Origin of the sequence: Achromobacter dolens (assembly GCF_902859745.1) — a bacterium.
GTDB classification, from domain to species: Bacteria; Pseudomonadota; Gammaproteobacteria; order Burkholderiales; family Burkholderiaceae_B; genus Achromobacter; species Achromobacter dolens.
Map to the genome: position 1 here is coordinate 1 of NZ_CADIJW010000005.1, position 111,070 is coordinate 111,070.

Here is a 111,070-nt window from a genome sequence, read left to right on the forward strand (position 1 = left end):
GGATACGCTTTTATAACCACCGGCGCCCGCACCAGGCGCTCGGCATGAAGACCCCGGCTGAGGCATTTGCATTAGCCGCTTAAACTGAGCAGGTTCTGCTGGGTCATTACAAAGCGCTCATGTCGCGTTCCTTCACCCGCTTTTACAGCGAGTCGGACAAGACTTTCCTGACCTATGCGGGACTGCTCGGCGACTATCGCGGCGCGCGAGATGAACTGAGCGCCCGATTGAACTACTGGGCCGAGCCTGTCTACGCGCAGATTTTCCGATTTCCGGAAGCGGTCGCAGCAGAGTAGGCAGCGCTCTTTCCCTGCCTTGCCGGCCGTGGTTTGATCGGCAGCGCAGGTCTTGCGTGGCCGAGCAGCGGTGTGGCGGCTATCTCCGAAACGTGTGAGCGCTAAGGTTCGCCGCTTCGTCCGTCAAACCGGCCATTCCCCCAGCCGATACGCCGAATCCCAGAACATCCACTCCAACTGCGCCGCATGCGTATACGCCCGGTGCATGTCCTCGCGCGTTTGCGCCGACGCCTTGTCCGCCGCCTGGTCCACCGATGCGATCACTTCGCGCACCAGGGTGTGGAATTCTTCTCCGGCGTAGGTATCGATCCACGCGCCATAGGGATTGGGACGCGTCGCGCGGGCGTGGATGTCGCGGCCGATTTCCGCGTAGATCCAGAAGCACGGCAGCAACGCGGCCAGGGCCACGGGATAGGGCGCGCTCCACGCCGTGGCGATGAGAAAGCTGGTGTAGTGATGGCTGGCGGGCGATAGCGGGGTGCTGGCGAACGTGTCCCCGTCGATGCCGAACTGCTTCATGAACCCCTCATGCAGACTGCGCTCGACCACCACGGCGTTCTTGGCGGCGTCGGCGAACTGCACCACGCCGTCGGCATGGTCGGCCTTGGCGGCGGTGACCGCCAGGGCGCGGCCGAAGGCCAGCAGGTAGTGGGCGTCCTGGATCATGTAGTGGCGGAACGCCCGTTCGCTGAGCTGGCCGCTGGCCAGTTCCTGGTTGAACGGCATGGTGCGCGTTTTTTCGTACAGCGCGGCGTTGCGCGTCCAGGCGTCGGTGCTGAAAGACATGGCATTCCTCAAGACAGATTCAGACGGCGCGCGTGCGCGCGTCGGGGTTGAGGATCCAAGGGTATCAACAATCGCGGGGCATGTCGGCGGGGCGCGTCGCCGTGCGCCGTTGTTCAGATGTGCCGGGCGGAGGCGCGCCTGGAAAAAACCTCCGGGCCGGCGGCCAGCCCAGGTGGCTCCTTGTCGATTGTCGAGATTCGAAGCGGCGCACGGTCTGCCGCGAGCGCCGCTCTCCAAGTGGCGCACGGCCTACTGCATGTACCACCCATGGCTGACGACGAACGACTGCCCCGTGAACGCCGCGCTGGGGAAGGTCGACAGGAACAGCGCCGTCTGCGCCACGTCCTCGACGGTGGTGAAGATGCCGTCGACGGTATCGCCCAGCATCACCTTCTTGACCACGTCTTCTTCGCTGATGCCCAGTTCCTTGGCCTGCTCGGGAATCTGCTTCTCGACCAGGGGCGTGCGCACGAAGCCGGGGCAGATGACGTGCGAACGCACGTTGTGCTTGGCGCCTTCCTTGGCCAGCACGCGCGCCAGGCCCAGCAGCGCGTGCTTGGCGGCGACGTAGGCGGACTTGAGCGGCGAGGCTTCGTGCGAGTGCACCGAGCCCATGTAGATCACGACGCCGCCGCGATCGTCCTTGTACATGTGCTTGAGCGCGGCCTTGGTGGTGAGGAAGGCGCCATCGACGTGGATGGCCTGCATCTTCTTCCAGTCGGCGAACGCGAAGTTCTCGATGGGGTTGACGATCTGGATGCCGGCGTTCGAGATCAGGATGTCGATGCTGCCGTAGGCGGTGGCGACGCGGTCGATGCCCTGGTTGACGGCGTCTTCGTTGGTGACGTCCATGGCCACGCCCATGGCCTTGCCGCCGGCCTGCTCGATTTCGCGGGCGACGGCGTCGGCGCCGGCCTGGTTCAGGTCGGCGATGGCGACCGCGGCGCCCGCGCGCGACAGGGTCAGCGCGATTTCCTTGCCGATGCCGCTGGCCGCGCCGGTGACGACGGCCACTTTTCCGTTCAGATTGCTCATGCTGGGAACCTCCGGGTAAGAATGCCGCGGGCCGGGGTGCGCCCGCGGATGCGAGGGGCATGGGTTGATGGTAGCGCTCCAGGATGAGCGCAGCCTGAACGCGACAACGCGGGTAACTTTCTATGTCATTTGCTTCCGCCGCGTGTCCGCCCGGCGCGGGCGCGCTGTCGCGGTGAGGGCGCAAGGTGCATGTCTTCGGCGCCATGCCGACGGCCATGCCAGGCGGAGTTTGTTACCAACGCGCGCCACGCGGCGCATTCCGCCATTGCCGGTGGCGCCGGGCTGCGCGAGAATCCGCCGCATTCGGTCCTATCTCGGTGGGTGGGGACCTGGTTTCTTACAAAGCGAATTCAAGCGTGGCAACAGTCATGAACGGTCGAGCGGGCAAGCAAGGGGCGGCAGGATGGGCGCGCGGCGTCGCGGCGGCCTTGCTGGGGGTGGCGGCGCTGTCGGCGCAGGCGGCCTACGTGGTGGTGGACACCGGCCACACGCCCAAGCAGCCGGGCGCCACGGGCGCCAGCGGCCGGGTGGAGTACCAGTACAACCTGGACCTGAGCGGCGCGGTGGCCACGGATCTGCTGGCGCTGGGCGACCGCGTGACGCGCGTGTCGGCCGATGGCGCCGAGATTGCGCTGGGCCGGCGCGCGTTGACCGCGCCGGACGCGGACTTCTTCATCTCTATCCACCACGATTCGATGCAGCAGAAGTACATCGATGCCGGCCGTCAGCGGGAATTCGCGGGCTTCGCCATCTTTGTCTCGCAGCTCAATCCCCGCTACGAGGACAGCCTGCGATGCGCCAAGGCCATCGGCGAGGCGCTGGTGGCAGCGGGCGAAAAGCCGTCGCTGTACCACGCCGAGCCCATCGCGGGCGAGAACCGGCCTTTGCTCGATCGTCGCCTGGGCGTGCATCGCTACGATGGGCTGGCGGTGCTCAAGACGGCGGCGATGCCAGCGGTGCTGGTGGAGGCTGGCGTGATCGTGAATCCCGACGAAGAGGCGCGCCTGGCGCGGCCCGAGACAATCCAGCGCCTGGCGCGAGCGATCGCGGACGGCACGCACGCCTGTCAGCGGCGCTAGCGCGGCGCGGGGCGGCTGGCGGACGAATGCGGGATGAAATGGCTGGGGATGGATAAAATCCGGCATTCGACTGGCGGGCCGCCGCGCCCGGGGCGACGCGGTTGCGCAGGGCGGGGTCGATGCCGTCCATGGCATGCGTTCCGAGAACAAGGACTGATGATGCTGAAAAGAAAACTGACGATGTTGGCCGCGGGCCTGGCGCTGTCCATGGCCGGAGTGTCCGCCGCGGTGGCGCAGACGCAGGCGCCGGCGGCGCAGCAGGAGGAACCCGAGCGCTACGGCCCGTTCTTCTTCCTGCCCAGCCAGCCCAATCTGCTGGTCTACGTGGGCGCGGTGGGCGCCAACGACATGCTCAATCTGAAGAAAGCGCTGCGCGAGCATCCGACCATCTCCACCCTGATCCTGCAGAACAATGGCGGCGGCCTGGTGCATATCGGCTTGGTGGTGGCCGAAGAGGTTTACGAGCGCGGGCTGAACACCTATATCCCGAAGGACAGCTATTGCGCGTCGGCGTGTTCGTTTGTGTTCTTCGCCGGCCGCCAGCGCCTGGCCGAAGGCCGCCTGGGCGTGCACCAGATTTCCGCGCCCGAGATGACGGGCGAACAGGCGCAGTTCGGCGTGTCGGACATCGTCGCGACCCTGCCGAAGTACGGCGTGTCGGCCGACGTGCTGGGGATCATGTTCAGCACGCCGTCCAAGGAGATGTATTTCTTCTCGCCGCAGGAGATCATCAAGTACGGCATCAACCGCACCGGCAACGTCAGGACGGCCAGCAATGACGTGCAGCCGGGCACGGGCCAGCGCGCGGCGCCTGCCACGGCGCCTGCCGCGGCGGCCGCGCCGCAGGCGCAGTCGCCCGGGGATGCCAAGTTGCCGCCGCGCAAGCCGGCTTCGCCGGATGCCGCGCCGGCGCCGGCCGGCCCCGTGGCAAATCCGTACATGCCCAAGGAAACCGCGCCGGCCGCGATCACGGATGAGCAGAAGGCGATCAACGCCGCGGCCCTGATGATCCAGGCGGGCAGCGGCACCAACGAGGAAGCGCTGAAGTTCACGCGCGAGTTCTACGCCGATTCGGTCGACTACTTCAAGAAGCAGCGGCCGAAATCCGAGATTCTGGCGGACAAGGAGGCGTACTTCGCGCGCTGGCCGGTGCGGCGTTTCGTGGTCGACCAGAGTTCGCTGCGGGCCAAGTGCCAGGACCAGATGTGCATGGTCAAGGGCCTCTACGATTACAAGGTATCGAGCCCGGAGCGCGGCAAGACCGCGACCGGCACGTCGAATTTCACTTACGTCCTTGACCTGCGCAACCGTTACCGCATCGTCATGGAAGACAGCGAGGTCATCAGCCGCTGACGCAGCGGCCCGATGCCAGGGAGAACTGCAATGAGTTTCAGGAATCGCGCGGCGCAGTTGCTGTGCCTGGCGGGATTGGGCGTGGCGGCGGCGCCGGCCCTGGCGATCAACTGCCAGAAGGCCAGCACTCCCTCCGAGAAGCTGATCTGTTCGGATCGCAAGGCGGTGGCTGCCGATGGCGAGCTGAACCGCGCCTATGCGGCGGTGCTGAAGCAGGCGCCGGACGAGGAGATCCGCAAGATGCTGGTGGATAGCCAGCGGCGCTGGATCGAGGCCCGCGACCAGGCGCTGAACGGGCTGACCGATGATTCCGATGCGCTGCAGGACGACCAGACGCCGGGCGGCCTCGCGGCGGACATGATCCTCAACCGCGTCGCCGCGCTCAAGGAGATCAGGAAGGGCGACAAGCTGCCCGCCATGATCGCCACGGCGCTGCGCCAGCGGGAGTTCAACAAGCAGTTCACGGGCGGCCCCTATGCCGGTTTCGACGTGTCCTGCGACATCCTGCCGCCGGACTACAAGTACTACGCCTGTTTCGCGACCCGCCATTACCAGAACAACGACCGCATCTGCAGCGTGGAGGAATACTGGGCCACGGGCTCGGTCTACGTGCAACGCTATGTGGCCAAGGTGGTCGACAACAAACCGGTGCCGGTGGCGTCCTGCTCGTTCAATGGCAACGACGCCAACTGCCCGGGCAGCATTGCCGATGACGCGCACTGGAACACCGGCCCCGAGGTGCACAAGGTGGACTACTCCTCCAAGCCGCTGCCCAAGGTGGACGGCGAAGTGCACGACGACGATGAGTATGGCTGGCTCAAGTCCTGCCTGAGCGACGCGTCGTTCCCGCTGTCCAATCCGAAGGACGCCGGCCGCTAGCCGGGCCGGGCCGCGTCAGGCAGCGTCGTCGGCGGCGGCCCGGGCCAGGCGCTTGCGGTGGTGCCTGGCGTCAGGCCTTGGCGGCGGCTGGCACCGACGAGCCGCCAGTGCGCAAGAGCAGGAAGCCCGCCACCGCCGAGGCCAGCGAGCCGGTCAGGACGCCGATCTTGGTGGCATCGACCGCCGCTGGATCGCTGAAGGCCAGTGCGCCGATGAACAGGCTCATGGTGAAGCCGATGCCGCACAGCAGGGCCACGCCGTACAGTTGCGTGAAGCTGGCGTGGCGCGGCAGGCTGGCCACGCCGGTGCGGATGGCGAGCCACGCAAAGCCGAACACGCCCAGTTGCTTGCCCAGGAACAGGCCCAGCGCCACGCCCAGCGGCACGGGCTGCGCCAGGCTCGACAGCCCCATGCCGGCGAACGACACGCCGGCGTTGGCGAAGCCGAACAGGGGAACGATCAGCAAGGCCACGGGTTTGTGCAGCGCGTGTTCCAGCGCATGCAGCGGCGAATGCTCGCCCGCGCGGCCCTGGTTCCGCGGACGCAGCGGAATGGTCAGCGCCAGCGCCACGCCCGCGAGCGTGGCATGGACGCCGGACTTCAGCACGAAGTACCAGAGCACCGCGCCGATCAGCAGATAGGGCGCCAGGCGCAGCACGCCGGCCCGGTTCAGGCAGAACAGGCACGCCAGCAGGGCCCCTGCCATGCCCAGCGCGAACAGGTTCAGCTCGGAGGTATAGAACAGCGCGATGATGACGATGGCGCCCAGGTCGTCCAGGATCGCCAGCGCCGTCAGGAAGACCTTCAGCGAGGTCGGCACGCGGCTGCCCAGCAGGGCCAGGATGCCCAGTGCGAAAGCGATGTCGGTGGCGGCGGGGATGGCCCAGCCGCGCAGGGTGTCGGGGCTGCCCAGGTTCAGCAGCACGTAGATCAGCGCCGGCATGGCCATGCCGCCCAGGGCGGCGATGCCAGGCAGCACGATGCGAGCCGCGCCGCGCAACTGGCCGTCCAGCACCTCGCGCTTGATCTCCAGGCCGACCAGCAGGAAGAACACCGCCATCAGGCCATCGTTGATCCAGTGCAGCACCGATTCCTTGAGTAGCACGGGGCCGGCCTGGAAGCCGAGCTTGGCGCCGAGGATCTCGAAGTAGCCGGGCGCCAGGGGGCTGTTGGCGACGATCAGGGCGACCACCGCCGCCAGCATCAGCACGTAGCCGCCGAGGGCTTCGGAACGCAGGAACGCCTGCAGGAAAGAGACGGGCCGGGACGGGGGCGAGGCCTGCAGGGTCACTATTCACTCCTTGCGTGCTGCGATACAGCGTAAAACCTGAATTTTACCTGAATTGAATGCGTCGCGAGGAGCGGAAGGTCTTGATTTCTATAGGATTTGGTGTGATCGTCTCGACAATTCAATGCCACAGCAACGCGTTCATGGCCTCGACCAGCCGGTTGCGATAGCGCGGCAGCAGCGCCCGCACGCGCGCCTGGCGTTCGGACCATTCGGCCGGCTCGGCGCCGGCGGCGATGCGCGGCGACGCCCAGATCGGGTCGGGGAAATGGCGGTCGCCGCGCCAGCGCGGAATCACGTGCCAGTGCAGGTGCGGCACCATGTTGCCGAGCGAGGCCAGGTTGATCTTGTCGGGCGCCAGGATCGATTGCTGCGCTTCCTCGACCACGTACACCGCGCGCATCAGCAGGTCGCGGCCGTGGGTCGACAGGCTGGTCATCTCGGCCAGGTGGGCGTTCCAGATGACGCGGGTGAAGCCGGGGTAGTCGGGTTCGTCCACCTCGATCAGGCGCAGGTGCGGGCCGCGCCACAGCAAGGTGCCGCCGTCGGTCTGGCACAGCGGACAGTCGGGGTCGCGCGCGCTCAAGGCAGCACCTTGCGGTATTGGATGAAGCCGGAACGGTCGGCGATGCGGTCGTATAGCTGCATCGCGGTGGCGTTGGTTTCGTGGGTCAGCCAGTAGACACGGGCGCAGTTGGCGGCGGCCGCTTGCGCATAGACGTGTTCGATCAGCTTGCGGCCGGCGCCGGTGCCGCGGGTTTCCGGATCGACGTAAAGGTCCTGCAGATAGCAGTAGTCGCCCGCCGTCCAGGTCGAGCGGTGGAAGATCCAATGGACCATTCCGACCGCGCGGCCGCCGTCGTAGGCCAGCGCGGCATTCACCGGCTCGGCCGGATCAAGGAAACGGGCCCAGGTGTTGCGCGTGACGGCGTCGGCGATGTCGACGCGGTAGAAGTCCTGATACCCCTTCCAGAGGGGCAGCCAGACATCAAAATCGGCGGCGACGACGGGACGGATTTCAGCCGAGCTCATGGGCAAGGTCTCCTGCGGGTCAGAGTTGGTTTTCCAGGGCTTCGACGATATGTCGCAGCACTTGAAGGCGAGCGTAGCGCTTGTCATTGGCCGACACCAGGTGCCACGGCGCATGCTTGACATCGGTGCGCGCCAGCATTTCGTTGGTGGCCGCGGCGTATTCCTTCCATTTGTCGCGGTTGCGCCAGTCGTCGGGCGTGATCTTGAAGTTCTTGAAGGGCGATTTCTCGCGGTCCTTGAAGCGTTCGAGCTGGACGTCGGCGGTGATCGCCAGCCAGAATTTCAGCACCAGCGCGCCGCTGCCGGCCAGTTGCGCCTCGAAGTCGTTGATCTCGGCGTAGGCGCGGCGCCAGTGGGCGGGCGGGGTGATTTTCTCGACTCGCTCGACCAGCACCCGGCCGTACCAGGAGCGGTCGAAGATGGCGATGCGCCCCTGGCGCGGCACGTGGCGCCAGAAGCGCCACAGGTAAGGGCGGGACAACTCGTAGCTGTTGGGCGCGGCCACCGGGGTGATGTCGAACTGGCGCGCATCGAGCGCGTGGGTGATGCGGCGGATGGCGCCGCCCTTGCCGGCGGCGTCCTGGCCTTCGAACACTAACACCAGCGAACGTTCCTGGAATTTCCTGGAGCGGGCCGCGCGCGCCAGCCGGCCCTGCAGCAGTCCCAGTTCGGATTCGTAGTCGTCACGGTCGAGCTTGGCGTCGTAGTCCAGTTGGCCCAGCCGGTCGAGGATGCGGGCCGGACCGGTGTGGGCCACGAACGACGCCGGGATGCGCGGCACGCGGTTCTGGCGCATGGCGGCCAGCACGGCCTCGGCGGTGCGCGCGGCGCGCATGTTCTCGTCGGCGCTGGGGATCACCACCCACGGCGCATGGCCGCTGTCGGTGTGGTTGATGACGACCTGGCCGCTGTTGCGGATGCGGTCATATTTCTTGTGCACCTTGAGGTCGATCGGGCTGACCTGCCAGGAGGTCTCGGGGCTGGCCAGCAGGCGCTTGGCCCGCGCCTGCTGGGCCTCCGATGACAGGTGGAACCAGAGCTTGAGGATCTGCACCCCCTCGGCGGCCAGCATTGCCTCGAAGCGGCGGATGGCGACCGACTGCGCCTCGATGCTGTCCTGATTGGGGTGTTTGCGCGCGGCTTCGCGGATCAGCGGCGTGTACCAGGAGCCAAAGACGATGCCCGTGCTGCCCTTGGGTGGCAGATCTTTCCAGTAGCGCCACATGGGCGGACGCTCGAGCTCGTCGCCTTCCGGAGGACCATAGGCCAGCGTCCTGATGTGGCGCGGGTCCATCCATTCGTTGAGCAGGTTGATCGTGGCGCCCTTGCCGGCGCCGTCGATGCCGGCCACCACCACCAGCAGGGATTTCTCGGCCTTCTGCAGGCGCTGGTACTGCGCGTTCAGCAGCGCGACGCGCAGCCGGGCTTCCAGCGGCTTGAAGGCTTCCTTGGACAGAACGGGGTCGGCTTCGGCTTCGGCGAACATGGGGGTTCCGTGGGATCGGCGATCTTGTGACCGGCCGATCTTGCGGGATATCCCGGCGGCGCGCAAGTGCGCCGCCGCGGGAACCTTGCGGGCGCTGGCTAGAGGGCGTCGACGGGGATCTTCAGGTAGCGCACACCGTTGTCTTCCGGCGGAGGGAAATGGCCGGCGCGGATATTGACCTGGATGGCCGGCAGGATCAGCGTGGGCATCGACAGGGTGGCGTCGCGCCGCGTGCGCATGGCGACGAATTCGTCTTCGGTGACGCCGTCGCGCACGTGGATGTTGGCGCGGCGCTGTTCGGCCACGGTGGTCTGCCACGCGGCCTCGCGGCCGGCGGGCGGATAGTCGTGGCACATGTAGAGGCGGGTGTCGTCCGGCAGGCTCAGCAGGTGCCGGATGGAGCGGTACAACTGGCGGGCGTCGCCGCCGGGAAAGTCGCAGCGCGCGGTGCCGACGTCCGGCATGAACAGGGTGTCGCCGACGAAGACGGCGTCGCCGATGCGGTAGGCCATGTCGGCCGGCGTATGGCCGGGTACGTGCATGGCGCTCGCCGTGAGGGCGCCGATCTGGAAGGTTTCGCCATCGGCGAACAGGCGGCCGAACTGCGAGCCGTCGAGCTGGAACTGCGGCTCTAGGTTGAAGATCTTCTTGAACACGCCCTGCACGGTGCGGATGCTCTGGCCGATGGCGATGACGCCGCCCAACTGGCGCTGCAGGTAGGGCGCGGCCGACAGGTGATCGGCGTGCGCGTGGGTCTCGAGCAGCCATTCGGTGCGCAGGCCGCGTTCGCGGACGTAGGCGGCTACCCGGTCGGCGCTGGCGGTGCTGGTGCGGCCGGACTTGGGGTCGTAGTCGAGCACCGAATCGATGATGGCACAGGCGCCGCCGGGCGCGGGCTCGTGCACCACATAGGTAACGGTGGCGGTGGCCGGGTCGAAGAAGGCCTGGATATGCGGGTTCATGGGGAGGCGCCTGGAGCAGAGGAGGGTGTGCGCATAACAATATATATTTTTCAATAATATTGTTGGATAGTTTATCGGTCAATATAATGATCAAACTCTTTTACGCCGATTGACCCCCATCAAATGCTGACTGCCCTGAACGATTGCGAGGTCGCCGCGCTGCGCGAATCCGCCTCCCAGGCCTGCGCGCTGCTCAAGGCGCTGGCCAACGAAGACCGGCTGCTGCTGCTGTGCCAACTGGTGCAGGGCGAGCGCAACGTCGGCGAACTGGAATCCCTGACCGGCATCCGCCAGCCGACGCTGTCGCAGCAACTGGGCGTGCTGCGCGATGAGGGCCTGGTGAGCACCCGGCGCCAGGGCGAGTACGTGTACTACCAACTGGCCAGTTTCGAGGTCAACCAGGTCATGAAGACGCTGTCCAGCCTGTATTGCGGCCGTGCCATGGCGGCGCTCGCGTCATGATCGACCTGTCCGCCTTCACGCCCGCAAGCGCGCTCGGCGGCGGTGCGGTCATTGGCGTGGCCGCCGTTCTCATGATGCTGGGCGCGGGCCGCATCGCCGGCATCAGCGGCATCCTCGGCGGGCTGTTGCCGCCTGATCGCAATGCCGGCTGGCGCCTGGCGTTCCTGCTGGGGTTGTGCCTGTCTCCCTGGTTGTATCGGTTGGGCAGCGCGCTGCCGCCGATCGTGGTGGAAGCGGGCAATGCAAGGCTGATCGCGGCCGGCCTGCTGGTCGGCATCGGCACGCGTTTCGCGTCGGGGTGCACCAGCGGCCACGGCGTCTGCGGGCTGGCGCGCGGCTCGCGCCGTTCCCTGGCGGCGACGGCGCTCTTCATGGCGGCGGGGTTTGCCACCGTGTATGTCGCGCGGCACCTGATCGGAGGCTGACATGGTGGCCTTGTTCGCGTTTCTCTCGGGATTGGTGTTCGGGCTGGGACTGCTCGTTTCCGGCATGGCCAACCCCGCCAAGGTGTTGGGCTTCCTGGACCTGGCGGGAAGCTGGGATCCTTCGCTGGCGTTGGTGATGGGCGGTGCGCTGGCCGTGACGGCAGCGGGCTTTGCCTGGTTGCGCCGTCGTCGTGCCAGCCTGTCCGGCGAGCCGCTGCATTGGCCCACGGCCACGCGTATCGATCCGCGGCTGGCGTTGGGCAGCCTGGCGTTCGGCGCGGGTTGGGGGCTGGCGGGTTTCTGCCCCGGCCCGGCGCTGGTGGCGGCGGCGGCCGGCGTGCGGGAGGCACTGATCTTCGTGGCGGCCATGGTGGCCGGCATGGCGCTGTACTCGGCAATTCAATATATGACGAACCGGCCGTCCCGGACCGGTCGATAGCAGGGAGACGAGCATGCAGACGGCAGCACAGGCGCAGCGCGATTTCGACGTGGTGGTGGTCGGAGGCGGTTCGGCGGGCATCGGCGTGACCGCCAGCCTGCTGCGCCGCCGTCCGGACCTGCGCATCGCGGTCATCGAACCCAGCGACAAGCACTACTACCAGCCGGCCTGGACGCTGGTCGGCGGCGGCGCGTTCGATGTGACCAAGACCGTGCGGCCGACAAGGGCGGTGATGCCGGGCCGCGCCACCTGGCTGCAGGTCGCGGCGGCCGGTTTCGAACCCGAGGCCAACCAGGTCCGGCTGGCCGATGGCAGCGCGGTCAGCTACCAGCAATTGATCGTGTGCCCCGGCCTGCGCCTGGCCTGGGACAAGGTCGAGGGCCTGTCGGAAACGCTGGGCCGCAATGGCGTCAGTTCCAACTACCGCTTCGACCTGGCGCCCTACACCTGGGAGCTGGTGCGCGGCCTGAAGGGCGGCAAGGCGCTGTTCACGCAGCCGGCCATGCCGATCAAGTGCGCCGGCGCGCCGCAGAAGGCCATGTACCTGGCGTGCGACCACTGGCGCCGCAGCGGCGTGCTGGATCGCATCGATGTCGAATTCGACCTGGCCGGCGCGGTGCTGTTCGGCGTGCCGACCTTCGTGCCGCCGCTGATGCGCTATGTGGAAAGCTACGGCATTTCGCTGGCGTTCAATTCGGCGCTGGTGGCGGTGGACGGCCCGGCGCGCAAGGCGTGGTTCGACGTCAAGGACGCCGAGGGGGCGGTGACCCGTGTCGAGAAGTCATTCGACATGCTGCACGCGGTGCCGCCGCAGGTGCCGCACGAATTTCTGCGCCAGAGCGCGCTGGCCGATGCGGCCGGCTGGTGCGAGGTCGATCCGGCCACGCTGCGCCATGTGCGCTACGACAACATCTTCGGGCTGGGCGATGGCATCAGCACCACCAACGCCAAGACCGCGGCGGCGGCGCGCAAGCAGATCGTCACGGTGGCCGAGAACCTGCTGGCGGTGCGCGAAGGGCATGCGCTGCCGGTCACGTACGATGGCTATGGCTCGTGCCCGCTGACGGTCGAGCGCGGCCGCATCGTGCTGGCCGAGTTCGGCTATGGCGGCAAGCTGCTGCCCACCTTCCCGCTGGACCCGACCGTGCCGCGCAAGAGCGCCTGGTTCCTGAAGGCGACGATGCTGCCGTGGATCTACTGGAACGGCATGCTCAAGGGCCGCGAATGGCTGGCCCGTCCGTTGGGCAATTGAGCCTGCCGTTGCCGGCGGCGATGCCGCGCCCGGGCTTTGCCGGTCCCGGGCGCGCCTTTCTTCTTACCCTTGTTATTCGTAGGTGCGGATGTCGTCGATGACCTTGCCGTCGTTCGGCAGGGAGCCGGCCTCGGCCCATTCGACGTCGCTGCGCAGCTTGGTCACGTCGCGCACCGATTCGGCGATGCGGGCGCCGAGGTCTTCGCCGCGCACGCGTGATTCCACCCGCAGCACCATTTTGTCCGAACCGGTGGTGCCGCTGATCACCAGGCGTGCCCGCAGGATTTCCGGATGGCGGCGCACCACGTCGGCCACCTGCGACGGATGCACGAACATGCCGCGCACCTTGGTGGTCTGGTCGGCGCGGCCCATCCAGCCCTTGATGCGGGTGTTGGTGCGGCCGCAGGGCGAGATGCCGGGCATCACCGCCGACAGGTCGCCGGTGCCGAAGCGCACCAGCGGGTAGTCGGGGTTCAGCGTGGTGACCACGACTTCGCCCACTTCGCCATCAGGCACGGGTTCGCCGGTACCGGGCCGCACGATCTCGACGATGATGTCCTCGCCCAGCACCAGGCCCTGGCGCGCCGGCGTCTCGAACGCGATCATGCCCAGGTCGGCGCTGCCGTAGGCCTGGTAGCCCTCGATGCCGCGCGCGGCCAGCCAGTCGCGCAGCGACGGCGGGAAGGCCTCGCCGGACACCAGGGCGCGGCGCAGCGAATCCAGCTTCACGCCGAGTTCATCGGCCTTTTCCAGGATGATCTTCAGGAAGCTGGGCGTGCCGGTGTAGCCGCTGGGCGCCAGGTCCTGGATGGCGCGCACCTGCTGTTCGGTCTGGCCGGTGCCGCCGGGGAACACGGTGCAGCCGACGGCATGGGCGGCGGTCTCCATCATCGAGCCGGCCGGCGTGAAGTGGTAGGAAAAGCAGTTGTAGGCCAACTCGCCGGCGCGAAAGCCTGCGGCGTACAGCGCGCGGGCAAAGCGCCAGTAGTCGGCGCGGGCGCTTTCAGGTTCATAGATCGGGCCGGGCGAGGCGAACACGCGCATGGCTTCGCCCCAGCCGATGGCCGAGAAGCCGCCGAAAGCCTTTTGCGGTCCGGCCGGTTGCGCGGCCTGTTCGCGGCTGTGCTGCTGGCGTTCCAGCAGCTCGTGCTTGCGCAGCACCGGCAGGCGCGCCAGCGCGGCGCGCGAGGTGACCGTGGCGGGGTCGGTGCCGCGCAGTTGCTCGGCAATGGCCGGCGCGCGGGCGATGGCGCGGGCGATGGCGTCGGGCAGGGCCGCCATCAGGTCGCGCTCGCGTTGCTCGGGCGCTCGGGTTTCCAGGACATCGAAAAACTCGGACATGGGATCGCACCCTCTCGTGTGCCGTACTGCGGTGTCGTTGCCGGCGGCGAGCCGGACCGCGCCGGCGTCGCCGCTCCAGGGATCAGGCCAGCCAGCGTTTGCGGCGGCGGTAGAACTTGTTGTCGCGGAAACTCTTGCGCTCGCCGCTGGAAATGCCCAGGTAGAACTCTTTCACGTCCTCGTTCTGGGCCAGGTCCTGCGCGGCGCCGTCCATCATCACGCGGCCGTTCTCCAGGATGTAGCCGTAGTCGGCATAGCGCAGCGCGATGTTGGTGTTCTGCTCGGCCAGCAGGAAGCTGACGCGCTCGCGCTGGTTCAGGTCGCGCACGATCTCGAAGATCTCCTCGACGATCTGCGGCGCCAGTCCCATGGACGGCTCGTCCAGCAGGATCATGTTGGGGTTGGCCATCAGCGCGCGGCCGATGGCGGTCATCTGTTGTTCGCCGCCCGAGGTGTAGCCGGCCTGGCTGGCGCGGCGCTGCTTCAGGCGCGGGAAATACTGGTAGACGCGCTCCAGCGCCGCGCTGGTGTCGCCGCGGCTGAGGTCGCGGGTGTAGGCGCCCGTCAGCAGGTTCTCTTCGATGGTGAGGTGGGCGAAGCAATGGCGGCCCTCCATCACCTGCACCACGCCGCGCTTGACCAGTTCGGCCGGCGACAGCTTTTCGATGCGCTGGTCGCGGTACTGGATGTGGCCCTTGGTGACGTCGCCGCGCTCGCCCTTGAGCAGGTTCGAGATGGCGCGCAACGTGGTGGTCTTGCCGGCGCCGTTGGCGCCCAGCAGGGCCACGATCCGGCCTTCCGGCACCTGCAGGGACACGCCCTTGAGCACCAGGATGACGTGGTTGTAGATCACCTCGATGCCGTTCACATCGAGCAGTACCTTGGGGGTGTCGGCGGTAGTAGCGGTAGTCGTTGCTGCGGTCATGGCGGTTCCTGCGGCTTGGTGGCGGCCGACGCCGTGGGGCGCCGGCCGCCGGTTCACATCAGTTCTCGCAAGTGCGGGGCGTGATGTTCTTTTCCTTGGCGTACTTCGCCGCGGCTTCCTTCACCATCGGGTCCAGCAGGGTCTTGTCGGCCTGGTACCAATCCGAGACGACCTTGAACTTGGCGCCGTCCCACTGCACGATGCGGGCCCAGTCGTCGCCCTTGTGGTTGCTGCATGAGGTCTTGACCGGGCGCATGATCTGGCCGAAGCCCAACTGGTTCAGGCGTTCCTGCGTCAGGTTCAGGTTCTCGAAGCCCCAGCGCACCTGGTCGGGCGTGAGCGCCTTGCCCTTGCCGAACTTTTCCTGCGCGGTGCGGATCGCCTCGACCTGCAGCATCGAGATCATCATGCCGCGGGTGTGGGCGATGGTGCCGAGCGTGGTCTTGCCCGTCTTGTCCGAACCCTGGCCCTTGTCGTAGACGTACTTCTTCAGATCGTCATAGACCTTGTCGTGGTCGGCGCCGCTGTTGTGGATGGTGATGGCGTTGTAGCCCTTGGCGACATCGCCCAGGTCCTTGACGTCGCCTTCGGAGCCGGCCCACCAGATCGCGTACATCTTGTCGCGCGGGTAGCCGCTGGCCTGCGCTTCGCGGATGGCGGTGGGCGTCATGATGCCCGCGCTCCACAGCAGCACATAGGCCGGGCGCGCCTGGCGGATCTGCAGCCAGGTGGACTTCTGTTCCACGCCGGGGGCGGTCACCGGATACAGCAGCAGCTCGAAGCCTTCCTTGGCGGCGCGCTTCTGCAGCAGCGGGATCGGTTCCTTGCCGTAGGGCGAGTCGTGGTAGACCAGGGCGATCTTCTTGCCCTTGAGCTTGTCCATGCCGCCTTCTTTCTTGGCGATGTCCTGGATCATCACGTCGGCGGCGGTCCAGTAGGTGCCCAGCAGCGGGAAGTTCCACTCGAACACGCTGCCGTCGACCGATTGCGACAGGCCGTAGCCCATCGTCTCGACCGGCACCTTGTCCACCATGGCCTTGTCGCTGACCGCGAAGGTGATGCCGGTCGATTGCGTGTCGAAGCCCGACGCGCCGGTGCCCTTGCCCTTCAGGCGTTCGTAGCACTCGACGCCGCGATCGGTGGCGTAGGCGGTTTCGCATTCCTCGTAGGTGATCTTGACGCCGTTGACGCCGCCGTCGCGTTCGTTGACCAGCTTCAGGTAATCCAGCTTGCCATCGGCCCAGGGAATGCCCAGCGGCGCGAACGACCCGGTCCGGTACACCAGCAACGGAACGAACTGCTCTTCCGCCGCCATTGCCGGCGTGGCCACGGCGCCCACGGCGCCGGCTGCGGCCACCAAGGCTGCCGCCAACTTCAGGTTAAGACGCTTCATCTCCATTTACCTCCTGCGTGGTGTTTGGGTCATAAACCCTCGGACACCGGGGTTGGCCCGGTCTGGAGCCGGGTATTCAGGATGTCGGTCGTGGCGCGGATACCGCTACTACCGACGATGATCACAACGGGAGCCGCACCGTCCGGGCCGCGGCGGATCCGGCTTTGCCGGTCCCCAGCGGCGCCCCCTTGAGGGGGGAAGCGCCGCAGGCGCTTTCGGGGGTGGGCCCATCATTAGTGGGGGAAGGGCCAGATGCGGAGCTTTTCCTTGCCGATGCTCCACAACCGCGCCAGCCCGTGCGGCTCGGCGATCAGGAAGAACACGATCAGCGCGCCGAACACCATGTGCTCGACGTGCGCGGCCGTGTCCACCGACAGCGACAGGCCCAGCATGTGCGGCACGTTGGTCAGCGCCACCGGCACCAGCACGATGAAGGCCGCGCCGAAGAAGCTGCCGATGATGGAACCCAGTCCGCCGATGATGACCATGAACAGCAACTGGAACGAACGCGTCAGGTCGAAGGCCAGCGGCTCCCACGAGCCCAGGTGGATGTAGCCCCACAGCGCGCCGGCCACGCCGACGATGAATGAGCTGACCGCGAACGCGGTGAGCTTGGCGTACATCGGGCGGATGCCGATGACCGAGGCGGCCACGTCCATGTCGCGGATCGCCATCCACTGGCGGCCGATGGCGCCGCGCACCAGGTTCTTGGCCAACAGGCTGAAGACCACCACCAGGATCAGCACGAACAGGTACTTTTCCAGCGCGCTCTGCACCGGCAGGCCGAAGGCGGTCAGCGGCGGCACCGAGACGTTGCCCGACGACGAGTAGTTGGTGAAGAACGGGATGCGCAGGAACGCCCAGTCGACGAAGAACTGCGCGGCCAGCGTGGCCACGGCCAGGTACAGGCCGCGGATGCGCAGGCTGGGAATGCCGAAGATCACGCCGACGATGGTGGCGAAGCACCCGCCCAGCAGGATCTGGACGATCAGCGGCATGCCCGGGAAGCGCACGCCGAAGTTCCAGGCGGCATACGCGCCCACCGCCATGAAGGCGCCCGTGCCCAGCGAGATCTGGCCGCAATAGCCCACCAGGATGTTCAGGCCGACGGCGGCCAGCGACAGGATCAGGAACGGGATCAGGATGGCGCGCAGCAGATAGTCGCTGGACAGCGCCGGGATGGCGATGAACGCCACCGCCAGCAACAGCCAGATGAAGACGCGGTCCTGGCGGATCGGGAAGATCTGCTGGTCGGCGCGATAGCTGGTCTTGAATTGGCCGTTTTCGCGATAGAACATGTTTTTATCCTAGAAGGCCGTGGTCAGACGCGGTCGATGATCTTCTCGCCGAACAGCCCTTGCGGACGGAACAGCAGGAACACCAGCGCCAGCACATAGGCGAACCAGATTTCGATGCCGCCGCCCACCAGCGACCCCAGGTAGACTTCGGACAGCTTTTCGCCCACGCCGATGATCAGGCCGCCGAGAATGGCGCCCGGCACCGAGGTCAGGCCGCCCAGGATCACCACCGGCAGCGCCCGCAGCGCCGCGGTCGAGAGCGTGAACTGCACGCCGAACTTGGAACCCCAGATGATGCCGGCCACCAGCGCCACCACGCCGGCCACGCTCCAGACGATGACCCAGATGCGGTTCAGCGGAATGCCGATGGACTGCGCCGCCTGGTGGTCGTCCGCCACGGCGCGCAGCGCGCGGCCGGTGGAGGTGAACTGGAAGAACAGCGCCAGCGCGGCCACCAGCAGCGCGGCGATGACGGCGGCGGTCAGGTCTTCGAGGTTGATGAGCAGGCCGCCTTCGAACACCGAGTCCAGGATCATCAACGGATCCTTCGGCATGCCGACGTTGATGGAATAGACCGAGCTGCCGAAGGAGATCTGGCCCAGGCCGTCGAGGAAATAGCTGATGCCCAGGGTGGCCATGAGCAGGGTGGTGGCCTCCTGGTTGACCAGGTGGCGCAGCACGAAGCGCTCGATCGCCACGGCCAGCAGGAACATGAGGATGGCGCTGACGATGAACGCCAGCACGTTGGCCAGGATCATGTTTTCGAAGCCGAACCAGCGCGGTATCCACTCCGAGAAGCGCGCCATCGACAGCGCCGCCACCAGCACCATGGCGCCCTGCGCGAAGTTGAACACGCCCGACGCCTTGAAGATCAGCACGAAGCCCAGGCCGATCAGGGCGTACAGCATGCCGCTCATCAGGCCGCCGAACAAGGTTTCCAGAAAAAATCCCATCATTCGCCCCTTAAGTCCGTGCAGCCAGTGAGTTTTCTCCCTTCCCCTCGGGGGGAGGGTTAGGGGCGGGGGCTGTTGCCTGCGCTTCGGCGTCCTGGGTGACGGCGGCTTCGCCGCCGACGCCAAGGTACGCTCGGATGACGTCTTCGTTGGCACGAACCTCGTCCGGCTTGCCGTCGCCGATCTTCTTGCCGTAGTCCAGCACCACCACGCGGTCGGAGATGTCCATGACCACGCCCATGTCGTGCTCGATCAGCACGATGGTGGTGCCGAATTCGTCGTTCACGTCGAGGATGAAGCGGCTCATGTCCTGCTTCTCCTCGATGTTCATGCCGGCCATCGGCTCGTCCAGCAGCAGCAGGCGTGGTTCCATGGCGAGCGCGCGGCCCAGGTCGACGCGCTTTTGCAGGCCGTAGGGCAGGCGCCCCACCGGCGTCTTGCGATACGCCTGGATCTCGAGGAAGTCGATGATGTTCTCGACGAACTGGCGGTGCTCGATCTCTTCGCGTTCGGCGGCGCCCAGGCGGAAGGCCTGCGCCAGCAGCCCGCACTTCATGCGCAGGTTGCGGCCGGTCATGATGTTGTCCAGCACGCTCATGCCCTTGAACAGGGCCAGGTTCTGGAAGGTGCGCGCGATACCCATTTCGGCGGCGCGGCGCGGATTCATGCGCGAAAAGCGCTCGCCGCGGAAGGCGATGCCGCCCTGCTGCGGCGTGTAGACGCCGTTGATGACGTTCAGCATCGAACTCTTGCCCGCGCCGTTGGGGCCGATGATGGCGCGGATCTCATGCTCGCGCACATTGAAGGAAATGTCCGTCAGCGCCTTGACGCCGCCGAAGGACAGCGAGATGTTCTGCATGTCCAGCATCACGTCGCCGATGCGCTGGTCGCGGTCGTTGTTGCTCATGGTCTCTACGCGGCTCGGGCGGTGATGGCGGGGAACGTCTTGACCGGGCGGATCTTCAGGTCGGCGGAGATCTTGCCGCTGCGGCCGTCCTCGAACTTCACTTCGGTTTCGATGTACTGGGACTGCTTGCCTTCGAACAGGGCGTCGATCAGCACGCCGTACTTCTGCGCGATGAAGGCGCGCCGCACCTTGCGGGTGCGCGTCAGTTCGTCGTCATCCGGATCCAGTTCCTTGTGCAGGATCAGGAAGCGGCTGATCTGCGAGGCCGACAGCTTCGGATCGGTGGCCAGGTCGGCATTGACCTGTTCGACGCAATCGGCGATGAGCTGGTAGACCTCGTCCTTGCCCGCCAGGTCGGTATAGCCGGCGTAGGGCAGGCCGCGGCGCTCGGCCCAGTTGCCCACGGCTTCCAGGTCGATGTTGATGAAGGCGCACACGTCCTGGCGGCCGGCGCCGAACGCCACCGCTTCCTTGATGTGCGGGAAGAACTTGAGCTTGTTCTCCAGGTACTTGGGCGCGAACAGGCTGCCGTCGGCCAGCTTGCCGACGTCCTTGGCGCGGTCGATGATCTTGAGCTGGCCGTCGGTGTCCAGGTAGCCCGCGTCGCCCGTGTGGAACCAGCCGTCGGCGCTGCGCGCTTCCTGCGTGGCGTCCGGGTTGCGGTAATACTCCTTGAACAGGCCGGGGCTCTTGACCAGGATCTCGCCGTTGTCGGCCACGCGGATCTCCACGCCGGCCACGGGCGGGCCGACCGTGTCGTCGCGCACCTGGCCGTCCGGCTGCACGCAGACGAATACCGAGGTTTCGGTGGAGCCGTAGAGCTGCTTGAGGTTGATGCCGATGGAGCGATAGAACACGAACAGGTCGGGGCCAATCGCCTCGCCGGCGGTGTAGGCCACTCGCACGCGGCTCATGCCCAGCGCATTGCGCAGCGGACCGTAGATCAGCACATTGCCCAGCGCGTAGCGCAGGCGGTCCCAGGCGTTGACCGATTCGCCATCCAGGATGCGGGTGCCGACGCGGCGCGCCAGCTTCATGCAGGCATGGAACAGCTTGCGCTTGAGGTAGCCGGCGTCCTCCATGCGGATCATCACATGGGTCAGCAGGCCTTCCAGCACGCGCGGCGGCGCGAAGTAGTAGGTGGGGCCGATGTCGCGCATGTCGATCGACACGGTATCGGGCGACTCCGGATGGTTCACGGTGAAGCCCGTGACCAGCAGTTGCGTGTACGAGAACATGTTCTGCCCGATCCAGGCCGGCGGCAGGTAGGCCAGCACGTCCTCGCGGTCGGTCAGGTTCTCCATCTCGGACACGGCCCGGGCGCGGTCGATCAGCGCATGGTGCGTCAGCACCACGCCCTTGGGCTTGCCGGTGGTGCCGGAGGTATAGAACATCGCGGCCGCGTGGTGCGGCTGCACCGCGGCCACGGCGCGGGCGAAGAAGTCGGGATGCTGCGTGGCGTACTCGCGGCCAATCTCCTCGAGCCGGTCGTACGACAGCAGCATCGCATCGGTGTAGTGGCGCAGGCCGCGCGGATCGTCATAGACCACGTGCTTGAGCGCGGGGCATTGTTCGCGCACCTCCAGCATCTTGTCGACCTGCTCCTGGTCCTCGACCACCGCGACGCTGATTTCGGCGTCCTGCAGCACGTAGACCATTTCCTGGGCCACGGCGTCCTGGTAGAGCGGCACGGGGATGGCGCCGAGCGATTGCGTGGCCATCATGGCCATGTACAGGCGCGGCCGGTTCTCGCCGATCACGGCCACGTGCATGCCGGGCTGGATGCCCAGCGACGCGAGTCCGTGGGCGACCTGGCGCACGTGCTCCGCCACTTGCGACCAGGTAAGGGTTTGCCAGATACCCAGGTCTTTCTCACGTATCGCGGGCCGCGACCCGCGTACGTCGGCATGCGCGAACAGCAGCGCCGGAAAAGTATCCAGCGCCGCCGGCATCGTTGCGGATGCGGGCGATGAATGTGCCACGTTGTCTCCTCCGGTTTGGGCACATCGCGCCCGTTGCCGCGAGACGCGGCGCGCGAGCGGTTGCGCTTGACCAGTTGGTTTTAGATTTACGGCAGGAGTTAAGGTATAAGGTTGGGTTGCTACCAACTGTCACCATCGCGACATTCAAGGAACTTTTAGGGTATTCCCGATGCAGCTATCCGACTCCCTGCAACTGGCCGCGGCCTGGTTTCGCGTACTCGACGCCGAGCAGCAAGCGCGCGTCGAGCGAGACCTGTCCGTGCAGCAGGTTGCCGCCGGGTCGATCATAGAGCGCAAAGGCGAACTCGCCCAGGCTTGGATCGGCGTGCTGGCCGGCCTGGTGAAGGTGTCGGTGGGAAATGCCGAAGGCAAGGTCGCATCGCTGACCGGCGTGCCCGCCGGCGGCTGGATCGGCGAGGGCTCGCTGCTCAAGCGCGAAGTCCGCAAGTACGACATCGTGGCGCTGCGCGATTCCGTCGTCGCGCGCCTGCCGGCAGCCACTTTCGATTGGCTGCTGGACACCAGCATTCCCTTCAACCGCTACCTGCTGCACCAATTGAACGAACGCGTCGCCCAGTTCATCGGCAAGGCCGAATACGACCGCCTGCTCGATCCGGATGCGCGCGTGGCGCGCTGCCTGGCCGAGCTGTTCAACCCGCTGCTGTACCCCGGCATGGGCATGCGCCTGACGATCACGCAGGAAGAGGTCGGTTACCTCGCGCGCGTCTCGCGCCAGCGCGCCAACCAGGCGCTGCGCAAGCTGGAAGAGGCCGGCCTGCTGAATGTCGAGTACGGCGCCGTGCGGGTGCTGGACCTGGACGGCCTGAAGCGCTACGGTTCCGACCGCGGGGCGCTGGAAGGCGAGCACGCTGTCTGAACGGGGCCGAGACGCCAGCCTTGGTCGACACGGCGCGGGGCTCAGGCGCTGGGGGTGTCGCCTGATCCCCGTCACCCTCTTCGACGGGGTCTCCCTGCCGCAGCGCAACAGGCGAGGGGACGCCAACCGCCCAACAACCATGGCGGATACAAAAGCCAAAAAAGTGCTTGACGATAAATAGCGCGCTATTTAATATTGCACAATGAAATCCAGATCCCAGCCCAAAAGCGCGTTCAACCCGCTGCTGCTAGACAGCCAACTGTGTTTCGCCCTGTACTCGACCTCCCTGGCGATGAACAAGGTGTACCGCAAGCTGCTGCGCGGCCTGGATCTGACGTATCCGCAGTACCTGGTCATGCTGGTGCTGTGGGAACGCGACGCAATCACGGTCACCGACATCGGCGAACGCCTGTTCCTGGATTCGGCCACCCTGACGCCCCTGCTCAAGCGGCTGGAGGCGGCAGGCCTGGTCACCCGGACCCGCGCGCAGGATGACGAACGCCAGGTCATCGTCACCCTGACCCGGCAGGGCCGCGACCTGCGCAACCAGGCCGAAGCCGTGCCCCACGCCATCGCCGCAGCGGCCCAGTGTTCGCTGGAAGAGGCGCAGGGCACCATGAAGTCGTTGCACGAATTGCGGGAAAAGTTGGTCAGCAGTCTTTGATTCGCAGTCTTTGCGGAGGATGATGGCAATCGCTGTCATTCCCGGTTATAAATAGTGCGCGATGTAATCGTGCGCTATCAATTCAGTAAGGGTCGAAGCGGGAACGTTCCCGCCAGCCCGGCAGTCCCTCACCTTCATCCAAAAGGAAAGCACCATGTCCATCGAAAAAGTCCTCTACCGCGCCCACGCCCACGTCACCGGCGGCCGTGAAGGCACTGGCGTCTCCAGCGACGGCAATCTGAACGTCAAGCTGACCACCCCGAAGGAACTGGGCGGCGCCGGCGCGGCCGGCACCAACCCCGAGCAACTGTTCGCCGTCGGCTACTCCGCCTGCTTCATGGGCGCCATGAAGTTCGTCGCCGGCCGCGACAAGATCGCCATGCCCGCCAACGCCACCATCGACGGCTCGGTCGGCATCGGCCCCATCCCCACCGGTTTCGGTATCGAAGCCGAACTGAAGATCTCGCTGCCCGGCATGGACCGCGCCGAAGCCGAAAAGCTCGTCGCCGCCGCCCACATCGTCTGCCCCTACTCGAACGCCACCCGCGGCAACATCGACGTCACCCTGACCATCACCGTCTAAGCAAAGCGCGCGTCCCGCGCGCCAAAAGCAAAGGCAGGATTGCGCCAAGCGCAATCCTGCCTTTTTTCATCCGCTCCACTCCCAAGAACAGGCGGCCCACCAAGCCGTCCGTCACCCGCGCGCAGCGTCATCCGCCAACGCTAAACCAGCGCGTAAGCCCAAAAAGGCCGCCCGCGCGGCCGCCTTTGGGCGGGCCCCGCAAGATCTTCGGCGATAAGCACTCGCGCCATAAAAACGCCAAGCACACCACCCGTCACTGCAACGCAGGAACCAAAGCAATCGCGAGCACGGTGGGGCGGCGGGCGGTGGCGGGCGGGGCGTGTAGATGCGCCCGAGGGAAACCGTAGGGAGCCGAAGGCGTACGAGGTTGACGCAGGGGCAGTCCGGAGCGAACGCTCCGGACCGCAATCGTAGCCCCGCCCGCCACCGCCCGCCGCCCCGCCGTGCGTCTCAAGAACTCAATCCCACGCAACCGCAAAAGAACTAATGCCCCCCCCCAAGATAAGCCGCCACCACAGCCGGATCATGCTTCAACTTCTCCGCACTCCCATGCACAGAAATCCGCCCATTCTCCAACACATACCCATAATCCGCGACATTCAACGCCGCCGCCGCAAACTGCTCGACCAGCAACATCGTCACCCCTTCATCCTTGAGCCGCGCGATGATCCGGAAAACCTCCTCCACCAGGATCGGCGCCAACCCCATCGACGGCTCATCCAGCAACACCAGCTCCGGATTCAGCATCACCGCCCGCGCCATCGCCAGCATCTGCTGCTCGCCGCCAGACAGCGTTCCCGCCAACTGATCGCGCCGTTCCTTCAGCCGAGGAAACAGATCCATCGCCCGCCCCAGGTCCGCCTGCACGTCGCCCTTGGGCCGGCTCCCCGTCAACCGGGGAAATGCGCCCAGCAGCAGATTGTCGGTGACGGAAAGCGTGGGAAACACCCGCCGCCCTTCCGGCGAATGCGCCAACCCCAGCCGCGCGATCCGATGCGACTCCAGCCCGTCGATGCGCTTGCCGCCCAGCGTCACTTCGCCCGCGGTCGGCCGGATCATCCCCGACAGCGCCCGCATCGTCGTCGTCTTGCCGGCCCCGTTCGAGCCGATCAGCGTCACCACCTTGGCCTTCGGGACCTCCATGCTGATGCCGTGCAGCACCTTCACCTTCCCGTAGCCCGCTTCCAGATTCTTGATCGATAGCATGTTGTCGTCCTTGGCGTCAGGCGGGCGCGCCGCCCAGATACGCCTCGATAACCTTGGCGTTGCTCTGCACTTCGTTGGGCAGCCCCTCGGCGATCTTCTGGCCGAAGTCCAGCACCGACACGGTGTCGCACACTCCCATCACGACGTCCATGTGGTGCTCGATCAGGATCAGCGTGATGCCGTGGTCGCGCACCTTGCGGATGATGGCCAGCAGCTCGACGATGTCGGGCGCCGTCAGGCCGGCCGCCGGCTCATCCAGCAGCAGCAATTGCGGATCCAGCGCCAGCGCGCGGGCGATCTCCAGCAACCGCTGCTTGCCGTAGGGCAGGTTGCGCGCCTCCTCGTTGGCCATGCTGTCCAGCCCGACGAACTCCAGCAGCGCCAGCGCGCGGGCGCGGGCGCCTTGCTCCTCGCCCTTCCACTTGGACGTGCGCAGCGCGATGCCCGCCAGCCCGGTGGTGAACGTATGGTGCAGGCCCACCAGCACGTTCTCCAGCGCCGTCATTTCGCCGAACAGTTGCACGTTCTGGAACGTGCGGGCGATGCCCGATGCGGCGATGTCGGCCGGCGCCAGCCCCACCAGCGACTTGCCCGAGAACTCCACCGAGCCGGCCGTCGGCACGTAGATGCCGGTCAGCACGTTCATCATGGTGCTCTTGCCCGAGCCGTTCGGGCCGATCAGCCCGTGGATGGTGCCGCGCTTGATGGTCAGGTCGACCTGGTTGAGCGCCTTCAGGCCGCCGAACTGCATCAGCACCTGCTTGGTCGCCAACAGGGTCTCGCCCTGGCCGCGCGCGCTTTCGGGCGCGACTGCCTCCTGCTCCTTGACCAGGTCCTTCTTGACCGACAGCGCCGCGCGGCGGGTCGAGAAGAACAGGTTGCGCACGAAGCCGACGATGCCGTCGGGCAGGTAGTACACGACGAACAGGATCATGGCGCCGAAGATCGTCAGGCGCCAGTCGGTCACCGCGTCCAGCCAGTAGGAGAACACCGCCAGCAGGATGGTGCCGACCACCGGCACCGCCACGCGGCGGGCCTCGGTGCGGCCCTTGGAGATGGCGATGGCGCTGCCCACCGTCACCAGGATCGCCACGCCCAGCGCGATCAGGCGGAAGGTGCCGATGTCGTCCAGCATCTTGGGCAGCAGCACGATGATCGACGCGCCCAGCAGCGCGCCGGTGCGGCTCTTGCGTCCGCCCATGATGATGGCCAGCAGGAACAGGATGGTCAGCTCGAAGTTGTAGGTGTTGGGCGAGATGTACTGCTCGGAATACGAGTACAACGCGCCCGCCAGGCCGGCGAAGCCGGCGCTGATGACGAAGGCGAACACCTTGTGCCGGTAGACCGACACGCCCATGCAGTCCGATGCGATCGGGCTGTCCCGCAGGGCCTCGAACGAGCGGCCCAGGTGCGACTTGAGGATGCGGTGCACCACGATCAGCGACAGCACCAGCAACGCCGCCACCAGCCAGAAGTACTCGCTCTTGGTCAGGATGTGCCCGCCGATCGACGGCTTGGGGATCTTGATGCCGAGGGGGCCTTCGGTCATGAAGGTCATCTCGTTGATCAGGATCTGGATGATGGTGCCGAACGCCAGCGTCACCATCGCCAGATACGGGCCGGTGACCCGCAGCGCCGGCAGCGCCAGCACCGCGCCGAACGCCGCCGCGATCAGGATGGCCGCCGGCAGCGTCACCCAGATCGGCATCTGCAGGTGGAAGAACAGCACGCCGGCCACATACGAGCCGATGCCGAACAGGCCGGCGTGGCCCAGCGACACCTGGCCGGTATAGCCCACCACGATATCGAGCCCGAACAGCAGGATCGAATAGATCATGATGGTTTCGATAAGGTGCAGGTAGTACGTGTTGGTCACGCCCAGCGGCACGGCGGCCAGGCAGGCCACGGCCACGATGGATAGCACAAGGTGCAGGGGTTTCATCGATTACACCTTCTTGATCGCGGTCTTGCCGAACAGGCCGGCGGGCTTGAAGGTCAGTACGAGCAGCAGCAGGACCAGTCCCGGCACGTCTTTGTACCCCGTCGAAAGATAGAAACCGGTGGTGGTTTCGGCGATCCCCAGGATCAGGCCGCCGACCACCACGCCCATGCCGCTGGACAGGCCGCCGATGATGGCGACCGCGAAGGCCTTCAGGCCCAGCACCGCGCCCATGGTGGCGCCGGTCAGCGTCAGCGGCGCCACCAGCACGCCCGCGAAGGCGGCGGTCAGCGACGACAGGGCATACGAAAACGTGATCACCATGCCGGTGTTGATGCCCATCAGGCCGGCGGCGTCGCGGTCATTGGAGGTGGCGACGAAGGCCTTGCCGTAGATGGATTTGCGGTTGAACACTTCCACCAGCAGCATCATCGCCAGCGCGCCGAACACCACCAATAGCTCCATCGGCAGCACGTTGGCGCCAAGCACCTGGATCGGCGCCTCGGGCAGCGGCGAGGGAAAGCGCAGGTCGTCGCGGCCCCAGACGTTCTCGGCCACGTTCTTGAAGATGATGCCCAGCGCGATGGTGGCCATGATCCAGCCGAACTCCGACCGCGTCTTGATGGCGGGCCGCACGCCGACGCGTTCGACCAGCACGCCTTGCGCGAAGCCGAAGATGCAGACGATGGGGATCATGACCCAGTAGTTCACGCCCAGTCCGACCAGCGTGAGCCCGACCAGCGCGCCCAGCATCAGGGCTTCGCCCTGGCCGAAGTTCAGGGTGCCGGATGTGGCGAAGGTGAGCTGGTATCCGAACGCGATGACGGCATAGATCATGCCTAGCGCGATACCGCTATAGATAAGCTGTAGAAGAATCATGGTATGTGTCGTGAGGCGCTGTGTTCCGTCCCAACCCCCTTGGGCAGAACGCTGTTGTCAGGCGACTGCATGCCGGCGCCCCGCGCACGGGGACGCCGGCGGCGGCGGCCGGGCAGCCGCCGCCGCATTGCTGCGGACGAACTTAGTTGGCCTTGACCACGCGGCCGCCCTTGACCTCGCCGATGACCACTTCCTTGGCGGTAATCGCGTCGTGGTTGTCGTGGGTGAAGGGCTTGTTGTAGGTCATCACCACGCCTTCGACGGGCGTCTGCAGGTTCTCGAGCGCCTCGCGGATCTTCGGGCCATCCGTGGAGTTGGCCTGCTTGATGGCCGCGGCCAGCAGGAAGATCGAGTCATAGCCCTGGGCTGCCGACACCGGCGAGTCGATGCGGTTGTTCTTGGGCTTGAACTTGGCCAGGTAGGCGTCGATGAACGCCTTGCGCTTGGGCGTGTCCGGGTCCTGGATGAAGGTCTGCGGCATGCGCGCGCCTTCGCCATTGGCGCCGGAGTTGTCGATGTAGTTGGCCATCGACAGCGTCCAGCTACCGATGATCGGCACCTTCCAGCCCAGCTTGGCCATGCCGTTGGCGATCTGCGCCAGCTCGGGGCCGATGCCGTAGGTCAGCACGGCTTCTGCGCCCGCGGCCTTGGCCTTGAGCAACTGGGCCGTCATGTCGACGTCCTTGATGTTGAACTTCTCGACGGCCACCGGCTTGATGCCCTTGGCGTCCAGGGCCTTTTCCAGGTCCTCGCGGCCGAGCTGGCCGTAGTTGGTGGAGTCGGCCAGGATCGCGACCTTCTTGAAGCCGCGGCGCGTGATGGCTTCTTCGACGATCATCGGCGCCTGGATGCTGTCGTGCGCCGCGTTGCGGAACACGTAGTTGTCCGGGTATTCCGGCGCCTTGAACTGGTGCGTGATGACGCTGCCGGTGGCGACGTTGTTGAACACCGGAATCTTGGCGTCCTGATAGAAGCGCTGCGAGGCCAGCGCCACGCCGGTATTGATGTAGCCGACCGTGGCCGTGACCTGTTCCTTGTTGATCAGCTCCTGGGCGATCTGCACGCCGCGTTCGTTCTTGGCTTCGTCGTCGCGCTCCACCGCGACCAGTTGCCGGCCGAGCACGCCGCCGCTCTTGTTGATTTCCTCGATGGCCAGGCGCACGCCGTCGCGCATGCTGACGCCCATGGAGGACGAGCCTCCGGTGTAGGGACCGGCCACGCCGATCTTGATGGGGTCGGCGGCGTAGCCCGCGGCCGATACGGCAAAAGCAAGGGTTCCTGCAAGCAGCTTCAAACGAAAATCCATGGATGTCTCCGTTGTAATTAGTAGAACTGCGTGGAAAACCGTGTGCCGGCGCCAGGCGGCGAGGAAAGAGGTTGGTGGCGCGCTCCTGTGTTGCGTGTTGTGACTGTCTGCTTAATCGCTTACGCGAATCTGACCGCGCGGGGTTTTTCCGCGTAAATACCTAGTACGGGCGCACGGGCGCCGGATTCGGGCGCTGCGATGCAGCATGCGATGGAAAAAGATCCGGGAACGCCGAGACGCGACGCCTGCCTGTCGCGCGCGGCCATATTCGGCGCATCCTAGCCAGCGATGCGCCAGGGTGCGCGGAATTTCCTTCCGCCCGGGGCTGGAAATTTATTCCGGCTTGGCCGGCAGGCCGCGCGGCCATTGGGATGCGCGTTCGCAGACCTCGGCCAGCCATAGGGAAAACGCTTGGGCCGCGCCGCCGGGCGGGCGCGAGATTTCGGTGCACAGGTGGTACTGGGATTCACCCGGTGTTTCGATGTCGAGCACGCGCAGCAATTTGCCTTCATCGAGCCATTCGGCGGCGAGGGTGCGGCGGGTCAAGGCGATGCCCTGGCCGGCGCGGGCCGCCGCCAGCATCATGCCCAGGTCGACCAGCCAGACGCCGCGGGCGGGCTCGGGCCAGTCCAATCCCGCCGCGGCCAGCCATGGACGCCAGGGTTCCATCGGGCAGCGCAGCAGCGCGGCGCGCGCCAGGTCCTGGGGACGGTCGAACGGGCCGTGGGCGTCGCGATAGGCCGGCGAGCACACGGCGAACACCGGGTCGGTGGTCAGCGGCCGGGCATGCAGGCCGGGGTATTTGCCGCTGCCGAAGCGGATCCAGACATCGGCGTTTGGCGGCGTGATGTCCAGGTAGGGAATCGACAGCATGATCTCCAGCTCGACGTCCGGATGGGCGGCGGTGAAACCGGGCAGCGCGGGGATCAGCACCTGGCGGGCGAAGGTGGGCGTGGAAACGACCCGCAGGGGCTCGAGCTTGGGTTCGCCGCGCTTGTGCAGCGAGGCGTCCGACAGCAGGTCGAGCGCGGTGCGCACCTGCTCCAGGTATTCGCGCCCGGCGGCGCTCAGGGTGGCGCCTCGGCTGCTGCGGATGAACAGGGTGACGTCGAGCTGCGCTTCCAGCGCGGCGATGCGCTTGCCGATGGCGCTGGCGGTGACGAAGAGTTCTTCGCTGGCGCGCTCGAACGAACCGAGCCGGGCGGCCGCCTCGAAGGCCTGGATGGCGGCCAGCGGCGGCAGGCGCACGTCTTTGGAAGGGGAGGGTCCGCGCATGATCGTCTGGCGGGCCGGCCATGCGCCCGACGAAAGAGTGGCAACCCGGCGATTATAAAAGTGCTGGACCGGGCAGTCCGTCCCCGTATTCCCTAAGCACCTGGGCGATGATCACCCGGTAGCCGTCCAGCCAGCGCGACTGCGCGGCCTTGGCCTGCTGGTGGGCAGGGTGGCGGATCAGGGCCTCCAGGGCTTCAAGCGATTCCCAGTAGTAGACATTGGCGTACAGGCCGCGCGCGGGATCTTCCCAGGCTTCCTCGCCCAGGTAGCCCGGAGTGGTCCGCGCCGCCGTGGCGATGGCCTGGTCGAGCCGGTGGAAGTCGTCGTCGAACTGCTTCTTGGCGAAGATGAAGGTGGCGGTGTAGCGCGCCGGCCCCGGGTGGGCGGGGCCAGCAGGACAGGCGGCGGTATCGGGCATGGCCGGTCAGACGCCCTTTACCGCCAGGCTGATCGCCAGGCCGGCCATGACCACGGCGATGACGCCGTCCAGCACGCGCCAGGCCGAGGCGCTGGCGAAAAAGCGCGCGAACAGGCGCGAGCCGATGCCCAGCACGGCCAGCCACAGCAGGCTGGCGGTGAAGGCGCCGGCGGCGAACGCCATGCGGGCGTCCTCGAAGCCGTGGGCCAGCGAGCCCACCACCACCATGTCGAGCCAGAAATGCGGGTTCAGCAGCGAAAAGCCCAGCGCGCCCAGCATCGCGGCGCGGCGCGAGGGCACCACGTCGCGCGCGGCGGCCAGGCCGCCGGTGGCGGTCCAGGCGCGGCGCGCCGATTGCAACGCGTACCAGGACAGGAACGCCACGCCGAACCACAGCACCGCGGTGGTCAGCCATGGGAACCAGGCGGTCAGGGCCTGCAGGCCCGAGACGCTGGCGAAGATGAAGATGGCGTCGATCAGGGCGCAGATGGCGACCACCGACAGCAGGTGCGCGCGCATCAATCCCTGGCGCAGGATGAATGCGCTCTGCGCGCCGACGACGGCGAACAGGCCCAGCCCGGTGGCCGTGCCGCTGGCCCAGGCGGTGAGGAAGAGGGGGGAGGACAACGTGGCGAACATGACTGCGAACCTTTTGACTGCAACGCCTTGTGGCGGCGCTTGAATACCGGGCCGGCAGCGTCGCGCATGCCGGCAATGCAACATTTTCGCTTGCCGCCAATATGAAATACAGCTAATTTTCCTTCACTATATTAAGCAAAACTAATCCAATGAAAATCGATCATGGCAACCTGCGCGCCCTGGCCGCGGTGGTGCGCGAAGGCAGTTTCGAACGGGCCGCGCTGGCGTTGAGCGTGACGCCGTCGGCGGTGTCGCAGCGGATCAAGGCGCTCGAAGACCGCATGGGCCGGCTGCTGGTCCAGCGCACCGTGCCGGCCGCCGCCACCGCCGACGGTCAGGTACTGGTGCAATTGGCCGAGCAGACCGCGCTGCTGGAGCACGACGCGCTGAACCGGCTGGGCGTGGCGGACGACGATGTGCCGCACGCCAGCATCCCCATCGCCGTCAACCACGACAGCCTGGAGACCTGGTTCGTCGACGCGGCGCTGCAGTTTTCCAACCGCACCCGCGCCACGCTCGACATGCAGTCCGAAGACCAGGACCACACCGCCGCGCTGCTGCGCAACGGCTCGGTGCTGGGCGCGGTGACGACGCTGGCCGATCCGGTGCAGGGCTGCCGCATCCATGCGCTGGGCAGCATGCGCTACGTAGCGACGTGCACGCCGGCTTTCCACAAACGCTACTTCGCGCAAGGCGTGAACGCGCAGACGCTGGCGCAGGCGCCAGTGCTGGTGTTCAACCGCAAGGACGCCTTGCAGGCCCGCTTCGCCCACAAGATCTCCGACCCGGCGCCGTGGCAGCCGCCGGTCTGGTGGGTGCCGTCCACGCGCGCCTTCGTGCAGGCTACGCTGGGCGGGCTGGGCTGGACGATGAATCCGCTGCCGCTGGTGCAGGAACATCTTGACGCAGGTCATCTGGTGCTGCTGCGGGGCCGCGCCTGGGAGGATGTGCCCCTGTATTGGCAGCATTGGCGGGTAAACTCCGAGGCCATGGAAGCTTTGACCGACTCGGTTCTGTCAGCCGCCCGCAGCCTGGTCCGGCGGCGTTAACCCTTTAGGAGAACACCTCATGAACATCCGCAAGTTCGCCGCTGTCGCCATCCTGGGCCTGTGCGCGGCCGGGTCCGCCTGGGCCAAGGACTACAAGGTTGGCGAGGTCGAGGTCGATGATCTCTGGGTGCGCGCGTCCGCGCCGGGCCAGTCCAACGGCGCCGGCTACATGGATATCGACAACGATGCCAAGACGCCCGATCGCCTGCTATCGATCTCTTCCGACGCCGCCGAGCGCGTCGAGCTGCATACGGTCGAAACCGCCAACGGCGTGGCCAAGATGCGCCAGGTCGAGGGCGGCATCCCGCTGCCGGCCAATGGCGAGGTCAAACTTTCGCCGGGCGGCTATCACGTCATGTTCATCAAGCTGAAGGCGCCGTTCGCCGAGGGCGCCACCGTGCCGGCCACGCTCAAGTTTGAAAAGGCGGGCGAGGTGGCGGTGCAGTTCAAGGTCAAGCCGGCTTCGCACAATCCCGGCATGAGCCATGACCACGGGACGATGAAGCACTGATCCCGCCAGGCGGTCCGGAATAAAGAAAGGCGGCAGGCTGTTCGAGCCTGCCGCCTTTCTTTTGCCGCCAGCCGGCGCACGGGGCGCCGGCATGTCGATCAATACAGCCCTTGCTGGCGCATCGCGTCGGCGACCTTGACGAAGCCGGCGATGTTGGCGCCGTCCAGGTAGTTCACGTATTCGCGCTCGCTGTGGCCGTGGCGCACGCAATTCTCGTGGATGTCGCGCATGATGGCGTGCAGGCGCGTGTCCACTTCTTCGCGGGTCCACGCCAGGCGGGCCGAGTTCTGGGCCATCTCCAGGCCCGACACGGCCACGCCGCCAGCGTTGCTCGCCTTGCCCGGGGCGTACAGCACGCGGGCGGCGATGAAGGCCTTGGCGGCGTCCAGGGTGGCGGGCATGTTGGCGCCTTCGGCCACGCATTGCACGCCGTTCTTGATCAGCGTTTCGGCGTCGGCCAGCTCCAGCTCATTCTGGGTGGCGCAGGGCAGGGCCACGTCCACGGGCACGTGCCACGGGCGCTTGCCGGGTTCGTAGACCAGGCCGAATTGGCGTGCGTAGGCGTCCAGGCGGCCGCGCAGGTCGTTCTTGACGTGCATCAGCGCCACCAGCTTCTCGTGGTTGAAGCCGGCTTCGTCGACCACCGTGCCGTTCGAGTCGGACACCGTCACGACCTTGGCGCCCAGCGCCATGGCCTTCTCGATGGCGTACTGGGCCACGTTGCCCGAGCCCGAGACCGACACGCGCAGGCCGTCGAACGACTTGCCGACGCGCTTGAGCATTTCCTCGGCGAAGTAGACGGTGCCGTAGCCGGTGGCTTCGGGGCGGATCAGGCTGCCGCCGAAGGTCAGGCCCTTGCCGGTGAAGACGCTGGCGGTGGAGTTCGACAGCTTCTTCATCATGCCGGCCATGAAGCCGACTTCACGCGCGCCCACGCCGATGTCGCCGGCCGGCACGTCGGTGTCCGGGCCCAGGTGGCGGTACAGCTCGATCATCAGGGCCTGGCAGAAGCGCATGACTTCGGCGTCGGACTTGCCCTTGGGGTCGAAGTCGGAGCCGCCCTTGCCGCCGCCCATGGGCAGCGTGGTCAGCGAGTTCTTCAGGGTCTGCTCGAACGCCAGGAACTTCAGGATCGACAGGTTCACCGAGGGGTGGAAACGCATGCCGCCCTTGAACGGGCCGATGGCCGAGCTGTGCTGGATGCGGAAAGCGCGGTTGACCTGCGCCTGGCCCTTGTCGTCGGTCCAGCACACGCGGAACTGGATCACGCGTTCCGGTTCCACCAGGCGCTCGAGCAGGGCGTGCTCGGCGTAGTGGGGGTGCTTTTCGATGAAAGGCCACAGACTCAGCATCACCTCCTGGACGGCTTGCATGAATTCCGGTTGCTGCGGATCGCGCACGGCGACGCTACGCAGGAAGTCGTCCAGACGCTGCACTTTCAACATGATCTCCTTGGGGGCGCTTCGAATGAGTGCGGAGATGCGCTTTTTTGGGGCGTCGAATCTCCGGATTGGTGCAATACGCACCGGCTTGGTGCGAGATTGTAGGGCTAATTTGTTGCCCTGCGCAAAGCCGGGAGGCGCGCCATCATCTTGATATCAAAGCACTTTTTTCTTATTTTATTGGTGACGTATCATACTTTGGCGAGTGGGCGGAGAACCCGAGATTTCATAGGTGAAGCCATGGGGCATTGAATTCACAGGGAAAATTTATATGTCCCCAATATAATTGAGATCTCGGGCGCGGTGTGGGATCGCCGCCTCATAGGGGAATCCGGCCTTTTGGCGGGATATGGTCCTCATCTTGCGAGGTCAGTTCTGCTTTATATGTCCCTAATTTTATTTTGAGCCGAATCATGCTCGGGCGGCGGACTTCGGCTCCCCGCCGCCCGCGTCTTCAGAGCGTGGCGTCGTAGTCGATGGTCAGCGGCGCGTGGTCGGAAAAGCGTTCGTCCTTGTAGATGGCGACGCTGCGCGCGCGGGCGGCGATGCCCGGCGTGGCGATCTGGTAGTCGATGCGCCACCCGACGTTCTTGGCCCAGGCCTGGCCTCGGTTGCTCCACCAGGTGTATTGGTCGGGGCGGTCGTCGATGGTGCGGAACACGTCCACAAAGCCGCGCTTGTCGAAGACGTCGGTCAGCCAGGCGCGTTCCTCGGGCAGGAAGCCGGAGTTCTTCAGGTTGCCCTTCCAGTTCTTGAGGTCGATTTCCTTGTGGGCGATGTTCCAATCGCCACAGATGATGAATTCGCGGCCGGTCTTCTTGTGTTCGTGCATCAACTCGTCGATCCATGGGCCGAAGCGGTCCAGGAAGCGGTACTTGGCCTGCTGGCGTTCGTCGCCGCTGGAGCCGGAGGGCAGGTAGGCGCTGATCACGGACAGGTTTTTCCAGTCGGCGCGGATGACGCGGCCTTCCGGGTCGAACTCCTCGCAGCCCAGGCCGATATTGACGCGCTCGGCCGCGTCGCGCAGGTAGATGCCGACGCCGCTGTAGCCTTTCTTGACGGCATGGTGGAAGTGGCCGGTGTAGCCCGGCGGGTGGCGCAGGTCGTCGGTCAGGTCCTCGTCGGACACCTTGATTTCCTGCAGGCACAGCACGTCGGCGGCGTGCTTTTCCATCCAGGGTTGCAGGCCCTTGCGGAAGGCGGACCGGATGCCATTGAGGTTGATCGACGTGATGCGCAGCAAAGCGGGACTCCTGTAGAGCGGCCGGAAACGGCCGGAACAATGCCAGGAATTTAACCGACTGGGCGACGTTGTCCGGGAAAGGCCCCGACAGCGGATAAAATGCCGGGGTTTGCCACCTCCCGGATCCTCCTCGCATGTCTGCCGCCCACACCGCCTCCGCCACCTCGCTCGACTTTGTCCGCTTCGCCCTGAACGAAGGCGTGCTGCGCTTTGGCAGCTTCAAGGTGAAGTCCGGTCGTATCAGTCCCTATTTCTTTAATGCGGGCCTGTTCAACAGCGGCGCATCGGTCGGCAAGCTGGCGGGTTTCTACGCCCAGGCGCTCCTGGATTCGGGCGTGGCCTTCGACATGCTGTTCGGCCCGGCCTACAAGGGCATCCCGCTGGCCACGGCAACCGCTGTCGCGCTGGCCAGCCATCCCGAGATGCAGGGCCGCAGCGACGTGCCGTTTGCCTACAACCGCAAGGAAGCCAAGGACCACGGCGAAGGCGGCACCCTGGTGGGCGCGCCGCTCAAGGGCAAGGTCGTCATCATCGACGATGTGATCACTGCGGGCACCTCGGTGCGCGAGTCGGTGGAGATCATCCGCAGCGCCGGCGCCGAGCCGGCCGCGGTGCTGATCGCCATGGACCGCATGGAACGCGCGGGCGCCGACGACGCGCTGTCGGCGCACTCGGCGGTGCAGGACGTGGCCAAGACCTATGGCATTCCGGTGGTGGCGATTGCATCGCTGGCGGACATCATGGCGTTGCTGCAGGACGACGCCGCGTTCGCCGAGCACCGCGAGGCGGTGCAGGCGTACCGGACGAAGTACGGGGTGAAGTAAGCGCGAGTCGGCCAAGGCATTGCCGGCCACCGTATCGCGCGACAGGCTCGTCAAGCCTGTGGGTCGGCTCATGCCCAACGACCAACACGCCGCTCGCATGTGCCGCTTGCGCCAGACGTTTGTCGAACGTGGCCAGCGCCGCACCGCGCCATAACGCGAGTTCCAGGTACGAGGCGTCGTAAACGGTAAGCCCGTGTTCGCGGGCGAGCCGCTCGCATTGAGGCAACCAGGCGGTAGAGGGGCGCGATTCGTTGACGACGGGTACGCTGTTCAGCACGGCAGAGAATTTGGCCAATATGGCTGCCGTGGCCTGTTGCTGCCGCTCGACGCGCAAGGTGCCTTGAGCCACTTCCATTGGCCAGATCTGCGGGACAAGGATGGCTTCGCCGTTCAGGTCGTCCAGGATGGCAAACGCCTGTTCGCTGCAGGTTTGACTGGGCAATCGCAGCCAGCTCAACGCAACCGAGGCATCGAGCACGAGCTTCATTCGCGGACCCCTTTGACGGCGTACCACCAGGTGGCTTCGTCGGTGTACGGGATGGCCGGGAACCGTTTCAGTTCTTCTATCGCATTGTGACCCGCTTCGGTCATCAGGGGATTGACCCGCCTGAGCTGCGCTTGCGCCAGACCGTCATGGGTGATGACAACGAACACACCATCGTTTGCGGCTTGGATCATTTCGTCGAGTCGATCCGCAACTTGTTCGCGTGGGATGGATAGGTAGGGGGCGTTCATGGCCGAAATCTCCAGTCGGAATTGACCGGATCATTCTTGGCCAAGCAAAAGGCCGCGACAAGATGCCGCGGCCATAGGAGTGGTCTGATCTTGCGCGCCGCCTCGAGGTCGGGGTGGCGCAGAGGGATCAGTTGTCCAGCTTCTGCTTGAGCAGGTCGTTGACCTGCTGCGGGTTGGCCTTGCCGCGCGCGGCCTTCATGATCTGGCCGACCAGCGAGTTGAACGCCTTCTGCTTGCCGGCGCGGTATTCCTCGACGATGGCCGGATTGGCCGCCAGCACCTCGTCGATCATGGCGCCGATGGCGCCGGTGTCGCTGATCTGCTTCAGGCCGCGGGCCTCGATGATGGCGTCGGGCTCACCGCCGTTTTCGCCTGCCCACATGGCGCCGAACACTTCGCGCGCGATCTTGTTGGAGATCGTGCCGTCGATGATGCGGTTGATCAGCGCGGCCAGGGCCGGCGCCTGCACCGGCGCGTCGGCGATGGCCTTTTCTTCCTTGTTCAGGGTGGCGGCCACTTCGCCCATGATCCAGTTGGCGGCCAGCTTGGCCTGGCCGGCCGGCAGCGCGTGCGCCACGGCCTCGAAATAGGCGGCCAGGTCGCGGCTGACGGTCAGTTGCGCGGCGTCGTAGGCCGGCAGGCCATACTCGGACTCGAAGCGGGCGCGCTGGGCGGCCGGCAGTTCGGGCATGGCGGCGCGGACCTGGTCGACCCATTCGCGCGAGATCACGAGCGTGGGCAGGTCGGGATCGGGGAAGTAACGGTAGTCGTGCGCGTCTTCCTTGCTGCGCATGCTGCGGGTTTCGTCGCGGTCGGCGTCGTACAGGCGGGTTTCCTGGACCACGGTGCCGCCGTCCTCGATCAGCTCGATCTGGCGCCGCGCTTCATACGTGATGGCGCGTTCCAGGAAGCGGAACGAGTTGACGTTCTTGATCTCGGTGCGGGTGCCGAATTCCTTCTGGCCGACCGGACGCACGGAGACGTTGGCGTCGCAGCGGAACGAGCCTTCCTGCATGTTGCCGTCGCAGATGCCGAGCCACACCACCAGGCTGTGCAGGGCGCGGGCGTAGGCCACGGCCTCGGCGGCCGAGCGCATTTCCGGTTCCGTGACGATTTCCAGCAGCGGCGTGCCGGCGCGGTTCAGGTCGATGCCGCTGGCCGGCGAGCCGTTGGCCAGGGTGAAATTGTCGTGCGAGGACTTGCCCGCGTCTTCTTCCAGGTGCGCGCGCGTCAGGTTGACGGTCTTTTCTTCCTCGCCGACGAAGAACGACAGCGAACCGCCCACCACCACCGGCAGTTCGTACTGGCTGATCTGGTAGCCCTTGGGCAGGTCGGGGTAGAAGTAGTTCTTGCGGGCGAACACCGAACGCGGCGCGATCTCGGCGCCGACCGCCAGGCCGAAGCGGATGGCGCGTTCGGCGGCGCCGCGGTTCATGACCGGCAGGCTGCCGGGCAGGGCCAGGTCGACTTCGTTGGCGTGGGTGTTGGGCGCGGCGCCGAACTCGGTGCTGCTGCCCGAAAAGATCTTGGAGTCGGTGGAAAGCTGCGTATGCGTTTCCAGGCCGATGACGATTTCCCAGTTCATGCTTAGGCGTCCTGCTGGGCCGGCGTGGCCTTGTGCCACGTCGTGACTTGTTGGTAGCGGTCGGCGATGGCCAGGAGGCGGCCTTCGTCGAAGTAATTGCCGATGATCTGCAGGCCGACGGGGCGGCGATTCTCGCTTCCTCCGAAACCGCACGGAACCGACATGGCCGGCAGGCCCGCCAGGCTGACGCCCAGCGTGTAGACGTCGGCCAGCCAGTCGGCGGTGGGGTCGTCGCGGTTGTCGCCGATGTTCTTGGCCACCGTCGGGGTCACCGGGCCCATGATGACGTCGCACTGGCCGGCGAAGGCGCGCTGGAAGTCCTGGGCGATCATGCGGCGCAGGCGCTGGGCCTGCAGGTAATAGGCGTCGTAATAGCCGTGCGACAGCACGTAGGTGCCGATCAGGATGCGGCGCTTGACCTCGTCGCCGAAACCTTCGGCGCGCGAGCGGCTGATCATCTCGTTCAGGTCGCCGTACTGCTTGGCGCGGTGGCCGTAGCGCACGCCGTCGTAGCGCGCCAGGTTGCTCGACGCTTCGGCGGGGGCGATGACGTAGTAGGCGGGGATGGCCAGCTCGGTGCGCGGCAGCGACACCGGCACGCGCACCGCGCCCAGGGCTTCGAACTGGGCCAGAGCGGCCTGCACCGCGGCGGCCACGTCCGGGGCCAGGCCGGCGCCGAAGTATTCCTCGGGCACGCCGATGCGCAGGCCCTTCAGGGGCTGGCTGCCGGCGGCGTCGAACTTGCCTTGCGCGGCGTCGAAATCGCGCCGCACGCGGCCCGGTTCGTTGATGGCGGCGTCGCATTTCTCCAGGCTGGTGGCGTCGCGCGGGTCGAAGCCGCTGATGACGTCCAGCAGTTCGAGCAGATCGCGGCTGCTGGGGGCCAGCGGGCCGGCCTGGTCCAGGCTGGAGCCGAAGGCGACCATGCCGTAGCGCGACACGGTGCCGTAGGTCGGCTTGATGCCGCTGACGCCGCACAGCGCGGCGGGCTGGCGGACCGAGCCACCGGTGTCGGTGCCCGTGGTGGCGGCCACCAGGCGGGCGGCGACGGCCGCGGCCGAACCGCCCGACGAGCCGCCGGGCACGGCGGCCGGATCCCAGGGGTTGCGGACCGCGCCGTAGGCCGAGTTCTCGTTGCCCGAGCCCATGGCGAACTCGTCGCAGTTGAGCTTGCCCAGCGACACGGCGCCGGCGGCCTGCAGGCGCTCGACCACGGTGGCGTCGAACGGGCTGACGTAGCCGTCCAGCATCTTGCTGCCGGCGGTGGTGCGCCAGCCGCGGGTGACGAAGGCGTCCTTGTGGGCGATGGGCACGCCGGCCAGCGGGCCGGCATTGCCGGCAGCCAGCGCGGCGTCGGCGGCGCGGGCCTGGGCCAGCGTCAATTCGGCGTCAATATGTAAGAAGGCGTTCAGGCCGCTGGCCGCTTCGGCGGCCGCGAGCGAGCTTTGCGCCAGCTCGACGGCGCTGACCTGGCGTTGGTCGAGGGCCGCGCGCAGGGCGGCGATCCCCTCGAATTGGGTGTGCAGGGCGGGTTGGGTCATGGCTTAATCGAGAACCTTGGGGACCAGGAAAAGACCGTCCTGGGCATCGGGGGCGTTGGCCAGCAGTTCGGCGCGGCGGGCCTCCGAGGCGGATTCGGTCACGGCGTCCTGGCGCAGGCGCAGCACGATGTCCTCGTGGGCCGACAGCGGGTGGGCGAGGGGTTCGACGCCCTGGGTGTCGACGGCCTGCAGCCGTTCGATCAGGTGGAGGATGCCATTGAGCTCGGCCTGCGCGTGGCCGCGCTGGTCCGGGGTCAGTTCGATTCTGGCCAGCCTGGCAATGCGGGCCACATCTGTGTCATTGAGCGCCATGGGGATTGCAAATATAGAGAAGCGGAGGCCGAGGGGGGACTGGGCAGTATGCACATGCCAAACCCGTTACAAAGCTTGAATAGCCTGCATTTATGCGCTATTTCCGGGGAAATTATAAGTTATGATTCACGGTTTAATCGCCGTGATGACAGGCGCACCCAGGCTTTCCTGGGCCGTACGCCCCGCGGCATGACCCCAATTCCCCCCAGAATTTAGCTGAGCTCCCATGTTCGGATTCCTGCGCAGTTATTTTTCCAGCGATATGGCGATCGACCTCGGTACCGCCAATACGCTGATCTACGTCCGCGGCAAGGGCATCGTGCTCGATGAGCCCTCCGTGGTCGCTATCCGTCATGAAGGCGGGCCGCACGGCAAGAAAATCATCCAGGCCGTCGGCCAGGAGGCCAAGCAGATGCTGGGTCGCGTGCCCGGCAACATCGAGGCCATCCGGCCCATGAAGGACGGCGTCATCGCCGACTTCACGGTCACCGAGCAGATGCTCAAGCAGTTCATCCGCATGGTGCACCCGCGCAACATGCTGGCGCCCAGCCCGCGCATCATCGTCTGCGTGCCCTGCGGTTCCACCCAGGTTGAACGCCGCGCCATCCGCGAATCGGCTCTCGGCGCCGGCGCCTCGCACGTGTTCCTGATCGAAGAACCCATGGCCGCGGCCATCGGCGCCGGCCTGGCCGTCTCCGACGCCAGCGGCTCCATGGTCGTGGACATCGGCGGGGGCACCACCGAAGTGGCGGTCATCTCGCTGGGCGGCATGGTCTACAAGGGTTCGGTGCGCGTCGGCGGCGACAAGTTCGACGAGGCCATCGTCAACTACATCCGCCGCAACTACGGCATGCTGATCGGCGAACCCACCGCCGAACTCATCAAGAAGGAAATCGGCTCGGCATTCCCGGGTTCCGAGGTCCGCGAAATCGAAGTCAAGGGCCGCAACCTGGCCGAAGGCGTGCCGCGCAGTTTCACGGTGTCGTCCAACGAAATCCTGGAATCGCTGACCGACCCGCTCAACCAGATCGTCTCGGCCGTCAAGATCGCCCTGGAGCAGACCCCGCCCGAACTCGGCGCCGACATCACCGACAAGGGCATTGCCCTGACCGGCGGTGGCGCGCTGCTGCGCGACCTCGACCGCCTGCTGCAGGAAGAGACCGGCCTGCCGGTGGTGGTCGCCGATGATCCCCTGACCTGCGTCGTGCGCGGCTGCGGCGAGGCGCTGGAACATCTTGAGAAACTGGGCGCGATCTTCATCAACGACTAATTCCGCCCGCCAGCCCGGAGCCCCGCTTTTTCCAGGCTCCGGCCGCTGCGGGGGCTGCGGGCGCGGGCGCCCGGGCTGAGATTCATGCAACGACAAGGGACTCCCCCCCTATTCAGGCGCGGCCCTCCCGCGGAGGTGCGGCTGGTCATCCTGGTCGTCCTGGCACTGGCTCTGATCATCATGGATTCGCAGTGGCGCATGCTGGAACCGGCGCGCCGCGCGATGTCCGTGGCGCTGTATCCCTTCCAGCGCGCCGTCATGGCGCCGCGCGACCTGGTCCAACAGGTCAACGAGTGGGTCAATGCCGCCAACCTCATCCGCACTGAAAACGAAGCCCTGCAGCGCCAGCGCATCGAGTTGGCCCAGGTTGCCACGCACGCGGCCCAGTTGGCCGCCGAAAACGCGCAATTGCGCCGCCTGCTTGGCGTGACCGATACCGTGGCGCAGTCGGCCGTGGTGGTGGAAGTGCTGTACGAGCCCACCAACGCCTTCAACCAGCGGCTGGTGTTCAACAAGGGCAGCAAGGCCGGCCTGGCGCCGGGCATGCCCGTGATCGATGAAGGCGGCGTGGTCGGCCAGATCGTGCGCGTGACCCCCATGACGGCCGAAGCCGCCCTGGTCACCGACGAGCAGGTGTCCATTCCGGTGCAACTGCTGCGCAATGGCCTGCGGCTGATCGCCTTTGGCGGGAACTCTCCCGGCAAGATGGAGGTCCGTTACCTCGCGGCCAATGCCGACATCAAGGAAGGCGATACGATCGTCACCAGCGGTGTCGGCGGGCTGTTTCCCGCCGGCCTGCCGGTGGCCAAAGTAACCTCGGTCGAGCGCGATACCGCTTCCGGCTTCGCGCGCGCCGTCTGCGAACCGCTGGCCCACCCTGAACGCTATCGCCACTTCCTGGTCCTGCAGGTGGACGTGGAACGTGCCGAGTCCAACCGTCAGGAGGTCGATTCCGGTGGATCGGACTAACCAACAATCATCCGGGCAACCGCGGCGCCGGCTGGGCACGCCCAGCAACGTCCACCCGGAACGCCTGTCGGGCCCCGCGCACGGGGTGTTCGTCTGGGGCACCATCCTGCTGGTCTGGCTGGTGTCGCTGCTGCCCTGGCGCCTGTGGCAGGGCGCGCCGGACGTCCTGATCCTGATCATCGCCTTCTGGTGCGTGCACGAGCCGCGCCGTGTCGGCCTGTTCACCGCCTTCTTTTTCGGCCTGCTGATGGACGTGCATGACGCCGGCCTGCTCGGCGAGCACGCGCTGTCCTACACCTTGGTCGCCTACGGCGCCGTGGTGCTGCACCGCCGCCTGCAACGGTTCGACCTCTGGAGCCAGGCCATGCACATGCTGCCTGTGTTCCTGATCGCCCGTTTCCTCACCCAGATCATCCACGCCTGGCTGGCCGGCAAGTGGCCGGGTTGGGATTGGGGCGTCAGCGTGGCCATCACGGCTGCTCTGTGGCCGCTGGCGGGCTGGGTGCTGCACTTGCCGCAGCGCGGCGCCGACGACGCCGAATCTTCCTCCGCCTGACGGCGGCGCCGCGTCTCATGTTCGAATTCAAGAAAACCGGCCAGCAGCAGAAGCAGCGCTTTCGCCTGCGCGCCTGGGTGGGCGGCGTGTTCGCGCTGGCCTGCTTCGGCGTGCTGGTGGGCCGGTTCTGGTACCTGCAGGTCGACCGCTACGAAGGCCTGTCCGAGCGCGCCGACCGCAACCGCATCGCGGTGGTGCCGATCCCGCCGCGCCGCGGCGAGATCCTCGACCGCAACGGCGAGGTGCTGGCGCGCAACTACCGCACCTACACGCTTGAAGTGGTGCCGGCGCAGGCCGGCAACATGAATGCGCTGTTCGAGCGGTTGACGCAGGTGGTCTACATCAGCCCGGCCGACCAACGCCGCTTCAAGCGCCGCGCGGCCGAGTCCAGCCGTTACGCCAGCCTGCAACTGCGCAACAACCTCAATGAAACCGAGGCCGCCTGGTTCGCCGCCCACGCCTTCCAGTTTCCGGGTGTCGAGCTGCGCGCGCGCTGGGTGCGCGAGTATCCGCAAGGCCAGTCCGCCGCCCACGTGGTCGGCTACATCGGCCGCATTGCCGAGGGCGACATCGAGGAACTCGAGCGCGCCGGCCAATTGGGCAATTACCGGGGCACTGACGTCATCGGCAAGAAGGGCATCGAGAAAACCTGGGAAGAAGCCCTGCACGGCCGCACCGGCCTCGAAGAAGTGGAAGTGACCGCGGGCGGACGCCCCATGCGCACGCTGCGCAGGATCGATCCCGTGCCTGGTTCGGACATCATGCTGTCGATCGACCTGGGCCTGCAGAAGGTGGCCGAGGAAGCCTTCGTCGGCCAGCGTGGCGCGCTGGTGGCGATCGATCCCGACACCGGCGAGGTGCTGGCCTTCGTATCGCAGCCTTCGTTCGACCCCAACCTGTTCGTCGATGGCATCGACGTGGACAACTGGCGCATGCTGAACGAATCGCCGGACCACCCGCTGATCAATCGGCCTCTGTACGGCACCTATCCGATCGGCTCGACCTACAAGCCCTTCGTTGGCCTGGCGGCGCTGGAGCTGGGCAAGCGCCGCGCCACCGACCGCATCTCCGATCCCGGCTACTTCGAGTTCGGCGGCCAGAAATTCCGCAACGCCGGCGGCGCCGCCTACGGCATGACCGACATGCACAAGGCCATCGTGGTGTCGTCGGATACGTATTTCTATTCGCTGGGCCCCGAGATCGGCGTGAACGCGCTGCACGATTTCACCAAGCAATTCGGCTTCGGCCAGATCACCGGCATCGACCTCGAAGGCGAAAAGCGCGGCGTGCTGCCGTCCACCGACTGGAAGCGTTCGGCCTACAAGGACAAGGAACGCCAGCGCTGGTACGCCGGCGAGACCATCTCCGTCGCCGTGGGCCAGGGCTACAACGCCTTCACATTGCTGCAGTTGGCGCAGGGCACCTCGACGCTGGCCAACGACGGGCTGTACCGCCGTCCGCACCTGGTGCACGCGGTGCGGGATCCGCGCTCGGGCGTGGCCAAGCCCACCGAGTCCGCGCCCGACTACCGCATCCCGCTCAAGCAGGCCAACGTCGACGTCATCAAGAACGCCATGGCCGACGTGGTCCGCGCCGGCACGGCGCGCCGCGCGTTTGCCAATGCACCCTACCAGGCCGCCGGCAAGACCGGCACGGCCCAGGTTTTCAGCCTGCGTGGCGGCCACTACCGCGCCAGCGCCATCGACGAACGCCTGCGCGACCACGCGCTGTTCATGGGTTTCGCGCCGCTGGAACACCCGCGCATCGCGGTCGCCCTGATCGTCGAGAACGCCGGCTGGGGCGCCAGCGTGGCCGCGCCGGTGGCGCGCAAGGTATTCGACTACTGGTTGTCCAAGGACCGCCAGGACAAGATCCAGCGCCCCGAGCGCAACGCGTCGACGGCCTCGGTCGAAACCATCACCTCCGACCTGGTGCGCCAACAATGAAGCGTCTCGGCCTAATCCTGCTGCGCGTCTTCACGGCCTTCGACTGGCCGCTGCTGGCGATCCTGATGATGTTCGCCGCGCTCGGCCTGACCGTCATGCATTCGGCGGTGGGCGGCACCGACTGGCGCTTTGCCGAGCAGTCGCGCAATTTCATCATCGCCTTCTTCGCCATGTGGACCATGGCCCTGATCCCGCCCAAGTGGCTGATGAAGCTGGCGCTGCCGTTCTACGTGGTCGGCGTGGTGCTGCTGCTGGGCGTGGAATTCTTTGGCGAGACCAGCAAGGGCGCTACGCGTTGGCTCAACCTGGGCGTGACCCGCATCCAGCCGTCCGAGATGATGAAGATCGCCGTGCCCATGATGCTGGCCTGGTACTTCCAGCGCCACGAGGGCGCGGTCCGCATCCGCGACTTCCTGGCCGCCGCCGCGATGCTGGCGGCCCCTTTCGGCCTGATCGTGCTGCAACCCGACCTGGGCACCGCGCTGCTGGTGTTCGGCGCCGGTTTCTTCGTCATCTACTTCGCCGGCCTCTCATTCAAGCTGCTGGTCCCGGTCATGCTGGCCGGCATCATCGGCATCGGCACGCTGGTGTACTACGAAGACCAGTTATGCGAACCGGACGTCAACTGGGTGGTGCTGCACGACTACCAGAAGCACCGCGTCTGCACGCTGCTCAACCCCAGTTCCGACCCGCTCGGCAAGGGCTTCCACACGATCCAGTCGATGATCGCGGTGGGCTCGGGCGGCGTCTACGGCAAGGGTTACATGAAGGGCACGCAGACCCATCTGGACTTCATTCCCGAACGCACGACCGACTTCATCTTCGCCGTCTACGCCGAGGAATTCGGCCTGTACGGCGGCATCGCCATCCTGGTGCTGTACGGCCTGATGATGGCCCGCGGCCTGACCATCGCTTCGCGCGCGTCATCGCAGTTCGGGCGGTTGCTGTCCGGGGCGTTGACGATGATGCTGTTCATCTATGTATTTGTGAACGTGGGTATGGTGACGGGGATTCTGCCTGTGGTCGGGGTGCCATTGCCGTTCATGAGCTATGGGGGGACGGCCCTGTTCACCATGGGGATCGCGTTTGGGATCATGATGAGCATTAGTCGGCATCGGTCGGTCAAGAGCTGATTTTTTCTTCGTAGGCCGCCCGGGGCGGTGGGCGCACGGGTGGGCGCGCCTACGATTGCGGTCCGGAGCGTTCGCTCCGGACTTCCCCGTCCTCAACCTCGTCCGCCTTCGGCTCCCTACGGTTTCCGTCGGGCGCATCTGAACGGCGCGCCCCCCCGTGCGCCCACCGCCCCGGGCTACCGGTGTCGAGGAATGTGACGCTGCTGCAGCGTGGGGTAAGGAGAGAGTCTTGCGTCGCCCGCCGATGATGGCCGCGCGGGCGGCCATCAACGGCATACATGGTGTCTGGCGTCGGGGCGGGGTTCGCTGCGCGTGGGTGACGAGTGGGGTTCTGATAACTCCGCATGGTCAGGGGAGGGGCGGTGGTGGTCGGCGCGGCGTAGAACGTATTGCGCGTGACGGACCTCTCGCGCCGACCACGCCGATGAACATCACACGTCCCTCACCAGCGGCTACGCCGCCACCCCCTCGACGTTTCCACATCGCGTAAGCCCAAAAAGGCCGCCCGCGCGGCCGGCTTTGGGCGGGCCCCGCAAGATCCTCCCCTCCATTCCAGTCGTTGGCAAAAACGCCAAGCACACTGCTCGTCCCTGCAATGGCGAAACCAAGACGACGTGAGCCCGTTGCGTTGGCGGGCGGGGGCGGCGGGGCGTGTAGATGCGCCCGAGGGAAACCGTAGGGAGCCGAAGGCGTACGAGGTTGACAACGGGGCAGTCCGGAGCGAACGCTCCGGACCGCAATCGTAGCCCCGCCGCCCCCGCCCGCCAACGCAACGGGCGGCTCAAGAACCCCTGAGCCGCCCGCAAAAACAACCGTAAACACAAACCCTCAAGGCAACGCTTCAGGCACCCCTAAGTCCGCGGCCAGCTTCTTCAACCCCTCCCAGATGGGAGGCGCGAATTCCAGCGACTCCGCGTTCAGCTCGCGGTTGCGGGCTTCGTACTCGCCCGGATACTGGACGCCGTCCACGCCCGGTTGCGGCGGGCAGGCATGCAGGTAGTCGATGAACGCGCCCACTTCCATCGAGCGCCAGTCCGTATTGAAGTCCACCTGCGGATCCAGCAGCAGCGCGAACATGTTGTTCGTCGCCACCCCGTTGCGCGGATGCTCCGGCTGGATCGTGCCGCCGCCGGACAGCACGCCCGCCAGCAGCTCGGCCACCAGGCCCATCGCGTAACCCTTGTGGCCGCCGAACGGCAGCAGGGCGCCCGGCGGATCGGTGAACAGCGCGCCCGGATCCGTGGTCGGGTTGCCCTGCGCATCGATCAGCGACCCCGGAGGCGCCTGCTCGCCCTTGGCCGCCAGCACGCGCGCCTTGTTCACCGCGATCGAGCTGGTCGCCATGTCGACGATGAACGGCGGGCGGCCGCCCGGCAGCGGGCCCGCGAAGCACAGCGGATTGGTCGTCAGGCAGGCGCGCGCGCCGCCGAACGGCGCCACCGTGGGGGCGCGGTTGATTACGTTGGTGAAGGCCAGCAGGATCAGGCCCTTGGCCGCCACCATCTCGCCGTAATGGCCCATGCGGCCCAGGTGATGGCTGCGGCGCAGCGTCAGGATGCACTGGCCGTGCTCCTGCGTGCGCTCGATGGCCTTCTCGATCACGACCTTGCCGATGTACTGGCCCAGGCCGTTGTGGCCGTCGTAGGCCAGCATGGCGCCACGGTCGTTGAGCAGCTCGGGGCGGCCGTCGGCCTGCGCCAGGCCTTCGCCCAGCACACGCCGGTAGTTGGTCAGGATCGACAGGCCGTGGCTGGTGTAGCCGACCCGGTCGGACTCCACCAGGTGCTCGGCCACGTCGCGGGCGATGTCTTCCGGCACGCCTTGCGCCATCAGCACGCGGCGACCGTATTCATTGGCTTGGGCAATGGAGATCTTCATGATGCGACCTCCTTACAGCCAGCCGAGCCAGCGCCAGTAGGTCATGCCCATCAGCATCATCAGCGCATAGCCGATGACGGTGACCAGGATGCCGACCTTGGCGAACTGCTTGGCGTTGAAGGTTTCCGTGCCCAGGCACACCATGTTCTGCGGCGCGTTGATCGGCAGGATGAAGCCATAGCTCACCACGAAGCCCAGCAGCATGGTCATGCCCAGGCGGCTGAAGTCGCCCGGCAGCGTGGCCAGCACCGAGATCAGGATCGGCAGCATCGCCGAGGTCAGCGCGGTGGCGCTGGCGAACCCCAGGTGGATGATGATCAGGAAGGCCGACAGGATCGCGAAGATGGCCAGCGGGCCGAGGTGGTCCAGACCCGTGTGCGCCACCACCTGGTTGCCCAGCCACTGGCCGGCCTGCGTGGTCAGCAACGCGGTGCCCAGGCTGATGCCGACGCCGAACACGATCACGGTGCCCCATGGAATGCGCGATTGCACGTCTTTCCACGTCATCACGCCAAAGCGCGGCAGCAGCAACAGGACCAGGCCGAAGTAGGTGGTCGAGGTGGTGTCGAACTTGTGCAGCTTGCCTTCGGTCGACCAGAACAGCAGCAGCATGACCGATACGGCCATCAGGCGCTTTTGCGCGCCCGTCATCGGGCCAAGCTCGAGCAGCGATTTCTCGACGGCTTCCTTGCCCCCCGCGATGCTGTCGCTCTCCGGCGGCAGCAGCTTGAGCACGATGATGATCAGCACGGCCGACATGATCAGCGACCACGGTGCGCCCGCGATCAGCCAGTCCGACCAGGCCACGCGCTGGCCCAGCATCTTTTCCATGAAGCCGACGGTCAGCAGGTTCTGCGCGGCGGCGGTCTGGATGCCGACGTTCCAGATGCTGGTGGCCTGCGCCACGATGATCATGATGCCGGCGGCGATGTTCGAGCGCTTGTCCACGCCGAAGGCCGCGATCACGCCCATCATGATGGGCACCACGGCGGCGCTGCGGGCGGTCGCGCTGGGCACCACCAGGCTCAGCACGATGGTCACCGCGATACATCCGATCAGGATGCGGCGCGTGCTGGTGCCGACCTTGGACAGCGTCACCAGCGCGATGCGCCGGTCCAGCCCGGTGAAGGTCATGGCCGCGGCGATGAACAGGGCGCCGGTGACCAGCGCGAGCGCCGAGTTGGCAAAGCCGGTCAAGGCCATGCTGATGGCAGCCGAGGTGCCGTACAGCACCTGCGGATCCTTGATGGTGGGCGCGGTGCCCAGCAGGAAGGCCATCAGCGTCGTGATCATGATCGCGCTGGCTTCGTAGGACACGGCTTCCGTGATCCACACCACCACCGCGAAGGCCAGGATGGCCAGCATGCGATGCCCTGCGACCGGCAGGTCGGCGGGCAGCGGCAGCATCAGCACGCCGATCATGACGATGAAGCCGGCGACCAGGCCGATCGGGATTTTTGTTTTCTTGGGGGCTTGCGAGGCAGGGACGGCGGTTTCCGCAGTCATATCCATCTCCGGTTGAGGTCAAACTGACGGCGCCTCGTTGCCAAGCCTTGGCTGGTGCAGAACGAAGTGCCGACGCTACAGAATGATCGTGACGGCATTAAGGAAAACCCGTATTGATAGATGTCAATTTGGGGGACAATCGTGCTTGTCGGAAAACCGATCCGGAGATTATGCTCGTCGGCTGCCGAAAATCGCAACCCTGCGACTGTTGCATAAAAACAAACAAATGCAGGGATCGCAGTCGCACAAGACCGCTAATTCGTTCGTGTTATGACGCGAATAAGGTCAACCCAGCGCCAGGCGCAACTGTTCGTCCAGGTGCTGTGTGGGTAACACGCGCCAGCCGCTCTGGGCGTAGCGCAGCCATCGGCCCAGCACCAGGTGCGTCAGCAGGCTTGCGTGCGCGGCCACGTTGGCCTCGGGCGGCAGGCCGCCATCGCTGACGGCGATGCGCAGCGATTGCTTCAACGACGCCTCGATGCGGTCGTTGATGTGGTTGATCCGTTCCTGCAGGCGATTGTCCTCCGTGACCAGGGCGTCCCCGGTCAGCACCCGCGTCATGCCCTTGTTGCGTTCCGAGAACGTGAGCAGCATCGATACCGTCTGGTGGGCCTGCGACAGGCCGTAGGGCTCGGCGGTCGCGATCTGGTTCACCAGCGTGAAGATGCTGGTCTCGATGAACTCGATCAATCCCTCGAACATCTGCGCCTTGCTGGCGAAGTGCCGGTACAACGCGGCTTCCGAGACTGCCAGGCGCGCGGCCAGCGCCGCCGTGGTGATGCGCGAAGCGTGCGGCTGCTCCAGCATTTCGGCCAGGGTCTGCAGAATCTGGGTCTTGCGCTCGCCGGGTTTGCTCGCCATGGACGGGTCTGGTGTTACGCAGGCAGGGGGTGGGAGAGGAGGGCGCTAGCCCCGCAAGGGACGCCGGCGCAGCAGCAGATCACTGACGCAGTTTACCCGCAAGTCGACGTACGACGGTCGCTGCGCGCGGCCCCGTCCGAACGGCGTGCCGGGATGGAATACGTGCACCGTGCGCAGTCCGGCGCGACGGGCGCCGCGCAGGTTTGCAAGCGTGTCTTCGACCAGCACCGCCTGGCGCGCCGGCACGCCTTCGCGCGCCAGCACGTGGCGCAGCAGGGCGGGTGAAGGCTTGGGACGGAATTCGCCGTGCAGCCGCATGTGCTCGATGGCCCACAGGCTGTCGAACTGTCGCAGGATGCCCAGCCGCCGCAGCACGGCGCGCGCGTAATGCAGCGGCGCGTTGGTCAGCAGCACCTTGCGGCCCGGCAACTGCCGCAGCTTGTAGGCCAGCGCCTTCTCGGCGCGCACCAGCGGGTTGACATCGAAGTCGTGGCTGCGGTGCAGGAAGGCGTGCGGATCGATGCCATGGTTGCGCACCATGCCGATCATCGTCGCGCCGTAGCGCTGCCAGTATTGCTTGCGCACGGCGTTGGCGGTATCGACGTCCACGTCCAGCGCCTCGGCCACGGCCATGGTCATGCCGTGATCGATCTGCGGAAAGATGGCGTGCGAGGTGTCGTGGAGCGTGTTGTCCAGGTCAAACAACCACAGGCGCCCGGGGGCGCCTGTGGCGGTGCGGCGCGAGCGGCGCTGGCGCACCGCCGGCCGCAGCAGGGTGCGCAGCGCTCGCATCAGTGCGAGCTGATCATCGTGCCAACGCCCTGGTCGGTCAGGATTTCCAGCAGCAGGCAGTGCGGCACGCGGCCGTCGACGATGTGCACCGAGTTGACGCCGTTCTTGGCGGCATCCAGCGCCGACGAGATCTTGGGCAGCATGCCGCCCGAGATGGTGCCGTCGGCGAACAGCTCGTCGATGGTCTGGGCCGACAGGCTGCGCAGCAGCTTGCCGCCCTTGTCCAGCACGCCCGGGGTGTTGGTCAGCATCAGCAGCTTTTCGGCGCCCAGGACTTCGGCCATCTTGCCGGCGACGACGTCGGCGTTGATGTTGTAGGCAGTGCCGTCTTCACCGTAGCCGATGGGCGAGATGACCGGAATGAACTGGTCGTCCTGCAAGGCCTTGACCACCGCCGGTTCGACCAGGGTGATGTCGCCCACGAAGCCGATGTCGATCGGTTCGGCGGGGTTCTCCTTGTTGGCCATCAGCTTTTTCTGGGCCTGGATCAGTCCGCCGTCCTTGCCGGTCAGGCCCACGGCCTTGCCGCCGACCTCGTTGATCATCATGACGATGTCCTGCTGGACCTGGCCGCCCAGCACCCATTCGACCACTTCCATGGTCTCGGCGTCGGTCACGCGCATGCCCTGGATGAAGGTGCCTTGCTTGCCGATGCGGCGCAACGCGTCGTCGATCTGCGGACCGCCGCCGTGCACCACCACCGGATTCAGACCCACCAGCTTGAGCAACACCACGTCATGCGCGAAGCTGCGTTGCAATCGCTCTTCCGTCATGGCGTTGCCGCCGTACTTGACCACGATGGTTTTGCCGTGGAATCGTCGGATATAGGGCAGCGCTTCGGAGAGCACCGCGGCTTTGACAGCGGGAGACGAGACGGCAGCAGGGTCGGGGGTGTCGGTCATGGCGGCTAAGTCGGCAATAAGTAGGGTATGAAAGTTAGAGGTTGAAAGCCTGCGCCGCTGATGGCGTGAAGGCATTGCCCCCCGTGGGGGCGTGGGGTCCGGCAGTAAAAAATGCCTGCACAGGAACGCGTTGGCAACGCGGTAGCGCAAGCATACGACGGATTGTAGTCCCCCCAGGTTTCTTATGCTTTAAACCCATGTTGATATGCCCGACAAATAACCGGCATTGGGGTAAATTGGGGGCGTTTTCGCAACGGAGCGCCCCTCACAAGGGGGAATCTCCACACCGGCCGGGCATATGCCCCCAAATTTCTACCTATAAAAGAGGCAACTCATGCGTTTGAATTTCGTCCGTTCCGCCCTGGTGGCGTCGGCCCTGCTGGTGGCGGCCACCGCCGCCCACGCCGAAAAGATCGTCGTCGGCGCCACCCAGGTGCCGCACGCCGAGATCCTGGAAGTGGTCAAGCCGCAACTGGCCAAGGAAGGCGTGGAACTCGACATCAAGGTCTTCAACGACTACGTCCAGCCCAACCTGCAACTGGCTGACAAGCAGCTCGACGCCAACTTCTTCCAGCACAAGCCGTACCTGGACACCTTCAACAAGGACCGCAAGGCCACGCTGGTGCCGGTCGCCCTGGTGCACGTCGAACCCTTCGGCGGCTACTCCAAGAAGATCAAGACCCTGGCCGAACTGAAGGACGGCGCCACCGTCGCCATCCCGAACGACCCCTCCAACGGCGGCCGCGCGCTGGTGCTGCTGCAGAAGCAGGGCGTCATCAAGCTGAAGGATCCGTCCAACATCCTGGCGACCGCCGCCGATGTGGTCGAGAACCCCAAGAAGCTGAAGTTCCGCGAACTCGAAGCCGCGATGCTGCCGCGCTCGCTGGACGACGTCGACCTGGCCCTGATCAACACCAACTACGCGCTCGAAGCCGGCCTGGTGCCGACCAAGGACGCGCTGTTCATCGAAGGCGCCGATTCGCCCTACGCCAACATCCTGGTGACCCGCGCCGACAACAAGGACGCGCCGGGCATCAAGAAGCTGGTCAACGCGCTGCACTCGCCCGAGGTGAAGAAGTTCATCCTCGACAAGTACAAAGGCGCCGTGGTGCCGGCGTTCTGATCGCGACGCGGGCCTGATTCCCCGCCAAGGCCGCCCGCTCATGCGGGCGGTTTCTTTTTGCAGGCCAGGCCGCGGCCAAATGAAAACCGCCCGACAGGCGGGCGGTTCATGGTGGCGGCAAAGGGGACCGGGATCAGCCCGCGGCCAGCGCCTTCTCGACGGTGGCGTGGAATTCAGCCACGTCGTATTCACCCAGGTAACGCTTGATAATGCGTCCCTGCTTGTCGATCAGGAACGCGGTGGGCGTCAGGCGGATGTCGCCGAAGGCGCGGGCGATCTCGCCCTTGGTGTCCAGGGCCACCGGGAACGGCAGCTTGCGGCTTTCCTTGAAGTTGAGCACGAAGTTGGGCGGATCGTAGTCCATGGCGACAGCGATGGCCTCGTAGCCCTTGCCCGCGTATTCGTTGTAGGCGGAGATCGTCTCGGGCATCTGCTTGACGCAGGTCACGCAACTGGTGGCCCAGAACTTGACCAGCACCACCTTGCCGCGCAGGTCCTGCATGGAGAAAGTCTTGCCTTCCAGCGTGGTGAAGGTGACATCCGGCGCGGCTTGCGTGGGGCGCAGGGTGAACCAGGCGCCGATACCGACCGCCACCAGGACGGCCAGGGCTACGATGGCTTTTTTCATTTGATGGGCATGGCCTCTACGGCACTGCCACCGCTGGGCGCGCTGCTGCCGCCGCCGGCAGCACTCGTGTCGCTCTCGATGGGGGCCTTGGTTTCGGTGGTGGTCGATTTGCCGCCGCTGTTCGACAGGCGAATCGCTTCCTCGCGGCTGATGGTCTCGAACAGTTTAACCACCTTTGCGACGCCGCTGAGATCCGCGACCGCGTTGGCGGCGTAGTCGCCCTCGGCCTGCGTCACCTTGCCCATCAGGTAGACCACGCTGTGGTCGGTGGTGACGGCGATGGTGCCGGAGGGCACGTACTTGGTGTTGAGCAGGGCGGTCTTGGCTTTGGAGGTGAGCCAGGTGTCGTTCGAACGCACGCCGAAGGACGCGATCGGGCCCACGGTGAGCTGGTTTATCACCTGCTTGACGTTCTCGACGCTCTGGGCGATGGCGGTGGCCTGCGACTTGGCTTCCTCGGTGGGCACGTCTCCGGTCAGCAGCAGGTGCCCGCCATAGGCCATGGCGTTGACGCGCGCGGTTTCACCCAGCTTTTGGGAGATCTGGCTCTGGGCCTTGAAGGCCATGTTCTGGTCTTCGAGCTGGATACCCGAGGTGCGCCGGTCGGTCACGACCACGGCCGTGGTGGCGGCCGCGCCACCCACGATCAGGGGCGCGCATGCGGACAGCGACAGGGCCGCGCCGGACAGGGCCGCGGCGAGCAGCAGGGGGCGGGCGGCGGTTCTGACGTCTGAAATCATTCGGTGTCTCCAAGCAGAAGAGCGTCAATGCCGTCGCAAAGCGCATGCAACAGCAGTATATGGACTTCCTGGATCCGCATGGTGCGATCGCTGGGAACACATAGATGGACGTCCATCGGCGTAATGAGTTCCCCCATGACGCCGCCGCCCTTGCCCGTCAAGGCCAGGACGTGCATTTCGCGGCTGGCGGCGGCTTCCATGGCGCGCACCACATTGGGCGAGTTGCCGCTGGTGGAGATGGCCACCAGCACGTCGCCAGCCTGGCCGAAGGCGTTGACCTGGCGTTCGAAGACTTCATCGAAGCCGTAGTCGTTGCCGACCGCGGTGAGGATCGAGGTGTCGGTGTTCAGGGCGATGCCGGCCAGGGGCAGGCGTTCGCGTTCGAAGCGGCCCACCAGCTCGGCGATGAAATGTTGCGCGTCGGCGGCCGAGCCACCGTTGCCGCAAGCCAGAATCTTGCCGTTGTTGGCCAGGGCGCCAAACAGCACGTCCACCGCGATCGCCAGCGGCTCGGCCAGCACGTTCATGCTTTGTTCGTACGTGGCCATGGCGTCGCGAAAGTGCGACGTCATTCGAGAGGTCATATCCATGGCCGCGATTATCTCACGGGCGGACCCGAATCAAGCCAGCTCGAACGCCGCGCGCAGCCACCGGACCTGGTCGCCGTCGAACAGCACGGCGTCGAAGCGGGCCGGCGGCACGGCGCCCTGCCAATGGCGCTGGGCCAGGGTGGGCAGCCAGTGCGCCGCGGCGCGCGCCAGGCGCGCCTGCTTGTCGCGGCCGATGCTGGCCGCCGCGCCGCCGTAGGCGTCGCTCTGGCGTGAGCGCACCTCGACGAACACCAGCACATCGCCGTCGCGCATGACCAGGTCGATCTCCCCGGCGCGGCAGCCCAGGTTGCGGGCCAGCAGCACCAGGCCGGCGGCCCGCAACAGGCGCAGGGCGGCGTCTTCGTGGCCGTCGCCAATACGCTGGCGCGGCGAGCGCCGGGGCGCCGGGCGGTGGTGGTGGTCGGCCGTGGCGCGCGTTCCAGCGCGCCGGCGCCGCTTTTGCGCGCGGCGGCGCGCCGCCAGGGCCAGCTCGAAAGCGAATGTGTCATCCGGCATGCCGGTTCCGAAATGGGGGGGCGATGGCGGCTACACTGACATGGTTTTCCGCGTGAGTAGGCAGCAATGAATCAAAATGTCTCATCCCCGGTGGCCGGCGACGCCTGGGCCCGCGTCGCTGAACGCGTGGCCGGACAGCATTGGCCCGCCTCGACGCTGTATGTGGTGGCCACACCGATCGGCAATCTGGGCGACCTGGGGCTGCGCGCCTGGCATGCGTTGCAACGCGCCGACGTGATCGCGGCCGAAGACACCCGCGCCAGCCGCACGCTGCTGGACGCCTGGGGCGTCAGCACGCCGCTGATGGCGGCCCACCGGCACAACGAGGCCGCGGCGGCGCAGGCCATCTGTGAACGCCTGGCCCAGGGTCAGCGCGTGGCGCTGGTGTCGGATGCCGGCGCGCCGGCGGTCAGCGATCCCGGCGCGCGCGTGGTGCGCGCCGTGCGCGAGGCCGGTTTCGCGGTGGTGCCGGTGCCCGGCCCCAGCGCCGTGATCGCCGCGCTGATGGGCAGCGGCGTCACCACCGACGAGAATCCCGCCTACGCCTTCGCCGGCTTTCCGCCGTCCAAGGCCACCGCGCGCCAGCGCTGGCTGCGAACCTGGTGCGCACTGCCGGCGCCGGTGGTGATGTTCGAATCGCCGCATCGGCTGGCCGCGACGCTGGCCGACCTGCTGGAGGTCTGCGGTCCCGCCCGCCTGCTGACCGTGGCGCGCGAACTGACCAAGCGCTTCGAGGAGATCGCCACGTTTCCGCTGGGCGAGGCCGCCGCCTGGCTGGCGGCCGATGCGCACCGCGAGCAGGGCGAGTTCGTGCTGATCGCGCATGCCCAGGCCGGCCAGCAGGCCGATGAAGACGCCGACCCGCGCGCCGATGCCTTGCTGGATGCGCTGCTCGAAACCCTGTCGGTGCGCGACGCCTCGAAAATCGCCGCCAAGGTCACCGGCCTGTCGCGCGACGTCCTGTACAACCGGGCCCTGGCCCGCAAGAATCCGTAAGCCATGATCTACACCGCAGAGACCCGCAAGCGTCCCGGCGAAGCGGCGGAGCCGATCGTCTACCGTGACATCCCCACGCCGCTGGGCGAAATGCGACTGGTCGCCAGCGCCAAGGGGCTGCGGGGCGCCTGGTTCACTGACCAGACCCTGCTGCCGTCCGCCGAAGGCTGGACCCGCGACGAAGCCGATCCCATTCTGGAACAGGCGCGGCGCGAGCTGGACGAATGGTTCGCCGGCCGGCGCCGCGAGTTCGAGGTGGCGCTGGATCCGGTCGGCACGCCGTTCCAGCATGAAGTCTGGCGCGCCTTGTGCAAACTGGATTTCGGCCAGCTCGCCAGCTACGGCGAACTGGCGCGCATCGTCGGCCGGCCCAAGGGCGCCCAGGCCATCGGCGGGGCGGTGGGTCGCAATCCCGTCATCATCATCATTCCGTGTCATCGCATCATCGGCGCGGATACCTCGCTGACCGGTTTCGGCGGCGGCCTGCCACGCAAGCAGGCGCTGCTCAAGCACGAAGGCAGCGAGTACCTGAGCCGCAATGCGCGCGCGCGACGGGTCTGTGACGGTCAGGCGCAACTGCCGTTCGAGCAGCCCTCGTTCGACTGGCCGCCGGGGCCGTAGGCGACGGGCCGCGTTATTGCGCGGCGATGCTGGGCGTGATGCCGATGCGGTCCGACACCAGTTGCACCGCGTTCAGGGCGCTCTGGCGATCCGGATAGGGGCCGATCTTGACCCGGTACAGGTTGTTCGATTGCTCCACGGCCGCCGGTGGCGCGCCTGCCGCGCCCAGTTGGGTGTTGATGCGGCTGACCAGCGACTGCGCGTTGGCCGGCTGGCTGAACGCGCCCACCTGCAGATAGACATTGCCGATGCCGCCAGCCGCCGGTTGCCGCACCGGCGCGCTGCCCGGCGCGGGCGCCGGTTGCTGCGCCAGCGGTTGCGGCTCGAGCGCCACGGGGGCGGCCGCCACGGGCGTGGCCACCGGCGTCGAGCTGGTCGCCGAGGCGGGCTCGGGGGCGGGCCCTTGCGAGGCCCAGCGGCGGATCTCGTCCTGCTGGATGCTTTCCACCACCACCTGGCCGCTGCCCGGCCCGATGATGCCCAGCTTGTAGGCCGCCACGTACGACAGGTCCATGATGCGGTCGCTGTGGAACGGCCCGCGGTCGTTGACCCGCACGATGATGGTCTTGCCGTTGACCAGGCTGGTGACCCGCGCGTAGCTGGGAATCGGCAGCGTGGTGTGGGCTGCGGTCATGGCGTACATGTCATAGGGCTCGCCGATCGAGGTCGAGTTGCCGTGGAATTTCTTGCCGTACCACGAGGCGATGCCCTGGCGCTTGTAGGGCTGGCCGGTGGTATCCGGCACATAGCGCTGGCCGAACACCACGTACGGACGATTGGCGCCGCTGGCGTAAGGTTCGATGCGCGGCACCGCGTCCGGCACCTGGTCCAGGTTGGACGGCGGATTGGCGTCCGGGCCGTCGTCCTTGTAGTACCCGCCGCCCTTTTTACGTCCCCCGGTGGAAGAGCAGCCGGCCACGGCAATGGCCAGCAACAGCATCATCAGGATATGGAGCGGTCGGGACAGGATCATGCGGATTCGTCGGGCAGTTGGGTGCGATGGCGCACCAGCAGCGGGTCGTGGTCGGCAAAGCGCTTGGCCAGTTGTTCGACCACGTAGACCGAACGGTGCTGGCCACCGGTGCAGCCGATGGCGACGGTGAGGTAATTGCGGGTGTCTTGCGTGTACTGGGGCAGCCAGCGGTTCAGGAAGCCGGCGATGTCGTCGATCATCAGCCCCACTTGTTCATAACCTGCCAACCAGGCGGCGACGGGTTCGTCGCGGCCGGTCAGCGGACGCAGGTTACGGTCGTAATAGGGGTTGGGCAGGCAGCGCACGTCGAACACCAGGTCGGCGTCGCGCGGCACGCCGCGCTTGTACGCGAACGATTCGAAGGTCAGCACCAGCGGCGCGCGGTCGGCCTGGATCAGGTCGCGGATCCAGGCGCGCAGTTGGCCCGGCGTGAGCTCCGAGGTGTCGATGACATGTTCCTGCTCGCGCAGTGGCGCCAGCAGTTCGCGCTCGAGCGCGATGCAGTCGGTCAGCGACGGCGCGGTGCCGCCGCGTTGCAGGCGGTCGGTCAGCGGATGGCGGCGGCGGGATTCGGAATAGCGCTGCACCAGGGTGTCAGTGCTGGCGTCCAGGAACACCACGCGCAGGCTGGTGCCCATGGCGCGCAGCGCGGTGACCACGTCGGGCAGTTCGGCCAGCTCGCCGGGCGAGCGCACGTCGATGGCGACCGCGACGCGCTCCAGGCCATCGTCGCGGGCATTGGCCACGAACTCGGTCAGGAACCGCACGGGCAGGTTGTCGACGCAGGTGTAGCTGGCGTCCTCGAGCATGCGCAGGGCAACGGACTTGCCTGAGCCTGAGATGCCGGTAACGAGGACGACTTTCAACATGGACATGATTGTGGCACGCTTTTCCAGGAGGATGCCGGCGGGTTGGCATCTGATATGGCCGTAAACTGCGAATCTGCGCCTGTACTGCCGCGCGGGCCCTGGCGTAAGCTTGGGCACCCGCACACGACCGATTCATCTACGCGCCCCGCCGCCATGCGCCTTCGGGGTTGGAATTCGACTTAGTGTTAACTGGCCCTAGATGTTAGCCCTCATTTCCTTTCGTAGTGTTTCACTGCCGCGGTTTTGGGCAAAATCCCGCCTTCTGGCCGCCGTCGTTGTTGCCTTTTCGGCAGCGCCCGCGCTGGCCCAGGACACCCCCCAGGTGCTGCAGCCGGGCACTATGGCGGCGCGGGTGGCGGCCTGTACGGCCTGTCATGGCGAACAGGGCCGCGCCGGCGCCGACGGTTACTACCCGCGCCTGGCCGGCAAGCCGCAGGAATACCTCTACCACCAGTTGCTGAACTTCCGCGACGACCGGCGCCAGTACCGCCCCATGGCGCACCTGCTGGCGGGCCTGCCCGACGCCTACTTGCACGAAATGGCCGCCTATTTCTCGGCACAGCATGTGCCGTATCCGCCGCCGGTGCGCGCGGAAGTGTCGGCCGCCACGCTCGAGGCCGGCCGCAAGCTGGCGCTGTCGGGCGACGCCGCCCGCGGCCTGCCGGCCTGTGCCGCCTGTCATGGCGCCTCACTGGGCGGGGCGCTGCCGGCCATCCCCGGCCTGCTGGGCCTGCCGCGCGATTACGTCGGCTCGCAGATCGGCAGTTGGAAGAACGGCCTGCGCCGCGCCGACGCGCCGGACTGCATGGCGGATATCGCCGGCAAGCTCACGCCTGAAGACATCGGCGCGCTGGCGGCATGGCTGTCGTCGCAGCCGGTGGCCGACACCTATGCGCCCGAGCCCGCCGGGGCTCTGCGGTTGCCTGCCGAGTGTGGCAGCCAGGCGCAACGTTGAAGGATTGCCGGATGAAACTGATGAAGCGAATCCTTGGCACCCTGCTGGCGCTGGCCGTGATCGCGGTGGGCGCCCTCTACTGGCTCGGCACGCGCGACGACGCCAGCACCGGCGCTGCCGCGGCGCCCGCCGATCCGCAGCAGCGCCTCGAACGCGGACGTTATCTGGCGCTGGCCGGCAATTGCATGGCCTGCCACACCGCGCGTGGCGGCCAGGCCTATGCGGGCGGCACGCCCATTCCGACCCCGTTCGGCACGATCTACGGTCCCAACATCACGCCGGACGAGAAGACCGGCATCGGCGCCTGGAGCGCGGACGATTTCTGGCAGGCGCTGCATAACGGCAAGTCGCGTGACGGCACGTTGCTGTATCCAGCCTTTCCGTACACCGAGTACACCCGCGTGACGCGAGCCGACGCCGATGCGCTGTTCGCCTATCTGCGCACGATCACGCCGGTGAGCCAACCCAGCCGCGCGCCGGATCTCGATTTCCCGTATGACCAACGCCTGCTGCTGGCCGCCTGGCGCGCCCTGTATTTCCGGCCGGGCGTGCAGGAAGCCGATCCCGGCCAGTCGACGCAGTGGAACCGCGGCCGCTACCTGGTCGAAGGCCTGGGCCATTGCGCCGCCTGCCACGCGCCGCGCAACAGCCTGGGCGCGACGCGCGCGGCCGATGGCCTGGCCGGCGGCCTTATCCCGATGCTGGACTGGTACGCGCCGCCGCTGACCAATGATCCGCAGGCGGGCCTGGGGCGCTGGTCGGCCGAAGACATCGCGGCGTTGCTGCGCACCGGCATGGCGGCGCACTCCAGCGCCAGCGGTCCGATGGCCGAGGTGGTGCTGGGCAGCACCCAGCACCTGACCGAGGAAGATGCGCTCGCAATGGGCGTGTATCTCAAGTCGTTGCCGGCCACGCCCGTGGCCTCATCGCGGCCCGCCGTGCCGGTTTCCCCGGCGGCCATGGAGCTGGGCGGCAAGATCTACCGCCAGCAATGCGCGCAATGCCACCAACCGCAAGGCGAAGGCAGCGCGGGCGCCTGGCCCGCGCTGGCCGGCAATCCGACGGTGACCGCGCCGTCGCCCGTCAATGCGATCCGCATCGTGCTGGACGGCGGCTTCGCGCCCGCCACCGCGGCCAATCCGCGGCCGCATGGCATGCCGCCCTTCGGCCAACTGCTCAACGACAACGACGTCGCGATGCTGGTGTCCTACATCCGCAATAGCTGGGGCAACGAGGCCGGCGGCGTGACGCCCCTCGAGGTCAAGCGCGCCCGCGCCGCCTCGACCCGCAACTGATCAGGACGGTCGCGCGGCCAGTTGGCAGGCCGCGCGCGCCATCTCTCCCAGGGAGCGGATGGCATCGGCCTTGGCGTCGTCCCACGGGTGGCCGTAGTTCAGCCGCAGCGCATTGCCGAACTGGCCGCTCGCCGAGAAGATCGGGCCGGGTGCCACGCTGATGCCGCGCGCCAACGCCTGCCGGTGCAGCGCCAGCGCATCGACCGCCGCCGGCATTTCCAGCCAAAGGAAAAAGCCGCCTTGCGGCCGGGTCACGCGAGTGCCCGCGGGAAACTCGCGCGCGATCGCATTGGCCATCAGGTCCTGCTGCGCCTGCAGCGTTTCGCGCAGGCGGCGCAGGTGGCGGTCGTAGCCGCCTTGTTCCAGGTATTCGGCGATGGCGCCCTGCGCCGGACTCGACGCCGACAGCGTGGACGACAGCTTCAGGCGCTGCACGCGTTGCGCGTAGCGTCCAGCGCTGGCCCAGCCGATGCGGTAGCCCGGCGCCAGGCATTTTGAGAACGACGAGCAGTGCAGCACCAGCCCCTGCTTGTCGAAGGCCTTGGCGGGCACCGGCCGCGTCGCGCCGAAATACAGCTCGCCGTAGACGTCGTCCTCGATCAGCGGGATCTGGTGGCGCGCAAGCAGTTCCACCAGTTGCCGTTTCTTTTCTTCGGGCATCAGGCTGCCCAGCGGATTCTGGAACTGCGTCATCAGCCAGCAGGCCGTGGGCGCGTGGCGCTGGATCGCGGTTTCAATCGCGCCCAGGTCGACGCCGGTGCGCGGATGCGTGGGCACTTCCAGCGCCTTCAGGCCGTGGCGTTCCAGCGCCTTCAGGCCGTGGCGTTCCAGCGCCTGCAGCGCCCCGTAGAAGGTGGGGGCCTCGACAATGACCGTGTCGCCCGGCCGCGTCACCGCCTGCAGGCAGAGGTTGAGCGCTTCCAGCGCGCCGTTGGTGACGACGATATCGCTGGCCGGCACGTTGATGCCGGCGATCAGGTAACGCAGCGCGATCTGTCGGCGCAGGCCGGGATTGCCGGGCGACAGGTCTTCCATCGTGTCCAGCGGGTCCTGGCGCTTGAGATGTGCCGACATGGCCTGGGCCAGCCGCGGCAGCGGGAACAGCAGAGGGGAAGGGAAGGCCGAACCCAGCGGGGTGACATCGCGGTTGCGCACCGAGTCCAGGATGTCGAAGATGCGCTCGCTGATCGCGAGTTCGGTCGATTCGCCGTCGGGACAGGAAGTGTCGGGTTCTGGGGGCAGGCAGTCGCCGCGCGCGTTGACGTAGTAGCCGGAACGGGGACGGGCGCGGATCAGACCGCGCGCTTCCAGCAGGTAGTAGGCCTGGAATACCGTCGACGGACTGACGCCGCGGCTGGCGCAGGCCTCGCGCACCGACGGCAGTTTGTCGCCCACGCGCAGCACGCCGTCGCGGATCGACCTGGCGATCTCGTTGGCGAGTTTCTCGTACAGGCTCACGGTTCCGCGCGGTAACGCGCGTTTACTTGCTGCTTTGCAGGATCGCCATGGCCTGGCGTTCCATGAATTCGCCCAGGGTGTCGATGCCGCGAAGCTTGAGGATGGTGTTGCGCACCGCGGCTTCGACCAGCACCGCCAGGTTGCGGCCGGCTGCCACCTGCAGCATGACCTTGCGCACCGGCAGGCCCAGCATGTCCTGGGTGATGTCCTGCAGCGGCAGGCGTTCGAACTTGTCCTGCGCGGTGGCGCGCACCAGGTGCACGATCAGCTTCAGGCGCATCTTGCGACGCACCGAGGTCTCGCCGAAGATGGTGCGGATGTCGAGCAGGCCCAGGCCGCGCACTTCCAGCAGGTTCTGCAGCAGTTGCGGGCAGTGGCCTTCGATCATGTTGGGCGCGGTGCGCGAGAATTCGACCGCGTCGTCGGCCACCAGCCCGTGGCCGCGCGAGATCAGTTCCAGCGCCAGTTCGCTCTTGCCCAGGCCGGATTCGCCGGTGATCAGGACGCCCAGGCCCAGCACGTCCAGGAACACGCCGTGCACGGTGGTGGTGGGCGCGAGTTTCTTGCCCAGGTAGATGCGCAGCAGGTCGATCAACTGCGCGGCCGCCACCGGAGTGGACAGCAAAGGCACCTGGTGCTGGTCGCACTGGTCCACCAGGTCCTGCGGCGGCGTCAGGCCGTCGGCCAGCAGGATGGCGGGCACGCCGCCGATCAGCAGCTCGTCCATGTGATGCATGCGGCGGCGCAGGTCGAAGCGGGTGTAGTACGCCAGCTCTTCCTGGCCGAACACCTGGATGCGCGACGGGTGGATCAGGTTCAGGTGGCCCACCAGGTCGGCGGCCGCCATGCCGTCATCGGGAATCGCGCGGTCCGCGGCCCCTTGGCCGGAAATCCAGTTGAAGGGGATTTTGTCGGCGTTGTCGTCGACGAGTTCCTGCACCGTGAGCATGGCAGCGTTTCCGCGAGGGGTCAGAGTTGGCCGGTGGTGAGCATCTTGTGGACGACGGCCGGATCGGTCTCGGTGGCCAGCGCTTCGCGCAGCGCCTTGTTGGACATGAGCTGCGCCAGTTCCGCCAGGATATCCAGGTGCTGCTGCGTGGCGGTTTCGGGCACCAGCAGACAGAGCAGCATCGATACGGGCTGTCCGTCGGGAGCGTCGAACGTGATGGGCTGCGCCAGGCGGATGAAGGCGGCAAGCGCCTGCTCCAGTCCCTTCACGCGGCCGTGCGGCACGGCGACGCCCTGGCCGAGCGCGGTCGAGCCCAGACGCTCCCGCGCAAACAGGCTGTCGAACACGAGCGCGCGTGCCAAGCCGTGGTTGTTTTCAAAGAGGAGGCCAGCCTGTTCGAACGCGCGCTTCTTGCTCGTGGCGAGCATATCGAGGACGACGTTGCCGGCGGGAAGGATGCGCGACAAATGATTCATCAGGTCATTATAGGGTTATATGACGCACTGCAAAAAACTCCGGTGGGAGGCGCTCGCGCCGCGGTCCGCACCCTCCTGGATCAGGCCGCCGGTCTCGGCACGAGAGCGACAGCATAGACCGATAGCGCCGGGTTGTGGGCATTCTTCGTGCGCAGGTGGGTATACCAGCACGGTATGGCGTGGATGCCTTGATCGGGTTTTCAGGGGAGGGAGTGACGTTCGCCGGCCTGTGCCGGAGAATGGGGGACAAAGAAGGCGGGGGGAGTTTGCCGATGCCCCGGCTGGACGGGACGTCTAGCGGGACACCGGGACTTAGGCAGGATTCAGGAATCGCTGTTTAGCTTGGCTCGCACGGCGAGCGAATCATGAAGCGCGGTATTACTGGGTTGGCGAAAGGTTCGCCGCTTGCCGCTTCACGGACTCTGCAGTGTGACTTCGCACCTTGTCCTTGTGCTTGATGACCTGACGGTCGACTTTGTCAGCAAGAAGGTCGATCGCGGCGTAGAGGTTTTCATCGGTTGCTTCACAATGAATGTCCTTGCCACTAAGACGCATGGTGATTTCGGCTCTGTGCCGCAGGGGCTCTACTGAGAGCATGACCTGGGTATCGATGACGTGATCGAAATGCCGCAGCACTCGCGCCAGTTTGTTCATGACATATTCCCGGATGGCCGGGGTGACGTCGAGGTGACGACCGCAGATGCTCAGGTTCATAGTGTGCTCTCCTTCTAAAAGAGGAAAAAATGGTGCGCGGAAGGCGCGGTGGGGTCGTTAGGCGTTCTCCTTGTTTGAGGGGTTCGTTTGATACTAGTGTATAGACTCGGGCCGATAAAACAAGCTGACCTAACGCAAGTCCATGGCATTTTCATTGCGCCCGCCCAGGGGCGTGCCCCAGGGGCCGTCACGGACCCTGGGATTTTCCCCAATGGAGGTGTTACATGCGGAAGTGTTCGCCCAGGTAGACGCGGCGAACGGCCGGATCGCCGACGATTTCGTCGGGGTGACCGTCGGTCAGCACCTTGCCTTCGCTGATGATGTAGGCGCGGTCGCAGATGCCCAGCGTTTCGCGCACGTTGTGGTCGGTGATCAGCACGCCGATGCCGCGACCCTTCAGGAAGCGCACGATGCGCTGGATCTCGATCACGGCGATCGGGTCCACGCCGGCGAACGGCTCGTCCAGCAGGATGAAGCGCGGACTGGTGGCCAGCGCGCGCGCGATTTCGACGCGGCGGCGCTCGCCGCCCGACAGCGAAATGGCGGCGTTGCTGCGGATGTGGCCGATCTGCAGCTCTTCGAGCAGCAGTTCCATCTGTTCATTGATCTTGGGCGTGGACAGCGTGCGGCCGTCCGGCCCGATCTGCAGTTCGAGCACCGCGCGGATGTTCTGCTCGACCGTCAGGCGGCGGAACACCGAGGCGTCCTGGGGCAGGTACGACAGTCCCATGCGCGCGCGCTTGTGGATCGGCATCGCGGTGATGACCGAGCCGTCGATCTCGATACGGCCGGCGTCGGCCGGCACCAGGCCCACGATCATGTAGAAGCTGGTGGTCTTGCCGGCGCCGTTGGGGCCAAGCAGGCCCACCACTTCGCCGCTGGAGACGGACAGGGACACGTCCTGCACCACGGTGCGGCCGTTGTAGGTCTTGCGCAAGCCGGTTGCGCGCAGGCTGCCCTGCTTGACGCCCGAAGGGGCGGAGGTCACGGGAGTCTGCACTGAAGGTTGGTTCATCGTGGCTGCGTATGGGTGACATGGGAGGCGCTGTCAGCGCCCCTTCTTCGATTCCTGCTGCTTGCGGCACTCGGCCACCGCGGCGTCCGACTTGGCGCGCGGCTCGGCCACGGAACGGACCCGGCCGCCAGCCGCCGAGGAGTTCGGGCCGCCCTGGGCTTCGTAGGTGCCGCTTTTCTCGTTGTAGCGCACCCGGTCGCCGCGAATCGTGTCAAACGGTTTGCCGCAGACATAGCGCACCACCACCGCCTGGCCGATCAGGTCGAAGGTGCTCTTGGTGCCGTCGTATTCGGCGCGCAGGCCCTTGCCCTCGATCAGTTCGAAGGTCTCGGGACGTTCCTGGCGGATGGTGACGACCTTGCCCTTGTTCGCGGTGGCGGTGCCGTACTGGTTGCCAGCGGCGTCCTCGCGCATTTCCAGGTTGTCGGAGGTGAGCGTCATCAGGCCACGCGTCATGTTGACGTTGCCGGTGAACACGCTTTGTTTCTTCACGTCGTCGTAGTGCAGCGTGTCCGACAGGATCGTGGTGGTGGGTTCCTCGGCGGGCGCGGTCTTGCTCGCGCCGGCGGCGGCCGGCTTGGGGTCGGCCGCCGCCGGCGCTACCGCCGATGCCATCAGCAGCATCGCGCCCAGCAGGCGCGTGGTGGGGGCAATGCGAATCCGGAAGTCGGTCATGGTTTCTTCGGGTCAGTGGTGTTGGCAGGCGTCTCGGCCGGGCGGCGCGATTTGTTTTCCGTGCCGGCGATTTCCACGTCGGTGGACGCCGATACCTGCAATTGGCGTGTCTTGTTGTTGTAGTGCATGCCCTTGCCGTTCATGCGCGAGCGGCCCTTGATGACTTCCGCGGGCAGGTCGGTGTAGACCACGTCGTCGTCCGGCAGCAGGATCAGTTGCTGGCTGCGCACGTCCAGGACGTCGTTGTTGGCGTCCGGCTGGCGGTGCACGTGCGCGTCGCCGTTCATGACGATGCGCTTGCCGCCCTGTTCCATGACGGCCGTCTTGGACACGCCCACGGTGATCGGGCTGGCTTCGCGCTGGCCGATGGCGCGCGGCTGGGTGATGTGATACGAATCGTCGTCCGGGAAATGTTCGGCGTAATCGCCCTCGAGCCGATTGATGGGACGCCCGGTGGGGTCGGTGCGCAGCATCACGAAATTACGCGACCAGGCGTCCATTTCGTGCGTGACGCGGCGCGGCGGGTCCGTCTGGATGGCCCGCTGCGCGTAGTCGGCGGCCCAGTACGTGCTGGCGACGAGCACCAGCAGCAGGAACAGCGCGATCAGGGAAGGGAAACGATCTTTCATCAGGTCTGCGGGGCGTGATAGGGGCGCTTACTGGATGGCGCCAGGACCGAGCAGTCCCGGCGCCGCCAGGAATCCGCCCAGCCGGCCCTGGGAGGCCAGCAGCAGGTCGCAACATTCGCGCACCGCGCCGTTGCCGCCCGCTTGCGTTGCGATCCAGTGGGCCGCCTGGCTGACGTAGCCCGGCGCATTCGGCACGCTGGCGGCGAAGCCGGCGCGTTGCATGGCCGGCAGGTCGATGATGTCATCGCCCATGTAGCCGGTCTGGTTCAGTTGGACCGCGCTGCGCTGCGCAAGTTCGGCCAGCGCGGCGCCTTTGTCGCGCACGCCCTGCATGATCTCGGAAATTCCCAGCTCGGCGGCGCGGCGCGCCACGATCGGGCCGGAGCGGCCGGTCATCAGCGCCACCTTCAGGCCGCCTTCCATCAGCAGGCGCAGGCCATGGCCATCCAGGGCGTTGAAGCGCTTCTGGACTTCGCCGGTCTCGCCGTAATACAGGCCGCCGTCGGTCAGCACGCCGTCCACGTCGAAGACCATCAGGCGCACGGCGGCGGCGCGTTCGCGCACCGCTGGCGCGATACGGGCCAGGACCAGGGCTTCGGCGGGGTGGGTGATCGAAGGGGGGAGAGTCATAGTCATACCACTTTGGCGGCCATCAGGTCGTGCATGTGCAAGGCGCCGAGCAGGGCGCCATCGGCGTCCAGCACCAGCATGTGATTGAGCCGCAGTTCGTCCATCTGGCGCGCGGCCTCGACGGCCAGCGCGTCCGGGTTGATGCTGCGCGGCGAGCGCGTCATGCCGGCTTCGACGTTCAGGCTGCGGATGTCGCCGTAGCGTGCGATCAGGCGGCGCAGGTCGCCGTCGGTGAAGATGCCGACCGGGCGGTGCTGCGCATCGCTCACCACGGTCATGCCCATGCCCTTGGCCGACATGACTTCGAGCGCCTGCGAGACCGGCGTGCCCTGCGCCACGACGGGCAGGGCGTCGCCCTGGCGCATGACGTTGCGCACGTGGGTCAGCAGGCGCCGGCCGAGCGCGCCGCCCGGATGCGAGCGGGCGAAATCCTGGGGCCCGAACCCGCGCGCCTCCAGACAGGCCACGGCCAGCGCATCGCCCAGGGCCAGGGCCGTGGTGGTGCTGGCGGTCGGCGCCAGATTCAGCGGGCAGGCTTCCTGGGACACGCTGGCGTCCAGGTGGACGTCGGCGAGCCGCGCCAGCTCGGACTGCGGATTGCCGGTAATGGCCACCAGGCTGGCGCCCATGCGGCGCACCACCGGCAGGATGGTGAGCAGCTCCTGGCCCGACCCGGAATACGAAATGGCGATCAGGACGTCGTCGCGGGTGATCATGCCCAGGTCGCCGTGCACCGCTTCGGCGGCGTGCACGAAGAAGGCGGGCGTGCCGGTGGAGGCGAAGGTGGCGGCGATCTTGCGGGCGATGTGGCCGGTCTTGCCGATGCCGCTGACGACCACGCGCCCACGGCAGGCCAGCAGCATGGCGACGACCCGCGCGAAGCTGTCGTCCAGCCGCGCGGACAGGTCCAGGATGCCCTGGCTTTCGATTTGCAGCGTCCTGCGCGCAGATGCCAGCGCGGTCTCGGACGTTGTGGTGGGATGATCGGTCATCAGGGGATTTTAATATCAGGTTGCGGGTTTGCCCCTGGGAGGGGGGTATGGCATCCTGGCGACTCTTTTATCCGGCTATCAATCTTTCCTTTCCAGGCCCGCTCATGTCCAGCATTCCCAGCCCCGTCCTTGGCACGCCCCTGTCCCCCCTGGCCACCCGAGTCATGCTGCTCGGCTCGGGCGAGTTGGGCAAAGAGGTCATCATCGCTCTACAGCGGCTGGGCGTGGAAGTCATCGCGGTGGACCGGTATGCCGACGCGCCGGGCCACCAAGTGGCGCATCGCGCCCATGTGGTGTCGATGACGGACCCTGTAGCCCTGGAAAAAATCATCCGGCAAGAGCAACCGCACGTTATTGTCCCCGAAATCGAGGCCATTGCCACCAATTTGCTGGTGGATCTGGAAGCGGCCGGCGTGGCGCGGGTCACCCCGACCGCCCGGGCGGCGCAACTGACCATGAACCGCGAGGGCATCCGCCGCCTGGCGGCCGAGACCCTGGGCCTGCCCACCTCGCCCTACGCCTTCGTCGATACGGAAGACGAATTGCGCCGGGCCATCGACGGTGGCATCGGCTATCCCTGCGTCATCAAGCCGGTCATGTCCTCGTCGGGCAAGGGCCAGTCCGTGATCAAGGGCGCCGAGGACCTGGGCGCCGCCTGGCGCTACGCCCAGGAGGGCGGCCGGGTGGGCGGCGGCCGCGCCATCGTCGAGGGCTTCATCCGCTTCGATTACGAAATCACGCTGCTGACCGTGCGCGCCCGCGGCGCCGACGGCCAGGTCGAGACCCGCTACTGCGAGCCGATCGGCCACAAGCAGGTCGACGGCGACTACGTCGAGAGCTGGCAACCCCATCCCATGTCGCCCGCGGCGCTGGAGCGTGCCCGCGAGATCGCCCTTGCCGTGACGGCCGAGCTGGGCGGCCTTGGAATTTTCGGCGTCGAACTGTTCGTGGCCGGCGACCAGGTGTGGTTCTCGGAAGTGAGCCCGCGCCCGCACGACACTGGCATGGTCACCATGATTACCCAGGCGCAGAACGAATTCGAACTGCACGCCCGCGCCCTGCTCGGCCTGCCGGTGGACACCTCGCTGCGCCAGCCTGGCGCGAGCAGCGTCATCTATGGCGGCGTCGAGGCCAAGGCCGTGTCGTTCCACAACGTGGCGCAGGCGCTGGCAGAGCCGGGCACCGACATCCGCCTGTTTGGCAAGCCCGAGTCCTTCGTCAAGCGCCGCATGGGCGTGGGCCTGGCGATCGCCGAGGATGTGGCCGCCGCGCGCGCCAAGGCCAAGCGCGTGTCGGCCGCCGTCACCGTCAAGGCCGGCTGACCCGCCCATCCGCCCGGCGCGCCGGGGGCGGCGCCCTGGATTTCCCCTTGATTCGCAGCCACCCGCCAACCGGCGGGTGGCTTTTTTTCGTGGCGCGTCCACCACAGATTGCGACTGATTTCGGGGGCGGAACGACAGAATTGTCATCCCTTGCGGCTATACCCCTGTCATCGGTGTGGTTTGTGTTTTCGCACAGTTTGTTCGATAATTTCAGGAATTTCTGAAAACGGCGTAACTATTTATGTATGCCGTCACCGCATTTGCTGGCCTGGATGGATCATGGTGCTCACCCCTCAAAACGAACGTTTCGTCCTGCACTTCGGCGAAATGGGCAGCCGTTGGGGCGTGAACCGCACCGTCGGCCAGATCTACGCCTTGCTGTTCCTGGCGCCCCAGCCCCTGCATGCCGACGACATCGCCGAAACGCTGGGCTTTTCCCGTTCGAACGTCAGCCTGGGCCTGAAGGAGCTGCAGTCCTGGCGCCTGGTGAAGCTGGTGCACCAGGTCGGCGACCGCCGCGACTACTTCGAGACGCCCAAGGATGTCTGGGAGATCTTCCGCATCCTGATGGAAGAGAAGCGCAAGCGCGAAATCGATCCCACCCTCACCCTGCTGCGAGACACCCTGCTGGAGCCCCCCACGGGACCGGACGGTGCCTACGCGCAGCAACGCATGACCGAAATGCTGGAGCTCATCGAACTGTCCACCGGGTGGTTCGATGAGGTTCAACGTCTGCCGCCGGAGACTCTGCAGAACCTGATGAAGCTGGGTTCGAAAGTGCAGAAAGTGCTGGGCTTCGCCGGCAAGTTGCGGGGCAAAGGCTGATCGCTGATCCGCCCCGATTTTTTCAGGAAACCTCTATGAAGCTGTATACAACGCCCTTATCATGGCGCCAGAGACGGCCTGGGAACCATGCCGGTTGCTGTGGCTACTCACCTGCATGGGAGCGCCCCAATGATTGATCTCGACGTCGTCAACCTGTCGCGATTCCAGTTTGCCGCGACCGCGCTGTACCACTTCCTCTTCGTCCCCCTCACGCTCGGCCTGTCGTTCATCCTGGCCATCATGGAAAGCGTGTACGTCATGACTGGCCGCCCCATCTGGAAGCGGATGACCATGTTCTGGGGCACCCTGTTCGGCATCAACTTCGCGCTGGGCGTGGCCACGGGCGTGGTCATGGAGTTCCAGTTCGGCATGAACTGGTCGTACTACAGCCACTACGTGGGCGACATCTTCGGCGCGCCGCTGGCGCTGGAAGGGCTGATGGCCTTCTTCCTGGAAGCCACCTTCGTCGGCCTGTTCTTCTTCGGCTGGAACCGCATGTCCAAGGTCAGCCACCTGGTGGTGACCTGGCTGGTGGCATTCGGCACCAACTTCTCGGCGCTCTGGATCCTGATCGCCAACGGCTGGATGCAGAACCCGGTGGGCGCGGTGTTCAACCCCGACACCATGCGCATGGAAATGACCGACTTCGCCGCGGTGATCTTCAACCCGGTGGCCCAGGCCAAGTTCGTGCACACGGTCAGCGCGGGCTACGTGGCGGGCGCCATGTTCGTCATGTCGATCAGCGCCTGGTACCTGCTCAAGGGCCGCCACACCGACCTGGCCAAGCGCTCGATGGCGGTCGCCGCCAGCTTCGGCCTGGCCTCGGCGCTGTCGGTCGTCGTGCTGGGTGACGAGAGCGGTTATCTCACCACCGAACACCAGAAGATGAAGATCGCGGCCATGGAATCCATGTGGCACACCGAGCCCGCGCCCGCGTCCTTCAACCTGATCGCGCTGCCCAACCAGGCCGAACGCAAGAACGACTTCGCCATCGAGATTCCCTACGTCATGGGCCTCATCGGCACGCGCTCGCTGACGACCCCGCTGCTGGGCATCAACGACCTGATCCTGCGCGCCGAGAATCGCATCCGCGACGGCATGGTGGCGTACGACGCCCTGCAGAAGATCCGTGCCAATCCCAAGGACGTCGACGCCCGCATGGTGTTCGACCGCACCTGGCCCGATCTCGGCTACGCGTTGCTGGTCAAACGCTACCAGACCGACATGAGCAAGGTCACCGAAGAGGACATCAAGAAGGCCGCGGTGGATACCGTGCCGAACGTGGCGCCGCTGTTCTGGGCGTTCCGCATCATGGTGGCCGTGGGCATGTACCTGATCCTGTTCTTCGGCGTGGCATTCTGGCTGGCCTCGCGCGGTCGCCTCGACAGCCGCCGCGGCCTGCTGAAGGTGGCGCTGTGGAGCCTGCCCATGCCCTGGATCGCCATCGAGAGCGGCTGGTTCGTGGCCGAGTACGGCCGCCAGCCATGGGTGATCGAAGGCGTGCTGCCCACGTATTACGCGGCGTCCGGCCTCACGATCGCCGACCTGGCCATCAGCCTGACGATCTTCCTGGTGCTGTACACCGTGCTGCTGATCATCGGTGTGAAGGTCATGCTGCACGCCGTGCGCAAGGGCCCGAAATCCGACGCGCCGGTCCCGGTCAGCGCCGCCGCCGATCCCGTCCACGCCGCCGTGCGCGCCTAAGGGGAGAGAAACAATGGATACCCTTATTCCTTTCGACTACGCCACCTTGCGGGTGATCTGGTGGGTGCTGCTGGGCGCGCTGCTGATCGGCTTCGCCGTGATGGACGGCTTCGACCTGGGCGTGGCGGCGCTGCTGCCGGTGGTCGCCAAGACCGATGCCGAACGCCGCGTGGTGATCAACGTGGTCGGCCCCGTGTGGGAAGGCAACCAGGTGTGGCTGATCACCGCGGGCGGCGCCATCTTCGCCGCGTGGCCGCTGTTGTATGCCGCCTCGTTCTCGGGCTTCTACCTGGCGATGATGCTGGCGCTGATCGCGCTGATCCTGCGTCCCGTCGGCTTCAAGTACCGCAGCAAGATGGAAGGCACCCGCTGGCGCAATAGCTGGGACGGCGTGCTCTGCTTCTCGGGCGTGGTGGCCTCGCTGGTGTTCGGCGTGGCCGTGGGCAACATCATCCTGGGCGTGCCGTTCACCTTCGACGAAAACGCGCTGCGCATGGTGTACCAGGGTCACTTCTACCAACTGTTCACGCCGTTCGCGCTGCTGTGCGGCGTGCTGAGCGTGGTGATGCTGGCGATGCACGGCGCGGTGCTGCTGGCCTGGCGCACCGAGGACCCCGTGTCGTCGCGAGCCCGCAACTGGGGCCGCCTGTGCGCGTTGCTGACGCTGGTGTTGTTCGTCGCCGGGGGCTTCTGGGTGAAGTCGCTCAGCGGCCATGCCATCACCAGCGCGGTGGACATGCAAGGTCCTTCGGATCCGATGCTCAAGACGGTCGCGGTGCAGGCCGGCGCCTGGATGGCCAACTACGCCAAGTGGCCGCTGATGTGGATCGCGCCCGCGCTGGGCGTGGCGGGCGCCGTGCTGGTGCTGCTGTTGCTGACGTTGCGCGCCAACGTGTTGTCGTTCCTGGCCTCGGCCGTTTCGATCAGCGGCGTCATCCTGACGGTCGGCTTCTCGCTGTTTCCGTTCCTGATGCCGTCGTCGACCAACCCAAAAGCCGGCCTGACGGTCTGGGACGCCTCGTCCAGCCACATGACGCTGTGGATCATGGTGATCGCGGTGGTGGTGTTCCTGCCGATCGTGACGCTCTACACCGCCTGGGTGTATCGCGTCATGCGCGGCAAGGTAACGCATGCATCCGTGGGCGACACGCCCAATTCGTACTGACAAGGAGCCTTCACCATGTGGTATTTCTCATGGGTACTCGGCCTGGGATTGGCGTGTGCGTTCGCCATCCTCAACGCAATGTGGTTCGAGCTGCGCGAAGGTCACTCGCATGACCCGCGCGCCAGCCGTAACGACGAGTGAGCGGCCGCGCCAGCAGCCTCGAGCATGACCCCTCGGCCACCCTGCGCAAGCCGCCGCGCGAGCAATCGCGCTGGCTGATGGCGCTGGCCGGGGCGGCCCGGCTGCCGCTCATCCTGGCGGGCGCGGCGCCGCTGGTGTCCGGCGCGTTGCTGGTGGTTCAGGCCTGGCTGCTGGCCAGCGTGCTGGATGCCGCCATCGTGCGGCAGGCGCCGCGCCTGGAACTGCTCGGCCAGATCCTGGCCATCGCCGCGCTGATGCTGGCGCGCGCCTGCATCACCTGGGCGGGCGAGCGCGCCGGGGCCGATGCCGCCGAGCGTATCAAGCGTCACGTGCGCCAGGCGCTGTTCGCGCGCCTGCTGCGCAAAGGACCTGACTGGAGCCGCCGGCAGGCCTCGGGCGAGATCGCCAGCGCGCTGGTGGACCAGGTCGAGGCGCTCGACGGATTCTTCTCCAAGTATCTGCCGGCCATGGCCGCGGCGGCGCTGCTGCCGGTGGCGTTTGCGGTCCTGTTGCTGCCGGTGGATGTGATCGCGGGGCTGGTGCTGTTGATCACCGCGCCGCTGATTCCGCTGTTCATGGCGCTGGTCGGCTGGGGCGCGCAAGGCGCCAGCCGGCGTCATCTGCGGGCTTTCGCGCGGCTGTCGGGATTCTTCGCCGACCGCCTGCGCGGCCTGTCCACCCTGAAGCTGTATGGCCGCGCCGAAGCCGAGGCGGCTTCCGTCGCCGCCGCCAGCGATGCGCTGCGCCAGCGCACCATGTCCGTGCTGCGGATCGCCTTCCTGTCGTCGGCGGTGCTGGAATTCTTCGCCGCGCTGGGCGTGGCGGGCGTGGCCGTCTACATCGGCCTGAGCTACCTGGGGTTCCTCGACCTGCGCTGGTCGCCGTTCACGCTGCAGGCCGGCCTGTTCTGTCTGCTGATGGCGCCCGAGGTCTACGCGCCCTTGCGCCAGTTTGCCGCGCACTACCACGACCGCGCCACGGCGCTGGCCGCGGTGTCGCAGATCGCCACGCTGTTCGATGGGCTGCCGCAGGGGGAAGCCGTCGAATCGCGCCAGGATGGGCCGATGGCGCCGGTATCGGGCGCCGCCGGCCTGACGGTGGCGGGGCTGACCATGACGGCGCCCGGGCGGCCCTTGCCGGTGCTGTCCGCGGCGGCGTTGGCGCTGGCCCCGGGCGAGCACGCGGCCTTGATGGGGCCGAGCGGTATCGGCAAGTCCACGCTGATCGAGGCCATCGCGCGCCTGCGCCGGGGCGACGGCGACATTCGCCTCGATGGCGTGCCGCTGGACCAGTGGGGTGAGGCCGATCTGCGCGCGCGCGTGGCGCTGATCGGGCAGAGGCCGCAACTGCTGGCGGGGTCGATCGCGGACAACATCCGGTTGGGACGCCCAGATGCCACCGACGCGATGGTGCGTGATGCGGCTCGCCGCGCCTGTGTGCTCGAATTCGCCGCCGGGCTGCCGCAAGGGCTGGATACGCCGCTGGGCAGCCGCGGTCATGGCCTGTCGGGCGGCCAGGCGCAACGCGTTGCGCTGGCGCGCCTGTTCCTGCGCGATCCCGGGTTGATCCTGCTGGACGAGCCCACGGCACACCTGGACGAGGCCACGCAGGCGCGAGTGCTGGACGAGATCCTGGCATTCGCCGCTGGCCGCACGCTGCTGCTCGCTACCCATTCGCCCGCGGTCGCGGCGCGTTTCGCGCGGGTGCTGCGCCTCGCCGATGCAAAAGTGAAAGACGTATGAAGAACCTGTTGTTGCTCCTGCCGCTATATGCGCGCCGCAAGGCGGGTTTGTTGCTCGCGCTGTTCTGCGCGCTGGCGACGGTGGCCGCGGGCGTCGGCCTGCTGGGCGTGTCCGGCTGGTTCCTGACCGGCGCCGCGCTGGCCGGCGCGGGCGGCGCCTTCAATCTGTTCGCGCCGTCCGCGCTGGTGCGCGGCCTGTCGTTCCTGCGCATCGTGTCGCGTTATGCCGACCGGGTGGTCGGGCATGCCGCCACGCTGCGCCTGCTGGCCGACCTGCGCGCGGCAGTCTTCACGGCGCTGATCCGCCTGACGCCGCGCCAGTTGGCGCGTTACCGCAGTGGCGACCTGGTGGCGCGCATGACAGGCGACGTCGATGCGCTCGACACCGTGTTCCTGTTCGTGTTGGCGCCGCTGGCGACGGCCATCCTGGCCGGCGCGGCGTTGACCGCCGTGCTGGGTTATTGGGTGCCGGCGGCGGCCCTGGTGTTCGCGCTGGCGCTGCTGGCGGTCTGTGTCCTGGTGCCGCTGTGGCTGCTGCGCGCCGCGCGCAAGCCTGGCGTAGCCGCGCAGGAGAGCGCGGCCGGACTGCGTGCTGCCGTGCTCGACGCGGTCGATGGTCACGCCGACATGGTCGCGCTGCATGCGCAGTCGCAGACCCAGGCGCATTTCGACCAATTGTGCGAGGCCAGCGCGCGTGCCCGCGGCAGCCAGGCCCGGGTCGCGGCGCGGGGGCAATGGTTCCTGCAGGCGGCGGCCGGGCTATCGGTGCTGGCGCTGCTGTGGTTCGGCCTGGCGCGTTACGAAGCCGGCGTATTGCACGGGCCGTTGCTGGTGGGACTGTTGCTGGCCGTAATCGGCATCTTCGAAGTGGCCGGCCCGATCATGCGCGGCGCCTCGCGCATGGGGTCGGCGCTGTCGGCCGCCGCGCGCATCCGCGACGTGGCGCAGCGCGAGCCGGACATGTGCGATCCCGCCGTGCCCAGCCCGCTGCCGACGCGCGGCGCGCTGGAACTGGTCGATGTGTCCTTCGCCTATCCGGCGCGGGCCGGCGAGACGCCCCTGCCTGTGCTGCATCACCTGCAACTGCGGGTCGAGCCGGGAGAACGGGTCGCCATCCTGGGCGAGAGCGGCGCGGGCAAGTCCACGCTGCTGCATCTGCTGCTGCGGCTGGAGGATCCGCTGGACGGCCAGGTGCGCTACGCGGGCATCGATGCCCGCGCCTGTGCGCAGGCGGACTGGCATCGACGCATCGCGTTGCTGTCGCAGGACGCCCCGGTATTCCTGGGCACCTTGCGCACCAATCTGCTGATCGGCGACCCGCAGGCCGGCGACGCCGAGTTGTGGCGCGCGCTGGACGCCGCCCGCCTCGGGGAATTCGTGCGCGGGTTGCCTGATGGGCTGGATACCTGGGCCGGCGAAACCGGTTCCCTGCTGTCCGCCGGGCAGGCGCGGCGCCTGTGCCTGGCGCGGGCGTTGTTGTCGCCGGCCGATGTCATCGTGCTGGACGAACCGACCGCGGGTCTGGACGCGGCCGCCGAGGCGGCGTTCTTCGCCGACCTGGAACACGCGGTGGGGGGACGCACCGTCATCCTGGCCACGCATGCCGTGCTGCCGCCCGGCGCCGTCGACCGCTGTTGCACTTTGCGCGGCGGACAGTTGCATGAGGTGTCATCAGCCGTGGCGGTCCTGGCTTAAGCACGGTTGCGCGGTTATAGTTCGCCTTGCTTCAATTCTCCAGGGCCAGCTTCCATGCAGACCGACAACGCCGAGTACATCCGGCGCACCATCCGCAGCGTGCCTGACTGGCCCCAACCTGGTGTCATTTTTCGAGACATCACGCCGGTGTTGCAGGACCCGCGTGCGTTCCGGGTGCTGATCGACCTTTTCGTCTACCGCTACATGCGCCAGCGCCTGGATCTGGTGGCCGGCGTGGACGCGCGCGGCTTCATCATTGGCAGCGTGCTGGCCTATGAGCTCAACCTGGGTTTCGTGCCGGTGCGCAAGAAGGGCAAGCTGCCGTACCGCACCGTCGCCGAGGAATACTCGCTCGAATACGGCAACGCGGCCGTCGAGATGCACACCGATTCCGTGCGTACCGGACAGCGCGTTCTGCTGGTGGATGACCTGATCGCCACGGGCGGCACGATGCTGGCGGCGATCAAGCTGCTGCAGCGCCTGGGCGCGAACGTGGTCGAGGCGGCAGCCATCATCGACCTGCCCGAACTCGGCGGCTCGGCCAAGATCGCGGCCACCGGCACGCCGCTCTACACGGTCTGTCAATACGATAGCGCGTCGGTCTGAGACCGGCGCGGGCGGACGATTCAGGCGTCCATTCGCCTCAGGCGTCCGAGAGCCGTGGCTGGATGAAGTCCAGGAAGGCCTTGGTCTTGGCCGGCAGCATGCGCGATGGCAGCAGGGCGAACAGGGGCAGGGGCGTCAGGCTCCAGTCGGGCAGCACGCGCACCAGACCGGTCTGCTTGATGGCTCGCTCCATCGCATCGAACACCAGCAGCGGCGTGATGCCCAGGCCCTGTCCGGCCAGGCGTCCCAGCATGCCGACATTGTTGGCCGACAGCCGGCCCGACACCTGCACGCGCTCCACCTTGTCACCCGAATGCAGCATCCAGAAGGATGACTCGTCGCGCATGGTGGGGCGCAGGCATTCGTGGTGGCTCAGGTCGGCCGGCACCCGCGGCTCGCCATGGCGCGCCAGGTAGTCGGGCGAGGCATACAACTGGTGCGCCATCAGCACGATCTTGCGCGAAATGAGGCTGGAATCGGGCTGCTGCCCGAAACGCAGAATCAGGTCGAAGGGATTGCTGATCGGGTCGATCGGCCGCATGCTCAGATCGAAATCACATTCGATGTCGGGGTGCTGTTCGCGGAACTCGCGGATCACGGCGGGCAGGAACAGTTGCGCCAGGCTGGTGGGCAGCGAGATGCGCAGGCGGCCCTTGGGTTGCACCGCCATGTCGAGCAACTGGTCGTGGGCGATGCGGGCTTCTTCCACTATGTGCCGACAACGCTCGAAATAGATGGCGCCCGCCTCGGTCAGGTCGATTTTGCGGGTGCTGCGATTCAGCAGGCGCATGCCGACGCTGCGCTCCAGCTCACTGACGCGCCGCGAGAGCGTGGACGTTGGAATATTCAAGGCTTCGGCGGCGTGGCTGAAGTTCTTGCGCTTGGCGACCTCGACGAAGAGCGCGATGTCGTTAAGCTGGATATCCATGGTGCCCTCAAACTCAAAATTCCATTTCTGGCAGGTTCATATGATAAGTGGAAATATTGTCCCGCCAGTGGAAATGTCTATTTAGCCACCATGAACGACTATTCCGCCGGACGGGACGCACACATTCCGTTACCGGGCTGGCGCGCCGCTGAATGTCTGGTTGGCCCTGCGGCAGAGGGCGCGAGCGGTTGTTGCACGGTGCCCGAGTCGTGCGGAGGGGATACGCTTTGCAATTGTCCCGTCCATGCAAATATGTTCACCAAAATAAGGGTTTTTACTAGGGCCTGATCGCCAGATACTGCATCCCAGCAATCGAATTGTCACATTGCCGCCGCCGCCCTGGCGGCGGACGGTGTGCCAGGTTTAGGATGGAGTCATCACAATGAAAGCCCTAGCTACCGCACTCATGGTTACCGCAACGCTGGTGGGTATGTCCGCCGCCCACGCCGGTGGCAAGACGCGTGAACAGGTTCAACAGGAACTGCAGGCCGCCAAGGCCGCCGGGCAGGTCACGTTCGGCGAATTGGACTATCCGCCCGCCATCGCCCAACAGACGGGCATGACGCGTGAGCAGGTCCAACAGGAACTGCAAAGCGCCAAGGCCGCCGGCCAGGTCACCAGCGGCGAATTGGATTACCCGCCGCGCGCGGCGGCCACCCAGACGGCCGGCAAGACCCGCGAGCAGGTTCGCGAGGAACTGGCGCAGGCCAAGGCCCGCGGCGAATACACCTTCGGTGAACTGGACTACCCGCCCAAGGGCCGTTGACCCGCGGCCTTCACCGTTCGGCGCGAAACCAAAGCCCCTTGCACGCCAAGGGGTTTTTTATCTCTCCGTCCGGAGTCCGTCCTCGTCTCGTTGTCGTGTTTATGCCGCATGGACTGTGCCGCCCACACAACATGTGATGTCAATCCCGCTTGAGTGCGACGACCGGCGACCGCGCGGCGAAACCGAATTATGAGCAAGAATTCGCATTTGATATCAAGGCCTTAATACGCAGCTTCCAAGGCCGAGGCGGGTTGGGCGGCGGGCATTATCCCGCCCATGGAAAGTTGTTCTTCGAAATCCGCGTTACTTCAAATTGTTCCAAGGCAGACACTAGATTCAGTGCAGACGCCGCTCGCTTTGTCGTCGCGGCACGCAGGCAGCGGCGATGCCGCCGCGTGGTTGCGGGATGCCTTTATCTTTCGCCATTTTGGGGACTTTTATGAAGAAGACGCTATTGGCTGTCGCGTTGCTGACCGGTTTCGCCGGCGCCGCGCATGCCGCTGATTCCGTGACGCTGTACGGGTTGATCGATGCCGGTATCGGCTACGAGCAAGTGAAGTTCAAGGGCCAGTCGCAGAGCCGCATCGCCGGCGTGCAGGGCGTGAGCAGCGGCTCGCGCTTCGGGCTGCGCGGCACGGAAGACCTGGGTGACGGCCTGCGCGCCGTGTTCAACCTGGAAGGCGGTTTCGGCCCGATGAACGGCCAATCGCTGCAGAATGGCCGTCTGTGGGGCCGCCAGGCCACCGTGGGCCTGGACAGTGATTCGTGGGGACGCCTGGAATTCGGTCGCCAGACCAACCTGGCCTCGAAGTACTTCGGCTCGATCGACCCGTTCTCCATCAGCTACAACACCGCCAACCTGGGCACCACGTTCAGCAGCGCCAACACGATGCGCCTGGACAACATGGTCCTGTACCAGACCCCCAGCATGGGCGGTTTCAAGGTGGGCGTGGGCTACTCGTTCAGCGCCGATGACACCGTCGAGGACGGCGTCAAGGAAAAGCACCAGACCGGCTTCGCCACGGGCAACAACAACCGCGTCCTGACCGTGGGCGCGCAATACCTGAACGGTCCGCTGAATCTGGCCGCGGCCTACGACCGCTTCAATCCGTCCAATGACAACATCGGCGGCAAGTCCAGTTCGCGCATCCAGGAATACATCGTTGGAGGCACCTACGATTTCGAGGTCGTGAAGCTGGCGGCGGCGTTCAGCCAGACCCGCGACGGCTGGTTCATCGGCCAGAACATGGGCACCACGCCGGACGGCATGCAGAAGCTGGGCACGTTCAAGCTGGCCGACGGCTTCCGCGCCAATTCCTACATGATCGGCGCCACCGTGCCGCTGGGCCGCCATGCCATCTTCGGCTCCTGGCAGCGCGCCACGCCGAACAACGCCAAGCTGACCGGCGACGACGCGACGTTCAACGTCTACAGCCTGGGTTACACGTACGACTTCACCAAGCGCACCAATCTGTACGCGTATGCCTCCTACGGCGACAACTACGCGTTCCAGCACGATGCGCGCGACACCGCGTTCGCGGTGGGTCTGCGTCACCGTTTCTAAGCGAGGGCATCGGTCCGGTCGCACCTTGCTGAATGCGCGGCACATCTCCGTGAGCCGCCGAGTGACAGCGAACCCCCCCTTCAGGTTGCGGTCGGGCGAGTCCTGAGCAGAGAAGGGAAGGGCCTCCATGCGGAGGCCCTCTCGGTTTTTTGGCCTACAGAAACAGCTTGTAGGCTGGATTGTCGGTCTCGTTCCAGTGGGGATAGCCCAGCTCGGCGACGAAGCCGCGGAATTGCTTCTTGTCCGCCGCCGGCACCTGGATGCCGATCAGGATGCGGCCATAGTCGGCGCCCTGGTTGCGGTAATGGAACAGGCTGATGTTCCAGTCCGGGTTCATGGCGTTCAGGAAACGCATCAGCGCGCCCGGGCGTTCCGGGAACTCGAAGCGATAGAGCAGTTCGTCGCGCGCCTGCGCCGACCGGCCACCGACCATGTGGCGCAAGTGGGTCTTGGCCATTTCGTCGTGCGTCAGATCGAGCGTGTCGAAGCCATGGCGGCGGAAGTGGCTGGCGATCTTGTCGGGTTCGGCCGGCGACGATACCTGCAGGCCGACGAACACGTGGGCGCGGTCCGAATCGGAAATGCGGTAGTTGAACTCGGTCACGCTGCGTTCGCCGACCAGTTCGCAGAAGCGGCGGAAGCTGCCGCGCTGCTCCGGCATGGTGACGGCGAAGACGGCCTCGCGCATTTCGCCGACCTCGGCGCGCTCGGCCACGAAGCGCAGGCGGTCGAAGTTCATGTTCGCGCCGCAGGCGATGGCGACCAGCGTCTTGTCCTTGAGCTTGTGTTCGGCGGCGTATTGCTTGGCGCCGGCCACGGCCATGGCGCCGGCTGGTTCCAGCACGCTGCGGGTGTCCTGGAACACGTCTTTGATGGCGGCGCAGATCGAGTCTGTGTCGACCACCACGAAATCATCGACGTACTTGCGGGTGAGCTTGAAGGTCTCGGCGCCGACCAGCTTGACCGCGGTGCCATCGGAGAACAGCCCCACGTCGTTCAACTGCACGCGCCGGCCGGCGCGCACGCTGCGCAGCATGGCGTCGGAGTCCTCGGTCTGCACGCCGATGATCTTGATCTCGGGGCGCAACTGCTTGATGTAGGCGGCCACGCCGGCGATCAGGCCGCCGCCGCCGATGGCCACGAAGATGGCGTCGATCGGGCCAGGGTGCTGGCGCAGGATCTCCATGCCGACCGTGCCCTGGCCGGCGATCACGTCGGGATCGTCGAACGGGTGCACGAAGGTCAGTTTCTCTTTCTTTTCCAGCGTTTGCGCGTGGGCATAGGCGTCAGAGAAGCTTTCGCCGGCCAGCACCACTTCGCCGCCCAGACGGCGCACCGCGTCGATCTTGACCTGCGGGCTGGTGGTGGGCATGACGATGACCGCGCGGCAGCCGAGCCGGGAGGCGGCCAGCGCCACGCCCTGGGCGTGGTTGCCTGCCGAGGCCGCGATCACGCCGCGGTTGCGCGCCGCCGGCGTCAGGTTGGCCATCTTGTTGTACGCCCCGCGCAGCTTGAAGCTGAATACGGCCTGCGTGTCCTCGCGCTTGAGCAGGATCGTGTTCGCCATGCGCTGCGACAACAGCGGCGCGGATTCGAGCGGCGATTCGACCGCGACGTCGTAGACCTTGGAGGTCAGGATGCGTTTCAGATAATCGGTGGACATGGACTGCGCTTGGGGTAGGGGCGGAAAATTGGGCGGCGCAAAGAGTGGACCCATGCGCGCCATGGCGTGAGCGCGATTATTGCAGGGAAAGCCTCGGTCCCAGGCGGTTTTCGCGGGCTTTCGCCACGGACCGGACGGCGGCGGCCGGGTGCGGGAGGCGCGCGGCTACACTCGACGGCATCATGGAAGAAAGCCTCCTCTCCGCCATCCACTGGCTGCTCGGCCTGCTGGCCCTGCCCTCGGTGGGCCTGTCCGCCATCTTCGCCGTCTCGCTGATCTCGGCCACGTTGCTGCCGCTTGGCTCGGAGCCGGCGGTGTTCGGCTATATCAAGCTGTCGCCCGACATGTTCTGGCCCGCCATCCTGGTGGCGACCGCCGGCAACACCATCGGCGGCGCCATCAGCTACGCCATGGGCCTGGGCGCGGAAAAGGCCGTCGAGCGCTGGAAGGAGCGTCACCCCCACGCGCCGGCCCAATCCCGCATGCGCGGACGCTGGCACGAGCGCGCCCATGACTGGATACACCGCATGGGGCCGCCGGCGCTGCTGCTGTCCTGGCTGCCGGCCGTGGGCGATCCGCTGTGCGCCGTGGCCGGCTGGCTGCGGCTGCCGTTCTGGCCGTGCGTGGCCTATATGGCCATCGGCAAGTTCCTGCGCTATCTGGCCATGACGGCGAGCCTGCTGTGGCTGTTTCCAGGGCAGGTCTAAGCGCTGACGCCCCGCTTAATTGGGGACGCATAAACATGCCATTGTCCCGTTTCTGGACGCTTCCCAGGGGGTATTCGGGGGCGGTTCCGGCCAATGGCATAAAATAATTTTTTAAGGGCCCCCTCTTGCCGCCATGAACGCCCCACTCGCCAGCCACATCTTGAACGGGGCGACGCCGCCCACAGCACCCGCGCGACTGCGCGAAATTCCCTACAACTACACGTCGTTCTCCGATCGCGAGATCGTCGGCCGGCTGCTGGGCGACGACGCCTGGAGCCTGTTGACCGACCTGCGCGGCGAACGCCGCACCGGGCGCTCCGCCCGCATGCTGTACGAGGTGCTGGGCGACATCTGGGTGGTGCGCCGCAATCCGTACCTGCAGGACGACCTGCTGGACAACCCCAAGCGCCGCAAGCAACTGATCGACGCACTGCACCATCGGCTGGGCGAGATCGACCGCCGCCGCGAACCCGGCGCGCCGGCCGAGGCCGGCCACGATCCGCATCGCGACGAAAAGGTGCTGGGCCTGCTGGGCCGGGCGCGTTCGGCCATCGCCGCCTTCGAGGGCGAGTTCGACCAGACCGCCATGCTGCGCAAGCAGGCGCAGAAGGTGCTGGGCCGCATCACCGCGCGCGACAACATCAAGTTCGACGGCCTGTCGCGCGTATCGCACGTGACCGACGCCACCGACTGGCGCGTGGAGTACCCGTTCGTGGTGCTGACGCCGGACTCGGAAGACGAGATCGCCGCGCTGGTCACCGCCTGTATCGAGCTGGGCCTGACCATCGTGCCGCGTGGCGGCGGCACCGGCTATACCGGCGGCGCGATTCCGCTGACCTGGAAGTCGGCCGTCATCAACACCGAGAAATTCGACAAGCTGGGCAAGGTCGAGTCCTGTATCCTGCCCGGGCTCACCGAGCCCGTGGCCGTCATCCATGCCGGCGCCGGCGTGGTGACCAAGCGGGTGTCGGAGGCGGCCGAGGCGGCCGGTTTCGTGTTCGCCGTGGACCCGACCTCGGCCGAGGCCTCGTGCGTAGGCGGCAACATCGCCATGAACGCCGGCGGCAAGAAGGCCGTATTGTGGGGCACCGCGCTCGACAATCTGGCCTGGTGGCGCATGGTCGATCCGGACGGCAACTGGCTCGAAGTGACGCGCCTGGACCACAACATGGGCAAGATCCATGACGTGGAGGTGGCCCGCTTCGAACTCAAGTGGTTCGACGGCCGTGGCAAGCCGGGCGAACGCCTGCTCAAGACCGAGACCCTGGAAATCGCCGGCCGCGTGTTCCGCAAGGAAGGCCTGGGCAAGGACGTCACGGACAAATTCCTGGCCGGCCTGCCCGGCATCCAGAAGGAAGGCTGCGACGGCCTGATCACGTCGGCGCGCTGGGTGCTGCACCGCATGCCCAAGCACACCCGCACGGTCTGCATGGAATTCTTCGGCCAGGCGCGCGACGCGATCCCGTCGATCGTCGAGGTCAAGGGCTACCTGGACGGCGAAGGCCGCGCCCGCGGCGCCATCCTGGCCGGCCTGGAGCACCTGGACGAGCGCTACCTGCGCGCGGTCGGCTACGCCACCAAGAGCAAGCGCGGCTCGCTGCCCAAGATGGTGCTGATCGGCGATATCGTCGGCGACGACGAGGACGCCGTGGCCGCGGCCGCCAGCGAAGTGGTGCGCCTGGCCAACACCCGCCATGGCGAAGGCTTCGTGGCGGTGAGCGCCGAGGCCCGCAAGAAGTTCTGGCTCGACCGTTCGCGCACCGCCGCGATCGCGCGCCACACCAACGCCTTCAAGATCAACGAAGACGTGGTGATCCCGCTGCCGCGCATGGGCGAGTACACCGACCATATCGAGCGCATCAACATCGAGCTGTCGACCCGCAATAAGCTGCGCCTGCTGGACGCGCTGGACGACTATCTCTGTACGCCGCTGCCGGTCGGCAAGGCCGAAGACGCCGCCGACGACGAGACCCGCGCCGAGGTGCTGGCCGAGCGCACGCGCCAGGCCATCGAGCTGCTGGCCGCCGCGCGCCAGCGTTGGCAGTGGCTGCTGGACAACCTGGACCTGCCGCTGGCCGACGCCATGCCGCAACTGGAAACGCTGGGCATGGGCCACCTGCGTGGGGCGCTGGCCGAGCGTCTGGCGACGCAGCCGCAGGCGCGCGTGTTCGATGTGGTGCAGGATCGCACCATCCGCGTGTCGTGGAAGACCGAGGTGCTGGCCGGCCTGCAGGCGGCGTTCTCAGGCGCGGCGCGCAAGCCGATCCTGGACGAGCTGGTGGCGATCCACGGCCGCGTGCTCAAGAGCCGCGTGTTCGTGGCGCTGCACATGCACGCTGGCGACGGCAACGTCCACACCAACATCCCGGTCAACTCGGACGACTACGGCATGCTGCAGGAGGCCCACCAGGCCGTCGAGCGCATCATGCAGATCGCGCGCGACCTGGACGGCGTGATCTCGGGCGAGCACGGCATCGGCCTGACCAAGTACGAGTTCCTGACGGAGGCCGAACTGGCGCCGTTCCAGGACTACAAGCGCCGCGTCGATCCCAATGGCCACTTCAACGCCGGCAAGCTGATGCCCGGCGCCGACCTGCGCCACGCCTGGACGCCCAGCTTCAACCTGATGGGCCACGAGTCGCTGATCATGCAGCAGAGCGACATCGGCGCCATCTCGGATTCGATCAAGGACTGCCTGCGCTGCGGCAAGTGCAAGCCGGTGTGCGCCACCCATGTGCCGCGCGCCAACCTGCTGTATTCGCCGCGCAACAAGATCCTGGCGACCTCGCTGCTGGTCGAGGCCTTCCTGTACGAAGAGCAGACCCGCCGTGGCGTCAGCCTGAAGCACTGGGAAGAATTCGAGGACGTGGCCGACCACTGCACCGTCTGCCACAAGTGCTACAACCCCTGTCCGGTCGACATCGACTTCGGCGACGTGTCGATGAACATGCGCGCCGTGCTGCGGCGCATGGGCCGCAAGTCGTTCAATCCGGGCACGGCCAGCGCCATGTTCTTCCTGAACGCCAAGGATCCGGCCACCATCAATGCCACCCGCAAGGCGATGGTGGGCGTGGGCTACAAGGTGCAGCGCGCCGCGCACGATCTGCTGTCGGGCCTGGTGAAGAAGCAGACCTCGGCGCCGCCGGCGACCGTGGGCAAGCCGCCGCTGCGCGAGCAGGTGGTGCACTTCGTCAACAAGAAGATGCCGGGCGGGCTGCCCAAGCAGGCCGCGCGCAAGCTGCTCGATATCGAGGACGCGAACTACGTGCCGATCATCCGCGATCCCAAGGCCACCACGGCCGACACGGAAGCGGTGTTCTACTTCCCGGGCTGCGGGTCGGAGCGCCTGTTCTCGCAGGTCGGCCTGGCCACGCAGGCGATGCTGTGGCATGCCGGCGTGCAGACCGTGCTGCCGCCGGGCTACCTGTGCTGCGGTTATCCGCAGCGCGGCAACGGCATGACCGACAAGGCCGAGCAGATCATCACCGACAACCGGGTGCTGTTCCATCGCGTCGCCAACACGCTCAACTACCTGGACATCAAGACCGTGGTGGTCAGCTGCGGCACCTGCTACGACCAGTTGGCCGGCTACGAGTTCGAGAAGATCTTCCCGGGCTGCCGCCTGATCGACATCCACGAATACCTGCTGGAAAAGGGCATCAAGCTGGAAGGCGCCAAGGGCGTGCGCTACATGTATCACGATCCTTGCCACACGCCGATGAAGCTGCAGGACCCGATGAAGACCGTGCGTTCTCTGGTGGGCGACGGCGCGGTCAAGAGCGACCGCTGCTGCGGCGAGTCGGGCACGCTGGCGGTCAGCCGGCCGGACATCTCGACCCAGGTGCGCTTTCGCAAGCAGGAAGAGCTGCTCAAGGGCGATGCCGCGCTGCGCGGCGATGGCTTCACGGGTGACGTCAAGGTGCTGACCTCGTGCCCGTCGTGCCTGCAGGGCCTGTCGCGCTACCAGGGCGACACCGGCATGGACGCCGACTACATCGTGGTCGAGATGGCGCGCCACATCCTCGGCGAAGGCTGGATGGAAGACTACGTGCGCCGCGCCAACGCGGGCGGCATCGAACGCGTGCTGGTGTAGCGCGCCGCCGGCCGATGGCCGGATGGCCGCGTCTCGCAACGCCCGGCGGATTCGCCGGGCGTTTTGTTTGCTCGCGTGGCGGCACAGGCGCGTCGTAGCCGCGCCGACTTGTGCGGCTACTTCATTGCAAATAATATTGCGTCTCAATTGTAATGTGAGGTGTCAGCAGTTTCCATGCCCGTTTCCCCCCGCACCCCAATCCTGGCCGCCGTCCTGGCGGCCACGGCCAGCCTGCCCGTCCAGGGCGCCATGCAACCCGCCGCCGAAGCGCCGCTGTCCGGCGACACTGAATTCCACTGCCGCTTCGGCCAGGACAACAGCACCGAGTGCGTGAGCACATACCGCTATACCATCCTGACGCTGGCCGGGCGCGAGCTGGTCTCGCGCATTGACCGTACTTATGCCGAGAACGACAGCGTCGAGGTCGAGCGCGCCGAGCTGATCCAGCCAGGCGAAAAGCCGGTGCCGCTGAGCGCGGACCAGATCGACACCCGCATGGCGCCAAATCCGGACCAGGGTTTTCTGCGTCACAAGCAGACCTCGCTGGCCTTTCCCAACCTGCGGGTGGGCAGCACCATCGTCTACACGCTGCGCGAGCGTTACGCCGGCATTCCGTCGGCGACGCAATTCCACTACGTGCTCGGCTTGCAGCCGCGGGCAGTGCGCCAGGAGCGCTTCCACGCCGAGTTCAGCGCCGAGCGCCCGATGGTCTGGCGCACCGAGGCGATGGATGCCTATCGCGTCCAGGCCTCGCCCGATGCGCGCCGCATCACGGTGGAACTGAAAGCCACGCCGTACTACTACGCCTATGTCAACGAGGCGGACCAGGGCTATCTGCGCCAGTCGCCGCGCCTGGAGATCGGCAGTTCGGCCGCGTTGCAGGACCACTTCGGGCCGTTCGCGGCGCGCTACAACGCCATCCTGGCGGCGGCCTTGCCGCAGGCCGCGGCCGCGGCCGTCTCGGCCCAGCGGGGCAAGGCACCGGCGCAGACCGTGGCCGCGCTGATGCGCCACATCCATGAACGCTATCGCTACCTGGGCGATTGGCGCAGCAGCGAGCGGGGCCAGGTTCCCTTCGCGCTCGACGAGATCGAGCGGCGCGGCTACGGCGACTGCAAGGACCTGGCGGTGCTGCTGACGGCCATGCTGCGCGCGGCCGGGGTCGCCGCCGAACCCGCCCTGGTGACGCGCGGCACCGTGGCGCCAGCGGTGCTGTTGCCGGGTCTGTCGGCGCCCAACCACGCCATCGTGCGCGCCCAGGTGCAGGGCGAGACCTGGTGGCTGGATCCCACCAATCCTGTGTTCGTGCCGGGCTTCACCATGCCGGACATCCAGCAACGCTGGGCCTTCGTCATGGATGACCAGGGCAATGTGCGGCGCGAGGACATTCCGCTGGAACGCCCCGCGCCCAGCATCCTGGTGACGCGCCATGAACAGTTCGACAAGGATGGGCAGGCCAAGGTGCGCGCTTCGGTCGAGGTAAGCCGCATGGTGGCCGCGGAAATCAGCGCGGGCGACCAGCAGAACGGCGCGACGGCGATGGACCAGGCGTTGTGCCGCAGCTTCGCCGCCGAGAACCGCGACTGCCAGTTGCGCCGTGCCGCCAGCGATTTCGTGGTGCCGCAGGCCTACCGCATCGATGCCACGCTGGTGGACCTGCGCGCGCTGGAACGGGTCGGCCGCCAGCATGTGTACACCCACACCGAACTGAGCGATGACTGGGAGCTCTTCGCGCGCTATCGCCAGGCGGGCCAGTTGGCCGACATCTACCTCGGCACGCCGGAAACCGCGTCTTATGACGTGACGCTGGCCGGTGGCAAGGTCCAGGCGCCGCCGCTGCATTGCCAGGTCCGTTCGCCGTGGATCGACGTGGACCTGGACGGCAAGCCGGCCAAGTCGGGCTACCAGTACCGCTACCGCAGCGCCAGGAAGGTTAGCTGGTTCAGCCATGACGAGATCGGCTCTGACGCGTTCGGGCGGGCGATCGAGCAGGGCCGGCAATGCGTCGAGGCGTTGCGCATGGTCGTGACGCTGCCGCGCAAGTGAACGCCTGGCCCGGCGTCGCCGCCATGAAAAACGCGGCCGGATGGCCGCGTTTTTCATGCAAGGCCAGGCGCGCTCACTCGAGCTTGATGTTGGCCTTCCTGATCACCTCGGCCCAGGCGGCGCGTTCCTTGTCGGCATAGGCCTTGAAGTCCTGCGCCGACATCGGCATCGGGATGACGCCCATGTCCAGCATCTTCTGCGACACGGCCGGCGACTTCAGCGCGGCGTCCAGTTCGGCGGACAGCTTCTTGACCACCGGCTCCGGCAGGCCGCCGGGGGCGACCAGGCCTTGCCAGGCGTAGGCGGTGAAGTCGGGCACGCCCTGTTCAGCCATGGTGGGCGCGTCCGGCAGCACGGCAACGCGCTCGGGCGTGGCCGCGGCCAGCACGCGCAGCTTGCCGGCCTTGACGTTGGGCAGGCCGGCGGCCAGGTCGATGAACATCACGTCCACCTGTCCGCCCAGCAGGTCCTGGATGGCGGGCGCCGCGCCCTTGTAGGGCACGTGCAGCAGGTTGGCGCCGGTGCGCTGCTTGAACAATTCCAGCGCCAGGTGATGCGGAGAACCGGCGCCAGCGGAGGCGGCGGTCAGCTTGCCCGGCTCCTTCCTGGCGGCCTGGATCACGTCGTTGACCGTCTTGTAGGGCGAATTGACGTTCACCGCCAGCAGCAGCGGGAACTTGGCGATGCCGCCGACGTAGGTGAACTTGGACGGATCGTAGGCCAGCTTGGCGTACAGCGTGGGGTTGTAAGCCAGGGTGCCGGAATCGGCCGTGCCGATGACGTAGCCGGAGGGGTCGGCCTGCGAGATCGCGGTGGCGCCGATGATGGTGGCGGCGCCGGGGCGGTTCTCGACCACGATGGTCTGGCCCAGCGGCTTTTCGATGCCGCTGGCGACGGTGCGCGCGACCACGTCGGCGCCGCCGCCGGCCGGGTAGGGCACGATCCAGCGAATGGGTTGGGTGGGCCAGGATTGGGCCGAGGCCGCGGTGGCGGCCAGCGACAGTGCGGCAAGCGCCAACAGGCGCCGGGCGTGCTTGTGCATGGGGAGTCTCCTCGTTTTTTTGCGAGGGTATTATGCCCCGGCCGTCCGGCAATATGCGCTCGTTTGCGGCCCCGGAATCAGCGGCTTATTGCGGATCGGGGTAGCTGCGGGCGCCGAAGATGGCGGTACCGATGCGTACTTCGGTCGAGCCTTCCTCGATCGCCAGCTCGAAATCGCCGCTCATGCCCATGGACAGGCGTTCCAGCGACACGCCGGCGATGCCTTCCTGGCGCAATTGGTCGCGCAGCTCGCGCAGGGCGCGGAAGCAGGCGCGCACTTCCAGCGGGTCGGGGGAGTTGGCCGCCATCGTCATCAGGCCCTGTACCCGCAGGGTGGGGAAATCCGCCACGATGCGGCGCAGGAACGCCGCCACCTCGGCGGGGGGCATGCCGTACTTGCTGGGTTCGCTGGAGGTCTTGACCTGGACCAGTACGTCCAGGGTCCGGCCCTCATTGACCAGGCGGCGATGCAGGGCTTCGGCCAGGTCGACCCGGTCGAGTGATTGCAATTCGGTGGCGTCGCGCGCCGCGTCCTTGGCCTTGTTGGTCTGCAAATGGCCGATCAGGACCCATTGCAGGCCCTGGCCGGCCAGCGCGGCCGCCTTCTGGCGCAGCTCCTGGGTCTTGTTCTCGCCAAAACGGGTCAGGCCCAGCGCCATGGCTTCGCGGATGGCGTCGACCTCGAAGGTCTTGCTGACGGGCAGCAGCGTCACGCTGTCCGGCGCGCGGCCTGCGCGCTCGCAGGCCTGCGCAATGCGTTGTCGGATCCCGGCCAGGCGGGTGGCCATGGTGTCTACATCGGTCATGCGGTTCTCTTGGGAACGGAATGTCCCATAGTGTAGGACGCGCGCGCACCGTTTCGCCACACCGGGCCGCGCGCCACGCTATCTTCGTTGACCCTGTCCGAATCGCAGGCTTAGAATTTCAGGATATTTGTTTAGATTTCAATGTTCTAAACCCGCCGGCGCGGTCCTCGTGGATCGCGCGGTTCCCTCCTCCTTCTCGCCGTTTCCCTCCGCCATGTCCAGCGCCGCGCCCGAGTACGCATTTGCCACGCCCTTCCTGAATCCCCCCGCTTCGCCGATCCGATCACTCATGCCCTACGCGCTGCGTCCCGGCACGATCTCTCTGGCGGGCGGCTACCCCGCGCAGGAACTGTTCGACGTGGACGGCCTGTCGATCGCCTCGACGCAGGTGCTGGCGCGTCTGGGCGCCTGCCTGCAGTACTCGAACATCGACGGCCAGGCCAGCCTGCGCCATGAGCTGGCGCGGCTTTCGGCGGCGCGCGGGCTGCAATGCAACGCGGATACGGAACTGGCCGTCACGGGGGGCTCGCAACAGGCGCTGGCGCTATTGAGCCGGGTGATGCTGCAACCGGGCGACCACGCCATCATCGAATCGCCCGCCTTCCCCAATTCCGTGCAGGCGCTGCGCTACACCGGCGCCACCGTGCACACCGTGCCGTCGGGCCCGGATGGCGTCGACATCGACGCGCTCGACGAACTGGCCGCGCGCATCAAGCCCAAGGTCGTGTGCGTGGTGGCGTCGTTCTCCAATCCCTGTGGCGCCACCATCTCTCGCCAGCGCCGCCTGCGGCTGCTGGATCTGGCGGTCAAGCACCGCTTCCTGATCGTCGAAGACGATCCCTATAGCGAACTGCGCTTTGCCGGCGAAGCGGTGCCGCCCATCATGGCGCTGGCCGAGGGCGAAGCCCGCAACTGGGCTGTGTACCTGGCCAGCATGTCCAAGACCATGGCGCCCGCGCTGCGCATCGGCTGGCTGGTGGCCCCGCCCGAAATCCGCCGCCGCTGCGTCGGCGCCAAGGCCGCCGACGACATGGCCTCGTCCGCGTGGATCCAGGAAGTGGTGGCGCAGTACCTGGCCAATGGTCGCTACGAGGAACACGTGCCGCGCATCCGCGCCGCCTACGGCCTGCGTTGCGACGCCATGGCCGCCAGCCTGGAGCGCGAACTGGCCGGCCGCATTACCTTCAGCAAGCCCGAAGGCGGCATGTTCTTCTGGGCGCGCCTGACCGGCGAGGTCGACGCCACCCGCCTGCTGCCCTACGCCATCGAGCACGAAGTGGTCTACGTGCCGGGCAAGGCGTTCTACGCCGACGCGGCCCAGGCCGACATGCACGCCATGCGCATGTCGTTCGCCACCATGAACGAAAGCCAGATCGCGCAGGGCATGCAGCGCCTGAGCCGCGCGCTGGAGGCCTGCGAGGCCAACCAGCCGGTGTCTATTTCGCTGGCGGCGTGATATACCCAAATAAGCGCTTGTTATTTGGCGCGGGCGCTTCATGCCGATAAGCTTCTCGCCTCGGCGCGCTTGCGCGCCCCGCTACAACAGGACGCTTGCGCGTTCCGGTACAACAGGAAAACGAGTCATGAACATTGCAAAAGGGTTGGCGGGCGCGGCGTTGTTGTTCGCCGCGGCACAAGGGGCACAAGCGGCGACGCTGGACATCGTGCGCCAGCGCGGGGCGGTCACCTGCGGCACCACCACGGGCTTTGCGGGGTTTTCCGCGCCCGACGCGCAGGGCAAGTGGCAGGGGCTGGACGTGGACCTGTGCCGCGCCATCGCCGCGGCCGTGTTCGGTGACGCCGACAAGATCAAGGTGGTGCCGCTGAATTCGCAGCAGCGCTTCACCGCGCTGCAGTCGGGCGAAGTCGATGTGCTGACCCGCAACACCACGGTGACGCAGCAGCGCGACACCGCGCTGGGCATCATCCACGCCGGCATCAACTTCTACGACGGCCAGGGTTTCCTGGTGCCCAAGTCGCTGGGCGTCAAGAGCGCCAAGGAAATCAACGGCGCGACCATCTGCCTGCAGACCGGCACCTCCAACGAGAACACGCTGGCCGACTGGGCGCGTGCCAACAAGGTTACCTACAAGCCGGTGGTGATCGAGACCTTCAATGAAGTGGTCAACGCCTTCGCCGCGGGCCGTTGCGACGTGTTCTCGACCGACGCCTCGGGCCTGGCCTCGATCCGCATCTCCAAGCTGCAGAAGCCCGACGACTACGTGGTGCTGCCCGAGATCATTTCGAAGGAGCCGCTGGGGCCGTTCGTGCGCCAGGGCGACGACGCCTGGCTGAACATCGTGCGCTGGTCGCTGTCGGCCATGATCGAGGCCGAAGAGTACGGGGTGACCTCCAAGAACGTCGACGAGCAGGTCAAGAGCGACAACCCCAACATCAAGCGCATCCTGGGCGTGACGCCCGGCGGCGGCGCGAACCTGGGGCTGGACGAGAAGTGGGCCTACAACATCGTCAAGCAGGTCGGCAACTACGGCGAGAGCTTCGAGCGCAACGTCGGACAGGGTAGCCCGCTGAAGATCAAGCGCGGCTTGAACGCGCAATGGACGCAAGGCGGCCTGATGTACGCGCTGCCGATCCGCTGAACGCGGCGTACCGTCCGGCGCACTGGCCGGATCCCCAATGAAAAACCGATGCCGCGGCATCGGTTTTTCATTGGGCGCGCGTTGCGACAGGACCGTCAGCGGCGCCGGTACACCTGCGCGATCTGGGTGAAGGCTGCGCGCAGTTCGCGCGTGCCGCCCTGGAAGATCACCGGCCGGCCGCGGTGTGTGAACACCACCAGGCGCTTGGAAAATATCATCGGCACGAACCGCGCTTCGCGTACGTCTTCCCAGGCGACCTCGCGGCGCGAGAACCAGGTCTGGCGCAAGCCGCGCTCATCGATGGTGGTGATGGAGGTCTGCATGTGCCAGGACACGAACAGCAGGCCGATGAAGCACAGCCCCACCACCAGTGCCATCGAGCTTTCGAGCGGCTGGCCCGGCGCGCGAATGGCGGTCGTGACCACCTGCACGCCCAGCACCGCCAGGATCACCCAGGTCAGAATGCGCACCCAGTCGGGCCACGCCTGCCCTGACAGGGGCAGCGGGCCGAGGGCGCGGAGCAGGGCGGCGTGTTCCTCGGGCGAGGGGGGCGGTACGAGGGGCGTCATGCGGCTGCGGAGTTCCGGTAGCGTTGCGGAAAGACTTGCGCCGGTTGACCCGGACGCTCACGCGAAACGCGCGCAGCCATTCTACGGCGTTTCGCGGTCAGGCTGCCCGCTTGGCGGCAATGGCGTTGCCAGCCCGGCTGGAGCCCTTGCGGTTGAGGTTGGCCGACATCCATTGGCCGATGTCCACCACCGCATCGAAGTCGACGCCAGTGTCGATGTCCAGCCCGCGCAGCATGTACAGCACGTCTTCGGTCGCGACATTGCCCGTCGCGCCCTTGGCGTAGGGGCAGCCACCCAGGCCGGCCACCGAGGCATGGAATATCGAGATGCCGGTCTCCAGTGAGGCCAGGATGTTGGCCAGCGCCTGGCCGTAGGTGTCGTGGAAGTGGCCCGAGACGCGCGCCGGGTCCACCACGCGGGTGACCGCGGCCATTACGTCGCGCACGCGTTGCGGCGTGCCCACGCCGATGGTGTCGGCCACGTCGATCTCGTCGACCTGCATGGCCAGGTAACGCTGGGCCACGTCCACCACGGATTCGATCGGCACTTCGCCCTGGTAGGGACAGCCCAGCGCGCAGCTGATGCTGCCGCGCACGCGGATGCCGGCCTCGCGGGCGGCCTGCACCACGGGTTCGAAGCGCGCGATGGATTCGGCGATCGAGCAATTGATGTTCTTTTGCGAGAAGGCCTCGCTGGCCGCCCCGAAGATGACGATTTCGTCCGCGCCGGCGGCCAGCGCGCCCTCGAAGCCCTTCATGTTGGGCGTGAGCACCGAATAGATGGTGCCCGGGCGGCGCTGGATCCGCGCCATGACGTCGGCGCCGTCGGCCATCTGCGGCACCCACTTGGGCGACACGAACGAGGCCGCCTCGACATTGGGAAAGCCGGCGGCCGCGAGGCGGTCGATCAGTTCCACCTTGATGTCGGTGGGCACGAATTCCTTTTCATTCTGCAGGCCGTCGCGGGGCGAAACCTCGACGATCTTGACGCGTGTGGGCAATGCCATGTCTCTTCCTGTATCGGTATCGGGGGCGGCCGCGGCGGCGGCTCGGCGCCAACGCCAATATTAGCGCCATCGCATCCGGCCCCGCTCGCGCTCGGGCCGAGGGCGGTCCAGGCGCCGGCCGGCCCCTGGCGCGATCCCTTATTTCAGGCGCTGGAAGCGGCCGTCGTCCAGGCGCGCCACGCGCAGGGCCAGTTCCAGTTCCAGCAATTGCGCCTGCAGGTCGGCGGTATCCAGGCCACAGCGGGCCTGGATCGCATCCAGGTGCAACGGGTCGAAGCCCAGGGCGTCGAGAACCGGATGGGGGGCGGCTGCCTCAACCGCCGCGGCCGGGCGGGCGCCGGGTTGTGGGCCGCCGCCCAGTTCGTCGGTGATGTCGGCCGCGGTCTCCACCAGCTTGGCGCCCTGGCGGATCAGCGCATGGCACCCGCGCGACAGCGGCGAGTGGATCGAGCCGGGAATGGCGAACACCTCGCGCCCGCTTTCGCCCGCCAGCCGCGCGGTGATGAGAGAGCCGCTCTGTTTTGCGGCCTCGACCACCAGCACGCCGCGCGCCAGTCCGGCCACGATGCGGTTGCGCTTGGGAAAGTGCTGGGGCAGGGCGCCCGTCCCCATCGGCAATTCGGAGACCAGCGCGCCGTGCGCGGCGATGCGATGCGCCAGGTCGCGGTGCCGCGCGGGGTAGATGCGGTCGATGCCGGTGCCCATCACCGCGACCGTGCCGGCGCCTGCGGGGCCGGCGTCCAGGGCGCCTTCATGGGCCGCCGCGTCGATGCCCAGCGCCAGCCCGCTGACCACGCGCCAGCCGTTGCCGGCCAGGTGGCGGGCGAAGGCGCGGGCGTTTTCCTGGCCGCCGGGGGTTGCATTGCGGGCGCCCACGACGGCCAGCGATGGTCCCTGCAGATAGGCCGGGTCCCCATTCACGTAGAGCAGGATGGGCGGGTCGGCGATGGTGAGCAGGCTTTGCGGATAGGTGGGATCGGCCAGCGTCAGGATGTGGTGACCTTGCCCCTCGACCCACTGCAGCGCGTTGTCGACCTGTGCGGCCATGTCGACCGGCATGGGAGCGGCCAACTGGCGGGCCAGCGCGTCCGGCAGTTGGCGCGCCAGGGCCGAGGCGCGCTGTGCGTAGATCTGTTCCGGCAGGCCCAGCGCGCCAAGCAGCGTGCAGGCGGTGGCCGGGCCGATGCCGGGCTCCAGGGACAGGCGCAACCAGGCGGACAATTCAGCGGCGGTATGGGTGAGCGGCATGGCAAGGGCGCCGGCGGACGGGCGCGAAGGAAATAGGGGGGGGCCGGCGCCGGGGCGCCGATCGTTCGGGAGTGTCGCATGGCGGCCACGGCAGCCCCGGCAGGCGGGACCGAATGATCCCGGCCGGACGGGGCTGTAAATCGGGGCCAGGCCGGTCCGGATAATCCTCGTGTTAGCCGAAAACTATTAGAAATCAAGAATCTAATGAATTAAACTGTTGGTCAGGCACTCTTACCGACGATTCCTTTTCAATGGCATTACTTCCTATTCTTCGCTACCCGGATCCGCGCTTGCACAAGAAGGCCAAGCCGGTCGCCGAGGTCGATGACCGCATCCGCCAACTGGTGCGCGACATGGCCGAAACCATGTACGACGCGCCGGGCGTCGGCCTGGCCGCGACGCAGGTCGACGTGCACGAACGCGTGGTCGTCATCGACGTCTCCGAAGAAAGCAACCAACTGCTGGTGCTGATCAATCCCGAGATCACCTGGCGCAGCGACGATTACAAGATCTACGAGGAAGGCTGCCTGTCGGTCCCTGGCATCTACGACGAAGTCGAGCGCGCTTCGCGCATCCGCTGCAAGGCGCTGGACATCGACGGCAAGCCGTTCGAGTTCGATGCCGACGGCCTGCTGGCCGTGTGCGTGCAGCACGAGCTCGACCACCTGGAGGGCAAGGTGTTCGTCGAATACCTGTCCAACCTGAAGCAGAACCGCATCAAGACCAAGCTGAAAAAGGCCGAGCGCGAAGCGCTGCGCGCCTGACGCCCGTTTCCTTCCTCCCGGTCCGCTCCCCATGCGCCTAGTTTTCGCCGGCACGCCGGAATTCGCCCGTATCGCCTTCGACGCCCTGCGGGCCGCCGGCCACGACATTCCGCTGGTCATGACCCAGCCCGACCGCCCGGCCGGGCGCGGGCTCAAATTGACACCGAGTCCCGTAAAGCAGGCCGCGCTCGACGCCGGCATCGAGGTTGCCCAGCCGCGCAGCCTGCGTCTCGATGGCCGCTATCCCGAGGAGGCTGCCGAGGCCCGCGCCCTGCTCGAGCGCATCGCGCCCGACGTGATGGTGGTCGCGGCCTATGGCCTGATCCTGCCGCAGTGGGTGCTGGACCTGCCGCGCCTGGGCTGCCTGAACATCCACGCCAGCCTGCTGCCGCGCTGGCGCGGCGCGGCGCCGATCCAGCGCGCCATCGAGGCGGGCGACGCCCGCACCGGCGTGACCATCATGCAGATGGACGCGGGCCTGGACACCGGCGACATGCTGCTGGAGCGGGTCGTGCCGATCGGGGCCGAGACCAATGCCGCGCAATTGCACGACGCGTTGGCGCTGGCCGGCGGCGAGGCGATCGTGGCGGCCTTGGCCGCACTGTCCCAGGGCGGTTTGACGCCGACCCCGCAACCCGAGGACGGCGTGACCTACGCCGCCAAGTTGGACAAGGCCGAGGCCGCGCTCGATTGCAGCCAGCCCGCGGAACTGCTGGCGCGTCGCGTGCGCGCCTTCAACCCGGTGCCCGGCGCCAGCATCCGCCTGCCCGGCCTGGCCGATCCCGTGAAGGTGTGGCGCGCGCAGGCCCTGCCGCAGTCCGCGGCGGCCGCGCCCGGCAGCGTGCTGCGCGCGCAGGCTGATGGCATCGACATTGCGACCGGCGAGGGCGTGTTGCGCCTGCTTGAGTTGCAGAAGGCCGGCGGCAAGCGCCAGCCGGTGGACGTGTTCGTGCGGGGCTGGCAGCCGGCCTGAGGCCGTTCGCCGTTGCCAGGGGGCTGGCCGCCGTGGCGCAGGCGGCCTTTCTCAGGCGCGCTCGGCCAGCAGGTCCAGGTAGGCGCCCGACAACAACTGGTCCGGCGCGATCTGCAGGCTGGCGAGCAGCTCATGGGCCTCGGCCATGCCGGCCTCGACGCTTTCGCCGTCTCGCAGCACGACTTCCAGTTCCAGGAATTCCCCCAGTCCCTCGACCCGATCCAGGTGGATGCGGGTGCGGCCGGCCATGAATAGCAGGCGCTGCTTGCGCACGCGGCCGATCACGTCATAAGCCAGCCCCAGCGCGTCGCGCAGGGTATCGGGCGAGGCGGTCGGTGAAATGACGTAGAAGCTTTCCTTGGGGCCGGCCTCGTCGGCGCGGCGGTAGAAGATCAGTTCGCCCTTGCCATCGGCGAACACGCGCAGCTTGAGCCGGCCGTCAGGGCAGGCGAAGAAGGTGTCGTCCTGCGCGATGGCGATCGGAGCCTTGCCCGACAGCGCGGCGGCCAGCGATTCGAGGGCCGCCAGGCTGGCGACCCTTGCCTTGATTTCGACGTTGCGGGCCATGGGGGTGTCCTTGTCGGGGCGCAGTGTCAGGCCAGCGCGGCGGGCAGTTCGGCGACCTGCATGAACAGCTCGTCGGGGCCGCGGTCGCGCAGCGCGTCGACGTGGTTGTAGCCCCAGGCCACCGATCCCACGCGCACGCCGGCCTTGCGGGCCGCGTCGATGTCGCGCATCTCGTCGCCCACCAGCAAGAAGCGTTCCGGCGGGGTGTCGTGGCGCTGCAGCAGGCGCTCGATCTTGGCGGCCTTGCCGAACAGGTCGGTGCCGCATTCGTAGTCGTCGAACAGCGCCGCGGTCTCCGGCCCGAGCACGCGCTGCACGTTTTCCAGCGAGTTCGAGCTGACCACCGCCAGCCGCAGCCCGCCCGCCTTCAGTCGGGCCAGCGCGTCCGGAACGCCATCGAACAGGCGCACGCTGGGATCGATCTCCTGCATCAGCGTGCGCACGTGCGCCATGATGGCGGGCAGTTTCCACAGCGGGATGCCCAGAAACTTCAGGATCTCGCCGGCGTCGCGGTGGCGCAACTGGTCGCGCTCGGCGGCGTCGATCTTGCGAAAGCCGTACTTGTCGGCCACCGTGTTGAGGATGGAATTGAACCAGGGCATGGTGTCTGCCAGGGTTCCGTCGAAATCAAAAGCTGCGATGTCGTATTTCAAGAAAAAATCCGATGCCGATCTACATGGGGTGAAGCAGATACTGCACCACCGGCGCCAGGTCTTCAAGCGGCGGGGCGCCGGCGACGACGCGCTGGGCGTTGGTCCAGGGATAGTCCAGCGCGAGCAGCCAGCCGAACACCGCGTCGGTGGCGGCGGGGGGCAGCGTCACCATGGTCTCGATGGTAATGGTCAGGTGAGTCGCGCGGTATGGCTCCGGCTGGAAGGTCCAGGCGTAGCGGCCACAGCCCACGCGCACGTTGCCGGTGGCCTTCTCTGTCATGCCGACGATCCAGTCACAGGAATAGTCGGACAGGCGCGCATCGGTCTCGGGCCGCGCCAGGTAGAAGGTGTAGACGTTGTCGTAGGTCTGGCCGAACTTGCGCACCAAGGTGTCGGTGATCGCGGCCAGGCCGTGGGATTCGGGCGGAAACGCGATGGCCTGCGTGCGCAGCGCCATCTTCAGCACCGCCTGCGGCGCGAAGGCGCGCGCCATGTAGTGTGGGCGGTTTTCGTCCTTGGCGTGGAAGTAATCGCGCAATACGGACTCGGTGCTGGCGGGGAACGACGAACCGTTGGACATTGCGGGGCTTTCCTTGGAGCGGGTTAGGGGGCGCGATGCTCGGGCTTGACGGGCTCGAACCACTTGGAGACGTTGGGCGGCTCGTAAATGGCGTAGCGGTCCAGCAGCGTCGCCGGATCGCTTTCCACCACCAGCATGTCGCGGTGCTGCGGGCGCATGAAGGCTTCGTCGACGGCATGGTCGACGAACTGCATCAGCGCGTCGTAATAGCCGGCGATATTGAGCAGGCCGCAGGGCTTGCTGTGCATGCTGAGCTGGGCCCAGGTCCAGACCTCGAAGAACTCTTCCAGCGTGCCGGCGCCGCCGGGCAGCGCGATGAAGCCGTCGGCCTTCTCCATCATCATGGCCTTGCGCTCGTGCATGCTCTGCACCAGGTGCAGCTCGGTCAGGCCGCGATGGGCCTGTTCCTTTTTCTGCAGCAGTTCCGGGATCACGCCGATCACGCGGCCGCCGCCGGCCAGCACCTCGTTGGCGATGACGCCCATGATGCCGACGACCGAGCCGCCGTAGACCAGGCCGAGGTCGCGCTTGACCAGTTCACGGGCCAGCACGCGGGCCTGCTCCAGGTATTCGGGGCGCGCGCCGGGATTGGAGCCGCAATACACGCAGATGTTCTTCAGGGTCATATGAAGCTACTTGTTGTCGGGCCCGTTACAGATTGCGTCATGGGCCGTCCGGGAAGCCGATAGTTTACGAGAAGCGCCGGGCGGGTTTTTACCCGGCGCACGAAAGCCGGATCCGGCGCCATGGGCAATGTTTGGACACAGCATCTTTTCGTACGCCCGGTAGACTGGGTTGTTCGGAACGACTGGAAGTCCAGCGTCGTATTGCCAACCCCACAAGGAGCTAACGATATGGAAAACACGACCCGTAACCAAGACAAGGCGAGCCGCCCCTTCGACATGGATGTGAAGGCGATCCGCGCCAAGGCGCGCCAGGATATCGAGTCCGGCGCCGTCACCGACACTTACCGTGCCGACCGCCAGACCGTGCTCAAGCTCCTGAACGAGGCGCTGGCCACCGAGATCGTCTGTGTGCTGCGCTACAAGCGCCACTTCTTCATGGCCCGCGGCCTGAACGCCGAGCCGGTGGCCGCGGAATTCGCGGAGCACGCCGCTCAGGAACAGGATCACGCCGACAAACTGGCCGAGCGTATCGTGCAACTGGGCGGCGAGCCCAACCTGTCGCCCAAGGGCCTGCTCGAGCGTAGCCATTCCGAGTACGTCGAGGGCTCCTCGCTCGAGGAGATGATCAAGGAAAACCTGATCGCCGAGCGTATTGCCATCGACAGCTACCGGCAGATGATCGAGTACATCGGCGAGCAGGATTCGACCACCCGTCGCCTGCTGGAGGAAATCCTGGCGGTCGAGGAAGAGCACGCCGACGATCTGTCTGATTTCCTGGCCAAGCATTAAGGCCCGTCAGCGGTCGATGGCGCACCGTGGGCCGGCGGTGCGCCATGGGGCTGCGCGTCCCGCCCGGGTTGTTCAACCCTGGCGCGCGGCAGCCGCGTCGTGGCGGCGCGCCGCCGCATCCAATTGGGCATGGTGGCTTTCGGCCCATCGATCCAGCGCCACCAGCGCCACATTCAGCGACTTCCCCAGTTCGGTCAGGTGATAGCGCACATGTGGCGGCACCGTGCGCATGTCCTCGCGCAGGACCAGTCCGTGGCGTTCCAGTTCGCGCAGTGTCTGCGTCATCATCTTCTGCGAGATTCCGTCGAGCTTGCGCAGCAGCTCATTGTTGCGCAGCGGGCCATGCGCGAGCGCGGGCAGCACCAGCGGTACCCATTTGCCGGAGATCAGTTCGAGCGCGCGGCGCGATGGACAGGCGGCGTCGAAGACGTTGCCTGCGGAAGCGGGAGAGACTGCCATGGGGTGCCCTTCATGGTTACCAATAGGTGCGTACTTGTGCCTGGGTAACTATAGGCCCTAAGCTGGCCGCATTCCAATAACGAAGGGAGGCCGGGATGGCCTGGTGGATCCTGTTGGCCGCGAGCGCGGTGGAAATCGTGATGGCGCTGGCGTTGAAGTACGCGGACGGCTGGACGCGGTTCTGGCCCAGCGCCATCGGCATCGCCGCGGCGCTGGGCAGTATCTTCCTGCTGACGCTGGCGATGCGGCACCTGCCCGCGGGCACCGCTTACGCCGTGTGGACCGGCATCGGGTCCGTGGGCATCACGCTGCTGGGGATCCTGCTGTTCGGCGATTCGCCGTCCGTCGCGCGCCTGGCGTGCATTGCGTTGATCGTGGGCGGCGTGGCGGGCCTGAAACTGCTGGAGGCCTGAACCGGGCCGCGGGCCTTTCGCCCCGGCGGCCGATGCCGCCGGCCTCATGACGCTCAGACCGTGTCGGCCCAGAGGTCGTACTCGTCGGAGTCGGTGACGCGGGCGCGCACCAGGTCGCCGGCCTTGAGCTTGCGGTCCGAGCTGACGTAGACGCAACCGTCGATTTCCGGCGCGTCGCCAGCGCTACGGCCCACGGCGCCGTCTTCGTCCACTTCGTCGATCAGTACGTCGATCTCGCGGCCGACCTTGCGCGCCAGGCGCGCGGTGGAAATCGACTGCTGCAGTTCCATGAAGCGTTCCCAGCGTTCCTGCTTGACCTCGTCCGGCACGGGATTGTCGAGCAGGTTGGCGGGCGCGCCTTCCACCGGCGAATACTGGAAACAGCCGACGCGGTCGAGCTGGGCTTCCTGCATCCAGTCCAGAAGGTACTGGAAGTCTTCCTCGGTCTCGCCGGGGAAGCCGACGATGAAGGTCGAGCGGATGGTCAGGTCGGGGCAGATCTCGCGCCACTGCTTGATGCGCGCCAGCGTCTTGTCCTCGAACGCCGGACGCTTCATGGCCTTGAGGATGCGCGGGCTGGCGTGCTGGAACGGAATGTCCAGGTAGGGCAGGATCTTGCCCTCGGCCATCAGCGGAATCACTTCGTCGACGTGCGGATACGGATACACGTAATGCAGGCGCGTCCAGACGCCCATCTCGGACAAGGCCGTACAGAGCTCGGTCATGCGGGTGCGCACGGGCCGGCCGTTCCAGAAGCCGCTGCGGTACTTGACGTCGACGCCGTAGGCGCTGGTGTCCTGCGAAATCACCAGCAGCTCCTTGACGCCGGCCTTGACCAGGCGCTCGGCCTCGCTGAGCACGTCTCCCACCGGACGGCTGACCAGGTCGCCGCGCATCGACGGGATGATGCAGAAGCTGCAGCGGTGATTGCAGCCTTCCGAGATCTTCAGGTAGGCGTAGTGGCGCGGGGTCAGCTTGACGCCCTGCGGCGGCACCAGGTCGAGGTAGGGGTTGTGGTCCTTTTTGGGCGGCGCGGCGTCATGCACGGCGCGCACCACTTCCTCGTATTGCTGCGGGCCGGTCACGGCCAGCACGCTGGGGTGCACGTTGCGGATCACCGATTCCTCGACGCCCATGCAGCCGGTGACGATGACCTTGCCGTTCTCGGCGAGCGCTTCGCCGATGGCTTCCAGCGACTCCGCCTTGGCGCTGTCGATGAAGCCACAGGTGTTGACCACCACGACGTCGGCGTCGTTGTACTCGGGCGTGACTTGGTACCCTTCGGTGCGCAGTTGGGTCAGGATGCGTTCGGAGTCGACCAGGGCTTTGGGACAGCCCAGGCTGACGAAGCCGACTTTGGGGGAAGACATGGAATACCTCGGTGGGCGCGAGCCGGCGCCAGTGATCAAATACTGCGCAATTCTAGCGCGGCAGGGCGGGGGGCCGTTATTTTAGCGGGTTGCCGGGGGCGATTCCCGGCTGGTGTGCGTCCCTAATATCCGGGCAGGGCGACGTCGGGCGTCAGGCGCCGCTGCGGCGGTACAGCGCCAGGGTGCCGGCCAGCCCGATCATGAGCGAGCCACAGACCCGGTTCAGCCAGCGCAGGCCCGAGCCGCGAAAGGCCCGCACCAGTTGCGCGCCCAGGGTGGCGTAGGCCAGCATGGTCAGGATGTTCATCAGCGCCAGCACCGCAGCCACGGTGGCGTATTGCGGCAGCAGGGGCGCCTGGGTATTGATGAACTGCGGCAGGAAGGCGGACATGAACAGCAATGCCTTCGGGTTGGTCAGCGCCACCACGAAGCTGCGCAGGCCCAGCTTGAGGCCCACCGGCCGGGCGGCGCCGGGTTCGGCGGCCGGCAGCACCAGCGCGGCGTCCGAGCGCAGCATCTTCCAGCCGAGATAGGCCAGGTAGGCGGCGCCCGCCCACTTGATGACATGGAAGGCGACCTCGGAAGCGGCCAGCACCACGCCCAGGCCGGAAGCCACCGCGCCCACCAGGATGAAATCCGCCATTACCGCGCCGCCCATGCCCCAGCAGGCGGTGCGCACGCCGTGGCGCGAGCCGTTGCTCATGGCGAGCAGGACGGTCGGGCCGGGCGTCACGATGGCGACGGCCGAGGCCAGGATGAACAGCAGCAGCGTGGCGGTGGACATGGCGGGCTCCGAGGCAGGCGGCCAGTGTGACGCGCCCGGCGCGGTTCGTCCAGCGCTCCCCGCGAGGCCGTCGACGGGGCGGCAGCCCGCGCCGGGCTACCATAGCGGTCTTGTCCTTTGATTTGCTGCCATGTCCACGCGTTCCGATACCCCCCATCTGGCTCCCCCGCTTTCCGCCGTTTTGCTTGCCAGCGCGCGCGTGGTGGAGGACGTCCTGGAAGGCCGCTCGATGACCGATGCCCTGGCCGACGTCGATGGCGCCCTGCGCCCCGCGGCGCAGGCGGTGTCGTTCCACGCGATGCGCTACCTGGGCTGGGCCGATGCGGTCGGCCGCGAACTGGTGCAGCGCTATCCCAATGTGCTGTTCGAATCGCTGCTGCTGGTCTCGCTGACGCTGCTCAAGGCCGAGGGCGAGGCCGCTGCCGGCCTGCCGGGCATGCCGGTCTACGCGCCCCACACCGTGGTGGACCAGGCCGTCACGGCCGCGTCCTCGACCCGTTCCCTCGGGGCGTTCAAGGGCCTGCTCAATGCCTGCCTGCGCCGTTTCCTGCGTGAGCGGGCGGCGCTGGAGGCCGCCGTGGCCGACAGCCCCGAGGCCGAATGGAACCATCCGGGCTGGTGGGTCAAGCAATTGCGCGTGGCCTATCCGCAGCAGTGGCAGGAGATCCTGCGGGCGGCCAACGTGCCGGCGCCGCTGACCCTGCGCGTCAATCGCCGCCGCGCCAGCCGCGAGCAGGTCCTGGCCGCGTTCCAGGACGCGGGCCTGGCCGCCGACACGGTGGGCCAGGCCGGCCTGGTGCTGGCCACGCCGCGGCCGGTGGCTCAACTGCCCGGTTTCGCCGAAGGGTGGTGGTCGGTGCAGGACGCCGGCGCCCAGTTGGCCGCCGAGCTGCTGGCGCCGCAGGACGGCATGCGGGTGCTGGATGCCTGCGCCGCGCCGGGCGGCAAGACCGCCCACCTGCTGGAGCTGGCCGACATCGACCTGCTCGCCCTGGACGCCGACGCCGACCGCCTGACGCGGGTCGGCCAGAACCTGGACCGCCTCGGCCTGGCGGGCGAGCATGTGCGGCTGCAGGCCGCCGACGCCGCCGACCTGGACGCCTGGTGGGATGGCAAGCCCTTCGACGCGGTGCTGGCGGACGTGCCGTGCACCGCCTCGGGCATCGTGCGGCGTCATCCCGACATCCGCTGGCTGCGCCGCGAGAACGATGTGCGCCGCACCGCCACGCTGCAGGCGCGCATCCTGGACGCGCTCTGGCGCACGGTCGCGCCCGGCGGCCGCCTGCTGTACGTGACCTGCTCGATCTTCCCGATCGAGGGCACGCGCCAGGCGCTGGAGTTCCTGCAGCGCCACCCCGAGGCCCGGCGCCTGGACGCGCCCGGCCAATTGCTGCCAGTTGCGGTCGATGCAACACCCGCGGCGCAACGCGATGGATTTTTCTACGCCTTGTTTGCCAAGCAGTCCTGAATCGCCAAGAATAGGGGGCATGACGGGGTTTCGGTGTCGTATGTCCATCATTTCACGGTTATTTCTGGGGTTATTGTTCGCAACTGCCGCGCTGTCGTTGGTGCCGGCCGGTCAGGCACACGGGTCCGAACCGAAGGTGGTGCGCGTCGAACCGGTCGTGCGTGGCGACAAGCTTGAAATCGACGCCGACATCGAGTTCGAACTGAACCAGCAACTGCGTGACGCCGCCCAGCGTGGCGTACCCCTGTACTTCACTGCCGACCTGACCATCACGCGCGAGCGTTGGTGGTGGTTCAACAAGTCCCTGGTCGACACCTCCCGCACCTGGCGCGTGATCTACAACGCGCTGACGCGCCAGTGGCGTGCCGGGGTCGGCGAGCTGTCCTTCCCGGTGGCGTCGCTGGACGACGCAATGAGCGTCATCCGCCATGTGCGCAACTGGCAGGTGGCCGATGCCGACGATTTCGACGAGGGCGTGGTCTATGGCGGCCAGTTGCGGCTGCGGCTGGACACTTCGCTGCTGCCCCGGCCGTTCCAGGTCAATGCCCTGAACAGCAGCTCCTGGGTCCAGGGCACGCCGTGGACCGATTTCTCGTTCTCGCTGGGTGACAAGGAGAAAGACCCCTCATGAGGCTGTTGCTTCGGCTGGCCCTGATGGTCGGCGCGGTGAGCGGCCTGGCGTTGCTGGGCCTGCTGGCATGGTCCACGGGCAATGCCTCGCGTTTTGCCCGCTATTACGACACGCTGCTGGTTCTCAACGGCATCTTCGCGCTGGCGCTGTTCGTCTGGGTGGTGGCCCTGACGGTGCGGCTGGCGCGGCAGATCCGGCGCCGGCAGTTCGGCGCCAGGCTGACCGCCCGCTTCTCTTTGGCCTTCGCCCTGATCGGCGTGGTCCCCGGCGCCCTGATCTATACGGTGTCGGTGCAGTTCATGTCGCGCTCGATCGAGTCCTGGTTCAACGTGCGGGTCGACACCGCGCTGGAGGCCGGCCTGAACCTGGGCCGCGCCGCGCTCGACTCGCTGCTGGCCGACCTGGACGCGCGGGCCCGCTCGATGGCGGCCGAGCTGAACCGCAATTCCGATACCGGCGTGACGCTGGCCCTGACCCGGCTGCGCGAAGCCAACGGCGTACAGGAAGCCATGGTCTTCACCGGCAGCGGCCGCATGGTGGCGTTCTCCACCAGCCAGTACGGCCAGTTGCTGCCGGCCATGCCGCCGTCGACGGTCATGAACCAACTTCGGCTGTCGCGCGGCTATTCGGCCGCCGAGGCCGATGACCCGGTCAAGCCCGGCACCGACGGCGGGCTGCACCTGCGCGTGGTGATTCCGCTGACCGGGCCCGACCGCTACGACAACCTGCTGGGCGCCGCCTCCGAGCCGCGCTGGCTGCAACTGCTGCAGCCGGTGCCCGAGCAGATCGCGCACAACGCCAACCTGGTGCAGCAGGGTTTTCGCGACTACCAGGAACTCGCCCTGTCGCGGCTCGGCCTGCGCAAACTGTATGGCATCACGCTGACCCTGGCGCTGCTGCTGGCCGCGTTCGGCGCCATCGCCGTGGCGTTGTCGCTGTCCAAGCGGCTGGTGCGGCCATTGCTCAGCCTGGCGGGCGGCACCCAGGCGGTGGGCGTGGGCGACTACCGGCCGCTGCCCGAGCCGCCCGAGCGCGACGAGGTCGGCCAGTTGACCCGCTCGTTCAATGCCATGACGCGCCAGCTCGACGAGGCCCGCCGCATGGTCGAGAGCAACCGCCAGCAGCTCGAGCGGTCCAACGTCTATCTGGAAAGCGTGCTGTCGAACCTGTCCTCGGGCGTGCTGGTGTTCGACGAGTCCTTCCGCGTCACCACCGTCAACCAGGGCGCCCAGACCATCCTGCAGGCCGACCTGCGCTCGGTGATCGGGCGGCCGCTGGAAACCGTCGATGGCATGCTCGAGTTCGCGAACGTCGTGCGGCAGGCTTTTTCCACCCACGCCGCCGTGGGCTCCGAACGGCAGCACTGGCAGCAGCAGTTCGAAATCGCGCCCAAGCAGGGCGACACGCCCAACGGGCCCCAGGCCCTGACGCTGCTGGCGCGCGGCACCCACCTGCGGGTGGACGGCCGCGGCAACGGCTACCTGGTCGTGTTCGACGATATTACCGAGGTGATATCGGCCAACCGCACCGTCGCCTGGGGCGAAGTGGCGCGCCGCCTGGCCCACGAGATCAAGAACCCGCTGACGCCGATCCAACTCTCCGCCGAGCGCCTGGCGATGAAGCTGGAAGGCAAGCTGCCGCCGGCCGAGGCCCAGATCGTCGAGCGCTCCACCAACACCATCGTCAATCAGGTGGCCTCGCTCAAGCAGATGGTGGATGATTTCCGCGAATACGCCCGCACGCCGCCGGCGGTGATGCAGCGTATCGACTTCAACGCGCTGGTGGCGGATGTGCTGTCCCTGTATGGCTGGGAGCCGGACGGCGCCGCTTCGGTGCGTTCGGCCTCCGGCAAGGCGCTGAACCTGGACGTCAGCCTGGGCGCGGACCTGCCCGCCATCGAGGGCGATCCGACCCAGTTGCGCCAGGTGATCCATAACCTGCTGTCCAATGCCCGCGACGCCATCGCCGAGAAGGGAGGGGAAGGCCGCGTCAGCGTCACGACCCAACTGATGCGCAGCGAGCAGCCCGACCGCGCCGACCAGCAGGCCCTGCGTTTCACGGTCGCCGACACCGGCCCGGGTTTCCCGCCGCAGGTCATGCAGCGCGCTTTCGAGCCCTACGTAACCACCAAGTCCCACGGGACTGGGTTAGGATTGGCAATCGTACGCAAGATCGTGGAAGAGCATGGCGGGCGGATCGACCTTGCGAATCGCAAGGAAGGAGGCGCGCGGATTTCCATCTTGTTGACCCGGCTCGCTCCCGGGGCCGATACTATGGACGCGACCGCGCAAGAAAAGGATAATGCGGCTACGCAATAGGTGGATGCTTTATGGCCAGAATTCTGGTGGTTGACGACGAAGTCGGTATTCGCGAGCTTTTGTCGGAAATCCTTTACGACGAAGGGCACACGGTCGAGTTGGCCGAAAACGCGGCGCAAGCGCGCGCCGCGCGCCTTCGCACGCGTCCCGATCTGGTGCTGCTGGACATCTGGATGCCGGACACCGATGGCGTCAGCCTGCTCAAGGAATGGGGCTCGCAGGGCCTGCTGGACATGCCGGTCATCATGATGAGTGGTCACGCCACCATCGACACGGCGGTCGAGGCCACCCGCATCGGCGCCATGGATTTCCTCGAAAAGCCGATTACGCTGCAACGCCTGCTCAAGACCGTGGCCGCCGGCCTGGCCCGCGGTCGCGTGCCGCATCCGGCGCCCGTGACGGCGCCCACGACCGCCAGCGCCGCCGTGGCGCTCGAGGACGAACTCGATCCGCCGACGCTGTCGTTGGCCCCCGCGAACGAAGTTCCGGTCACCGCCAACGGCCAGTTGGGCAGCATCTCGCTGGACCAGCCGCTGCGCGAGGCGCGCGACGAGTTCGAGCGCATCTATTTTGAATACCATCTGGTCCGCGAAAGCCACAGCATGACCCGCGTGTCCGAACGCACCGGCCTCGAGCGCACCCACCTCTACCGCAAGCTCAAGCAGTTGGGCATCGAGTCGGCGCGCAAACGGGGCGCATGAAGATCCTGATCATCGGCGCTGGTCGCGTAGGCACCAGCGTGGCGGAAAACCTGGTGTCCGAGCAGAACGACATCACGGTGATCGATTCGGACTCTTCCCAGTTGCAATACCTGCAGGAACACTTCGACCTGCGCGTCGTCCATGGCGACGGCTCGCAGGTGTCGGTGCTGGAAGGCGCCGGCGCCGCGGACACCGACCTGCTGATCGCCTGCGCCGCGTCCGACGCGGCCAACATGGTGGCCTGCAAGATCGCCCGTCAGCTTTTCAACATCCCTCGCCGCATCGCTCGTATCCGTTCTGGCGAATTTTCCGAACATCCCGAACTGATGAGCGAAGACGGCTTCTGCATCGACGCCATCATCAGCCCCGAGCGCAGCGTCACCACCTACCTGCACAGCCTGATCGAGTTCCCCGAGGCGCTGCAGGTAGTGGAATTCGCCGAAGGGCGGGTCAGCGTCGTGACGGTCCGCGTCGGTCACG

At 66.8% G+C, this 111,070-nt stretch carries 111 protein-coding genes (1 of these 111 cut by a window edge); 49 read left to right on the top strand and 62 right to left on the bottom strand.

What is annotated here, in order from left to right:
• Window positions 1–2 precede the first annotated feature (2 nt).
• Entirely contained in the window at window positions 3–83 is an 81-nt protein-coding gene (locus HV783_RS05965) for an integrase core domain-containing protein (RefSeq protein ID WP_238924200.1), read from the top strand.
• A 36-nt stretch (window positions 84–119) separates the two neighbouring features.
• A complete protein-coding gene (locus HV783_RS05970) occupies window positions 120–296 on the top strand; it encodes a hypothetical protein (RefSeq protein ID WP_175188809.1) in 177 nt (58 codons plus the stop codon).
• Window positions 297–419: 123 nt separating this feature from the next.
• On the opposite strand, the gene tenA is transcribed toward HV783_RS05970, so the two are convergent.
• Together tenA and HV783_RS05980 are read right to left on the bottom strand one after the other, a co-directional pair.
• The gene (gene tenA / locus HV783_RS05975) at window positions 420–1,082 is read right to left on the bottom strand and encodes a thiaminase II (RefSeq protein WP_175188810.1); all 663 of its coding nucleotides are present in this window, start codon (window positions 1,080–1,082) and stop codon (window positions 420–422) included.
• A gap of 249 nt (window positions 1,083–1,331) precedes the next feature.
• On the bottom strand, window positions 1,332–2,117 hold the full coding sequence (locus HV783_RS05980) for a 3-hydroxybutyrate dehydrogenase (protein WP_064527762.1): 786 nt from the start codon (window positions 2,115–2,117) through the stop codon (window positions 1,332–1,334).
• 368 nt (window positions 2,118–2,485) lie between these two features.
• On the opposite strand from HV783_RS05980, the gene HV783_RS05985 reads away from it, so the two are divergent.
• The 3 genes from HV783_RS05985 (at window position 2,486) to HV783_RS05995 (ending at window position 5,428) form a co-directional block, all read left to right on the top strand.
• A complete protein-coding gene (locus HV783_RS05985; protein ID WP_175188811.1) occupies window positions 2,486–3,196 on the top strand; it encodes an N-acetylmuramoyl-L-alanine amidase family protein in 711 nt (236 codons plus the stop codon).
• Between the two features lie 159 nt (window positions 3,197–3,355).
• Entirely contained in the window at window positions 3,356–4,549 is a 1,194-nt protein-coding gene (locus HV783_RS05990; RefSeq protein ID WP_254603836.1) for a COG3904 family protein, read from the top strand.
• Window positions 4,550–4,579: 30 nt separating this feature from the next.
• Entirely contained in the window at window positions 4,580–5,428 is an 849-nt protein-coding gene (locus tag HV783_RS05995; RefSeq protein WP_116792324.1) for a lysozyme inhibitor LprI family protein, read from the top strand.
• A 70-nt stretch (window positions 5,429–5,498) separates the two neighbouring features.
• Here the strand turns inward: HV783_RS05995 and nhaA are convergent, their stop codons facing one another.
• From nhaA to HV783_RS06020, 5 genes are all read right to left on the bottom strand, one after another.
• Window positions 5,499–6,719 carry a Na+/H+ antiporter NhaA gene (nhaA, locus tag HV783_RS06000; RefSeq protein WP_175144062.1) on the bottom strand — a complete coding sequence of 407 codons (1,221 nt, stop codon included), beginning with the start codon at window positions 6,717–6,719 and terminating at the stop codon, window positions 5,499–5,501.
• Between the two features lie 118 nt (window positions 6,720–6,837).
• Window positions 6,838–7,302, bottom strand: coding sequence for an HIT family protein (locus HV783_RS06005; RefSeq protein ID WP_175188812.1), 465 nt, complete (start codon window positions 7,300–7,302; stop codon window positions 6,838–6,840).
• Window positions 7,299–7,748 (bottom strand): GNAT family N-acetyltransferase, encoded by a 450-nt coding sequence (locus HV783_RS06010; RefSeq protein ID WP_054500360.1) that lies wholly within the window; start codon window positions 7,746–7,748, stop codon window positions 7,299–7,301. Before HV783_RS06010 ends, HV783_RS06005 begins: the two co-directional genes overlap by 4 nt.
• Before the next feature lie 19 nt (window positions 7,749–7,767).
• The gene (pap, locus tag HV783_RS06015) at window positions 7,768–9,234 is read right to left on the bottom strand and encodes a polyphosphate:AMP phosphotransferase (protein WP_054500361.1); all 1,467 of its coding nucleotides are present in this window, start codon (window positions 9,232–9,234) and stop codon (window positions 7,768–7,770) included.
• Window positions 9,235–9,332: 98 nt separating this feature from the next.
• On the bottom strand, window positions 9,333–10,196 hold the full coding sequence (locus tag HV783_RS06020) for an MBL fold metallo-hydrolase (RefSeq protein WP_175188813.1): 864 nt from the start codon (window positions 10,194–10,196) through the stop codon (window positions 9,333–9,335).
• Window positions 10,197–10,319: 123 nt separating this feature from the next.
• Here HV783_RS06020 and HV783_RS06025 point away from each other — a divergent pair, with 123 nt between their 5' ends.
• The 4 genes from HV783_RS06025 to HV783_RS06040 are packed head-to-tail and all read left to right on the top strand — an operon-like array spanning window position 10,320 to window position 12,774.
• Window positions 10,320–10,658 carry an ArsR/SmtB family transcription factor gene (locus HV783_RS06025; RefSeq protein ID WP_175188814.1) on the top strand — a complete coding sequence of 113 codons (339 nt, stop codon included), beginning with the start codon at window positions 10,320–10,322 and terminating at the stop codon, window positions 10,656–10,658.
• Complete coding sequence (locus HV783_RS06030) at window positions 10,655–11,083, top strand: YeeE/YedE family protein (protein WP_054500363.1); 429 nt, start codon at window positions 10,655–10,657, stop codon at window positions 11,081–11,083. The genes HV783_RS06025 and HV783_RS06030 overlap by 4 nt, the downstream gene beginning before the upstream one ends.
• Window position 11,084: 1 nt before the next feature.
• On the top strand, window positions 11,085–11,522 hold the full coding sequence (locus HV783_RS06035; protein ID WP_054500364.1) for a YeeE/YedE family protein: 438 nt from the start codon (window positions 11,085–11,087) through the stop codon (window positions 11,520–11,522).
• 13 nt (window positions 11,523–11,535) lie between these two features.
• Window positions 11,536–12,774: an NAD(P)/FAD-dependent oxidoreductase gene (locus HV783_RS06040; protein ID WP_175188815.1), complete on the top strand. Its 1,239-nt coding sequence runs from the start codon at window positions 11,536–11,538 to the stop codon at window positions 12,772–12,774.
• Window positions 12,775–12,846: 72 nt separating this feature from the next.
• Here the strand turns inward: HV783_RS06040 and HV783_RS06045 are convergent, their stop codons facing one another.
• The 7 genes from HV783_RS06045 to HV783_RS06075 all read right to left on the bottom strand — a co-directional run bounded on the left by HV783_RS06045 (window position 12,847) and on the right by HV783_RS06075 (window position 21,573).
• A complete protein-coding gene (locus tag HV783_RS06045; RefSeq protein WP_175188816.1) occupies window positions 12,847–14,115 on the bottom strand; it encodes a phenylacetate--CoA ligase family protein in 1,269 nt (422 codons plus the stop codon).
• Window positions 14,116–14,197: 82 nt separating this feature from the next.
• Window positions 14,198–15,040 carry an ABC transporter ATP-binding protein gene (locus tag HV783_RS06050; protein ID WP_049076966.1) on the bottom strand — a complete coding sequence of 281 codons (843 nt, stop codon included), beginning with the start codon at window positions 15,038–15,040 and terminating at the stop codon, window positions 14,198–14,200.
• A 58-nt stretch (window positions 15,041–15,098) separates the two neighbouring features.
• Window positions 15,099–16,439: an ABC transporter substrate-binding protein gene (locus HV783_RS06055; protein WP_080977525.1), complete on the bottom strand. Its 1,341-nt coding sequence runs from the start codon at window positions 16,437–16,439 to the stop codon at window positions 15,099–15,101.
• 227 nt (window positions 16,440–16,666) lie between these two features.
• Window positions 16,667–17,731, bottom strand: coding sequence for a branched-chain amino acid ABC transporter permease (locus HV783_RS06060; protein ID WP_006389832.1), 1,065 nt, complete (start codon window positions 17,729–17,731; stop codon window positions 16,667–16,669).
• Window positions 17,732–17,754: 23 nt separating this feature from the next.
• The gene (locus HV783_RS06065) at window positions 17,755–18,684 is read right to left on the bottom strand and encodes a branched-chain amino acid ABC transporter permease (RefSeq protein ID WP_175188865.1); all 930 of its coding nucleotides are present in this window, start codon (window positions 18,682–18,684) and stop codon (window positions 17,755–17,757) included.
• A 10-nt stretch (window positions 18,685–18,694) separates the two neighbouring features.
• Window positions 18,695–19,591, bottom strand: coding sequence for an ABC transporter ATP-binding protein (locus tag HV783_RS06070; protein ID WP_054419837.1), 897 nt, complete (start codon window positions 19,589–19,591; stop codon window positions 18,695–18,697).
• A gap of 5 nt (window positions 19,592–19,596) precedes the next feature.
• Window positions 19,597–21,573: an AMP-dependent synthetase/ligase gene (locus tag HV783_RS06075; protein WP_054500367.1), complete on the bottom strand. Its 1,977-nt coding sequence runs from the start codon at window positions 21,571–21,573 to the stop codon at window positions 19,597–19,599.
• Between the two features lie 169 nt (window positions 21,574–21,742).
• On the opposite strand from HV783_RS06075, the gene HV783_RS06080 reads away from it, so the two are divergent.
• From HV783_RS06080 to HV783_RS06090, 3 genes are all read left to right on the top strand, one after another.
• Window positions 21,743–22,450, top strand: coding sequence for a Crp/Fnr family transcriptional regulator (locus HV783_RS06080; protein WP_175188817.1), 708 nt, complete (start codon window positions 21,743–21,745; stop codon window positions 22,448–22,450).
• A gap of 202 nt (window positions 22,451–22,652) precedes the next feature.
• Window positions 22,653–23,114 (top strand): MarR family winged helix-turn-helix transcriptional regulator, encoded by a 462-nt coding sequence (locus HV783_RS06085; RefSeq protein ID WP_054500368.1) that lies wholly within the window; start codon window positions 22,653–22,655, stop codon window positions 23,112–23,114.
• A 154-nt stretch (window positions 23,115–23,268) separates the two neighbouring features.
• Window positions 23,269–23,697, top strand: a complete 429-nt coding sequence (locus HV783_RS06090) for an organic hydroperoxide resistance protein (protein WP_024070675.1) — start codon at window positions 23,269–23,271, stop codon at window positions 23,695–23,697.
• A 483-nt stretch (window positions 23,698–24,180) separates the two neighbouring features.
• Here the strand turns inward: HV783_RS06090 and HV783_RS06095 are convergent, their stop codons facing one another.
• From HV783_RS06095 to HV783_RS06125, 7 genes are all read right to left on the bottom strand, one after another.
• Complete coding sequence (locus tag HV783_RS06095; RefSeq protein WP_064528418.1) at window positions 24,181–24,903, bottom strand: ABC transporter ATP-binding protein; 723 nt, start codon at window positions 24,901–24,903, stop codon at window positions 24,181–24,183.
• Between the two features lie 16 nt (window positions 24,904–24,919).
• Window positions 24,920–26,845, bottom strand: a complete 1,926-nt coding sequence (locus HV783_RS06100) for a branched-chain amino acid ABC transporter ATP-binding protein/permease (RefSeq protein ID WP_175188818.1) — start codon at window positions 26,843–26,845, stop codon at window positions 24,920–24,922.
• A gap of 3 nt (window positions 26,846–26,848) precedes the next feature.
• A complete protein-coding gene (locus HV783_RS06105; RefSeq protein WP_049076953.1) occupies window positions 26,849–27,721 on the bottom strand; it encodes a branched-chain amino acid ABC transporter permease in 873 nt (290 codons plus the stop codon).
• A gap of 142 nt (window positions 27,722–27,863) precedes the next feature.
• The gene (locus tag HV783_RS06110; RefSeq protein WP_049076952.1) at window positions 27,864–29,027 is read right to left on the bottom strand and encodes an ABC transporter substrate-binding protein; all 1,164 of its coding nucleotides are present in this window, start codon (window positions 29,025–29,027) and stop codon (window positions 27,864–27,866) included.
• 333 nt (window positions 29,028–29,360) lie between these two features.
• Entirely contained in the window at window positions 29,361–30,302 is a 942-nt protein-coding gene (locus HV783_RS06115; protein WP_063569609.1) for a LysR substrate-binding domain-containing protein, read from the bottom strand.
• 52 nt (window positions 30,303–30,354) lie between these two features.
• On the bottom strand, window positions 30,355–30,720 hold the full coding sequence (locus tag HV783_RS06120) for an antibiotic biosynthesis monooxygenase family protein (protein ID WP_064528422.1): 366 nt from the start codon (window positions 30,718–30,720) through the stop codon (window positions 30,355–30,357).
• A gap of 6 nt (window positions 30,721–30,726) precedes the next feature.
• Window positions 30,727–31,359 carry a LysE/ArgO family amino acid transporter gene (locus tag HV783_RS06125; protein ID WP_054500373.1) on the bottom strand — a complete coding sequence of 211 codons (633 nt, stop codon included), beginning with the start codon at window positions 31,357–31,359 and terminating at the stop codon, window positions 30,727–30,729.
• A 149-nt stretch (window positions 31,360–31,508) separates the two neighbouring features.
• Here HV783_RS06125 and HV783_RS06130 point away from each other — a divergent pair, with 149 nt between their 5' ends.
• Together HV783_RS06130 and HV783_RS06135 are read left to right on the top strand one after the other, a co-directional pair.
• A complete protein-coding gene (locus HV783_RS06130) occupies window positions 31,509–32,408 on the top strand; it encodes a LysR family transcriptional regulator ArgP (RefSeq protein ID WP_064528424.1) in 900 nt (299 codons plus the stop codon).
• Between the two features lie 19 nt (window positions 32,409–32,427).
• A complete protein-coding gene (locus HV783_RS06135) occupies window positions 32,428–32,919 on the top strand; it encodes a copper chaperone PCu(A)C (protein WP_144655741.1) in 492 nt (163 codons plus the stop codon).
• Window positions 32,920–33,017: 98 nt separating this feature from the next.
• Here the strand turns inward: HV783_RS06135 and gdhA are convergent, their stop codons facing one another.
• Together gdhA and HV783_RS06145 are read right to left on the bottom strand one after the other, a co-directional pair.
• Window positions 33,018–34,364: an NADP-specific glutamate dehydrogenase gene (gdhA, locus tag HV783_RS06140; RefSeq protein WP_054500375.1), complete on the bottom strand. Its 1,347-nt coding sequence runs from the start codon at window positions 34,362–34,364 to the stop codon at window positions 33,018–33,020.
• Window positions 34,365–34,815: 451 nt separating this feature from the next.
• A complete protein-coding gene (locus tag HV783_RS06145; RefSeq protein ID WP_049076940.1) occupies window positions 34,816–35,604 on the bottom strand; it encodes an exodeoxyribonuclease III in 789 nt (262 codons plus the stop codon).
• Between the two features lie 134 nt (window positions 35,605–35,738).
• Here HV783_RS06145 and pyrE point away from each other — a divergent pair, with 134 nt between their 5' ends.
• Window positions 35,739–36,428 (top strand): orotate phosphoribosyltransferase, encoded by a 690-nt coding sequence (gene pyrE / locus HV783_RS06150; RefSeq protein ID WP_064528428.1) that lies wholly within the window; start codon window positions 35,739–35,741, stop codon window positions 36,426–36,428.
• Here the strand turns inward: pyrE and HV783_RS06155 are convergent.
• The 5 genes from HV783_RS06155 to gatC form a co-directional block, all read right to left on the bottom strand.
• On the bottom strand, window positions 36,343–36,915 hold the full coding sequence (locus HV783_RS06155; protein WP_081273661.1) for a type II toxin-antitoxin system VapC family toxin: 573 nt from the start codon (window positions 36,913–36,915) through the stop codon (window positions 36,343–36,345). The two genes, pyrE and HV783_RS06155, sit on opposite strands and share 86 nt — an antisense overlap.
• Window positions 36,912–37,163: a hypothetical protein gene (locus HV783_RS06160; protein ID WP_054500378.1), complete on the bottom strand. Its 252-nt coding sequence runs from the start codon at window positions 37,161–37,163 to the stop codon at window positions 36,912–36,914. Before HV783_RS06160 ends, HV783_RS06155 begins: the two co-directional genes overlap by 4 nt.
• Before the next feature lie 127 nt (window positions 37,164–37,290).
• Window positions 37,291–38,748 carry an Asp-tRNA(Asn)/Glu-tRNA(Gln) amidotransferase subunit GatB gene (gene gatB, locus HV783_RS06165; protein ID WP_175188819.1) on the bottom strand — a complete coding sequence of 486 codons (1,458 nt, stop codon included), beginning with the start codon at window positions 38,746–38,748 and terminating at the stop codon, window positions 37,291–37,293.
• Window positions 38,749–38,750: 2 nt separating this feature from the next.
• Window positions 38,751–40,289, bottom strand: a complete 1,539-nt coding sequence (gene gatA, locus HV783_RS06170; RefSeq protein ID WP_175188820.1) for an Asp-tRNA(Asn)/Glu-tRNA(Gln) amidotransferase subunit GatA — start codon at window positions 40,287–40,289, stop codon at window positions 38,751–38,753.
• A gap of 3 nt (window positions 40,290–40,292) precedes the next feature.
• The gene (gene gatC / locus HV783_RS06175; RefSeq protein ID WP_054500381.1) at window positions 40,293–40,601 is read right to left on the bottom strand and encodes an Asp-tRNA(Asn)/Glu-tRNA(Gln) amidotransferase subunit GatC; all 309 of its coding nucleotides are present in this window, start codon (window positions 40,599–40,601) and stop codon (window positions 40,293–40,295) included.
• Between the two features lie 226 nt (window positions 40,602–40,827).
• Between gatC and HV783_RS06180 the strand changes: the two genes are divergently transcribed.
• The 5 genes from HV783_RS06180 (at window position 40,828) to rodA (ending at window position 46,475) form a co-directional block, all read left to right on the top strand.
• Window positions 40,828–41,871, top strand: a complete 1,044-nt coding sequence (locus HV783_RS06180; RefSeq protein ID WP_006391829.1) for a rod shape-determining protein — start codon at window positions 40,828–40,830, stop codon at window positions 41,869–41,871.
• Between the two features lie 84 nt (window positions 41,872–41,955).
• Window positions 41,956–42,840 (top strand): rod shape-determining protein MreC, encoded by an 885-nt coding sequence (gene mreC, locus HV783_RS06185; RefSeq protein WP_049076925.1) that lies wholly within the window; start codon window positions 41,956–41,958, stop codon window positions 42,838–42,840.
• Entirely contained in the window at window positions 42,827–43,396 is a 570-nt protein-coding gene (gene mreD / locus HV783_RS06190; protein ID WP_054500382.1) for a rod shape-determining protein MreD, read from the top strand. The genes mreC and mreD overlap by 14 nt, the downstream gene beginning before the upstream one ends.
• A gap of 17 nt (window positions 43,397–43,413) precedes the next feature.
• The gene (mrdA, locus tag HV783_RS06195) at window positions 43,414–45,342 is read left to right on the top strand and encodes a penicillin-binding protein 2 (RefSeq protein ID WP_054500383.1); all 1,929 of its coding nucleotides are present in this window, start codon (window positions 43,414–43,416) and stop codon (window positions 45,340–45,342) included.
• Complete coding sequence (gene rodA, locus HV783_RS06200; RefSeq protein ID WP_049076918.1) at window positions 45,339–46,475, top strand: rod shape-determining protein RodA; 1,137 nt, start codon at window positions 45,339–45,341, stop codon at window positions 46,473–46,475. Before mrdA ends, rodA begins: the two co-directional genes overlap by 4 nt.
• Window positions 46,476–47,303: 828 nt before the next feature.
• On the opposite strand, the gene HV783_RS06205 is transcribed toward rodA, so the two are convergent.
• From HV783_RS06205 to argB, 5 genes are all read right to left on the bottom strand, one after another.
• Window positions 47,304–48,353: an Ldh family oxidoreductase gene (locus tag HV783_RS06205; protein WP_049076915.1), complete on the bottom strand. Its 1,050-nt coding sequence runs from the start codon at window positions 48,351–48,353 to the stop codon at window positions 47,304–47,306.
• Window positions 48,354–48,365: 12 nt separating this feature from the next.
• Window positions 48,366–49,859 carry a DASS family sodium-coupled anion symporter gene (locus HV783_RS06210; protein WP_081273410.1) on the bottom strand — a complete coding sequence of 498 codons (1,494 nt, stop codon included), beginning with the start codon at window positions 49,857–49,859 and terminating at the stop codon, window positions 48,366–48,368.
• 285 nt (window positions 49,860–50,144) lie between these two features.
• Window positions 50,145–50,720, bottom strand: coding sequence for a nucleoid occlusion factor SlmA (slmA, locus tag HV783_RS06215; RefSeq protein WP_054500386.1), 576 nt, complete (start codon window positions 50,718–50,720; stop codon window positions 50,145–50,147).
• 45 nt (window positions 50,721–50,765) lie between these two features.
• Complete coding sequence (locus HV783_RS06220; protein WP_054500387.1) at window positions 50,766–51,512, bottom strand: pyrimidine 5'-nucleotidase; 747 nt, start codon at window positions 51,510–51,512, stop codon at window positions 50,766–50,768.
• Window positions 51,512–52,414, bottom strand: coding sequence for an acetylglutamate kinase (argB, locus tag HV783_RS06225; protein WP_026382124.1), 903 nt, complete (start codon window positions 52,412–52,414; stop codon window positions 51,512–51,514). Before argB ends, HV783_RS06220 begins: the two co-directional genes overlap by 1 nt.
• Window positions 52,415–52,748: 334 nt before the next feature.
• Here argB and HV783_RS06230 point away from each other — a divergent pair, with 334 nt between their 5' ends.
• A complete protein-coding gene (locus HV783_RS06230) occupies window positions 52,749–53,537 on the top strand; it encodes a MetQ/NlpA family ABC transporter substrate-binding protein (protein ID WP_054500388.1) in 789 nt (262 codons plus the stop codon).
• Between the two features lie 133 nt (window positions 53,538–53,670).
• Here HV783_RS06230 and HV783_RS06235 read toward each other — a convergent pair whose 3' ends face one another.
• The 4 genes from HV783_RS06235 to HV783_RS06250 are packed head-to-tail and all read right to left on the bottom strand — an operon-like array spanning window position 53,671 to window position 56,011.
• Window positions 53,671–54,165 carry a peroxiredoxin family protein gene (locus HV783_RS06235; protein ID WP_054500389.1) on the bottom strand — a complete coding sequence of 165 codons (495 nt, stop codon included), beginning with the start codon at window positions 54,163–54,165 and terminating at the stop codon, window positions 53,671–53,673.
• The gene (locus tag HV783_RS06240; protein ID WP_064524009.1) at window positions 54,162–54,905 is read right to left on the bottom strand and encodes a BON domain-containing protein; all 744 of its coding nucleotides are present in this window, start codon (window positions 54,903–54,905) and stop codon (window positions 54,162–54,164) included. The genes HV783_RS06235 and HV783_RS06240 overlap by 4 nt, the downstream gene beginning before the upstream one ends.
• On the bottom strand, window positions 54,902–55,495 hold the full coding sequence (locus HV783_RS06245; RefSeq protein WP_006389868.1) for a phosphoheptose isomerase: 594 nt from the start codon (window positions 55,493–55,495) through the stop codon (window positions 54,902–54,904). Before HV783_RS06245 ends, HV783_RS06240 begins: the two co-directional genes overlap by 4 nt.
• A gap of 30 nt (window positions 55,496–55,525) precedes the next feature.
• A complete protein-coding gene (locus HV783_RS06250) occupies window positions 55,526–56,011 on the bottom strand; it encodes a YraN family protein (RefSeq protein WP_054500391.1) in 486 nt (161 codons plus the stop codon).
• A 66-nt stretch (window positions 56,012–56,077) separates the two neighbouring features.
• On the opposite strand from HV783_RS06250, the gene rsmI reads away from it, so the two are divergent.
• The gene (rsmI, locus tag HV783_RS06255; protein ID WP_064524011.1) at window positions 56,078–57,007 is read left to right on the top strand and encodes a 16S rRNA (cytidine(1402)-2'-O)-methyltransferase; all 930 of its coding nucleotides are present in this window, start codon (window positions 56,078–56,080) and stop codon (window positions 57,005–57,007) included.
• A 3-nt stretch (window positions 57,008–57,010) separates the two neighbouring features.
• The gene (locus HV783_RS06260; RefSeq protein ID WP_054500393.1) at window positions 57,011–57,628 is read left to right on the top strand and encodes a methylated-DNA--[protein]-cysteine S-methyltransferase; all 618 of its coding nucleotides are present in this window, start codon (window positions 57,011–57,013) and stop codon (window positions 57,626–57,628) included.
• A 13-nt stretch (window positions 57,629–57,641) separates the two neighbouring features.
• On the opposite strand, the gene HV783_RS06265 is transcribed toward HV783_RS06260, so the two are convergent.
• Entirely contained in the window at window positions 57,642–58,601 is a 960-nt protein-coding gene (locus HV783_RS06265; protein ID WP_175188821.1) for a septal ring lytic transglycosylase RlpA family protein, read from the bottom strand.
• Window positions 58,598–59,470: an RNase adapter RapZ gene (gene rapZ / locus HV783_RS06270; RefSeq protein WP_054501178.1), complete on the bottom strand. Its 873-nt coding sequence runs from the start codon at window positions 59,468–59,470 to the stop codon at window positions 58,598–58,600. The genes HV783_RS06265 and rapZ overlap by 4 nt, the downstream gene beginning before the upstream one ends.
• A gap of 199 nt (window positions 59,471–59,669) precedes the next feature.
• Between rapZ and HV783_RS06275 the strand changes: the two genes are divergently transcribed.
• A complete protein-coding gene (locus HV783_RS06275) occupies window positions 59,670–60,425 on the top strand; it encodes a c-type cytochrome (RefSeq protein WP_175188822.1) in 756 nt (251 codons plus the stop codon).
• A gap of 11 nt (window positions 60,426–60,436) precedes the next feature.
• Window positions 60,437–61,720 (top strand): c-type cytochrome, encoded by a 1,284-nt coding sequence (locus tag HV783_RS06280; protein WP_054500395.1) that lies wholly within the window; start codon window positions 60,437–60,439, stop codon window positions 61,718–61,720.
• On the opposite strand, the gene HV783_RS06285 is transcribed toward HV783_RS06280, so the two are convergent.
• The 9 genes from HV783_RS06285 to HV783_RS06325 form a co-directional block, all read right to left on the bottom strand.
• Window positions 61,721–63,178: an aminotransferase-like domain-containing protein gene (locus HV783_RS06285; RefSeq protein WP_175188823.1), complete on the bottom strand. Its 1,458-nt coding sequence runs from the start codon at window positions 63,176–63,178 to the stop codon at window positions 61,721–61,723.
• 22 nt (window positions 63,179–63,200) lie between these two features.
• Window positions 63,201–64,127, bottom strand: a complete 927-nt coding sequence (hprK, locus tag HV783_RS06290; protein WP_006216298.1) for an HPr(Ser) kinase/phosphatase — start codon at window positions 64,125–64,127, stop codon at window positions 63,201–63,203.
• 20 nt (window positions 64,128–64,147) lie between these two features.
• Entirely contained in the window at window positions 64,148–64,603 is a 456-nt protein-coding gene (locus HV783_RS06295; RefSeq protein WP_006391807.1) for a PTS sugar transporter subunit IIA, read from the bottom strand.
• A gap of 378 nt (window positions 64,604–64,981) precedes the next feature.
• A complete protein-coding gene (gene hpf / locus HV783_RS06300) occupies window positions 64,982–65,317 on the bottom strand; it encodes a ribosome hibernation-promoting factor, HPF/YfiA family (RefSeq protein WP_006391806.1) in 336 nt (111 codons plus the stop codon).
• 220 nt (window positions 65,318–65,537) lie between these two features.
• Window positions 65,538–66,332, bottom strand: coding sequence for an LPS export ABC transporter ATP-binding protein (gene lptB, locus HV783_RS06305; RefSeq protein ID WP_049076872.1), 795 nt, complete (start codon window positions 66,330–66,332; stop codon window positions 65,538–65,540).
• 33 nt (window positions 66,333–66,365) lie between these two features.
• Entirely contained in the window at window positions 66,366–67,007 is a 642-nt protein-coding gene (gene lptA / locus HV783_RS06310; protein WP_175188824.1) for a lipopolysaccharide transport periplasmic protein LptA, read from the bottom strand.
• Window positions 67,004–67,636 carry an LPS export ABC transporter periplasmic protein LptC gene (lptC, locus tag HV783_RS06315; protein ID WP_054500398.1) on the bottom strand — a complete coding sequence of 211 codons (633 nt, stop codon included), beginning with the start codon at window positions 67,634–67,636 and terminating at the stop codon, window positions 67,004–67,006. The genes lptA and lptC overlap by 4 nt, the downstream gene beginning before the upstream one ends.
• A 27-nt stretch (window positions 67,637–67,663) precedes the next feature.
• Complete coding sequence (locus tag HV783_RS06320; protein WP_081273411.1) at window positions 67,664–68,272, bottom strand: KdsC family phosphatase; 609 nt, start codon at window positions 68,270–68,272, stop codon at window positions 67,664–67,666.
• A complete protein-coding gene (locus HV783_RS06325; RefSeq protein ID WP_054500400.1) occupies window positions 68,269–69,258 on the bottom strand; it encodes a KpsF/GutQ family sugar-phosphate isomerase in 990 nt (329 codons plus the stop codon). The genes HV783_RS06320 and HV783_RS06325 overlap by 4 nt, the downstream gene beginning before the upstream one ends.
• Before the next feature lie 104 nt (window positions 69,259–69,362).
• Between HV783_RS06325 and purT the strand changes: the two genes are divergently transcribed.
• From purT to HV783_RS06365, 8 genes are all read left to right on the top strand, one after another.
• Window positions 69,363–70,580: a formate-dependent phosphoribosylglycinamide formyltransferase gene (gene purT / locus HV783_RS06330; protein WP_175188825.1), complete on the top strand. Its 1,218-nt coding sequence runs from the start codon at window positions 69,363–69,365 to the stop codon at window positions 70,578–70,580.
• A 279-nt stretch (window positions 70,581–70,859) separates the two neighbouring features.
• A complete protein-coding gene (locus HV783_RS06335; RefSeq protein WP_049076860.1) occupies window positions 70,860–71,405 on the top strand; it encodes a GbsR/MarR family transcriptional regulator in 546 nt (181 codons plus the stop codon).
• Window positions 71,406–71,534: 129 nt separating this feature from the next.
• Window positions 71,535–73,109, top strand: coding sequence for a cytochrome ubiquinol oxidase subunit I (locus HV783_RS06340; protein ID WP_175188826.1), 1,575 nt, complete (start codon window positions 71,535–71,537; stop codon window positions 73,107–73,109).
• A gap of 13 nt (window positions 73,110–73,122) precedes the next feature.
• Window positions 73,123–74,274 (top strand): cytochrome d ubiquinol oxidase subunit II, encoded by a 1,152-nt coding sequence (cydB, locus tag HV783_RS06345; RefSeq protein WP_175188827.1) that lies wholly within the window; start codon window positions 73,123–73,125, stop codon window positions 74,272–74,274.
• A 15-nt stretch (window positions 74,275–74,289) separates the two neighbouring features.
• Complete coding sequence (gene cydX, locus HV783_RS06350) at window positions 74,290–74,415, top strand: cytochrome bd-I oxidase subunit CydX (protein ID WP_054474887.1); 126 nt, start codon at window positions 74,290–74,292, stop codon at window positions 74,413–74,415.
• On the top strand, window positions 74,412–76,157 hold the full coding sequence (gene cydD / locus HV783_RS06355) for a thiol reductant ABC exporter subunit CydD (protein WP_175188828.1): 1,746 nt from the start codon (window positions 74,412–74,414) through the stop codon (window positions 76,155–76,157). The genes cydX and cydD overlap by 4 nt, the downstream gene beginning before the upstream one ends.
• Window positions 76,154–77,851 carry a thiol reductant ABC exporter subunit CydC gene (gene cydC, locus HV783_RS06360; RefSeq protein WP_175166973.1) on the top strand — a complete coding sequence of 566 codons (1,698 nt, stop codon included), beginning with the start codon at window positions 76,154–76,156 and terminating at the stop codon, window positions 77,849–77,851. The genes cydD and cydC overlap by 4 nt, the downstream gene beginning before the upstream one ends.
• Window positions 77,852–77,905: 54 nt before the next feature.
• Window positions 77,906–78,457, top strand: coding sequence for an adenine phosphoribosyltransferase (locus HV783_RS06365; protein WP_006391794.1), 552 nt, complete (start codon window positions 77,906–77,908; stop codon window positions 78,455–78,457).
• Between the two features lie 37 nt (window positions 78,458–78,494).
• Here HV783_RS06365 and HV783_RS06370 read toward each other — a convergent pair whose 3' ends face one another.
• On the bottom strand, window positions 78,495–79,385 hold the full coding sequence (locus HV783_RS06370; protein WP_054500406.1) for a LysR family transcriptional regulator: 891 nt from the start codon (window positions 79,383–79,385) through the stop codon (window positions 78,495–78,497).
• 382 nt (window positions 79,386–79,767) lie between these two features.
• Here HV783_RS06370 and HV783_RS06375 point away from each other — a divergent pair, with 382 nt between their 5' ends.
• Together HV783_RS06375 and HV783_RS06380 are read left to right on the top strand one after the other, a co-directional pair.
• Window positions 79,768–80,151: a DUF4148 domain-containing protein gene (locus HV783_RS06375; protein WP_175188829.1), complete on the top strand. Its 384-nt coding sequence runs from the start codon at window positions 79,768–79,770 to the stop codon at window positions 80,149–80,151.
• A 439-nt stretch (window positions 80,152–80,590) separates the two neighbouring features.
• Window positions 80,591–81,715 (top strand): porin, encoded by a 1,125-nt coding sequence (locus tag HV783_RS06380; RefSeq protein ID WP_054500408.1) that lies wholly within the window; start codon window positions 80,591–80,593, stop codon window positions 81,713–81,715.
• 154 nt (window positions 81,716–81,869) lie between these two features.
• Here HV783_RS06380 and ilvA read toward each other — a convergent pair whose 3' ends face one another.
• Complete coding sequence (gene ilvA / locus HV783_RS06385) at window positions 81,870–83,378, bottom strand: threonine ammonia-lyase, biosynthetic (RefSeq protein ID WP_054500409.1); 1,509 nt, start codon at window positions 83,376–83,378, stop codon at window positions 81,870–81,872.
• Window positions 83,379–83,560: 182 nt separating this feature from the next.
• Here ilvA and HV783_RS06390 point away from each other — a divergent pair, with 182 nt between their 5' ends.
• The 3 genes from HV783_RS06390 (at window position 83,561) to HV783_RS06400 (ending at window position 90,224) form a co-directional block, all read left to right on the top strand.
• A complete protein-coding gene (locus HV783_RS06390) occupies window positions 83,561–84,085 on the top strand; it encodes a YqaA family protein (RefSeq protein WP_054500410.1) in 525 nt (174 codons plus the stop codon).
• Between the two features lie 133 nt (window positions 84,086–84,218).
• A complete protein-coding gene (locus HV783_RS06395) occupies window positions 84,219–88,178 on the top strand; it encodes a DUF3683 domain-containing protein (protein ID WP_054500411.1) in 3,960 nt (1,319 codons plus the stop codon).
• A 174-nt stretch (window positions 88,179–88,352) separates the two neighbouring features.
• Window positions 88,353–90,224, top strand: a complete 1,872-nt coding sequence (locus HV783_RS06400; RefSeq protein WP_054500412.1) for a DUF3857 domain-containing protein — start codon at window positions 88,353–88,355, stop codon at window positions 90,222–90,224.
• A gap of 73 nt (window positions 90,225–90,297) precedes the next feature.
• Here the strand turns inward: HV783_RS06400 and HV783_RS06405 are convergent, their stop codons facing one another.
• The gene (locus HV783_RS06405; RefSeq protein ID WP_054500413.1) at window positions 90,298–91,266 is read right to left on the bottom strand and encodes a Bug family tripartite tricarboxylate transporter substrate binding protein; all 969 of its coding nucleotides are present in this window, start codon (window positions 91,264–91,266) and stop codon (window positions 90,298–90,300) included.
• Window positions 91,267–91,351: 85 nt separating this feature from the next.
• Window positions 91,352–92,071 (bottom strand): YggS family pyridoxal phosphate-dependent enzyme, encoded by a 720-nt coding sequence (locus tag HV783_RS06410; protein ID WP_054500414.1) that lies wholly within the window; start codon window positions 92,069–92,071, stop codon window positions 91,352–91,354.
• Between the two features lie 214 nt (window positions 92,072–92,285).
• Between HV783_RS06410 and HV783_RS06415 the strand changes: the two genes are divergently transcribed.
• Window positions 92,286–93,527 carry an aminotransferase-like domain-containing protein gene (locus HV783_RS06415; protein ID WP_064524045.1) on the top strand — a complete coding sequence of 414 codons (1,242 nt, stop codon included), beginning with the start codon at window positions 92,286–92,288 and terminating at the stop codon, window positions 93,525–93,527.
• Window positions 93,528–93,654: 127 nt separating this feature from the next.
• Entirely contained in the window at window positions 93,655–94,671 is a 1,017-nt protein-coding gene (locus HV783_RS06420) for an amino acid ABC transporter substrate-binding protein (RefSeq protein ID WP_064524026.1), read from the top strand.
• Window positions 94,672–94,766: 95 nt separating this feature from the next.
• On the opposite strand, the gene HV783_RS06425 is transcribed toward HV783_RS06420, so the two are convergent.
• From HV783_RS06425 to dprA, 3 genes are all read right to left on the bottom strand, one after another.
• Window positions 94,767–95,240: a hypothetical protein gene (locus tag HV783_RS06425; RefSeq protein ID WP_175188830.1), complete on the bottom strand. Its 474-nt coding sequence runs from the start codon at window positions 95,238–95,240 to the stop codon at window positions 94,767–94,769.
• Between the two features lie 97 nt (window positions 95,241–95,337).
• Window positions 95,338–96,246 (bottom strand): hydroxymethylglutaryl-CoA lyase, encoded by a 909-nt coding sequence (locus HV783_RS06430; RefSeq protein WP_006389909.1) that lies wholly within the window; start codon window positions 96,244–96,246, stop codon window positions 95,338–95,340.
• Window positions 96,247–96,384: 138 nt separating this feature from the next.
• The gene (gene dprA, locus HV783_RS06435) at window positions 96,385–97,494 is read right to left on the bottom strand and encodes a DNA-processing protein DprA (RefSeq protein WP_064524028.1); all 1,110 of its coding nucleotides are present in this window, start codon (window positions 97,492–97,494) and stop codon (window positions 96,385–96,387) included.
• A 251-nt stretch (window positions 97,495–97,745) separates the two neighbouring features.
• On the opposite strand from dprA, the gene def reads away from it, so the two are divergent.
• Window positions 97,746–98,258: a peptide deformylase gene (gene def / locus HV783_RS06440; RefSeq protein ID WP_006389914.1), complete on the top strand. Its 513-nt coding sequence runs from the start codon at window positions 97,746–97,748 to the stop codon at window positions 98,256–98,258.
• Between the two features lie 31 nt (window positions 98,259–98,289).
• Window positions 98,290–99,231, top strand: coding sequence for a methionyl-tRNA formyltransferase (gene fmt / locus HV783_RS06445; RefSeq protein ID WP_054500420.1), 942 nt, complete (start codon window positions 98,290–98,292; stop codon window positions 99,229–99,231).
• 51 nt (window positions 99,232–99,282) lie between these two features.
• Here fmt and HV783_RS06450 read toward each other — a convergent pair whose 3' ends face one another.
• Genes HV783_RS06450 through HV783_RS06465 form a run of 4 tightly spaced genes read right to left on the bottom strand, consistent with a single transcriptional unit; the run spans window position 99,283 to window position 101,657 of the window.
• On the bottom strand, window positions 99,283–99,798 hold the full coding sequence (locus HV783_RS06450; protein ID WP_175188831.1) for a class IV adenylate cyclase: 516 nt from the start codon (window positions 99,796–99,798) through the stop codon (window positions 99,283–99,285).
• Window positions 99,799–99,824: 26 nt separating this feature from the next.
• Entirely contained in the window at window positions 99,825–100,451 is a 627-nt protein-coding gene (locus HV783_RS06455; protein WP_054500422.1) for an HAD hydrolase-like protein, read from the bottom strand.
• Between the two features lie 19 nt (window positions 100,452–100,470).
• A complete protein-coding gene (locus HV783_RS06460; RefSeq protein WP_175188832.1) occupies window positions 100,471–101,031 on the bottom strand; it encodes a hypothetical protein in 561 nt (186 codons plus the stop codon).
• A gap of 23 nt (window positions 101,032–101,054) precedes the next feature.
• Window positions 101,055–101,657: an LOG family protein gene (locus HV783_RS06465; protein WP_054500424.1), complete on the bottom strand. Its 603-nt coding sequence runs from the start codon at window positions 101,655–101,657 to the stop codon at window positions 101,055–101,057.
• Between the two features lie 228 nt (window positions 101,658–101,885).
• Between HV783_RS06465 and HV783_RS06470 the strand changes: the two genes are divergently transcribed.
• Window positions 101,886–102,446: a ferritin-like domain-containing protein gene (locus HV783_RS06470; protein ID WP_054500425.1), complete on the top strand. Its 561-nt coding sequence runs from the start codon at window positions 101,886–101,888 to the stop codon at window positions 102,444–102,446.
• 72 nt (window positions 102,447–102,518) lie between these two features.
• On the opposite strand, the gene HV783_RS06475 is transcribed toward HV783_RS06470, so the two are convergent.
• Entirely contained in the window at window positions 102,519–102,905 is a 387-nt protein-coding gene (locus HV783_RS06475; protein WP_175188833.1) for a winged helix-turn-helix transcriptional regulator, read from the bottom strand.
• A gap of 95 nt (window positions 102,906–103,000) precedes the next feature.
• Here HV783_RS06475 and HV783_RS06480 point away from each other — a divergent pair, with 95 nt between their 5' ends.
• Window positions 103,001–103,318, top strand: coding sequence for a DMT family transporter (locus tag HV783_RS06480; RefSeq protein ID WP_054500427.1), 318 nt, complete (start codon window positions 103,001–103,003; stop codon window positions 103,316–103,318).
• Window positions 103,319–103,371: 53 nt separating this feature from the next.
• Here HV783_RS06480 and rimO read toward each other — a convergent pair whose 3' ends face one another.
• Both rimO and HV783_RS06490 read right to left on the bottom strand, forming a co-directional pair.
• Window positions 103,372–104,688 carry a 30S ribosomal protein S12 methylthiotransferase RimO gene (gene rimO / locus HV783_RS06485; protein WP_175188834.1) on the bottom strand — a complete coding sequence of 439 codons (1,317 nt, stop codon included), beginning with the start codon at window positions 104,686–104,688 and terminating at the stop codon, window positions 103,372–103,374.
• 151 nt (window positions 104,689–104,839) lie between these two features.
• A complete protein-coding gene (locus HV783_RS06490; protein WP_054500429.1) occupies window positions 104,840–105,472 on the bottom strand; it encodes a LysE family translocator in 633 nt (210 codons plus the stop codon).
• 130 nt (window positions 105,473–105,602) lie between these two features.
• Here HV783_RS06490 and rsmB point away from each other — a divergent pair, with 130 nt between their 5' ends.
• The 5 genes in view from rsmB to trkA are tightly spaced (at most 40 nt apart) and all read left to right on the top strand, a layout consistent with a single transcriptional unit that may run on beyond the window.
• Window positions 105,603–106,940, top strand: a complete 1,338-nt coding sequence (rsmB, locus tag HV783_RS06495; RefSeq protein WP_054500430.1) for a 16S rRNA (cytosine(967)-C(5))-methyltransferase RsmB — start codon at window positions 105,603–105,605, stop codon at window positions 106,938–106,940.
• Between the two features lie 40 nt (window positions 106,941–106,980).
• A complete protein-coding gene (locus HV783_RS06500) occupies window positions 106,981–107,571 on the top strand; it encodes a DUF4390 domain-containing protein (RefSeq protein ID WP_155755491.1) in 591 nt (196 codons plus the stop codon).
• The gene (locus HV783_RS06505; protein ID WP_054500432.1) at window positions 107,568–109,889 is read left to right on the top strand and encodes a sensor histidine kinase; all 2,322 of its coding nucleotides are present in this window, start codon (window positions 107,568–107,570) and stop codon (window positions 109,887–109,889) included. Before HV783_RS06500 ends, HV783_RS06505 begins: the two co-directional genes overlap by 4 nt.
• An 11-nt stretch (window positions 109,890–109,900) precedes the next feature.
• On the top strand, window positions 109,901–110,590 hold the full coding sequence (locus HV783_RS06510) for a response regulator (RefSeq protein ID WP_144655685.1): 690 nt from the start codon (window positions 109,901–109,903) through the stop codon (window positions 110,588–110,590).
• Window positions 110,587–111,070 carry the beginning of a Trk system potassium transporter TrkA gene (gene trkA, locus HV783_RS06515; RefSeq protein ID WP_054500434.1) on the top strand. The gene runs 896 nt beyond the window's last position, so 484 of the gene's 1,380 nt are visible here — the first part of the coding sequence; the start codon lies at window positions 110,587–110,589; its stop codon lies off the right edge, out of view. Before HV783_RS06510 ends, trkA begins: the two co-directional genes overlap by 4 nt.

Bases quoted from the DNA above. Each gene is read 5' to 3' on its own strand.
- HV783_RS06060 (WP_006389832.1), bottom strand. From the start codon at position 17,731: ATGTTCTATCGCGAAAACGGCCAATTCAAGACCAGCTATCGCGCCGAC.
- pap (WP_054500361.1), bottom strand. From the start codon at position 9,234: ATGTTCGCCGAAGCCGAAGCCGACCCCGTTCTGTCCAAGGAAGCCTTC.
- HV783_RS06405 (WP_054500413.1), bottom strand. From the start codon at position 91,266: ATGCACAAGCACGCCCGGCGCCTGTTGGCGCTTGCCGCACTGTCGCTG.
- HV783_RS06105 (WP_049076953.1), bottom strand. From the start codon at position 27,721: ATGATTCTTCTACAGCTTATCTATAGCGGTATCGCGCTAGGCATGATC.
- HV783_RS06100 (WP_175188818.1), bottom strand. From the start codon at position 26,845: ATGAAACCCCTGCACCTTGTGCTATCCATCGTGGCCGTGGCCTGCCTG.
- HV783_RS06070 (WP_054419837.1), bottom strand. From the start codon at position 19,591: ATGAGCAACAACGACCGCGACCAGCGCATCGGCGACGTGATGCTGGAC.
- HV783_RS06050 (WP_049076966.1), bottom strand. From the start codon at position 15,040: ATGACCGCAGCAACGACTACCGCTACTACCGCCGACACCCCCAAGGTA.
- HV783_RS06430 (WP_006389909.1), bottom strand. From the start codon at position 96,246: ATGGCATTGCCCACACGCGTCAAGATCGTCGAGGTTTCGCCCCGCGAC.
- HV783_RS06335 (WP_049076860.1), top strand. From the start codon at position 70,860: ATGGTGCTCACCCCTCAAAACGAACGTTTCGTCCTGCACTTCGGCGAA.
- purT (WP_175188825.1), top strand. From the start codon at position 69,363: ATGTCCAGCATTCCCAGCCCCGTCCTTGGCACGCCCCTGTCCCCCCTG.
- HV783_RS06325 (WP_054500400.1), bottom strand. From the start codon at position 69,258: ATGACCGATCATCCCACCACAACGTCCGAGACCGCGCTGGCATCTGCG.
- HV783_RS06085 (WP_054500368.1), top strand. From the start codon at position 22,653: ATGAAATCCAGATCCCAGCCCAAAAGCGCGTTCAACCCGCTGCTGCTA.
- hprK (WP_006216298.1), bottom strand. From the start codon at position 64,127: ATGCTCACGGTGCAGGAACTCGTCGACGACAACGCCGACAAAATCCCC.
- gatC (WP_054500381.1), bottom strand. From the start codon at position 40,601: ATGGCGCTCAATGACACAGATGTGGCCCGCATTGCCAGGCTGGCCAGA.
- mreC (WP_049076925.1), top strand. From the start codon at position 41,956: ATGCAACGACAAGGGACTCCCCCCCTATTCAGGCGCGGCCCTCCCGCG.
- HV783_RS06095 (WP_064528418.1), bottom strand. From the start codon at position 24,903: ATGCTATCGATCAAGAATCTGGAAGCGGGCTACGGGAAGGTGAAGGTG.
- HV783_RS06230 (WP_054500388.1), top strand. From the start codon at position 52,749: ATGCGTTTGAATTTCGTCCGTTCCGCCCTGGTGGCGTCGGCCCTGCTG.
- HV783_RS06240 (WP_064524009.1), bottom strand. From the start codon at position 54,905: ATGATTTCAGACGTCAGAACCGCCGCCCGCCCCCTGCTGCTCGCCGCG.
- HV783_RS06490 (WP_054500429.1), bottom strand. From the start codon at position 105,472: ATGTCCACCGCCACGCTGCTGCTGTTCATCCTGGCCTCGGCCGTCGCC.
- HV783_RS06110 (WP_049076952.1), bottom strand. From the start codon at position 29,027: ATGGATTTTCGTTTGAAGCTGCTTGCAGGAACCCTTGCTTTTGCCGTA.
- HV783_RS06390 (WP_054500410.1), top strand. From the start codon at position 83,561: ATGGAAGAAAGCCTCCTCTCCGCCATCCACTGGCTGCTCGGCCTGCTG.
- lptB (WP_049076872.1), bottom strand. From the start codon at position 66,332: ATGAACCAACCTTCAGTGCAGACTCCCGTGACCTCCGCCCCTTCGGGC.
- HV783_RS05995 (WP_116792324.1), top strand. From the start codon at position 4,580: ATGAGTTTCAGGAATCGCGCGGCGCAGTTGCTGTGCCTGGCGGGATTG.
- HV783_RS06320 (WP_081273411.1), bottom strand. From the start codon at position 68,272: ATGACTATGACTCTCCCCCCTTCGATCACCCACCCCGCCGAAGCCCTG.
- HV783_RS06295 (WP_006391807.1), bottom strand. From the start codon at position 64,603: ATGAATCATTTGTCGCGCATCCTTCCCGCCGGCAACGTCGTCCTCGAT.
- ilvA (WP_054500409.1), bottom strand. From the start codon at position 83,378: ATGTCCACCGATTATCTGAAACGCATCCTGACCTCCAAGGTCTACGAC.
- rodA (WP_049076918.1), top strand. From the start codon at position 45,339: ATGAAGCGTCTCGGCCTAATCCTGCTGCGCGTCTTCACGGCCTTCGAC.
- HV783_RS06420 (WP_064524026.1), top strand. From the start codon at position 93,655: ATGAACATTGCAAAAGGGTTGGCGGGCGCGGCGTTGTTGTTCGCCGCG.
- HV783_RS06410 (WP_054500414.1), bottom strand. From the start codon at position 92,071: ATGACCGATGTAGACACCATGGCCACCCGCCTGGCCGGGATCCGACAA.
- lptA (WP_175188824.1), bottom strand. From the start codon at position 67,007: ATGACCGACTTCCGGATTCGCATTGCCCCCACCACGCGCCTGCTGGGC.
- hpf (WP_006391806.1), bottom strand. From the start codon at position 65,317: ATGAACCTGAGCATCTGCGGTCGTCACCTCGACGTCACCCCGGCCATC.
- argB (WP_026382124.1), bottom strand. From the start codon at position 52,414: ATGACCGACACCCCCGACCCTGCTGCCGTCTCGTCTCCCGCTGTCAAA.
- HV783_RS06210 (WP_081273410.1), bottom strand. From the start codon at position 49,859: ATGACTGCGGAAACCGCCGTCCCTGCCTCGCAAGCCCCCAAGAAAACA.
- fmt (WP_054500420.1), top strand. From the start codon at position 98,290: ATGCGCCTAGTTTTCGCCGGCACGCCGGAATTCGCCCGTATCGCCTTC.
- HV783_RS06155 (WP_081273661.1), bottom strand. From the start codon at position 36,915: ATGAAGCTCGTGCTCGATGCCTCGGTTGCGTTGAGCTGGCTGCGATTG.
- HV783_RS06280 (WP_054500395.1), top strand. From the start codon at position 60,437: ATGAAACTGATGAAGCGAATCCTTGGCACCCTGCTGGCGCTGGCCGTG.
- HV783_RS06470 (WP_054500425.1), top strand. From the start codon at position 101,886: ATGGAAAACACGACCCGTAACCAAGACAAGGCGAGCCGCCCCTTCGAC.
- HV783_RS06395 (WP_054500411.1), top strand. From the start codon at position 84,219: ATGAACGCCCCACTCGCCAGCCACATCTTGAACGGGGCGACGCCGCCC.
- HV783_RS06340 (WP_175188826.1), top strand. From the start codon at position 71,535: ATGATTGATCTCGACGTCGTCAACCTGTCGCGATTCCAGTTTGCCGCG.
- HV783_RS06220 (WP_054500387.1), bottom strand. From the start codon at position 51,512: ATGCGAGCGCTGCGCACCCTGCTGCGGCCGGCGGTGCGCCAGCGCCGC.
- cydB (WP_175188827.1), top strand. From the start codon at position 73,123: ATGGATACCCTTATTCCTTTCGACTACGCCACCTTGCGGGTGATCTGG.
- mrdA (WP_054500383.1), top strand. From the start codon at position 43,414: ATGTTCGAATTCAAGAAAACCGGCCAGCAGCAGAAGCAGCGCTTTCGC.
- HV783_RS06245 (WP_006389868.1), bottom strand. From the start codon at position 55,495: ATGGATATGACCTCTCGAATGACGTCGCACTTTCGCGACGCCATGGCC.
- HV783_RS06365 (WP_006391794.1), top strand. From the start codon at position 77,906: ATGCAGACCGACAACGCCGAGTACATCCGGCGCACCATCCGCAGCGTG.
- HV783_RS05980 (WP_064527762.1), bottom strand. From the start codon at position 2,117: ATGAGCAATCTGAACGGAAAAGTGGCCGTCGTCACCGGCGCGGCCAGC.
- HV783_RS06135 (WP_144655741.1), top strand. From the start codon at position 32,428: ATGAACATCCGCAAGTTCGCCGCTGTCGCCATCCTGGGCCTGTGCGCG.
- gatA (WP_175188820.1), bottom strand. From the start codon at position 40,289: ATGACCCAACCCGCCCTGCACACCCAATTCGAGGGGATCGCCGCCCTG.
- HV783_RS06505 (WP_054500432.1), top strand. From the start codon at position 107,568: ATGAGGCTGTTGCTTCGGCTGGCCCTGATGGTCGGCGCGGTGAGCGGC.
- gatB (WP_175188819.1), bottom strand. From the start codon at position 38,748: ATGAACTGGGAAATCGTCATCGGCCTGGAAACGCATACGCAGCTTTCC.
- HV783_RS06450 (WP_175188831.1), bottom strand. From the start codon at position 99,798: ATGGCCCGCAACGTCGAAATCAAGGCAAGGGTCGCCAGCCTGGCGGCC.
- def (WP_006389914.1), top strand. From the start codon at position 97,746: ATGGCATTACTTCCTATTCTTCGCTACCCGGATCCGCGCTTGCACAAG.
- HV783_RS05985 (WP_175188811.1), top strand. From the start codon at position 2,486: ATGAACGGTCGAGCGGGCAAGCAAGGGGCGGCAGGATGGGCGCGCGGC.
- HV783_RS06130 (WP_064528424.1), top strand. From the start codon at position 31,509: ATGAAAATCGATCATGGCAACCTGCGCGCCCTGGCCGCGGTGGTGCGC.
- HV783_RS06260 (WP_054500393.1), top strand. From the start codon at position 57,011: ATGATCTACACCGCAGAGACCCGCAAGCGTCCCGGCGAAGCGGCGGAG.
- tenA (WP_175188810.1), bottom strand. From the start codon at position 1,082: ATGTCTTTCAGCACCGACGCCTGGACGCGCAACGCCGCGCTGTACGAA.
- slmA (WP_054500386.1), bottom strand. From the start codon at position 50,720: ATGGCGAGCAAACCCGGCGAGCGCAAGACCCAGATTCTGCAGACCCTG.
- gdhA (WP_054500375.1), bottom strand. From the start codon at position 34,364: ATGTTGAAAGTGCAGCGTCTGGACGACTTCCTGCGTAGCGTCGCCGTG.
- HV783_RS06065 (WP_175188865.1), bottom strand. From the start codon at position 18,684: ATGGGATTTTTTCTGGAAACCTTGTTCGGCGGCCTGATGAGCGGCATG.
- HV783_RS06465 (WP_054500424.1), bottom strand. From the start codon at position 101,657: ATGACCCTGAAGAACATCTGCGTGTATTGCGGCTCCAATCCCGGCGCG.
- rsmB (WP_054500430.1), top strand. From the start codon at position 105,603: ATGTCCACGCGTTCCGATACCCCCCATCTGGCTCCCCCGCTTTCCGCC.
- HV783_RS06425 (WP_175188830.1), bottom strand. From the start codon at position 95,240: ATGACGCCCCTCGTACCGCCCCCCTCGCCCGAGGAACACGCCGCCCTG.
- rsmI (WP_064524011.1), top strand. From the start codon at position 56,078: ATGAATCAAAATGTCTCATCCCCGGTGGCCGGCGACGCCTGGGCCCGC.
- HV783_RS06025 (WP_175188814.1), top strand. From the start codon at position 10,320: ATGCTGACTGCCCTGAACGATTGCGAGGTCGCCGCGCTGCGCGAATCC.
- HV783_RS06475 (WP_175188833.1), bottom strand. From the start codon at position 102,905: ATGGCAGTCTCTCCCGCTTCCGCAGGCAACGTCTTCGACGCCGCCTGT.
- HV783_RS06180 (WP_006391829.1), top strand. From the start codon at position 40,828: ATGTTCGGATTCCTGCGCAGTTATTTTTCCAGCGATATGGCGATCGAC.
- HV783_RS05990 (WP_254603836.1), top strand. From the start codon at position 3,356: ATGCTGAAAAGAAAACTGACGATGTTGGCCGCGGGCCTGGCGCTGTCC.
- rimO (WP_175188834.1), bottom strand. From the start codon at position 104,688: ATGTCTTCCCCCAAAGTCGGCTTCGTCAGCCTGGGCTGTCCCAAAGCC.
- HV783_RS06510 (WP_144655685.1), top strand. From the start codon at position 109,901: ATGGCCAGAATTCTGGTGGTTGACGACGAAGTCGGTATTCGCGAGCTT.
- HV783_RS06380 (WP_054500408.1), top strand. From the start codon at position 80,591: ATGAAGAAGACGCTATTGGCTGTCGCGTTGCTGACCGGTTTCGCCGGC.
- HV783_RS06125 (WP_054500373.1), bottom strand. From the start codon at position 31,359: ATGTTCGCCACGTTGTCCTCCCCCCTCTTCCTCACCGCCTGGGCCAGC.
- rapZ (WP_054501178.1), bottom strand. From the start codon at position 59,470: ATGTTGAAAGTCGTCCTCGTTACCGGCATCTCAGGCTCAGGCAAGTCC.
- HV783_RS06275 (WP_175188822.1), top strand. From the start codon at position 59,670: ATGTTAGCCCTCATTTCCTTTCGTAGTGTTTCACTGCCGCGGTTTTGG.
- lptC (WP_054500398.1), bottom strand. From the start codon at position 67,636: ATGAAAGATCGTTTCCCTTCCCTGATCGCGCTGTTCCTGCTGCTGGTG.
- HV783_RS06250 (WP_054500391.1), bottom strand. From the start codon at position 56,011: ATGCCGGATGACACATTCGCTTTCGAGCTGGCCCTGGCGGCGCGCCGC.
- HV783_RS06115 (WP_063569609.1), bottom strand. From the start codon at position 30,302: ATGCGCGGACCCTCCCCTTCCAAAGACGTGCGCCTGCCGCCGCTGGCC.
- HV783_RS06460 (WP_175188832.1), bottom strand. From the start codon at position 101,031: ATGTCCAACGGTTCGTCGTTCCCCGCCAGCACCGAGTCCGTATTGCGC.
- dprA (WP_064524028.1), bottom strand. From the start codon at position 97,494: ATGCCGCTCACCCATACCGCCGCTGAATTGTCCGCCTGGTTGCGCCTG.
- HV783_RS06375 (WP_175188829.1), top strand. From the start codon at position 79,768: ATGAAAGCCCTAGCTACCGCACTCATGGTTACCGCAACGCTGGTGGGT.
- HV783_RS06020 (WP_175188813.1), bottom strand. From the start codon at position 10,196: ATGAACCCGCATATCCAGGCCTTCTTCGACCCGGCCACCGCCACCGTT.
- HV783_RS06160 (WP_054500378.1), bottom strand. From the start codon at position 37,163: ATGAACGCCCCCTACCTATCCATCCCACGCGAACAAGTTGCGGATCGA.
- HV783_RS06120 (WP_064528422.1), bottom strand. From the start codon at position 30,720: ATGCCCGATACCGCCGCCTGTCCTGCTGGCCCCGCCCACCCGGGGCCG.
- HV783_RS06500 (WP_155755491.1), top strand. From the start codon at position 106,981: ATGTCCATCATTTCACGGTTATTTCTGGGGTTATTGTTCGCAACTGCC.
- HV783_RS06035 (WP_054500364.1), top strand. From the start codon at position 11,085: ATGGTGGCCTTGTTCGCGTTTCTCTCGGGATTGGTGTTCGGGCTGGGA.
- HV783_RS06040 (WP_175188815.1), top strand. From the start codon at position 11,536: ATGCAGACGGCAGCACAGGCGCAGCGCGATTTCGACGTGGTGGTGGTC.
- HV783_RS06045 (WP_175188816.1), bottom strand. From the start codon at position 14,115: ATGTCCGAGTTTTTCGATGTCCTGGAAACCCGAGCGCCCGAGCAACGC.
- HV783_RS06400 (WP_054500412.1), top strand. From the start codon at position 88,353: ATGCCCGTTTCCCCCCGCACCCCAATCCTGGCCGCCGTCCTGGCGGCC.
- HV783_RS06480 (WP_054500427.1), top strand. From the start codon at position 103,001: ATGGCCTGGTGGATCCTGTTGGCCGCGAGCGCGGTGGAAATCGTGATG.
- cydX (WP_054474887.1), top strand. From the start codon at position 74,290: ATGTGGTATTTCTCATGGGTACTCGGCCTGGGATTGGCGTGTGCGTTC.
- pyrE (WP_064528428.1), top strand. From the start codon at position 35,739: ATGTCTGCCGCCCACACCGCCTCCGCCACCTCGCTCGACTTTGTCCGC.
- HV783_RS06235 (WP_054500389.1), bottom strand. From the start codon at position 54,165: ATGAAAAAAGCCATCGTAGCCCTGGCCGTCCTGGTGGCGGTCGGTATC.
- HV783_RS06055 (WP_080977525.1), bottom strand. From the start codon at position 16,439: ATGGAGATGAAGCGTCTTAACCTGAAGTTGGCGGCAGCCTTGGTGGCC.
- HV783_RS06080 (WP_175188817.1), top strand. From the start codon at position 21,743: ATGCAGCTATCCGACTCCCTGCAACTGGCCGCGGCCTGGTTTCGCGTA.
- HV783_RS06010 (WP_054500360.1), bottom strand. From the start codon at position 7,748: ATGAGCTCGGCTGAAATCCGTCCCGTCGTCGCCGCCGATTTTGATGTC.
- HV783_RS06370 (WP_054500406.1), bottom strand. From the start codon at position 79,385: ATGGATATCCAGCTTAACGACATCGCGCTCTTCGTCGAGGTCGCCAAG.
- cydC (WP_175166973.1), top strand. From the start codon at position 76,154: ATGAAGAACCTGTTGTTGCTCCTGCCGCTATATGCGCGCCGCAAGGCG.
- HV783_RS06415 (WP_064524045.1), top strand. From the start codon at position 92,286: ATGTCCAGCGCCGCGCCCGAGTACGCATTTGCCACGCCCTTCCTGAAT.
- HV783_RS06030 (WP_054500363.1), top strand. From the start codon at position 10,655: ATGATCGACCTGTCCGCCTTCACGCCCGCAAGCGCGCTCGGCGGCGGT.
- HV783_RS05970 (WP_175188809.1), top strand. From the start codon at position 120: ATGTCGCGTTCCTTCACCCGCTTTTACAGCGAGTCGGACAAGACTTTC.
- HV783_RS06205 (WP_049076915.1), bottom strand. From the start codon at position 48,353: ATGAAGATCTCCATTGCCCAAGCCAATGAATACGGTCGCCGCGTGCTG.
- HV783_RS06090 (WP_024070675.1), top strand. From the start codon at position 23,269: ATGTCCATCGAAAAAGTCCTCTACCGCGCCCACGCCCACGTCACCGGC.
- HV783_RS06265 (WP_175188821.1), bottom strand. From the start codon at position 58,601: ATGATCCTGTCCCGACCGCTCCATATCCTGATGATGCTGTTGCTGGCC.